Origin of the sequence: Ruminiclostridium papyrosolvens DSM 2782 (assembly GCF_029318685.1) — a bacterium.
Lineage (GTDB): Bacteria > Bacillota > Clostridia > Acetivibrionales > DSM-1351 > Ruminiclostridium > Ruminiclostridium papyrosolvens.
Map to the genome: position 1 here is coordinate 1,038,085 of NZ_CP119677.1, position 115,343 is coordinate 1,153,427.

Sequence of the window (115,343 nt, forward strand, 5' to 3'; positions counted from 1 at the left end):
GCAATGAGGCTGCTTATAAATCAAATTCTAAATATTGATTTATTAAGTAGCTTTCTGTATTTTAAAAGGGTTTTATAAGCATTTATTCACAATGGCGTGTTAAAGAGGATAATTCTGTCTCTTTACATGCTTTTTTATTTAAATCTTTTTGCATGTCAATTTTTTTTGAAATATGGGGGTAGAATTATGGGAAATATTAACACTGGCGATACAGCCTTTATGTTGGTGTCAACTGCTTTAGTATTCTTTATGACACCGGGGTTAGCACTCTTTTACGGAGGAATGGTAAAAAGGAAAAATGTATTGAGCACCATTATGGCATCTTTTTTTATTGCAGGTCTTGCATCGGTGCTTTGGGTGGCAGTGGGCTATTCGCTGTCATTTGGTAAGGATATCGGAGGAGTAATAGGAAATCTTGACTGGGCTTTTTTCAGTAATGTTTCAGGACAGCCAAATGCTGATTATGCAGGTACTATACCACATACTCTATTTGCTGCTTTTCAGATGATGTTTGCAATTATAACACCCGCATTGATTACAGGTGCGTTAGTTGAAAGAATGAAATTTTCATCATTGGTTCTTTTTATAGGACTGTGGTCAATAATTATATATTACCCGATGGCTCATATGATGTGGGGTGTGGGAGGTTTACTTAAAAATCTTGGAGCTATAGATTTTGCCGGAGGTAACGTAGTTCACATAAGTTCAGGAGTATCAGGTTTGGTGGCAGCGATTATATTAGGTAAGAGAAAAGGTTATGGAATGACTTCGCATCAGCCTCATAATATACCTTTGGTGTTTATCGGTGCATCAGTACTTTGGTTCGGATGGTTTGGGTTCAATGCAGGAAGTGCTTTAGGAAGCGGAGAACTTGCGGTTCATGCATTAATGACTACAAACACATCTGCTGCAATGGCACTTATTTCATGGATGTTTGTGGAAAAGATTACCAGAGGAAAGCCTACAATGTTGGGCGCAGCAACCGGAGCGGTAGTTGGGCTCGTGGCAATAACACCGGGAGCAGGATTTGTACCAATATGGGCATCTCTTATAATAGGAGCGATTGTAAGCCCTATCTGCTACTTTGCAATGAGTGTTCTTAAACCAAAATTCGGCTATGATGATGCACTTGATGCATTTGGTTGTCATGGTATCGGTGGTATTTGGGGTGGTATTGCAACAGGGCTGTTTGCCAAAACTTCTATAAATTCTGCAGCACAGTGGAATGGTCTGGTGTTTGGAGACACAAAGCTGTTTGTAGCTCAGATAATAAGTGTAGCAGTAACAATAGCTTTTTCAGTAGTTGGAACTGCGGTTATTATGTTTGTAGTTAAATTAATTATGAAGGAAATAAGAGTTGCTCCTAGAGAAGAATCTGAGGGACTTGATATAACACAGCATGGAGAATCTGCATATCCTTCATTTACCGGAATGGATTAATAAAAGAAAAAATAATTACCATGTAACAAGGAGGGTGTGGCATGAAAAAAATTGAGGCAATTATCAGACCGTCAAAGCTTGAAGAACTAAAGGAAGCTCTTCTGGCAATTGATATAGACGGCATTACCATTACTCAGGTAATGGGTGCAGGAAAGCAAATGGGATGGAAAGAATTTTACAGAGGTACGGAAGTTTCTCTAAATGTTCTTCCGAAGGTAAAGCTTGAATTGGTGGCTGCAGATGATAAGGTTGAGCTGATTGCTGAAACTATAATTCAGTACTCCCAGACCGGAGAGGTGGGGGACGGTAAAATATTCATATTTGATCTTGCTGACTGTATTCGTATCAGAACAAGGGAAAGAGGAGACAAAGCACTGTAAACCTACTTAATAAAAAACCCGTTATCTTATTTTATGGATAACGGGTTTTTAACATCTATAGTAATTATAAATTCTGCATTGTAAGGATGACTTCTCTTAAAACCTTGCATGCAACAGCAGTAGAAGCACCGCTATGGTCATAGTGTGGTGACAGTTCTACTACATCGGCACCGATTATATTCAAGGAGGATACTGCTTGAAGTGCATTTATAAGTTGCAGGAATGTAACTCCTCCTGCTTCAGGAGTACCTGTTCCTGAAAAAATTGACGGATCGAGAACGTCCAAATCTATTGTAAGGTAAACAGGGGCAGCGCCAATTTGAGATACTGCAGCAGCAAGGGTATCAAAATTATGAAGACAGAGGTTGGTATGACCATCCTTGGCCCAATAGAATTCTTCTCTTGTTCCGCTTCTTATACCAAACTGATAAATGCGGTTATCTCCTAAAATATCCCATGCTCTTCTTATAACTGTTGAGTGTGATAAAGGTTCTCCAATATATTCTTCTCTCAAATCGGTGTGAGCATCAAAATGAATAATTCTGAGCTCAGGGTATAATTTTACTGCCTGCTCAATTGAAGGCAGTGATACAAGATGTTCTCCGCCAATCATCAGAGGCTTTTTACCCTTTTCGAAAATTAATTTAGAAGTTTCGGATATCATTTTCAATGCTTTGGTTGGTGAACCAAAGGGCAAATCAAGATCACCGTAGTCGTGAATTTTATAATCGGAAATATCAGCGTCGAAGTAGGGACTGTAAGTTTCAAGGCCAAGAGAATCGGTTCTCATGGCAGCAGGGGCAAATCTTGTGCCGGGTCTAAAGGTAGTTGTACCGTCGTAGGGAGCCCCAAAGATTACAATGTCGGAGTCCTCAAAGCTACTTTCACATCCAAGAAAATTTGTTGGAAGGGTATTCTTATTTATCATAAATCAAACTCCTTATTATTGATTTTAGTAATAACCGAATATAATTCTACCATGACTGGTTTGAATTACAATACCTAAATAAATTATCAGAATGTCGGTATACTAGTCTATAATTTTTTAGTATACTATTACGTGGATAAAGTATGCAGTTTATGTAAAAAGGTTATTATAGTACAGATATATGATGGGAGGAAAAACAAATGTTTGTACCGGAAATTGAGGGAAACTTGAGAAAGCACATGGTGAAGATACCTGACGTAATTAATCAGGCCAGTGGAATAAATATTTTCGGGAAGAATATAAAGTCCCTGCTTTTTTCTACTGATGTTGCTATAATAAAGAATTGCAATGCTCATGCAGCTATTGCAGTTTATCCTTTTACACCACAGCCGGTAATAACTCATGCCATAATAACTGCATCAGATATTCCTGTGTTTTGTGGAGTAGGTGGAGGCACTACAACCGGCAAAAGAGTTATAAATATTGCAATGGATGCTGAATTTCAGGGGGCTATAGGAGTTGTTGTCAATGCTCCCACACCAAATGAAATTATAAGACAGTTGAGTATGAAAATAGATATACCTATTGTGATTACGGTGGCTTCGGACAAAACAGATATTCAAAGCAGACTGAATGCAGGGGCATCTATACTAAATGTATCCTGTGCAGGGAAAACACCGGCTGTTGTAAAGGAAATCCGCAGCAGATTCCCGGAGGTTCCAATAATTGCAACGGGAGGGCCGACTGTAGAGAGTATCAGGGCGACAATAGAAGCAGGAGCAAACACTGTTACTTACACACCACCTACAAGTGCAGAGCTGTTTAAGAATCTTATGAATAAATACAGAGAAGAGTTGTAGGTATAAATTAAAATAATGTATATATTAATGAAGGAAAAAATAAGCGGAGGAAAATAAATGTTACTGGCAGACGAATGGAAGGAATATGAACTAATAGAGACAGGAGACGGTGAAAAGCTTGAACGGTGGGGGAATGTCATACTTAGAAGACCTGATCCACAGATAATCTGGCCTATAAAGGATAAAAAGATGTGGGACAAGGCTGATGCACATTACCATAGGAGCCAAAGCGGCGGAGGACAGTGGGAATTTAAGAAAAAGGTACCAAAACGTTGGACAGTAGCCTTTAATGACTTAAAGTTTTATATAGAACCAACAGGCTTCAAGCATACAGGTCTGTTTCCTGAACAGTCTGTTAACTGGAAGTGGATGATAAATAGTATTCAGAAGGCAAACAGACCTATCAAGGTTCTTAATCTTTTTGCCTATACAGGCGGTGCCACGGTTGCAACAGCCTATGCAGGAGCAGAGGTCTGCCACGTAGATGCAGCAAAGGGAATGGTAAGTTGGGCAAAGGAAAACCTTGCACTATCAGGCTTGGCAGACAGACCCGTGAGATTTATAACTGACGATTGTATGAAATTTGTACAACGTGAAATAAGAAGAGGCAAAAAATATGATGGAATAATAATGGACCCGCCTTCTTATGGAAGAGGCCCGGGAGGAGAGATTTGGAAGATAGAGGACTCACTGTACGGCTTTGTAGAGCAGTGTATGGGCCTTTTATCTGATAAGCCGTTGTTTTTCCTGATAAACTCATACACTACAGGTTTTTCACCCACAGTACTCAGCAATATTTTAAAGCAGACAATCGGAAAACGATTTAAAGGGACACACAGTGGTGGAGAGGTTGGAATACCTGTAAGCAACTCAGGACTGGTGCTTCCATGTGGCATATATGGAAGGTGGGAGAACAGATGATTCCCAATATAATATATGAGGACAATCATCTTCTGGTAGTAGAAAAGCCCGTAAATATACCTGTTCAGGCTGATAATACAAAGGATACAGATATGCTTACTCTTTTGAAGAAATATCTCAAGGAAAAATACAATAAGCCCGGAGAGGTATATCTTGGCCTTGTACATAGATTAGACAGGCCTGTAGGGGGTGTAATGGTATTTGCAAAAACATCAAAAGCTGCGTCAAGGCTGTCTGAACAGGTCAGAACAAGAACCTTCAAAAAAGTTTATTTGGCAGTAATCAGAGGTGTTCCAAAGGAACAAAAAACTAAACTAAGGAACTTTCTGGTCAAAGACAGCTCGGAAAATATGGTTTATGTTGTTAAGGAAGGTACAAAGGACGCCAAGGAAGCAGTACTGGAATATGAAGTACTAAAGTCGGATGGTTTACTAAGTATGATAAAGGTAAAACTTCATACGGGAAGGCCTCACCAGATAAGGGTTCAGCTTTCCCATTCAGGATATCCTCTGTATGGGGACCAACGGTATGGGATTACTGTAAATAAGCCCGGACAACAGATAGCACTTTGGGCGTCTTCATTAACCTTGGAGCATCCCACCAAAAAAGAAGAAATGATATTTAACTGTGAAACACCTGATACTGAACCGTGGATTCGGTTTAGATAAAAAATATTTTTAAACAGTAAAAAACCATGGCATATAATATATATGCCATGGTTTTTCCATTTTATATGAGGGTTAGGGTTAGTATGCAACGCCTTGAGCGTACATAGCATTGGCAACCTTCAGGAAGCCTGCAATGTTAGCGCCGGCAACAAGATTGTCTTCCATTCCATACTCTTTTGCAGCAGCACTAGCGTTCTTGTAGATATTAACCATAATATCTTTAAGTTTCGCATCAACTTCTTCAAAAGTCCATGAGTAACGAGCGCTGTTCTGACACATTTCAAGAGCAGAAGTTGCAACTCCACCTGCATTTGCAGCTTTAGCAGGTCCATAAATAATCTTATTGTTAAGGTAAACTTCAACAGCCTCAGGAGTTGAAGGCATGTTTGCACCTTCTCCAACTGCGTAACAGCCATTTGCTACCAATAATTTAGCTGAAGCTTCATCAATTTCATTCTGAGTAGCTGAAGGAAGTGCGATATCACACTTAACGCTCCAGATACCTGAACAGCCTTCTGTATATGTTGCGTTCTTGTGAATCTTAACATACTCACTGATACGCTTTCTATCAACTTCTTTAAGTTGCTTAACAGTGTCAAGTTTGATTCCGTCCGGATCATAGATGTATCCGTTTGAATCACTTAATGCAACAACTTTTCCACCTAATTCATGTACTTTTTCAGTAGCGTATATTGCAACGTTACCTGAACCGGAAACAACTACTGTGGCACCTTTGAAGGATTTACCCTTAGCTTTTAATGCTTCATCCATAAAGTAGCAGAGGCCGTAACCTGTAGCTTCAGTACGAGCAAGGCTTCCGCCCCAAGTTAATCCTTTACCTGTGAGAACACCTGTAAATTCATTTCTCAGTCTCTTGTATTGTCCGTACATATAACCGATTTCTCTTGCTCCTGTTCCGATATCACCGGCAGGAACGTCAGTATCAGCACCGATATGCTTTGACAATTCAGTCATAAAGCTTTGGCAGAATCTCATAACTTCGAGATCTGATTTTCCTTTAGGATCGAAATCACTACCACCCTTACCACCACCGATTGGAAGGCTTGTTAATGAATTTTTGAATATTTGTTCAAAACCGAGGAATTTAAGGATACTTACATTAACGGAAGGATGAAGTCTTAAACCACCCTTATAAGGACCAATTGCACTGTTGAATTGAATTCTGAAACCACGATTTACATGTACCTTGCCATTATCGTCAACCCAAGGTACTCTGAAAATGATTTGTCTTTCAGGCTCAACTATTCTGTCGAAAATTCCTGCGTCTACCCATTCAGGATGTCTCTCAGCAACAACCTCAAGAGATTCAAGAACTTCTTTTACTGCCTGATGAAATTCTGGTTCACCGGGATTTCTTTTAATAACCTGATCCATTACTCTTTGTAATATTTTCATATAAATAACCTCCTGCTATGTATTAAATTATTAAGTATTATTTGGTGACAGGAGATATTTAGTCATGGTAATTTGAAACAGAAGTTACAAAAAATACCTTCAATAAGCTAACATACGCGCCCGGAACTTAATGCAAAAGAAAGACATGTAAGTTAAACTGCATACTCCATTGTACACCAATTATTAACTTTTTTCGCCTCTCATATTATATCATCAGCCTTTTTATTATGCAAGAGCAAAAAGTAAAAATTGCAATTTATATTATGAAAATAAAATGAGCAAAAAAATAATAAGCTCGAAACTACTGGAATGCAAGGCTTTGAAGGTAAAATTTGAATTTTAGAAAATCTTGAAGTGATAAAGAAATAAACGCATAATTGCAAGCAGTCTAAAAATCAATGTCATTTATTTTGCATATAATTTTACATATAAGGTATGCTTTTTTATATACCTTATAATAGAGCATTTCAGAGGGCACCATGTGGTAAATAATGTTGTTAATAATCCTCCATAAGGTTATAATAATATTACTTATTTTTGTAATAAAATCTCAAGAAATTTTGGTGAAAGGTAAAAAAATGAGCAAATTACAACTTATTGCTACATCTGCATTTGGAATAGAAGCTATAACTGCAAGGGAACTAAAAAAACTCGGATATTTTGAACAAAAAGTAGAGAATGGAAAGGTTACTTTCTCTGGTGATGAATCGGCAATCTGCAGAACAAACTTATGGATGAGGACTGCGGATCGTATTTTACTTAAAATGGGTGAGTTTAAAGCCTTGAGCTTCGAAGAATTGTTCGAGCAAACCAAAGCTTTACCGTGGGATGAAATAATTCCTATGGATGCTGAGTTTCCCGTTGAAGGAAAGTCAATAGATTCAAAACTTTTCAGTGTCCCTGATTGTCAGGCTATAGTAAAAAAAGCAGTTGTTGAAAAGCTCAAGCAAAAATACAAATGTGAATGGTTCGAAGAAAACGGACCAAGATATAGAATAGAAGTAGCATTACTTAAAGACATAGTTACCCTTACAATAGATACAAGCGGAGCAGGACTTCATAAGAGAGGCTATAGAAAGCTGGTGGGAGGAGCTCCGCTGAAAGAGACCCTTGCTTGTGCCATGATTCTGGTAAGCCATTGGAAAAAGGACAGGATACTGCTGGATCCTTTTTGCGGAAGTGGGACTATACCCATAGAAGCTGCTATGATAGGAAGGAACATTGCACCGGGTTTGGGGCGTGAGTTTGATGCTGAAAAGTGGCCGTTAGTTCCGCAAAAACTGTGGGATGATGCCAGAGACGAGGCGTATGATATGATGGTTGAGGATCAGGAACTCAGAATCCACGGTTCCGACATAGATGAGGACGCCATGAGCATTGCCAGATATCATGCAAAAAAAGCCGGTGTTGAGGATGCCATACATCTTCAGAGGCTTCCCATGTCCGACATAAGCTCCAGATACAAATACGGGATTATTATATGTAATCCTCCTTATGGTGAGAGGCTTGGAGAAAAGGAAGCTGTAGAAAATCTCTACAGAGAAATGGGTACAGTATTTAAAAAGCTGGATTCATGGTCTTATTATGTCATTACTTCAAACATGGAATTTGAAAAACTGTTTGGCAAAAGGGCTGATAAAAAACGCAAATTATATAATGGAAGACTTCTTTGCAATTATTATCAGTTTTTTGGGCCGCCTCCGCCGAAACAAACAATAAATATACAAAATACACAGCAATAATTTATTTATTTTAATAAAAATAGGCTAAGCATCGGTTGACGAGACTTAGCCTAATTAGATAACATAGTAAAGTAGGAACAATGTAGCACGGTAAACTCGTAAATAAAAAAATATGGTAATATGGTAGGTGAATTTTATGTTATTAAAGGTAGGAAAATCAGAACTTTCGGGTAGTATAAACATACCCGGCTCGAAGTCTCACACTATTAGGTCGCTATTTCTGGCGGGGTTGGCAAAAGGTACAAGTAAAATTCGAAATCCCTTGCTTTCATCCGATGCAATTTCTGGAGCCGATGTATGCAGGGCATTTGGTTCGACCTTTGATCTGAAAGAAGATAGTTATATTGTAAACGGAATTGGGGCATGTCCTCAGGTCCCGGAAAATGTTATTGATGTAGGCAATTCAGGAACAAGCCTCAGGCTTGGGCTTATGACTGCTGCTCTTGTTGAGGGTCATACTGTTTTTACTGGAGATTATCAGATTCGTAAAAGGCAGATAGGGCCTTTGGTGAAAGCCATAAATAATCTGGGAGGTACAGCGTTTACAACCAGAGGAAATGAATCAGCACCTGTAGTCATAAAAGGAAGGGCTACAGGAGGTTTTACGGAGCTTGATTCTGTCACATCACAATATTTGTCCTCTATTTTGTTAAATGCACCCCTCCTTGAAAAAGATACCCACATTAATGTTACACGCCTTAATGAAATACCTTACGTAGAAATTACGTTATGGTGGCTTGACAAATTGGGCATAAAATACTCACATAACTCAATGAAAGAATTTTTCATACCGGGAAGTCAGCAATATAAGCCTTTTGAATGTAACATTCCCGGAGATTTTTCTACAGCAACCTTCTTTATGGTACAAGCCGCAATATCCGGTAACGAGTTGGTACTGACTAATCTCGATATGTCAGATCCTCAGGGAGATAAAGCTGTTCTTGGCATACTTCAGGATATGGGTGCGGACATAAAATATGATGATAAAAATATAACGATAAAAGGAAAGAGCCTCAAGGGAAGAGAAATAGATATGAACTCCATACCGGACGCTCTTCCTGCCATGGCTGTGGCAGCATGCTTTGCAAAAGGTGAAACCAGATTGGTCAATGTTCCGCAGGCAAGACTAAAAGAGACTGACAGAATAAGCGTGATGTGTTCTGAGCTTACTAAAATGGGTGCGGACATATCCGAACTTCCTGATGGCTTGGTTATACGTGAAAGTAAATTATGCGGAACGTCCGTAAAAGGCCACGATGACCACAGAGTGGTAATGTCCTTGGCCATAGCAGGCTTAAATTGCCAAGGAGAAACCATTATTGATACAGCAGAGGCAATGAATGTTACATACCCGGGCTTTGTTGAATCCGTAAAAAGCTGCGGCGGAAAAATTCAATTATTATAATAACAGCCGCAATTGCGGCATATGGAGGTTTATATGTTAGGAAATACATTTGGAAGGTTATTCAGGGTTACAACATGCGGGGAATCCTATTCGGGAGCTTTCAGAAAAAATCCGGATATTCCGCCTGAACTGTGGGGAGGACTGGCAGTAATAGTTGATGGTGTTCCGGCTGGGCTGAAAGTAACTTCACAGATTATACAGGAAGAACTGGATAAAAGAAAACCCGGGCAGTCCAAGCTTCACACTCCAAGATCAGAAGCGGATAAAGTCTATATTTTTTCAGGAGTAATGCAGGATGACAGAACAACGGGTGCACCTGTGTGCATGATTATCCCAAGCAGTGATATAGGAGATTACCATATAGAACAGCACAAAGGTAATAAAGATTTGCTAAGGCCGGGACAGGCAGCATATACCTATTTTAAAAAATATGGTGAACATTCCGACTATCTTGGAGCAGGAAGGGCATCTGCACGTGAGACAGTTGCAAGAGTTGCTGGGGGAGCTATAGCAAAAATAATTCTAGATAGCATGGGAATTGATGTAATAGCATTCACCGTTGAGTCTCATGGTATAAAAGCAGGACCGTTTTCATATGAAACTGCCAAAGAGAATTATAGGTCAAATGAGATAAATTGTCCTGATTCGGATATTGCAAAACTGATGATTGATGATTTGCTTCAGGTAAAAAAAGAAGGGGATTCCTGTGGAGGTGCTGTGGAGATAATTGCAAAGGGAGTGCCTGCGGGACTTGGAGAACCTGTTTTTGATAAATTAAGCGCTACAATTGCACATGGAATCATGTCTATTGGAGGTGTTAAAGGAATTGAGATAGGAGATGGTTTTGGAGTAGCATCCAAAAAGGGCTCTGAATGCAATGACACCCCTTATTACGACGAGGAAACAGGTAGAATCAGATTTAAAACAAACAGAGCAGGTGGTATGCTGGGAGGAATATCAAACGGTGAAGAAATAAGGATACGTGTTGCTGTTAAACCTACACCAACCATTTTAAAGGATCAACTGACAGTGAATGTATCAACACTTGAACCCGTTACCCATAAATTTGCATCAAGAAGCGACCCTTCACTTGTACCAAGAATATATCCTATTTGTGAAGCCATGGTTAGAATGGCACTTGTAGACAGTATATTGATGTCCTCTGGAAGCAGGAGTATAACTGATATGGATAACAGGTGGGATAAACTATGATGGAATCTCCAAAAAATATAGTATTGATAGGTATGCCCGGCAGCGGTAAGACCACAGTTGGGAAAGCATTGTCGGAAAGACTTGGGTATACCTTTATTGATACTGATCATCTAATATGTGAAATGACGGGTAAAACCCCCAGACAGCTTGTGGAAGAAGACGGTCTTGAATATTTCATGAAAGTTCAGGATGAAGCTGTTCTCTCGATAAATGATAGTACTTGTGTAATATCAACAGGCGGAGGCCTTATTCATAGTGAAATTTCAATGAATTATTTAAAAAGCATTGGATTTGTTATATATTTGAATACAAAGTATGATATTATTAGAGAGAGAATGGATACATCAAGAAAGTTAGCCAGAACAGCAGGAACTTTGCTTGAGTTGTATAACAAAAGAGTTCCTTTGTACCAAAAATACGCGGACGCAGCTATAGATTGCGATTCCGCAGACCCTGACGCCGTTTCGGGGACGATACTTGGGGTCATATCTTCAAAATAAATTGATAAATAAAAAGAAAAGGGTAAAAAGAGGTACAATGCGTAAGATAAGGATTTTAATTGCTGACGACAATCAGTTGGCTGCACAGACATTAAGAGATAGTTTAGCAGGGCACGATGACTTCGAGGTAACCAGCATAGCTCAGGATGGATTTCAAGCAATTGAGCTTATAGAAAAAGATTTACCCGATGTAGTTTTATTAGACATAATTATGCCAAAGCTAGATGGCATAGGAGTACTAGAATATGCCAGAACATTAACAAAGGAAAGCAGACCCGTATTTATCATTTTTTCAGCAATAAGTCAGGAAATATACATTTCAAGAGCTATGAACCTTGGGGCAAATTATTACATAATTAAGCCCTTTGATGAAAGTGTTATTGCTACTAGAGTAAGGCAATTATATTCCGATTCTGAAAGAGCTCAAATTGGTAAAAGTCAATATACATATAATACAGCAAATAATTATAAACAGAAAAATCAAACAGATAATGAATTAAAGCTTCTTGCAACAAAATATATGAGTGAATATGGCCTAAAAGCTCACATGACCGGGTATTCCTATATCAGAGATATAATAACGGCATCCTTTGATTATTATTGCAAAACAGGCTCTTTACCTAAAGGGGTATACAGGACAATAGCCGAAAAAAACGGTGTACCTGTTCAAAAGGTTGAGAGAGCAATAAGAAATTGCATAGAAAAAGGAATTGAGGATAACGAAAGTGAAAAAAAACCAACAAACTCACAAGTTATATGCCGGATTATAGAGAAGATAAGAAAAAACAACTAATACAAAAGGGGCTGTCGTAAGAGAGAAATTACTTTCTACCTTATGACAGCCCCCTTTATGTAGTTTAGCATTAAGCGTTTACGTTATCCTTTAAACCTTTTCCAGCCTTAAATACTGGAGCCTTGGAAGCTGGAATAGTAATCTCTTCCTTAGTCTGAGGATTTCTGCCTTTTCTAGCAGCTCTTTCTCTAACTTCGAAAGTTCCGAATCCAACTAATGTAACTTTATCGCCAGCTTTAAGAGTTTCCTCTACGGAAGAAATGAAAGCATTCAAAGCAGCTTCACTATTTTTCTTATTTAAGCCTGACTTTGTGGCGATGGAATTGATTAAATCTGATTTATTCATTTATATACAACCTCCTAAAAATGGAATTCGACAATATTTTATAATGAAAGCTCGCTAAAGTCAAGCCTTTCAGGGGAAAATAGTTATTTTGTACCATCCAAAATAGGAAATATTTTATCGTTTTACGTTTTAGTTAGGGACCACATGTATATTAACCTTATCCAGTCTGGATTTTAATGCTTTATAAAAGTAGTTTTCGCTGTGATCTCCTTTGGAATCACCCATAACCAACATATCTATATTGTTTTCCAAAGAATAGAAAACAATGGTATCTACAATATCATCAGACCTTAAAACCGTCAGATTGGCACCCACTGATTTTGCAATACCAAAAAGATACTCAAGTGCTTCCCCTTCTTTATCGTTATCAAGGAAACTCCAGTCATTTTTTGCTACGTGTATTATAAACAGAGAATCCCCGTCGTTTGAGAATTCCAATGCCTTCTTTATAAGTCTTTCGCAAGTTTTTTGTTGTGTTACGCAAACCAAAATATTACTGGCAGTTGATTTCAAAAAATAGCCTCCTTATACCCGTAATAAAACGTTTTGGGGATTAATTAATAAAACATCTATATCAATATTATACTAAAAAAACGATGATTTGTCTTTATAGTTTACGGGTTTTAAAAGCTATTATACCGAATATAAAATATTTAAAAACTGTTGTTGAGACAAAATGCCAAATGTATAATAAAAGTATACTTACTTTAATAATTTAAACGGAGGAAACATGAGAGAGATTAATGTAACGACAATAATAGAAGAAGTCAGCAGACTTTGCATACAAGCGAATTATTTCCTTAACAGTGATATTAGACAAGCTATGGAAAAAGGCTTGAAGTGTGAGGAATCACATATTGGCAGGGAAATACTTGATAAACTTTTGACAAATGCAAATTTAGCAGCTGATAAAAAAGTGGCTATATGTCAGGACACGGGTATGGCAGTAGTTTTTGTAACAATCGGACAAGAAGTTCACATAACGGGCGGAGGACTGGCAGAAGCAATAAATGAAGGTGTGAGAAGAGGGTATAAAGAAGGTTTTCTAAGAAAATCAGTAGTAAGTGACCCTATAGAAAGAGTAAATACCGGTGACAATACACCTGCTGTAATCCACTATGATATTGTTGAAGGGGATATACTTAAAATTGAGTTGGCTCCTAAAGGTTTTGGAAGCGAGAATATGAGTGCTTTGAAAATGTTAAAACCTTCGGATGGTATTGAAGGAGTAAAGAGCTTTATATTGGAAACAGTTGATAAGGCAGGCCCCAATCCGTGCCCTCCTATTGTAGTTGGCGTGGGAATCGGAGGAACAATGGAAAAAGCCTCTATTATGGCAAAACGGGCGTTAATGAGACCAATAGATGTTCGGAGCAGCATAGAGTATGTAAAAAATCTGGAAATTGAAATGCTGGAAAAAGTAAATCAATTGGGTATAGGTCCTGCCGGGCTAGGCGGTAATACAACAGCACTGGCGGTAAATGTAGAGACATATCCTACACATATAGCAGGACTGCCTGTTGCTATAAATATAAGCTGCCATGTTACAAGACATGCAGAAGTGACATTATAAGGGGGGAAGAAGAATGCATCACATATTAACGGCACCTTTTGACCGGGAAAAAGCCAGAATGATGAAAGCAGGCGATACTGTTTCACTTAGCGGCACCATTTATACTGCCAGAGATGCTGCACATAAAAAAATGCTGGAATTATTAAAGGAGAATAAGGAGCTTCCATTTGATATAAAAAACCAAACGATTTATTACGTTGGGCCTTGTCCTTGCAGAGAAGGTGAAATCATAGGTTCAGCAGGGCCGACTACCAGTTATAGAATGGATGCTTACGCTCCCACACTCATAAGCCTCGGTGAAACAGGCATGATAGGTAAAGGGTTGAGGGATAGAAATGTTATTGATGCAATGAAAGAGTATGGTGCGGTTTATTTGGGGGCAATAGGCGGTGCAGGTGCCTTGATGGCTGAATGTATAAAAAGTCAGGAAATTATTGCTTTCCCGGAATTAGGTGCAGAGGCTGTAAGACGTCTCGAAATTGTAAATTTTCCATTAACTGTAATAATTGACAGCTGCGGAAATAACCTGTATGAAAGCGGCAGAAAACAGTTTATGAAAATAAAACTGTAGACAAGAGTAAATTATGTAGTATATTTTTAAAAATGAATAGTGTATAATACAGAAGTGACAGCAATTGTTGATTTGTTAAATATCATAAGGAGGTTTATCATAATGGCTAAAGTAACTAAGGATATGATTATTTCTGATGTATTAAACTTGGATAAGGGTACAATTCCTATATTTTTAGAAAGCGGTATGCACTGTCTTGGATGTCCGTCGTCTTCCGGTGAAAGCATTGAAGATGCATGCGCAATTCATGGTATAGATGCGGACCAATTAATTGCAAACTTAAATAAATATCTTGAAAACATATAAATGTTTATAATAGATACCTGGAGGCTTATTTCCAGGTATTTTATTATTTATGCAATAAACCTTGATAATAGCAGATAGTAATTTTATAGTCTGCATTACTTTATGTTGAATTATAAATTTCACTACGTTATAATTTAATGGGTTGAATTAGAAAAAGATACATATCATAAGTATGAAATAGTTTTAATCTGTTTTGAACATTTATGGATAGGAGGATAATAGAATGGCCGTAAGAGTAGTAGTAGGAACTCAATGGGGTGATGAGGGTAAAGGGAAGTATATAGATATGCTTGCTGAGCAATCAGATATAATTGTGAGGTTTTCCGGTGGTAATAATGCCGGACACACTATTGTAGCCAATGGAGTAAAATATGCACTGCATCTGATACCTTCAGGAATTCTTCATACAAATAAGACTTGCATAATCGGAAACGGAGTAGTTGTAGATCCGTCAGTACTGCTTCAGGAAATGAAGGGCTTAAATGAACGAGGAGTAACAACAGACCACCTTTTAATCAGCGACAGGGCTCACTTGATAATGCCTTATCACAGAGAACTGGATGAACTTCAGGAGAAGTTTAGGGGCAATGACAGCATTGGAACTACCAAGAGAGGAATTGGCCCTTGTTATGCAGATAAAATTGAAAGATCCGGAATAAGAATGTGTGACCTTATTGATGAAAATGAATTTATCAAAAAGGTTAAATCAAATCTGCAATTAAAGAACCTTATAATAGAAAAAGTTTATGGAGGGAAACCTTTTGAGGCTGAACCAATAATCAAGGAGTATTTAGGGTATGCAGAGCAGTTGAAAAAGTATATTACAGATACGACCGCTATATTGGCAGACGGAATAGATCAGGGCAAAAATATACTGTTTGAAGGTGCTCAGGCAAACTTCTTGGATATAGACTTTGGTACATACCCGTATGTAACTTCATCTAATCCGGTTGCCGGTGGAGTATGTACCGGCTCAGGTCTTGGACCGGTATATATAAATGAGGTTTACGGTGTACTTAAGGCATACACCTCAAGAGTTGGAGCAGGTCCATTCCCAACAGAACAAAACAACGAAATAGGGGATACAATCAGAGAACTTGGTTGGGAATATGGAACAACAACAGGCAGACCAAGAAGATGCGGCTGGCTGGATACCGTTATGATTAAATATGCTGCTAAAATAAACGGATTAACAGCTTTAGCCATAAACCATGTAGATACCATAGGAAAACTCAAGGAAATAAAACTTTGCGTTGGATATAAAAAAGATGGTCAGGTAATCAGAACATTCCCTGCAAGTCTTAACGAACTTGCAAAGTGTGAACCTATCTACGAAGTATTTGAACCATGGAACGAAGATATATCAAATGTTAAGTTATTTGCAGATTTGCCTCAGAACGCCAAAAAGTACCTTTCCAGGATTGAAGAACTTGTAGGGGTAAAGATAGGTCTTATTGGTGTAGGAACAGACAGAGAACAGATTATAAAGGTATTCTAGACATAGAATACTAGCTTATAAAATAAAATATAATGGTATTTTGCCATTATATTTTATTTTTTTTAAAAAAATTCACTTTTTTTAAAAAAATGAGTTGACAAAAGTGAATTTATTAAGTATTATTTATACTTGTGATTCGGAAAAATTGTACGACCCATTAGCTCAGTTGGCAGAGCACTTGACTTTTAATCAAGGTGTCCGCAGTTCGAATCTGCGATGGGTCACCAAAACAAAAAGCATGTATTTCAGAAATGGAATACATGTTTTTTTTGTGCGCCCAGCATAGGTGTACTCTGACAGATTATCGTCTGCACTATAAATTTATTGCATGTTTGCCTTGCGTTTACTGTCCGTTTACTTTCAGTTTTTATAATCTGATTGAAACTACCGAATAGGTATTTTTAAAGCGTATAGAAAGGAAATGGACATATGAATCAAACGCCAGTAGTGCAGTTGCGACATGCAACAAAAAGAATTGGAAGTAAAAATATTGTAAATGATCTTTCTTTTGATATTCCAGCCGGGGAGGTTTTTGGTTTCTTAGGCCCTAATGGAGCAGGAAAGACAACCACAATTCGCATGATGGTGGGACTGATAAAGATTAGTCAGGGTGATATTCTCATTAAGGGGCAAAGCATTACAAAAGATTTCAACAAGGCAATTCGGCACGTAGGAGCCATCGTTGAAAATCCTGATTTGTATAAGTACTTGACCGGGTATCAGAATTTGATGCATTATGCACGAATGGTTCCCGGCGTTTCAAAAGCCCGGATAAATGAAATGGCGGAAATTGTGGGACTAAAGGACAAGATTCATGACAAAGTTAAAACCTATTCCCTTGGAATGCGTCAGCGTTTAGGAATTGCACAAGCGCTGTTGCATCGTCCCCCGCTTCTGATACTGGATGAACCAACGAATGGCCTCGACCCTTCGGGTATTCATGAACTGCGTAATTATCTGAAAAGGCTCGCTCATGATGAAGGCGTTGCTGTTTTTGTTTCAAGCCATTTGCTTTCTGAAATGGAGTTGATGTGCGACCGAGTGGGTGTGCTGCAAAATGGAAAGCTGCTCAGTATTCAAAGCATACAAGACTTTGTTCATAGGGGAGGGGCTTCCCGCGTTTGTGTTGTGGTGGAACCGGCGCAGATGGAACAGGCAAGAAGAGTCATTACTTCTGCAAACAAAACAGTTTTACCGACTGAACATCCGGGGCAGTTGTTTATTCAGATGAACAAAGAAGAAATTCCAGAAGTGAATAAGCTCTTGATGGATGCGGGGATTCAGTTATATAGCATTCAAATACAAGAGCATACTTTGGAGGATAAGTTTTTGGAGATAACGGAGGAAAAGAAATGAGAGGATTAGTTGTTAACGAAAGCATGAAAATATACAGTCAGAAACTTACGTGGATTTTGCTGTTGCTGTTAGTTGCCATCACCATAGCAGCATCTGTTGTGGGGAAGACGGACGGAATAAAAACAAATACAGGGAATTGGCGGGCTGAAACAACGCAGCTTGTCCGGCAGTACGAAGAACGCTTAAAAATCTCGGAGTTATCATCAACGCTGCGTGCAGACGCTGAAAACAAATTGATGATAGCCGAGTATCGTTTAGTAAATGATATACCTACTCCTCCCGGCAATCCGTGGTCAGCTCTGCTGAATTTCTCCGGTTTAGTGGAAATAGTCATTATTTTTGCCATAATCATTGCAGCAGATATGGTGGCTGGGGAATATACAGCGGGAACGATGAAACTCTTACTAATACGCCCCCATAGCCGAACAAAAATCCTGTTTTCAAAATATATCGCTGTTTCTCTTTTTGCCATAGTGATGCTGGCGCTATTAGTTGTATGCGGTTATGCCACGAACGTTATGCTTTATGGACCGAGCGATATACATAAAACTGATTTATTCTTGAATCAGCATGGGCAAATCATTCAGCAGAAGGTTGTAATGCAAGTTATAAAGATGTACGGCTTGAGTATTTTCCCTATCATGGAATATGTAACCTTTGCTTTTGCTATATCAACAATTTTGCGCAATAGTGCCTTGTCAGTAGGAATATCATTGTTCATTATGATAGCAGGCAATTCTATGATTGAAGTAACCGCAAAAATGGAATGGTTGAAATACCTGCCTTTTGCCAACAGTGACATCAGCTTGTATTTGTTCAATCTTCCGGCCAGACCCGAAATGACGCTGAGCTTTTCAATTTCCGTATTAATTGTATATATCATTGCGCTTTCACTCATAAGCTGGCTTATTTTTACAAAGCGTGATGTATCAATGTAGCGGTTATTCTGATACAATTGTTGGATAATAGAGATTATAAGGGAAAGGAGCAGAGGGATGCGTCTGCAAAAAATACTTATTATCGATGATGAACCCGGCATCGTAAAGATGCTGGAAACGATACTTCGCAAGGAAGGTTATACTTCAATCAGCAGCGCCTTTACGGGACAGGAAGCAATGGAAAAAATCAGCCGGAATCTGTATGACTTGATTGTGTTGGATGTGATGCTACCCGATACGGACGGATTTAGGCTGTGTCAGGAAATACGGCGGCATACTGCTGTCCCAATATTGTTCCTTACCGCCCGTTCGGGTGATTTAGATAAATTGACCGGGCTTGGGATTGGTGGGGATGATTATATCACAAAACCCTTCAATCCTTTAGAGGTAGCTGCTCGTATCAATGTCCAATTTCGGAGGCTGGAACAATACCAGAATGCGGGGCAAACAACGGAGATTAACCGTTTCGGCCCTGTTGCAATTGACAGAAAGGCTGCGCAATTGTTGGTAGATGGGCAAGAAGTACCTTGTCCGGCCAAAGAATTTGAACTTTTACTTTTCTTGACGGACCATCCCAATCAGGTATTTACCTCAGGACAACTATATGAGCATATATGGGGCTATGACAGTATTGGAGATGAAAAAACGGTTTCCATTCACATTATGCGTCTTCGTAAAAAAATAGAGAGGGATGCAAAGAACCCTTCCCTCATTGTCAATATAAGGGGAATTGGCTACAAGTTTATCCCGCCCAAGCAAGGTGAAGTGGTATGAAAATAAACCTTATAAATTGGAGGCTGATTGTCCGCTTTACCTTGAATTTTATACTGCATCAGATATTGATGTTTTTATTTGTTTCTCTGCCGGCAATTTTCTATATTGTTGTTCTTAAACAACCGGAAAAACTATTTTTTGTGAATCTGACAACGGTATTAATTATAGCCGCCTACTTGTTATATTGTCTGTTTTACGGCTATTATGTTGCGCGTCCAATGGCAGATATTTTAGTCAAAATAAGAAAGTTGTCAAATGGAGAGTATCTTATTCCCACCAATAAAAAACGCTTTCGCTCTCCATCCAGTCGCCTTTACAGGGAAGTTTATGCGAACCTTGAAGCTTTATCCGCAACGCTGCAAGAGAGCGAGCGTAAACGACTGGAGTTTGAACAGTTGAGACAGGATTGGGCCGCTGGCGTTACCCACGACTTAAAGACCCCTCTGTCTTATATATCCGGTTATTCGGACATTCTATTGTCGGATGAACATGAATGGAGCGCACATGAGAAGAAAGAGTTTGTGCAGCTTATCAAAGATAAGTCCGCCCATATGGAGGAACTTATCAATGACCTTGGAATTGCCTTCCGGATGGATCAGAACATAGGAATAAAGCTTTCATCTCAGAGGATTGAGCTGGGTGAGCTAATCCGCAGGGTAGTTGCAGAAACTGCGAATATGCCCTCTGACAAAAACAATAGCTTTGAAATAGTCGGAGGGGAAGAACCTATTTATGTAATGGGCGATGCCGGGTTACTCAAAAGGGCCTTTTCAAACCTGTTGGTCAATGCGGTTGTCCATAATCCGGCAGGTACAGCGATTACAGTACAGATGCACAATATTACACATGTAGAAATTCAGGTAATGGACAATGGAAAAGGAATGGATGAACATAGCAGCAACCATTTATTTGACCGATATTATCGAGGAACTTCAACGGATGTTCCCACGGGAGGAACAGGACTTGGCATGGCTATTGTCAAGCAGATTATAACCGCGCATCAGGGAACAGTAGATGTAAAAAGCACAACTGGACACGGGACTGTAATTACCATTAGATTATGATAGCCTGATTACCACATCAAGTGTGTTCCTCAAAGAAGGAAAGTTTATGAATCACTTAGAACTAATTAAACTTGTCGCTTATTTAATGGCTTTACACGTAACTGTATTAGTTTCTTTACATCTTCTTGTGCAGATTTATCTCTGACTTCAAGCATGAGCCATTTACCAATATTAGAAGAAGGTGTCACTGAAAACAAGTTTTGAGTGTAGGGGCTGCAAGTTGGAATAACAATATTTGCCTCAGGCAGTTCCTTCTTACCGATAACAACAAGGGCAAAAAAGTAGCCATCCATTGGATAAAGAGTACACAGTGACTTGCTGCTCTTTTTGTACTTTATATTCCAGCCTTTTTGCATAGAACAGTTACTGAATTCCATATTAGGTGATGTGGAATAAGTATTTTCCACATATACACAGAGCTCGTCCCATAGCGAATTATTAATAAAATCGCTGACATTTTCAAATGTAGGTTTATTATTTGAGCTATAAAGTTCACTCCACATTATGTTTATACCAACCTCTCGCTAATTATTTACTATCTTTAACTTTAGTTTCATTGCAGGAACTGCATATAATACATCCTAATATAATTCTAACATTTATATGGTAAAAAATAACTTAAAAAAAGATAAAAAAATCGCTTGACTTTTATGCTATGTCCCGTTACAATATATTTTGTCAGTCGGCGAGGTGCTCGACGAAAATAAATAAGGCCCATTGGTCAAGTGGTTAAGACACCGCCCTTTCACGGCGATAACAGGGGTTCGAGTCCCCTATGGGTCACCATTATAGTTTAAAAAGTAATGGCCCGGTAGTTCAGTTGGTTAGAATGCCAGCCTGTCACGCTGGAGGTCGACGGTTCGAGCCCGTTCCGGGTCGCCATTTAAATTATACAAAAAGCAACTTTCTCTTGCAGAAAGTTGCTTTTTGATTTCAAAATAAACCAAAATTCTACTTCCAAAATATTCCTGAAAATAACAGCAAAATTTTTAAAATAAAGTGTTGACAGTTAATCAATTCCCATGTTATTATATACAGGCAGTTGAGCGAAACACTTGTTCAACGAAGTACGAAGTATCTGCTATAAATGCGCTGGTGTAGCTCAGCAGGTAGAGCAGCTGACTTGTAATCAGCAGGTCGGGGGTTCGATTCCGTCCGCCAGCTCCATATGGAGGGGTTCCCGAGTGGCCAAAGGGGGCAGACTGTAAATCTGTTGTCTCTGACTTCGATGGTTCGAATCCATCTCCCTCCACCACAAAAGTCTTGTGCATTCGCTATTGAAGCTGTGTGCAGGGCTTTTTATTTTGTCAAAATAAAACATAATTATATACAAAAAAAGTAGGAAGCGTATTAAAAAATATACTTCCTACTTTTACATTCAGATTAATACCTGAAACTCCAACCCGGGAACAACTGCAGCATACTCGCGTACCATCTGGGCACAATCATACCTGATAAAATTGGAAAATACATAATAAATAATATGGCTGTCAATGCCAGATAAGTATATACAATCTTTTTGGAGTTTCCTCCAAGCTCCATAAATACTTTGATTAAGTACACTATGATAATTATAAGAAAAGGAACAACTGAAAAGTAATGATATATAAATGCCATTCTACGCACTACCATCCACGGAATATATTGAAATAAAGCACCGAAAATAGGAACTAGCATGTATTTGTCTTTTCTCTTAACCGCAACAATTATTCCTGTAATTAGTGATGGTATGCTAATCCACCAGATTAAAGGATTCCCCATACATATTATACTGGAAGTTAATTTTTCGGCTGCAAGTGATTTTGAACCGTAAAACCATATAGGCTTGGTCATAATGGGCCATTCAAACCACTGAGACGAATAATCATGTTTAGCATTCAAGTCGTTGTGAAAGCTGTACATATACGACTGATTGTTAAAAAACTCTTTGACACCATTCCCCGGAACCTGCATTATGGAAGTATAGGAAGCAAAATAAATGATGCCGGGTATTATAATAAAAAATACAACGCACATTAAGGCGGTTTTAATAAAGTACTTAGTCCAGAATTTACTGAATAAATCGGAGGAAAGACCGCTCTTTTTATATGCCATATAGTAAACAATTTCATCGAGTTTAGCAATAACCACTATAAGGAAAATCCCCACAGCAGCATACATTGCTATCCATTTGGTTGCAATACCTATACCGAATATCAGGCCACAGAGAAACAGTGGCATTAGGGATTTCTTAAAGCCGGCTTTGTAAGACTTTTTGACAAAGTAATCGTAAATATAGTAGTACATTAAAATAACAAAGAAGGTAACATAGACGTCTATTGTAGATATCCTGGTCTGAACAAAATGCATAAAGTCAAACATCATCAAAAAGGCCGTGCAAAATGCAAGAAATCTATTTTTGAAAATTTTATATCCAAACAGGTACATGAGGGGAATCATAGCTACTCCGAATAATGTACCGATAATTCTCCAGCCAAAAGGGTTTACTCCAAAAATAAGCATCCCAATCATAACGAAATATTTTCCCAGAGGAGGATGTGTTCTTTCGAAGGGATGTACCTTATGAATGAAATCAAGAGCAGTCCTCGGATAGAATACTTCATCAAAATAGGTGCTGGTGGAGGAGAGGGTATAAAAATCAACTCTATCCTGTTCATCAAGCAAATTACTTAACTTATAAGCCTTACCGTCAGGACTTTTTGTAGTGTTTTTTGTTACTTGCTCCACCGGTGTAATGCTTCTAACTTTAAAAGGCTTATTTGAGCCTTTTTCAAAAACTGCCAGTTCGTTAATTGCAGCTCCGGGTTTATCGGCTATAATTTGAATTTTACTTGTTTTAAATTCCTTGGTAGATACCTTCCATGAAAAAAAGCCGGATTTTTCAAGAGCCTCAGAAGCTGTATATGTACCGTTGGAATTTAAAAAATTGATATTAAACTTGGTACCGTCATATTTTTCTTCATTATATCCCTGATAAAGCATAACTTTTGTAACTTCTACATCTCTTCCCAGATCTACAACAAACCCGTCATTTTTATCTGCGGGGGCCCAGGGAGTTTCAGGTATCTTAAACCCTCCGAGGTTGTAAATTGCCGGAATCGCGTATATTAAAGTCATAACAAGCATAATAATGTAATCTTTTTTTATAAGCTTAATTAAAGGCTTTCTTTCTCTTTCATCGTTCAGTAATCCGTATTCAGTAATTATCAAATTACCTTTTTGAATATTGCGGATTCGTAAAAACCCCCATATCCCTATTCCAATAAGAAATAAAATAATTACACTCAACATCATTGTCGCAAAGCCGGGCATTTTTAAATGCGAAAAAAAATCAGAAAAATTCTTAAAATACGTTTTCAAGAGTATGCCTCCAATTACGTTTTATTTGAAAAGTTTTACCATAATTATATTATAGTATGTAAAACAATACAAATAATAGTTGTTATAGTATAAGCATTGATTTCGTTGTAAAACTTAAAAGGTGTGTTATAATATGAACAAGTTAAATTAATAAAGTAAATTATTCAATTTACATAAGATTGTTGTGAGTTTGGCGAAAGGAGATAATGAAATGAAATTTACAAAAATGCAGGGACTTGGAAACGACTATATATATGTGGATTGCACAAAAAATATAATTGATAATCCATCAGTAGTATCTAAAAAAGTAAGTGACAGACATTTCGGAATAGGCTCAGACGGATTGGTACTAATAATGAAATCGGATATAGCTGACTTTAGAATGAGAATGTTTAATTCAGACGGCTCAGAATCTGAGATGTGTGGAAATGCTATACGTTGTGTTGGAAAATATGTGTTTGATAACGGACTGACAGACAAAAAGAATCTGACAATAGAAACCTTGGCGGGAATAAAGGTGCTTGACTTAAAGATTGAAGATAACAAAGTAGTACAGGTAAGAGTTGATATGGGAGAACCAATATTAGAGTCAAAACAAATACCTGTTGACAGTGAAAAGGATAGATTTATATCTGAGAGTGTAGAGGTTGATGGATACAACTATAAGGTTACAGCCGTATCCATGGGTAATCCCCATGCCATAACATATGTAGATGATACAGCAAGTTTTCCTTTATATGAAGTGGGACCCAAGATGGAAACACATAAATTGTTTCCCAAAAAGATAAATGCTGAATTCGTTGAGGTAATAGACAGAACTACACTGAAAATGAGAGTGTGGGAAAGAGGAGCAGGCGAGACCCTTGCTTGCGGAACAGGTGCCAGCGCTGTACTTGTAGCTTCAGTACTGAATGGTTTATCTGAAAGAGCTGCCACAATAAAACTCCTTGGAGGCGACTTAATTATTGAATGGTCAGAAAAGGACAATCACGTTTATATGACAGGTCCTGCGGAAAAGGTATTTGAAGGAGAGATAGAAATTTAAGTAAGAAGAATATTTTATATTATAATAGAAGAGAGGAATAAACAAATGGCAATAGTTAATGAAAATCACTTAAAACTACCCGGAAATTATTTGTTTGCAGAAATTGGTAAAAGGGTTGCAGCATTCAAGGAGCACAACCCCAGTGCGGATATTATAAGGCTTGGAATCGGAGATGTAACTCGTCCCCTTCCTATGGCATGTATAGATGCAATGCATAAGGCTGTTGACGATATGTCCAGAATAGAGAGCTTCAAAGGCTACCCTGAGTATGAGGGATACGATTTCCTCATAAATAAGATAGTTGAGAATGATTATAAAAAAAGAGGAATCACAGTTGGAGTCGATGAAGTATTTGTAAGCGATGGTGCAAAAAGTGATACAGCAAATATTCAGGAACTCTTCGGATTAAATTCAAGAATAGCAGTTACAGACCCGGTTTATCCTGTTTATGTTGACTCTAACGTTATGGCAGGAAGAACTGGAGAATATATTGATGGAAAATGGACTAACGTAACCTACCTGCCATGTACTTCTGAAAACGGATTTGTTCCGGAACTTCCAAAAGAAAAAGTGGATCTTATATATCTGTGTCTGCCAAACAATCCTACAGGAACTACACTTACAAAGGAACAATTAAAAGTATGGGTTGATTATGCGGCAAAAAACAAGTCCATAATATTATTTGATTCTGCATATGAAGCCTTCATCAGCGAAAAGGATGTTCCCCACAGTATATACGAGATAGAAGGAGCAAAAGAAGTAGCTATAGAATTCAGAAGTTTTTCAAAGACTGCAGGGTTTACAGGAACAAGATGTGCGTATATGGTAATACCAAAGGAATTGAAAGCTTATACTGCCGATGGCAGTGAAATAGGACTCAACAGACTTTGGTACAGAAGACAGGCAACAAAATTCAACGGAGTATCCTATATAGTACAGCGAGGAGCAGAAGCTGTATATTCAGAAGAAGGTCAAAAGCAGGTAAAGGAAACAATATCTTATTATTTATCAAATGCGGCAATAATAAAAAATGGCTTAGAGAGCATCGGAATAAAGGTTTTTGGAGGAGTAAATGCTCCGTATATCTGGATGCAGACTCCAAATGGTATGGATTCTTGGGTGTTCTTTGATAAACTTCTAAGTGAGGCCAATATTGTAGGGACTCCCGGAGTAGGTTTTGGCCCTAGCGGACAGGGATATTTCAGACTTACTGCATTTGGAAGCAGGGAAAATACACAGGCAGCTGTGGAGAGATTTAAAACAAGGCTCAAGGTTTAAAAAATAAAGTTTGTTATATTATATGAAATAGTCGGCTGGCTTTTGATAACCTATCTTCAAATATGGTTACAAAAGGCTGGCTGACTATTTTTATATAATAGATTATAATGATATGTAGTTGTACTATAAAAACTATAAAAGGATGAGTTAATTTGTTGAACTGGGATCAGCTTAATTCTACATGTTCTAATTGTAGAAATTGCGACCTTGCCGGAACCAGAACAAATATAGTAATAGGAAGAGGAAATCCAAGTGCCCCAATAATGTTCATAGGCGAAGGACCGGGAGAGCAGGAGGATATTCAGGGATTACCCTTTGTCGGTCCGGCAGGACAGCTTTTAGAAACATTACTTGAGGCTCTGAAGTTTAAACCTGATGAATACTATATTGCTAACGTAGTGAAATGCAGGCCACCCAATAACAGGGTGCCAAATGAGGAAGAAGCAGAAAAATGTCTGCCATATTTAAGAAATCAGGTATCCTTAATAAGACCACGGATAATAGTATGTCTTGGCAGTACTGCGGCAAAATATGTAGTAGCCAGGGATATTAAAATAACAAAAATACGCGGACAGTGGATAGAAAGAAAGAAATTCTGGATTATGCCTACATTTCATCCGGCAGCATTATTAAGAGATCAAAGTAAAAAAGAATTATTATTTAAAGATATAAAGGAAGTAAAAAAGAAAATAAATCAACTTGAGAGCGAAGAGTCCGGAGGCTAATTTGGTTAAGAATGAGATGCAAAACAGCTTAGAACAACTATGCTGTCAATATGTACAAGAATTTAAACATAAAGAAATAGTGCTTGGACATGGATGTATTGACAGTCCCGTTGTTATAATCGGAGAAGCACCCGGGAAAGATGAAGTTAAACAAGGAAAGCCATTTGTAGGTGCAGCAGGGAAAAACCTCAATGAATTTATAGAGGTATTAGAAATAAGCAGAGACGATTTGTATATAACAAATGCAATAAAGTACAGACTTGGCAGATTAAATCCTAAAACCGATAGGATTGTTAACAGACCTGCAACAATGAAGGATATTAAGGAAAACCAGATATGGCTGCATAAAGAGATACATTTAATAAAACCTCATATTATTGTTACCCTTGGCAATGTACCGCTAAAAGCTATAACAAGTAATTTTGGTATTTCAATCGGAGATATGCATGGAAAATTGCACGAATGTAATTTATCAGGAAAGGTATACAAGCTATTTCCGCTATACCATCCTGCAAGTATTATATATAACAGAGCACTTAAAGCTGTTTATAAGCAGGACATGATTATGCTTAAACAAGAAGTTAATAAACTGGAATTAAACCTTAGTAAAAAGGAATTAGCATTGGACAAAGGTGCGAATAATAAAGAAAAATATACCTAAATTAAATTTATTGGCGAATACAGAATTATAAGCCGTTGAAATTAAACTATCCCAGTGTTAAACTTAACAAGCTGTCGCCGAGAGAGACACCAGTGATAAAAAGTGTTGACAGGCAGATAGCAAACATGGTATTATAACCGGGCTGTCGCAACAGGAAATACTTTATTTTACAGTTTTACAGTAATGATTATTACCAAAAACTTCTAAGAAAAAAGTGTTGACACAGTTAAAACAGCGTGGTATTATAATAAAGCTGATTGCGTTAAAACAAACAGCAAAAACCTTACAAAGCAGTCGTAAGAAGGCTTTATGGACTTTGAAAAGTAAACAGTGATAAACATGTAAAGGAACTCGAAAAATTCCGAAATCGTAAAACGATTTCAAAATTGAGTAACTTGCGAACTTTACAACCTGGTTTTTGGAAACAAGAACTAGAAAATAAGTCAGCAAATTTTAATGAGCTAATTAAATTTTTCAAATAATAATTTGAGAGTTTGATCCTGGCTCAGGACGAACGCTGGCGGCGTGCCTAACACATGCAAGTCGAGCGGAGTTAATTGAAAGCTTGCTTTTGATTAACTTAGCGGCGGACGGGTGAGTAACGCGTGGGCAACCTGCCTGTTACAGGGGGATAACACAGGGAAACTTGTGCTAATACCGCATAATACAACGAGAAAGCATTTTCTTGTTGTCAAAGGAGCAATCCGGTAACAGATGGGCCTGCGTCCAATTAGCTAGTTGGTGATGTAACGGACCACCAAGGCGACGATTGGTAGCCGAACTGAGAGGTTGATCGGCCACATTGGGACTGAGACACGGCCCAGACTCCTACGGGAGGCAGCAGTGGGGAATATTGCACAATGGGGGAAACCCTGATGCAGCAACGCCGCGTGAAGGATGAAGGTTTTCGGATTGTAAACTTCTTTAGTCAGGGACGAATAAATGACGGTACCTGAAGAATAAGCCACGGCTAACTACGTGCCAGCAGCCGCGGTAATACGTAGGTGGCAAGCGTTGTCCGGAATTACTGGGTGTAAAGGGCGTGTAGGCGGGAATGTAAGTCAGATGTGAAATCCCAGAGCTTAACTCTGGAGCTGCATCTGAAACTATGTTTCTTGAGTGCCGGAGAGGAAAGCGGAATTCCTAGTGTAGCGGTGAAATGCGTAGATATTAGGAGGAACACCAGTGGCGAAGGCGGCTTTCTGGACGGTAACTGACGCTGAGGCGCGAAAGCGTGGGGAGCAAACAGGATTAGATACCCTGGTAGTCCACGCTGTAAACGATGGATACTAGGTGTAGGAGGTATCGACCCCTTCTGTGCCGGAGTTAACACAATAAGTATCCCACCTGGGGAGTACGGCCGCAAGGTTGAAACTCAAAGGAATTGACGGGGGCCCGCACAAGCAGTGGAGTATGTGGTTTAATTCGAAGCAACGCGAAGAACCTTACCAAGGCTTGACATAATAGTGAATACGGTAGAGATATCGTAGTCCTTCGGGACACTATTACAGGTGGTGCATGGTTGTCGTCAGCTCGTGTCGTGAGATGTTGGGTTAAGTCCCGCAACGAGCGCAACCCCTGTTGCTAGTTGATAACATTAAGATGATCACTCTAGCGAGACTGCCGGTGATAAATCGGAGGAAGGTGGGGACGACGTCAAATCATCATGCCCCTTATGTCTTGGGCTACACACGTACTACAATGGCTATAACAGAGGGAAGCTAAGCTGCAAAGTGGAGCAAATCCCCAAAAATAGTCCCAGTTCAGATTGTGGGCTGCAACCCGCCCACATGAAGTCGGAATTGCTAGTAATGGCAGGTCAGCATACTGCCGTGAATACGTTCCCGGGCCTTGTACACACCGCCCGTCACACCATGAGAGTCTGCAACACCCGAAGTCGATAGTCTAACCGCAAGGAGGACGTCGCCGAAGGTGGGGCCGATGATTGGGGTGAAGTCGTAACAAGGTAGCCGTATCGGAAGGTGCGGCTGGATCACCTCCTTTCTAAGGAGACATGGTTCATGCAACTACGGTTGAGATGAATCAAATCTTTAGGTCGAAGATAAATGACAGAAAAGCTTGAGCGAAGCTCGCTTGACTGGTAATCATTATCTTAGAGTTTCTTTACAATCACTGTTTAGTTTTCAAAGCCCATGTAAATGGACTTTGAAAAAGTTGTACCTTGAGAACTGAATAATGTTATTCAAAGAATGCGTTTCAAACGAGAGTTTGAAATACGTTTTAAGAAGATGAGAAGACAAGAGATATATATTAATTATGTATTTTCTGAAAAAGTAATAAGGGTAACATGTGAAGAAGGAGAAATCCTTTGAAACACGTAAAGCAGTTTACGTTGGAAACATGCAACTCTTAGGAAATTAACTCATTGATAGGTTAAGACAATCACTTTAAGAGAATCTGAAAGAATCGAAGATAATTCGAATACAAAAGGAATAGATACGAGCAGTACAAGGAAGGCGACTGACGAGCAGCGGAGTTTACGGTGGTAAATGAGCAGCACAGGATGGAAGCCTGACACAGTAATGCGAAGTATATATCACTTTTGAGAGGTCAAGCTACTAAGAGCATAGGGTGAATGCCTAGGCACCAGAAGGCGATGAAGGACGTGACAAGCTGCGAAAAGCTACGGAGAGGCGCAAATAGCCATTGACCCGTGGATATCCGAATGGGGAAACCCGGCCGAGTTAAACACTCGGTCATCGTAACATGAATACATAGTGTTACGAAGGCAGACGTTGGGAACTGAAACATCTAAGTACCAACAGGAGTAGAAATCAAAAGAGATTCCGTAAGTAGTGGCGAGCGAAAGCGGAAGAGCCCAAACCAAAAGATAGCAATATCTTTCGGGGTTGTGGACTAGCATAATGATCCTTAAGACATAGCAGAATGAGCAGCTGGAAAGCTGAGACCATAGAGGGTAAAAGTCCCGTAAGCGAAATGTTAAGAGGCAGGCTAGAATCCAGAGTACCACGAGGCACGTGAAACCTCGTGGGAAGCAGGGTGGACCACCATCCAAGGCTAAATACTAACTGGTGACCGATAGTGAAGCAGTACCGTGAGGGAAAGGTGAAAAGAACCCCGGGAGGGGAGTGAAAGAGAACCTGAAACCCTATGTTTACAAGCAGTTGAAGAGCGTTAAGGCTCGACAGCGTACTTTTTGTAGAACGGTCCGGCGAGTTATTGTATGCAGCAAGGTTAAGTACTAAAGGTACGGAGCCGAAGGGAAACCGAGTGTTAAGAGCGCGTTAAGTTGCATGCTATAGACCCGAAACCGGGTGACCTACCCATGGACAGGTTGAAGCGGGAGTAAAATCTCGTGGAGGACCGAACCACATGACCGTTGAAAAGGTCTGGGATGAGCTGTGGGTGGCGGAGAAATTCCAATCGAACTCGGAGATAGCTGGTTCTCCCCGAAATAGCTTTAGGGCTAGCCTCAAGGGAAAATCATACGGAGGTAGAGCACTGAATGGGCTAGGGGCCTTACCGGGTTACCGAACCCTATCAAACTCCGAATGCCGTAATGATGTTACTTGGGAGTCAGACTATGAGAGATAAGTCCCATGGTCAAAAGGGAAACAGCCCAGACCATCAGCTAAGGTCCCAAAATCACAGTTAAGTGGAAAAGGATGTGGGCTTGCTAAGACAACTAGGATGTTGGCTTAGAAGCAGCCACTCATTCAAAGAGTGCGTAATAGCTCACTAGTCGAGTGAGCCTGCGCCGAAAATTACCGGGGCTAAACTGTGTACCGAAGCTATGGATCAGCGTGCATCCAATAGTATCGCCTAGCAAGTAAAATAGAGCTAGGTAATTTCACCAAATGTATCATATGAAAAATGATTCAAAACATTTGGTCAAATTATCTCATAGCTAAACTGTGTACTAGGAGATAGTATTGGATGCACGAGGGTGGTAGGGGAGCTTACTGTTGTAGGTTGAAGCAAGATCGAAAGGACTTGTGGACGAAGCAGTAGTGAGAATGCCGGAATAAGTAGCGAGAGTAAAGTGAGAATCTTTACCGTCGAAAACCTAAGGTTTCCTGGGGAAGGTTCGTCCGCCCAGGGTAAGTCTGGACCTAAGCTGAGGCCGAAAGGCGTAAGTGATGGACAACAGGTTGAAATTCCTGTACTACCGTTAATCGTTATGAGAGAGGTGGGGACGCAGGAGGATAAGTCAAGCGATCAGCTGGAAAAGATCGTGCAAGCGAGGTAGATAGTCCGGTAGGCAAATCCGCCGGATGTTTCGAAGACGTGATGCGGAGGGAAAACAAGTACCGAAGTGACAGATTCCACACTGACGAGAAAAACCACTATCCAGATTAAAGGTACCAGTACCGCAAACCGACACAGGTAGGTGAGGAGAGAATCCTAAGACGAGCGGGAGAAGCGTTGTTAAGGAACTCGGCAAATTGACCCCGTAAGTTAGCGAAAAGGGGTGCCTCAAGCAATTGAGGCCGCAGAGAATAGGCCCAAGCAACTGTTTATCAAAAACACAGGTCTCTGCTAAATCGAAAGATGAAGTATAGGGGCTGACGCCTGCCCGGTGCTGGAAGGTTACGGGAATTGCTTAGGGGAAACCCGAAGGCATGAACTTAAGCCCCAGTAAACGGCGGCCGTAACTATAACGGTCCTAAGGTAGCGAAATTCCTTGTCAGGTAAGTTCTGACCCGCACGAATGGCGTAATGACTTGGGCACTGTCTCAACAACGTACCCGGCGAAATTGTAGTACTTGTGAAGATGCAAGTTACCCGCGACTAGACGGAAAGACCCCATGGAGCTTCACTGTAGCTTGATATTGGGTTTCGGTATTTTTTGTACAGGATAGGTGGGAGACTGAGAATTGGTGGCGCCAGCCATCAAGGAGTCGACGTTGGGATACCACTCTAAAAGTACTGGAACTCTAACCTGAGACCATAAGCTGGTCTAGGGACACTGTCAGGTGGGCAGTTTGACTGGGGCGGTCGCCTCCCAAAGAGTAACGGAGGCGTCCAAAGGTTACCTCAGCGCGGTTGGAAATCGCGCAACGAGTGCAAAGGCATAAGGTAGCCTGACTGTGAGAGAAACACCTCGAGCAGGTACGAAAGTAGGGCTTAGTGATCCGGTGGTATGAAAGTGGAATTGCCATCGCTCAACGGATAAAAGCTACCCTGGGGATAACAGGCTTATCTCCCCCAAGAGTCCACATCGACGGGGAGGTTTGGCACCTCGATGTCGGCTCATCGCATCCTGGAGCTGTAGCAGGTTCCAAGGGTTTGGCTGTTCGCCAATTAAAGCGGTACGCGAGCTGGGTTCAGAACGTCGTGAGACAGTTCGGTCCCTATCTGTCGCGGGCGCAGGATATTTGAGAGGATCTGTCCTTAGTACGAGAGGACCGGGATGGACGAACCTCTAGTGCACCAGTTGTCATACCAATGGCACAGCTGGGTAGCCAAGTTCGGCAGGGATAAACGCTGAAGGCATCTAAGCGTGAAACCCACCTCAAGATGAGATATCCCACTAGCAATAGGTAAGACCCCATGTAGACTACATGGTTGATAGGTCAGGAGTGTAAGCATAGTAATGTGTTAAGCTGACTGATACTAATAGGTCGAGGGTTTGACCCAAAGAAAACAGGTATTCAAAAGTAGAAGGTCTTAACCAGACAATGAGAGCTTCACATCTTCTTAGAAGAATAACATTAATCAGTTCTGAAGGTACAAAAGTATCTTAAAAAAGTTAACAAAATTGTCAGAAGCGAGTAGTACAAGGAAGATGAGTGATGAGGAGCGGAGTTTATACACATAAATGAGCACCGTAAGAACGAAATCTGACGTAGTAATACGAAGCTTATCACAATTTTAAATTTTCTGGTGGAAATGACGAGATGGATACACCCGTTCCCATACCGAACACGGCAGTTAAGCATCTCAGTGCCGATAATACTTGGCTGGAAACGGCCCGGGAAAGTAGGTCTCCGCCAGATTTATATTCCTCAATAGCTCAGTCGGTAGAGCATGCGGCTGTTAACCGCAGGGTCGTAGGTTCAAGTCCTACTTGAGGAGCCAAAAAAAGATCCGTTACGGGTCTTTTTTTTTTGACTATCGATAGCTAATTAATATAAACTGATTTACTATATCTAGTAAAAATGTCTGGGAAATGTATAATTTTTGACAAAATAAAAGGATTTTGAGTAATAATATGGAATATATACATTAAATCAGAAAAAAATACATAAATAGATATAAGATGTAAAACTTTTATTTGGATGTGATTGCTAATGCTCAACAAGACACGTAAGCGGCTTGGTGATTTGTTGCTGGAAGTCGAAATGATAACCACAAATCAACTTGAATCCGCTATTGAAGTGCAGAAAAAAACAGGTGAGAAACTTGGCACTATACTTACAAAGTTAGGCTATGTTAATGAAGATGATATAATTCAAGTCCTAGAATTTCAGCTTGGTATTCCACACGTAAAACTTGAAAAATATAATATTGACAAGTCAGCTTATTTAGCAATACCTGAAAGTATTGCCAGAAGGTATGGGCTTATTCCTATAAAAAAGGACAAAGGAACCTTGACGGTTGCAATGAGTGATCCCCTCAATGTGTTTGCAATAGATGATTTAAACATATATTCAGGTATGGAGATACAGCCTGTTATTGCAAGCTTTGATGATATTTCCAGAGCGATAGACAAATATTACAGCGCCCAAAAAGCCATGAAGGCTGTTGAGGAATTTAAAAAAGAGCAAGTTTCTACTATAAAGATAAATTCAGATACTGCAGAAGAACAGAATATTGAGGAAATTAATAACGCTCCTGCGGTTAAGGTGATTAATTCTATTATAGAACAAGCCGTAAGAAGCAGAGCAAGCGATATACATATTGAGCCTTTTGAAGAATATATAAAAATCAGATTCAGAACTGATGGGCAGCTTTGTGAAATTATGAGACCGGAAATTGACATAATGCCTGCAATTTCTGCACGTATAAAAATTATAGGTGGTATGAACATTGCAGAAAAGAGGCTGCCTCAGGACGGTAGAATAAGTATTGAAGTTGATGGAAGAGAATATGATCTGAGAGTTTCGATTTTACCAACAATTTTTGGAGAGAAGATTGTTATAAGAATTGCAGATAAGAAAGCTTTTGTTTTGAGTAAGAGCCAGTTGGGATTTAGTGAATATGAGGAAAAGCAGTTTCAAAAGATGCTGCTTAATCCCCATGGTATCATTCTGGTAACAGGGCCAACGGGAAGCGGAAAAACTACTACTCTTTACAGTGCAATAAGTGAAATCAACAGTTCAGATATTAATATTATAACTGTTGAAGACCCCGTAGAGTGTGTTATTGAAGGGGTTAATCATGTTCAGGTTAATGCGAAAACAGGCTTGACTTTTGCTTCGGGGCTAAGGTCTATTTTAAGACAGGACCCTGATGTAATAATGATTGGTGAAATACGTGACATTGAGACTGCTGAAATAGCTGTAAGAGCGGCGATAACCGGACACCTGGTTCTTAGCACACTCCATACAAATGACGCGCCGAGTTCTGTATTAAGACTTATAGACATGGGAGTTGAACACTACATGGTATCTTCTTCTATTGTAGGTGTTATAGCTCAGCGATTATACAAAAAGATATGCAGTAATTGCAAAATGGACTATTCAGCCAATGATTACGAGAAGAGAATAGTGGGTATAAATGACGAAGAGCTTATTTTATATAAAGGAAGAGGTTGTCCCATGTGTAACCATACCGGGTACAGGGGACGACATGGAGTTTACGAGTTGATATCAATTACCAAAAAGCACAAGGAGATGATTAATAATAAATGTTCTGAAGAAGAATTCAGGAATTATTCCATACAAAATGGAATGGTTACTTTAAGAGACAATTTAGTGAAAAAAGTGCTGGCAGGGGATACAACTATTGACGAATTAGTCCGCATTGCATATTCAAATGATTAAATTCATAGATAATTAGTAATCTGATATTAGTTAGATTAGAAAGGCTTTGGAGACTATTATGCTTTCATTAGAGGATTTGCTTAAAAAAACTTTGGAATTTGGTGCTTCTGATTTACATTTAACAGTTGGAATTCCTCCAACTATCAGAAAAAACGGCAGACTTTCTACCATAGGTGAAGAAAAACTTATGCCTTCCGATACGGAAGCTTTGGTAAGAAATATGCTAAATGATGAACAGTGGAGGAAATATCAGGAGGCCGGTGAACTTGATTTATCATTCTCATTAAAAGGTATGGGAAGATTCAGAGTTAATGTTTACAAGCAAAGAGGCACCTGCTGTGCGGCTATAAGAATGGTAAACCTTGTTATTCCATCTGTTGAGGAACTTGGACTACCTGGTATTGTTACGGATATGAGCAAGAAAACTAAGGGAATGATTTTAGTTACCGGCCCTACCGGAAGCGGAAAATCAACTACTTTGGCTTTGATTATTGATTTGATAAATAAAAACAGAGATTGCCATATACTTACATTAGAAGATCCCATTGAGTATCTTCACAAACACAATAAATCCATTGTTAATCAGAGGGAAATAGGAAATGATTCCCACTCGTATTCAGCTGCACTGAGGGCTGCTTTGAGAGAAGACCCGGATGTAATTCTGGTAGGAGAGATGCGAGATACTGAAACTATAGCCATAGCTGTTACTGCGGCGGAGACGGGACACTTGGTTTTGTCAACGTTACATACTATTGGAGCTGCTAATACAATTGACAGAATAATAGATGTTTTTCCTCCATATCAGCAGCAGCAGATAAAAGTTCAGCTTTCAACGGTTATTCAGTCGGTTATATCGCAACAGCTTCTTCCCAGAAAAGATAAACCCGGAAGAGTACCGGCTATTGAAATTATGGTAGCTACTCCTGCAGTAAGGAATTTAATCCGTGAGGGTAAGACATATCAGATTAATTCCCAGATTCAGACCGGAGCAAAGTTCGGAATGCAAGCAATGGATTCAAGTTTGGCAGGTTTGTACAGAAAAGGAATTATAAGTCAGGAAGATGCAATGACCTATGCCATGGACCCGGACAATATTATGAGGTACATGGGGTAAGGCGGGCAATATTTATTGACTATTAACTGCGATGTGATAATATTAAATATATAAACATTTCCATATCAATACATTTGTGGTTTATACTATAATAATTTAAAATTATATACTTATCAGGTGATTTTTATTGGCTAATTATATTTATAATGCTAAAACCAAGTCAGGTGAAACAGTATCCGGCAATGTGGAGGCATCCGATGTCACTATGGCAATAGCTTTTGTTAAAGACAAAGGATATTTTCCTATGGCAGTGTATGAAAATACCGGACCGGGTAAGGAAATTGAGTTTAAGGTACATAAAAAAGTAAAGGTTAAAGACCTGTCAATTTTGTGCCGGCAATTTCATACTATGCTTAATGCGGGGGTTTCAGTTATTGGATGTCTTGATTTACTTCGTAGCCAAACACAGAATCCCACCTTGCGTGATGCAATGTCACAACTTTATGAGGATGTGCAGAAGGGAAAAACACTTTCCGAATCAATGAAATTACTTTCAAAGGTTTTTCCGGTACTTATGGTGAGTATGATAGAAGTTGGTGAGGTAAGCGGAACTCTTGAACAAGTTCTGGAAAGACTATCTGTACAGTTTGAAAAAGACACCAAAGTTAAGTCAAAGGTTTCGACTGCCATGATGTATCCGGCGGTTATAGGTTGTATTGCCTTGGTAATGGTTACGTTTATGATTGTATTCATAGTACCGAAGTTTGTTAATATGGTTAACAGTGTTGGAGGAACACTTCCAATGCCTACCAGAATAGTATTATTTATAAGCAAGTTATTTACCAATCCCTTATTTTTGTTGGGATTAGCTCTGGTAATAGCAGCCGGAGTGTGGGGATTCAGACGGTTTAAGAGTACTGAACACGGTAAGTTTTTGATTGACAGTTTTATTTTTAAAATGCCGATGGTTGGTACAAATGTTCAGAAGATTTTGGCCTCACGATTTACAAGGACTTTGAGTACTTTGCTGAAATCAGGCGTTTCCCTGATTCATGCATTGGAGGTTGTAGACGGTGTAGTAAACAACCAGATTGTTTCGAGAGGTCTTATAAAGGTTAAGGAAAGTATTAAAATGGGTTCAAATTTGGCAGCACCTCTTGAGAAAATGGGGATTTTCCCGCTGATGGTAACGCATATGATCAGTGTTGGAGAAGAAGCAGGTTCTCTGGATTCCATCATGGAAAAGGTGGCGGATTTCTATGATGAGGAAGTGGAGACATCTGTAAGCAAACTCGTTGCTATGATGGAGCCTCTTCTGATGATGGTACTTGCGATTATTGTAGGCTTTATTGTTGTAGCGATGATATTGCCCATATTCAGCATGTATCAGGGTGTGGGCCAATAAAATAAATATATATAACTAATAAGGGGGAGTTCTAATGTTTAAATTCTTTAAGAAGGTAAAGAAAAATAAGAAGGGTTATACCCTGACAGAGTTGATTGTGGTTGTGGCAATCCTGGGTATACTGGCTGCGGTAGCAACACCGATGATATTGAATCAGGTAGGAAAGGCAAAAACAAGTGCAGATGCGGCTAATAAAAGGTCTATAGAAAATGCGTATAAGATTGGGATGGCTCAGTCTACTGATACGACAGTTCCTTCTACTTTGTCTGGTGTTCAAGCAAAAGTAGGTAATATAATGTCGGCATTCCCTACACCTAGTAATAGTACTCAAGATTATTATCTTAACCCCACTACAGGTGAAGCCACTGCGACGACTACTGCACCCGCATCAAATTGGATTAATTTGAATCCTTAATCAAATGCAAACATTATTCATAATTTACATATTAATATTCGGACTTGTAATAGGCTGTTTTCTTAATGTATGTATTTGTCGCATACCACAAAAACAGTCTATTATAAGACCTCCATCACGATGCAACAGTTGCGGAACAACACTCAGACCACTTGATCTTGTGCCTGTATTCAGTTTTGTATTCTTGAGAGGCAAATGCCGCTACTGTGGGGAGAAAGTATCCGCCGTGAATCCCGTAGTAGAAATCATTACAGCCGCTGCTTTTGTTGTACTTTATTTAAAGTACTCTTTAACTGTTGAGTTTGTTGCCATGGCATTGCTTTCATGTATACTTATTTGCATTGCTTTTATAGATGCAGAGTACAGAATAATACCAAACGGGTTTATTATTACAGGTTTAATAAGCGGATTGGCATTATTTTTATACAATTTATTTTATACTGTGGATATGTTCAGAGACAGAGTATGGTTTAACCCCATACTGGGGTTTGCTGTGGGAACCGGTTTTCTTTTTATGGTTTCTCTTGTGGGGATGCTTGTTTACAAGAGCGATGATGCCATGGGAATGGGTGATATAAAGCTTTATGCGGTTATAGGACTTTTTCTTGGGTGGCGTATGACGATTGTCAGTCTCATGCTTTCTGTTTTTTCAGCAGCTATCGGATGTGTCTTTATGATGATACTTAAGAAGAATAATAGGAAGTCCACCATTGCATTTGGGCCGTATATAGCAGTGGGGACTTTTATAACAATTATATGTGGATGGAATTTATTGGAACAATATATGAACTTGCTTAAATAAATTATATGAATGGAAATATAGAGGCGAACGTATGGTTAAGAAAAACCTTGTAGCGTTGGATATCGGAAATGATTCAATTAAAATTGTTGGTGGTTCAGCCAATAAAAAAAATATAGTTATCAATGAATACGGTATTATTAGCACACCTGCTGAGTCTATTAATGACGGTATGATTATTGATGTCACTACGGTATCAAAGGTTATTAGTGAAGCTATTAAAGCTCACAAAATAGGTGGTGGAGCCCTTGTAATGACTGTTACGGGAACGGGGGTTATCACAAGAGATATAGTTCTGCCGAAGTCAACGGAACAGGAAATTGAAAACATGCTTGAATTTGAGGCTCAGCAATATTTTCCGGTGGATTTAAAGGATTATACCGTTGATTTTAAAGTTATGGAGAATATAGGCGATCAGCTTCGTGTGCTGGTGGTTGCTGCTCCCAATAAGCAAATTGAGACTTATATTAATCTGGCAAAGCTTTTGAAACAGCAGTTAGCGGCGATAGATATTCCAGCTAATTGTGTTCTGAAGCTTTTATCTTTCTCGCCTCTGTATAATGATGAAACAGCAGAAGAATATGCTGTGGTTGATATAGGTAGGGATACTTCCGGAGTATGTTTTTTCAGAAATAATGTTTTAAAATTCAGCAGAATTTTATTAAATGGTGTATCCGAGGTTGACAGTATTATTGCAAATAAATATAATCTGGAATTCAAATCGGCTGAGGAGCTTAAACGCTCTTTCAAAGGGTTTGGCAGTAAGCCTGAGGATGATAAATTCAGTGACTTAGGTGAGGTTATCAGAGGTGCTCTTGATAGCATTATATCCGATTTAAACAGGTTTATTGAATTCTATAATTCCAGAGATAATTCAAATAACGTTGAAAAGCTTTATATTTGTGGTGGCGGCAGCAAGCTGAAAGGGATTACTGAGTACTTTTCAAGTACTTTCAATATGCCTGTTTTACCCTTTCCTTTTCTTAAAGAAATTGTTTATAAGGGACATAAGGAGAGAGAAGTTTTTGAACAGGATTACCCTTTTTTGATTAATGCCGTAGGCTGTTTGACCAGAGCAATTAAATAAGCCTTCTCGTAATAAAGTACATGGTGGGGAGGGGCATTATTGAATATTAAAAGTGAAAAGGGTGTTACCTTAACGGAGGTAATAGGCGCAGTAACTATTTTGATGATACTAATGGTACCTCTATCATTTATCTTTACTACGACTTACAATAAATGCGTGGTTGAGGCTGACAAAGTGGCTGCTCGGCAAGTTGCAAGAGAAATTATGTATGGTGACGGAATAAACTTCAATGGTATTATAGGTGATTTGGAAAAGTCAAACTCAATAAGCAGTGAAGTGATTATTAATGATGATGGATGCAGCATAAGTATTCCCTCTAACAAAGGAAGCATAGAGTATCTGTACGATTCAGAAGACAGCGGAGGTATCATTAAATATAACGGTAATAGAATTAATGATAAATCTTCTTCAGGAAAAGAAATTAAAGTAACGGGTTTTAACCTTCAAAAAATTTTAAAAAACAGTTTAAATGATCATGACAAATTAAGGATTCAGGTCAAGGTATCTTGTGGCAAAAGCGGAAATGTAGAGGTTGAAAGCAGCTACAGATTCCCCAATATAGAAAAGTAGATAAAATATACATACAAGGGTGGGATAGTATTGAAGGACTTAAATCTTATTCCTAAAAGTTTAATTGTTGATAAAAAAAATAAAGTTAAAAAAACGTACCTCTCTATCCTTATAATTTGCATTGGGGTTATAGTTGTCACTGCTTACACAGTACCTGTAATTTATGAAATGAATCTGCGTAATGATAAGCAAGAACTTGAAAAGAAGATAAATAGTACAACCGGTTATGGTGAAACCGTTAATGAGTTCAATTCCCTCAAAAAGGCAGTAGAAGTAAGGGAAGCTGAGGGAAAGAAACTATCCAATAACAGGATTGACGTTTTAGGAATTGTTAATGCAATTGAGAATTCATGCCCTGACAAGCTGTTTATCCAGAATTTTGGCTCAACGGGGAATAGTGAATCAGATACGAAGGTGGTTTTAAAGGGTGTTTCAAAGGATGAGGATACTTTGGCTTCATTTTTAAGAAACCTTAAGGATGACGATTATTTTAATAATGTGTTTTTATCAAGTACATCAAATATGAAAGAAAATAACGGTACTGCTTTTGAAGTTACCCTTAGCGGTATAAAGAAGAGTGACCTTGTTATATATAACAACTGGAATAACGGGTACAGGATTTGTTATGAGCCTGATTGGAGTAAAAAAGCAGATAAGGATGGCAATGTTTTATTTACCGCAAATAAGAGATTGACTTCAACTGATGCTGATGCTCTTGAAATCACCGTAACATCTACTGAGCTTACATCAAAGGAATTTACAGATAAAAGAATAAATGAACTAAAGAGTGAGTTGGAAGGATTTGCGAAAATATATACTATAAAGACCAAAAGTTCAGGGGAAGAAGCTTATAAGTTAATGTATATGGGAGAGGAAAAGGGAACCGGATATAAATACTTAGAGCTTTGCACAGTTAAAGACAACAAGGGATATATTGTTAAATACAAAAGCGACCCCAATAGTTTTGAGGTAAAGGAAAGAACAATTGACCGTATACTTAAATCTTTTACTGCTATAAAAAGTCCTTAAATAGTTTAATCAGCGAGACTAATTATTTTGCATATTATAGAAATGAGGATACATATGAAATTAACTCAGCGTGATAAAAAACTATTGATTCTTCTGGGAGTTGTGGTATTTACGGTTGTTTTTCTGAAATTCTTATTGCTGCCAAAGTTTGGTTCTATCAACCAACTTAAAACGGATATTGCAACATTAAATGATTCATATGCGGTGAATATAGCGTATATGGCAAAGGTAAAAAGAATTGACGGAGATATTAAGATATTATCTAAAAAGCTTGGAGACTTGAGGGAGGTTTATCCTCCAAATATTGAAAGCGATGAGCTTCTGGTGCTAATGAATAATTTAACAAGTGAAGCAGGACTGGAAGTAAACTCAATCTCTTTTGGTGCTATAGGTGGGATTGGCGAAAATAAAGCGGACTCTAAGTCCGAAAGCAAGGATACAGCCACAGATAAAGCTGATAGTTCTGATAAAAAGGATGATAGTATTCCTAAAAATGGTGATGGAAGTACATTGGATAAAGGAATATCCTCCGATATCAAAAATTACTTTTATTTTTGGGGACTGAAAAGTAAAAAGAGCAATGTGGTTGATGAGCCTGTCAAGGATGGAAATAGTTATTCAGTCTCTGTTAAACTTGAAGCTATAGGGAGCAATGAGGGAATAAAAGCTTTCTTCGATAAACTCTCAAAGCTAAAAAATAAGGCGATTTGTAAAGCTGTCAGTATCTCATCCGGCGTAAATGTTGATGATACTGATAAAAACAAAAAAAACTTAAAGCTGAGTGCTGAAATAGTATTTTACGGAATTATGGATAGAGGAGCAGGGGATTATTATATGCTTGAAGACGGCAAATGGGCTCCGACTCCTGCTGACGGAAAGAAAGATATTTTTAAGTTCTATAAGGGGTTTAATCTTTTAGGACAGACTGGATTTACTAAAAACACTGATACTGATAAAATTGATAAAACCGGTGCGGATAAAGCTAAAAGCAAGCTGGATGAAATTAATCCCGGTAAATATGATTTTTCTTTAGTAGCCTCACACTTTGGAGGCGGGCTTGCCCCGAGTGTTTCAATTAACTGTAAAAACCCATCGTTACCGGAAAATTCTTACTCGGTAGTATATGGTGACAACAAGGGTACAGAAAACGCTGAAATATTTATTGAGCAGAAGAACGGTAAATATTACTGTAAATTTAAAACAGACCATGAAAGCTATCCTGATAAGCAATACAGTCGGACTATGGAATTTCTGCCTGTGGGAGAGGATTTAAAGCTTGTTATTATTTCTTCTGAGAGACAAGATGAGAACGATAATGCAGGGGTTAAACTAAATATAATTAATAATTCGGATAAGCAGCTTGTTTATAAGATTTATATGGATGATCCCAGTCTGCCAAGGGTTGAAATAGGCAAAACAGTTGGAAAAGTAACTAAGCAATAGTAGCAGGTGATTTATATGACTAAGCTCAAAAAGCTACTTAAAAATGAAAACGGTGAAACTTTTATAGAAGTATTGGCTGCTGTAATATTGTTGGCGGTGATTGCAGGACCTTTGTTAAGCATGGCCATGTCTTCCTATTACTATAACAGGGATTCGGAGCAAAAGATTAAAGCGGCTGCCATTGCGCAAATGGTGATGGATGAAGTAAAGTCTCAAAGAAACCTTGAAAGTACCGGGGACAGTTATTTACCGTTTAACATTGAGCCTTTTAAAGAGGCAGTTAACACAAAGCTGCAACCCTACTACAGGATTAAAAGCGTAGAGACGGGTAAGTTAACACCTCCTACAAATGACTATACATATGATAACTCGGAAGCAAATGCTCCTGATTTGGAGCTGAGTATTGAACAGCGTACCAGCGGGGATAACAACAAACTTATGATTGAACTGAAGGCACTCAATGGAACAACTGACCCAAGCAGGCCAAACAGTATAACAATTGATTCGCTGTTTGATTATCGTAAAGATAAATTGATTATGCAGTTTGAGAAAAACGGTTCTAAAATTATATGTGGGATAGGTAAAAGTTTTCCTGTTAAAACAGTAGAATTTACACCTGCCAGTCAGGATTATATAAAGCTAAAGTTAAGCTGTAAAAATGATGGTAAGTCAAACTCCGATGAACAGCTAAAGGTATTTACATACAGCAATCAGGAGATTAACCTGAAGACTTATGTTACCGACGGTAAAGAGTTGGAGTCAGGAGTCTGCTTTATTAATAAAAGCAGCCAGATGGAATATGAAATAAATTATATGGAAACAAATGCATTTAATTATGATTGGACGAATGAGCTTTTAGAAATAGTTGTTGAAGTCAGAAAAAAAGATGGCACGGTTATATATACTGCCTCATCCTATGTAAAAAAGTAGCAGGTGGTTACTATGAGTAAAATAAGGGGTTTTATAAAAAAAAGTAATGGTTCAACTTTGGCGATGGTACTTTTCTTAGTATTTGTTTTATCGGCTACTGCTTTGGCTGTCATGGCACTTGCAGGTTCTGAGCTTGTAATGAGTACTGTAACCTCTGACAGAAGCAAGGCTTTGTTTGCAGCTCAGGCAGGCGCTGAAAAAGTTGCGCAAAAGCTCGATATTGAGGTGGGAAGAATACAGGACAGTGCAAGGGTAACTTCCAGTGAAGTGATTAAAAAGGCTATAGAAGACAAATTGCCTGTATTTGACGATATAGTTGATACCACTGACCCCAATAATATAAAAGTATTAAATGAGAAAGAACTGAATACTATCTATGAAACTGAGTACAAATGTCAATTCTTTAAAATGTTGTCAGAATGGATTGAAAAACAGACAGCTGCCGGAGGGGAATGGGACGGTACTACACCACACAGCATGCAGCATGTTGTTTCTAAAGATGGTAAAGATGTTACTATAAATGATGGAAGCTATATATATAGCATTATGCCTCCGGATCCAACCAGCAATATCTATTCCAAAGTTGGGTCACTTCAGGCAAATGAAATATCATCAATTACTGTTAAAGCAACGGGAGAATACAAGTCAGGTAAGCACAATTACAAAAGAACTATATCAGCAGAGTTCAGTTTTTTGACTGAGTCAGCAAAAGAAATACCAATTATTTACAGTAAGCTTACAAAGGTTAAGGTCAATAAGGACAATAAGCCAGATATACTTAAAAACATGGCGGTTGTAGCACGTAAAAACATTGTTTCGGTTAATGGGAACGTTAATATTGAGAAGGGTGATGCTATTTGCTTCGGAACTATCCCGACAGTAAACGGTACTGATATAAACTATAATGCTGACGGTTATAAATACGGCGGTTTTATGGCTGGGATAACAAAAGATACCTGGAAGGATATCAGCTTGGGAAATGGCATTAAGAGCCTGAAAGATAGTATAATTGGAACCATTCCGGGTATGGATGATTACGATTATACTAATTTCCCGGGATCTTTTAATATTCAAGAAGGCAGTGCAATTACTGCAGCATATATTCATACTTTGTATAGTAATTCAAGTTCTCCATCAAAAATAAATATTCAAAAAGGGGATGTTTTTGCCCGTAGTGTGAAGATTGAGAATAAGGCGCATTCAAGTGAGGTTAACCTAAAGAATGTTTTCTTAACTGATGATTTAAGGATTGATTCAAATAATTCCACTGTTAACATTGGAAAGTGGGAAGGGGAAAAGGCAGGAGAGGGTATGCTTGTAGGCCTGAATCCGGGTGATTCAGCTTCAGGCTATGATAATTCCAGTGCGGTAATAGTTTCGGGAGATTCAAATCTGAATATAAATGGAAGCCTTTATATGGGAGGAACAACATATTTTAATGAATATACAAATATAACGGACAGCAAAATGTATTTCTCCGGAATATCTGTACTTAAATCCGGAAGCTTACCCGCAGAAGCATTTCGTATGTGGGATGACATTGAAATTCCGTCAAAGGACGTATATCCTGGTAATGTTTTTTATCTGTTTGATAAATACAGGGATACTAACGGAGTTCCTGACGCTGAAGAATATATAAATGTCAACGATCCTACGGAGGAAGATAAGCTCGTTAGTGCCGGATTTAACTATAAAGCCAAAAACGAAAGTCAGCCTGCTGATTCAACTACGGTACAAATGATGATGGGCAGTCAGAAAAAGCCTCTGTTCGATATTCTGGATAGGGCTATGCACTTTAAATGGATATGGGATAATTTCTGGAAGGATGATGTGGGATATTATTCCTACCTGAATTCTGGTGATATTAAGATAGAGCATTACGAAAAAGCTGATGACGGTAATTTTGTTAAAAATACTGCTAAAGTTAAAGGCTGGTGTTATGGGGCTGTTGCTGCCAATGATACGGTCTACGGGCCCTATGGCGGTTTTACGGAGGATTCCGATCAGTATTCGATTCAAAAAGGTATGAAGTCTGTTTCATATAGAAACAACATGAGTTTGTTTGTAAATGAATTTGGTGAGGTAATGGGTTCGAAGCCTGTAAAAAGTCTTACGACTGACGGAGTTACTAAGACAGCCGGTCTTATTAATAAAGCAGTAAGGCAGGATAAAACGGTGATATCTAAATCTGGGACGTTTTTCCTAAATAGTAGCAGTAATGTTGTTCTGTCAAACAGTCAGGTAAACGGAGTGCATATTTCTAAAGATGATGACGGATATCTGCAGGGGATTATCTTTTCTGCAGGTGACATATATGTTGAAGCGGGAACTAAGTTTAAAGGAATACTCATTGCGGAGGGCAATATAGTATTTCTTGGAGGAGCAGACATTGCTTACGATGAAAATACCGTAGATATACTTTTGAGTGAGGAACCTGATGCAGGGAGATTATTTAATTACAATGCATCGGAGATTGTTTTGAGTAATTCATCCATAAAGACGATTAAAAAGCCAAATGTTAAAAATATAAAGATAACTTCTTGGAAGGAAGAAAAGTAAATTATTAAGGGTGTGGAGGTTGATGCTAATGTTTAAGAAGGCACTTTGTGGCGTGATGGCACTAATCATTATGATTGGGCTATTGATTCCTCAGACAGTTCTGGCTGTGAGTAATACGGATTCGGGAGGAGTAAATGTACAGTCCGGGGGCCAAAGTCTGACTGTAGAACTTCAAAAGGTGGATTCAATGCTTGTTTGGTTTTCAGATGTTATATTGAACCACGGATATGAAGATTGGTATCCGGATAATAATTCCTGTAGTGATTACAACTATAAGAATAGCAGTATCCAGTTTTTCAAGGTTAAAATTACTAATACAGGTGATTCTGCTATAAATCTTAACAGTAATAACCAACTGGTGTTAGGGTTTAAAAACAAGTCAGGCAAAGAACTGGGACTGAAAATGTATGAGTTTTCTGCTTATAGAAACATTGATAAGTCAAGCAGGGAGTATTCTTTCGGCTCCAGTTTGCTATCCAACAAAACTATAAAAAGTCATGGAACTTGGGAAATCTACGGTTATGTTAAATGGATGGATTTCTCTGATTTGGGCTGTTCTATGGTGAGACAGCCAGAGGTTAATAAAATTCAGATTAGACTAACTCAACAAAGTTATCCGACAAATACTTCCGAGTTTGATTACAGGGACAGGATTCATTCGGTGCTGAAGCTATATAATGAAGGAACTGATAAAGTTGATTTGAATAAAGTAAGAATTCACTATTACCTTAACATGGATGGAGACTTAAAAAAAGTTGCACCAAAGACTGAAAAGGTGGAGGGAAAAATATATAACTATCAGTCCGACCGAACGAATCCATATGAATATGTTATACAAACCCTTCCGTCAGTATTTATTAATATGGGTGAGTATTCCACAACTAAAACCAACTGTTTTATTGAAATGGGGTTTCCGTCAAAAAGTAATGGCTCAGGCAACTCCAATTATTTATATAATTTTTTACGTTATTTCAGCAGCTTATGGAATGAAAAATTTATTAAGCAGGATATTAACTGGTTGGATGATATTCTTAAAAGGGGTAATATTTGTTCTTTTGATAGTGAGAGATACAGATGGTGGTGGAACTGGGGCCAGGACTATACTGTCAGTTCAATGAACTATGAGCTTAGTGCCAAATCCGGTAAGAATATTTCACATGCAGATATTGAACTTGAAATAGTCAAAGAATTTATTGCTCAAATGACGGGGGATACATCGGAAATAAGAAAATTCAAACAGTCTAATCACTATTCTTTTAATCCTGCAGTAGAAATGGATTGGGATAAAGTAACAGTATATTATGATGGTGAACTTATATGGGGAAAAGAACCGGCAAAAGAACTTGTGGCACCTCAGACTCTTCAAGCAGTTCCTAAAAAAGATGGCATACTTTTAAGATGGGATGAAGTAAACGGTGCGGAAGGCTATAAGATATGGCGTAAAGGTCCGGGCGATTCTACCTTCGTACAGCAGCCTCAGATATTACATGATACTTCTATTACGGACAACAATGTTATACCGGGGGAAACCTATACATATAAGGTTCAGGCAGTCTCAGACAGCGGAGAGCAATTGGGACCATTTTCAAAGGAGGCTTCGGCTACTGCTTTGATTATGACGAGTAACGGACTGTACGCAGAATACTATAATTGGAAATCTGTTGCCGGAAATAGTCTGACTAACTACAGTTATGATTTGGGGAACAGCTTTACAACTAATTATGTAATGGATAATACTGAACTTGCAATGTCTCGAATTGACCCTAAAATTGATTTTACTAAAGATAATGCAGACAGCTACTACAAATGGGGGGACAAAGCTCCTGACCCCAAGGTTAATGCAGATTACTATTCGGTGGTCTGGTCAGGGTATATTATGCCTGAGCTTAATGAAGACTATACCTTTTATACCAGAACTGATGACGGAGTGAAACTGTGGATTGACTTAAACAGAAATGGAATATTTGATACTAATGAACTTTTGATTTCAAACTGGCAGAAGCATTCTGAAACAGAGAATAGCTCAAAGTCAGTAAAAATGGAAAAGGGTAAAAAATACAGAATAAGAATGGAATACTATGAAAACGAATATGATGCCGTTGCTAAGCTTTTATGGAGTAATCCTAAAAAAGCAAAGGGAGTAGTCCCAAATTCTCAACTATTTGTTGACGGAGCCATTAATATACCCAAGACGCCAACAAATCTCAAGGCAGATTCAAAGGGTGACGGTAGTGTAGTACTGACATGGGACAGTGTTCTTGAAGCACAGGGCTATAAGATTTACGAAACAGACCGGGAGGGTAATACTACAGTAATAAATGTAAAAGACAATTCATATACGGTGCTTAATCTGGAACCCGGTGAGTACAAATACAGTGTAAGCGCATGGAATGAAGCTGGAGAGAGTGCAAAATCCCAGTCGGAGAAGGTCGTAGTGGGATTGGTAGCACCTCAGAATCTAAGAGGTACTGTAAATAAAAAGACAAATTATCTTACATGGGATGCAGTAGAGGGTGCTTCAGGCTACAGGCTGTATAGAGTGTCCGAAGGAGTACAAACCACAGTACTGTCGGTAGGTAATAAATACACTGATAGTAATGTGGAATACGGAAAGGTATATAAGTATTTTGTTTCTGCCATAAAAGATGGTTTTGAGGGCGCAAAATCAAGAGAAATAACTCTTCCCGTGCCTCCTGACGCGCCTGCAAATCTGAAGGCGGCTCGTGAGGGCGAAGCTGTTCAACTGCGGTGGAGTCCTGCTCAGGGAGCCCAGACTTATAGTGTGTTAAGGTGCAATAGCTTTGATGGGACATACGAAATTATTAAAGAAGGAATAACAGGAACTTCCTTTAAGGATGATTCCATTCCTGAAACCACAAACACAAAGGGAGTAAAGTATTATTACAAGGTAGTTGCTGTTGCAAACGGTGCAGTTGGCCCTTACTCTAACATTGCAAATGTGACAATGTATCCCTTTGCTGAAACAGAGCTGGGTTTTGTAGCCTATAACATAATTAACAACTCAAGAAACCCAAATATAGAGTTTGTTCTGGGATCCTATGTACCTGTTTCTTTTGAACTGAAGCTTAAGAGCAGAGCTTCAAATCCGGGAATTGTTCTGGATACAGACATGGTTGATAAAAAGAATGTCAATGAAAAACCGTTTTTCCTGGAGTTGGTTAGCAAAAATGTAAAGGCTACTGTAAAGAAAAAAGATTCTACTGAGATTTTAAAGGTTAATGATAATAACATTACTAAAAAAGTGATTAAAGTAAATGATAAATATGTGATTAACATAGAAGTAAACGGAACTTATGATGCAGGAGATGTAGTAAAAATAGAGTTTGGTCCTAAAGTATCCACATATAAGGATGATGACGTAGAGAAGTATTACGGGAATATGTATCAGTTAAAATTAAGATTATACGCAGATGGCCATGGAAGCTGGGATAAGCCAATAGCTACAGACATAAATAATAACCAGCTTGCACCACTTGAGGTAAGGATTACCAACCCGAATAAGCTTAATTAAGGTAACGAAGTTTAGTAATTTTGTTTTAAAGACTTGATTTCCTTTACGGAGATTAAGTCTTTTTATTTATGGGCAGTACAGGCAGATATTGGGAAATATTACTGGTATTTATATTCCATATGTGATTTAAATAGGTTTGATTTTATTTACCGGATTTTGTATAATCTCAGTGTATCTGATTGAAATATCAGTTCATGATTATACTACATAATACAATGAAAAAATATGGGGAATGGGGTACTTCTAAATGAAAAACAGGAAAAACATTACGGTTTTATTCACATCTCTTTTTCTAAGCCTGTCAATTGCTGCAGGTGCATTTTTTCTTACGGGATGTAATGAAAACGGGAATAAAGACCCTCAGAGCACAAATACAAAAGCAACTTCTTCATCAGCGGTAAGTACCGAAGCTAAATCTTCAGATTCTACAAAACAAGAGCAGGTACCTCCAGCCGAAGGTCGGCAATTATCACCCGGTATTGAAAAAGTAAAGGTTAAGGCTGTATATCTTACAGGGCCTTCCGCAGGCTCAGCAGCAAGAGTTGACAAAATCATTAACATGGCTAAAAATACAGAATTGAATACTGTGGTTATTGATATTAAAGAAGACGGTGCCGTAAACTATAGCACAAATGTTGACTTGGTTAAAAAATATGGTAAGCAGGTAAAATTCTATAATCCTAAAGATGTTGTAAAAAAATTCCATGATAACGGAATATATGTAATAGGCAGAATTGTTGTCTTCAAAGACCCTGTTCTGGCTAAAAGCAGAGCGGACCTTGGGGTAAAAGCACCAAGCGGAAAGCTCTGGCTGGAAAACGGTTCAACACCTTGGGCAAACCCTTACATGGAAGAGGTTTGGGACTATAACATAGCAATCGCAAAAGAAGCTATTTCCTATGGCTTTGATGAAATCCAGTTTGACTATGTGAGATTCCCTACAGGCGGTAAAAAATCCTTTAATTTTGGTACAAATGTTCCTGAAAAGTCTCAGGCTATTAACGGATTCCTTGCAAAATCAGATAAAGAGCTTCATCAGAAGCTGGGAGTACCTGTTTCTGCTGACGTATTCGCAATAATTATTGAAAGTAAAATAGATGGAGAGAGTATTGGCCAGAGATTCCAAGAAGTAGGAAAAGATATATACTGCATAAGTCCTATGATTTATCCGTCACACTATGCAAATAACTCGCCTAAGGGAGTAATGGGTAATGGTGTTGGACAGAACATTAATGGCGTTACTTTTACAAAGCCGGATATGGACCCTTATGGAGTAGTTTACAATTCTTTGTTAACTGCAAAGAAGAAAATATCTGAAACTACCGGCTACAACGCAAAATTAAGACCATATATACAGGCATTTACTGCCAGATATTTGCCGGCAGGATATTTCCAGACTTATGGTGCTGAACAGGTTAAACAGCAAATCAAGGCTATTTATGACGCCGGATATGAAGAATGGATTCTTTGGGATCCAAGTAATAAATATCAGGAATCATATTTTCAAAAACAAAAATAATTATTTCCGCACAAAAATGCCTTGCTTCATTTGATAAATGGGGCTGGGCGTTTTTTTTGAATAAATTCGGCAATATTTAGCTATATTGAACATATATAATTAAAGTGATACAATATGTAGTGTCTTTTGAATAATACAAATACAAAATATAGACTAATGAGAGGGGATTTATTGATGAAGTTATCGGATAATGCCGTCAAAGTATTGGAGAAGAGATATCTGGAGAAGGACGAAAATGGGAATTTGCTTGAGGATTGCGACGGGATGTTTCGTCGTGTTGCGAAGGCAATAGCCTCTGCGGATGCCGCATATACCGATGAAAAAGGATTGGCGGCAATTGAACAGGAATTTTATGATATGATGGCTAATCTTGAATTTTTACCTAATTCACCTACTTTGATGAACGCCGGAAGACCATTGGGGCAGTTAAGTGCTTGCTTTGTTCTTCCTGTAGAAGATACTATGGAAGGCATTTTTGAATCCATAAAAAATGCTGCATTAATACATAAAAGCGGCGGAGGAACAGGTTTCAGCTTTTCCAGACTTCGCGCAAAGGGTTCAGCCGTAAATTCAACCGGTGGAGTTGCAAGCGGCCCAATAAGTTTTATGAAGGTTTTTAATGCCGCAACAGAGGCGGTAAAACAGGGAGGAACCAGACGTGGTGCCAACATGGGCATTTTAAGAATTGATCACCCTGATATTATGGAATTTATTTCCTGTAAAAGTGACAACTCAGAAATCACTAATTTTAATTTAAGTGTCGGAATTACTGAGGATTTCATGAAAGCTGTTGAACACAATCTGGAATATGAACTTTTGGACCCCAAGACAAAGGAGCCGGTTGCTAAACTCAACGCCAAAGAAGTATTTGATATAATTGTTGAAATGGCTTGGAAAAACGGGGAGCCGGGTATAATTTTTTTAGATAGGCTTAACCGGGATAATGTAACTCCCAAGCTTGGTGAGATAGAAAGTACAAATCCCTGCGGTGAGCAGCCGCTGTTACCTTATGAGGCATGTAATCTTGGCTCAATTAACCTGTACAATATGATGGATGATTCACATAAGGGCCTTGATTTTGAGAAACTTGAAAATACGGTAAGAAAAGCAGTTCGTTTTCTTGATAATGTAATAGAGGTCAACAAATACCCATTGCCTGAAATAGATAAAATGACAAGAGGCACGAGAAAAATTGGTCTTGGAGTTATGGGGTGGGCAGACACACTCTGTGCTTTGGGCTTAGCCTATAATTCTCAAGCTGCAATTGATTTAGCTGACAAGGTTATGTCCTTTATCAGTGATATTGCTATGAAAGCTTCACAGAATTTGGCCGAATTAAAGGGCGTTTTTCCATTTTATGAGGACAGCATATACGATCAAAAAGGTATAAAGGTGAGAAATGCTACTACCACGACCATTGCGCCGACCGGTACCTTGAGTTTGATAGCAGGTGTTTCAAGCGGAATTGAGCCGATTTTTGCAATTTCATATATTAGGAATGTTATGGATAACAGTGAGCTTGTGGAGGTTAACCCTGTATTTAAAGGGGCGGCCCTTTCAGGAAACTTCTACTCAGAGGAGCTTATGAAAAAAATTGCAAGGGTTGGAACCGTTAAAAATATGAATGAGGTACCGGTGCAGGTTCAGGAGATTTTTGTTACTGCACATGATGTGCTTCCTGAGTGGCATGTAAAAATGCAGGCGGCCTTCCAGAGGCATACTGACAATGCTGTGTCCAAAACAGTTAACCTCAGTCATGATGCGACTACAGATGACGTAAGAGAGGTATTCACTCTTGCTTATAAGACCCAGTGCAAGGGAGTTACTATTTACAGAGACGGAAGCCGTGACTTGCAGGTTCTCAATATTGGAAAAGTTAAAGGCAAGGAAGAAAACGCTGACAAAGAGTTGCAAGCAGGAGAGAATATTTACTGCGATTCCTGTGCAGTCAATAATATGCCCGGAAAAATAGAACCAAGGCCAAGACCTGACATTACTACAGGCTTTACTGAAAAAGTGGGAATAGGCTGCGGAAATCTTTATATTACTGTAAACTATGATGAAAACGGTATTTGCGAGGTCTTCACAAATACCGGACGTGCAGGCGGATGTCCTTCTCAATCAGAAGCAACAAGCCGTCTGGTGTCAGTAGCATTACGTTCAGGTATGGACGTGAAATCAATTGTTGAACAGCTAAAAGGCATAAGATGCCCGTCTACCATACGTCAGAAGGGTTTGAAGGTTTTGTCCTGCCCCGATGCAATAGGCAGACTAATAGAAAAGGTTGCAAAAATCCAGAGCAGTAAAGACGAGGACGTGTCAGGTGAAATATGTGCAACAACTGAATACAGCCTGCTGCAAAAGCCTTCTGCCAGAACTGCCGATGCAGAACAAAGTGATTGTGACTCACAATGCAGCATTTGTACAATGAATGAAGTATGCTCAAACCCAAGAAATGAGAGGGACTTTGTGAGTGCGGAATGCCCGGAATGCGGCAAAACACTGGAGCATGAAGGTGGTTGTGTTATTTGCAGGAGTTGTGGGTATAGTAAGTGTGGGTAGTTCCCTTGCAAATAGCTTTTTCTGAAAGTAGCATAGTAGGCGGGTTTTAAAGAAAATAGTCTATAATATTGCGTTAACTGCATAGAAATAGCATCTGATGCAAATTAATTAATACCAAGCACCTTGAAATGCGTTAATTTAGGAGGTTCTCAATAATCCTAATAAAAATGAAAGCAGGAAAGAGTTAATTACTCTATCCTGCTTTTCTCAATTAGTTGTTCCTTTTTATATGTGTCTAATTTTTTTATTTGTTTTTCCCTTTTTAGAGCTGAAGGTTTATCTGGCAGTTCTTCTGAATAGACAAGCTCAACGGGCGTTCTTGTTTTAGTGTAGGTGCAACCATATCCTGATTTATGCTGATGTAATCTCTTATTAATATCAGATGTATACCCGGTGTAATAACTACCATCGATACATTTAAGTATATATACGAAGAATATATCATGATTTACTCTTTCTTTTTTCTGTATTTTATTGTAGTTACATACTTCAAATGTGTCGGAGTTATAGGTATTACTGATGTTCACGGCTTTATAGTAATTTGCTATTGTTGATATACTAATACCTAGACCATGAATTGCAACTGCAGGCGTTATAAATTCAGTTAATAACAAGTTTGTTATAGCAGTACTAAAGGCTCTAATTGAATTTATATTATAGCTCCTTAGAATTTCACATACCCTATTTATTGACATAGCCGTATTATAGTTTCTACCACAGAATAGCCAGTCTATGGAATTACCAAGTGATAGCTTAGGGTTATATTCATATTTCACATATTTGCTGTATAAGTCGTAAATAAACGGGTGAATTATAATTCGAGTATTTCTTATTTCTAAAAAAGTCTTTTCATTAACTATTTTAAAGTTACTGATCTTTAGTTGGCATAATTCGAAGGGGCGGACACCATATAATACAAGCAATAAGCCCATTAGTTTGTCTTTATATGGTACTTCAGGTTCAGAAAGTGAATTAATTATATTTAACAGTTCCACTTCTGAGTATGGTCTGCCACCAATATTCCCCCTGAATACTTTAGGTAATGGGAGATTTTTAAAGAAATGTATATTTTTATTTAGCCATTTTATAAACGGACGTAAAGAAGTAACCATATATTGTGAGTTACTAGAGTAGTATTCCTGAACTACAATATCAGTAATTTCAGAAATACATAAAACTGATTTTGAAATATAATCTAAAAAGAAATATGCAAGATATGCATATGTACTACATGTTTTCCAAGTAAAGCGGTTATACCACCCCTTATATTCAAGATTGTTTCTTTTTTCTACCAAGTAATCTGTATAATTTATGAATATTTTTATAAAATTAGGATTAAGTTTACTTATATAAAAGTTCCTTAAATTGTAAAATGATTCAAGTGGATCAGTCGGCTTTATTATACTTTCTTTAATAAAAAAATTGATAAGTGAAGAAATCTCTCCACATTGCAATTCATCAGTAATTTTATTAAGATGTCCAAGAGAGAAACTTTTTAGGTCTATTTTATGGATACTAATATACTTAAATATTTCAAATTGTCTAATAATAATATTAAAGACTCTAAGTGGATTTCTATATTTTATAAGCGTTTTACAATAATTCTCAAATAAATTATATACTGAAGTATCAGTAAAGCTATGTTTTTGAACCTCTAAAAATTTATTTATTTTATCTGTATACCAACAATTATCGCAAAGATTCTCGATTCTAAAAAGGCTTTTTGTTACGTTGCCACATCTAGTGCAAGTACCCTCAAACTTATTATAACATGATTTGCATATACTTTTTCCATCAATATATGCTGCAATTCTATTACTATTTTGACAAACAGAACATATTCGCTTGGGTTGATAATATCGTTGATAACAGGCACTACAAACAGATTCATCATTTACAAGTTTATGTGTACTTTTAGTTTGGCCACAAACTAGACATCTTTTTAAAGGCTTATAGTATTTTCTATAGCAAGTATCACAAATGCCACCTTCTGCTATAATTTTACTTATCTTTCCGAAGGTGTTGCATTTAACACAGATTCTCATAGGAGCGAAGTATTTGTTGTAGCATCTAGGGCAAATAGGATTACCATCAATTTTTTTAATTATTATATCCCATCTGCCACACTCTACACATATTGCCATCGGTCTATATTTTTTTTCATAACAGTTTTTGCAAATATCTTGACCATTAACTCTTTTGTGTATCTTTTTTATTTCTAAGCAAATGCTACATTGTCTCTTTGGAGTATATTTTTCGGAGTAACATTTGGTACATATTTTTATTCCATTATCATTCTTTTCAATTATACCTTTACGACCGCATATATCACATATATGAGTAGGTCTAAAGTACTTCATATAACATGAGCAGCAATAGCTTTTATCCCCATCTTTTTTGTGAACATGCTTTTCTTTTCCACATACACTACATTCCTTCTTTGGACGGAAATATTTATTATAACAGGCCTGACACAAAAACTTTCCGTCAATGATTTTCTTTGTTTCACCTACTTTCCCACATGAGTCACAAAGTCTAAGAGGTTTAAATAGTTTTCTATAGCAGGAAGTACATACATATTCATTTTTATTTATCTTTTTTCCAGCCTTATCGTACTTTTGACATATGGAACATAATCGGATAGGCTTTTTATAACAGCTCCTGCATATTGGATTTCCTATAGAATCTTTATACTGAAGAACTCTAGAGTTACCACACACAGAACATATTCCTTCTGAATACTTTTTAATCTTTTGATAACATCTACTACAAATACCCTTTGATTTATGCTCGGAATCTTTTTTACTACAGATAACACATTTATCATGAAGCTTTGACCATCTCCCAGTTTTATTCAAACTCTAAACTCCCCTTTACTAATTTATAATATCGAGATGCCGTGTTGTTACTGATTCTAAAGCTCCGCATAAGTAAAGCTGGTTGGTACATACCATTAAGCATTGCATTACTTATTGCAGTACAATTTAATTGTGTTGAAGTTACTCCATGTTTCTTTAATACATGGCATATTGAACTAAGGGAAAGAGGTTTTTGATAAATCCTCCCAGGAAAAATAAACTCAGTATTATTTTTTAATGAATAAATATAATTTATATATATTTGATATAGATTATCTGGAATCTTGTATTTTGCTTTGTTAAAATTAAGGGTAAGAATAGTTACCTTATTCTCAGTTCTTATTGCAAAATAATCTTTTTTTAGGTTTTGAAGTTCTCCAGGCGTAAATGCAAATAAAATCATTAATGATAATAAAACTTTGTCTCTCAAGGTTACACAAGGATCATTAATTATTTTGTCGTATATTTTTAATTGAATATCTTCTCTAAGACCAACAGGTAATTGGTGATTAAAGTTTGCATTTGGTAGTGCTATCTTAATAAAAGTAAGTTTCTCTGCATTCATAAATTTAACAAGATGTCTCAGATTACCTCTATCATAGGGCTTTAATCTTATATACATATCGACAATATGATTATTAAGTGACGCTGTCTCAGAAATACTTAATGAACAACTTAAGAATGTGAAGAACCTGATTGAAGTCAATATATACAAATAACAAGTATAATAATTGAATCTTGTAAATTGACCAATCCATCCTTTTTCTTCATATTTTTTTGCTTTGCTAACTAAAAATTCATTGTACGAAAGTAGAGTTTTCTGCAGTTGTTTTGGCAAATGAGAAGTTTCTGATGTTATAGAATCCAAAATTCTATAAGAGTGCTGGAAGTTAATCAATAAATTTTTTATACATAAAAAGGATATTATATCATTTATAAATATTTTTTTACTTGGATACATTTTTATTAATTCATAGAATTGATCTATTGTAAATGAGTTGTTTTTCTTAATAAATTCTTCGTTCAAGTAATGAAAAATATGTTCATTTTCTTTAATCAAATTATAGCTAGATTCGTATGAAATTATCTTTAGTTTTTCTTCTAAGAATTTTGCAATAATATCATAAAAATCTTTATTCCATTTGTTTGCGGATTCATTTAATTCGTGGATATATAATAACTGGTAGTAACATTTCCTGCAATATGGTAATGATTTAAGATGAGAATATATAACATTATCAGGATTTTTGCATAAGCCACAAAGTTTACTGATAGATGAATAGCAATCTGGACAAATTATCGACCCATCATTATATACTTCTTGAACACTATTTACTTGACCACATATGTTACAGATGTATGTTTTTCTTGTAATATCAATTATACCGTCAGAATTAGAGCTTTTTGATTTTTCATAACATCTATTACATACAGATTTATTATCTATTAGGTAAGGAGATAAAATAGTACGGCCACATTTATTGCAAAAATTGTTTTTAGTAGTGTAACATTTTATGCAAACTGTATATTCTTCAGACCTAATTGCGGCAAATTCATCTTTACCACATATTGAGCAAGTATATTTTTTCCTAAAATGCTTTCTGTAGCAGCTATCACATACATATTGATTATTAAATTTTAAAGCTGCTGTGGCTGCTTTTTTACAGATATTGCAAATATGTATAGGTGCTTGAGAACATGAGCGGCAAAGTGGTACGCCATGTAATCTAGAGTGAACACGAGTAAGTTTATTACATTTGCTGCAATATTCTTGGGGATAATTATGTTTTTTTTGATAACAACGAGTACATAAACCTTTTGCTTTGTGTTTATGATTGGTTGTACCGCAAGAAATGCAATTGTTATAATTTAAAGACCATTTATTATTCGTAATAATACTCATTTTATTACCCCACCCTCTGGGCCTAAAATATAGTCAGGTATATCGTCAGAATTACTTTTATTTTTCCGTTTCGGACCAGGCTTGATTTTAAGACTATCTCCTACAGCTTTTGAAAGAACTTCAGCATTTCTGCCTGATGCCTCATATCCGAAAAGATCAGTAGGAGGACAGTCAAGTATATCACAAATCGCATCCATAACTTTCGTATCAATCCGTTCAGGTAACTTTTCAACCATACGTGTAACAGCAGAAACAGACATTCTGATTCCGTATTGATTTAGCAATTTCGTAAAATCTGTACATCTCCATATTCCCTTTTTAGCCATTTGCTCTCGTAGTTTCCACGATAGACTCATAAGTTAACTCCGTCAAAATCACTTGGTAGTAAGTGATAATAAAGTTGATTATTTATGATATTATTTCCAATTTGTCTATTAATAAACGATTGAGGTAATCCCTTGATACGGAGAATATCAGCGATATAAAAGGGACGTAGAGACATAATTGTATTTAGTCTTTTATCAGTTGGAAGTATTGAATTATAGTATCTAAACCTATTACAAATATAGCTTTTGGTCAATTGATCACCATTAACAGTTGAAAAGAGCCGAGGGGTTCTATTAAAAAATACGTTATAGTAGTTTAGATAATTCTGAATTAATTCTGTTACACATGGATAAAGTGCATATACTATTCTACTGTCGCAAGAACTTATTTTTGTGGAATGTAAAGGAACAAATATACTTCCAAATGATTGTTCATCTGACAAACTCGAGTCGAAATTTAAATCATTAATAGTTAAATTTAACATTTCTTCTATGCGTAGTCCGTATGAGTAACCTATTTGAAATATTATAGAATCTCTTATAATTATAGCAGCATCAATTGAATTAGCTGCATACTGACTAGCTTCTTCTTCAATACATTGCCAAAAGTCTTTAGTGAGATTATATGAGTATCTATTACAAAATTTCTTATCAAACATTTTTGGAGTTTCCTTTCACCTTTTTATATACCTATCTATTTGATGATTAATAACTTTATCTAATTGCCTATTAACAAAAGCATCAGATAAATGAGTATAAAGCTGAGTTGTAGCTAAGAATACATGTCCAACTTGATCCTGAATAAAACGAGGGCTAACATCATCTTTTTCTGATAAATGACTAATATAACTATGCCGTAGACAATGTGGGGAAAAATGTTCATATGGTAGACCAGCTGATTTAAGATATTCTTTAAAATTTCTGGTTATTGAATTAGGTGTTAACATCGTACCCCTTTCAGAGAGGAACAAGCTATTAATCTCATCAAAGCCAAATAATGGTCTCACATTTTCTAAATACCATTTAATGTATTTAACTGCATTTTCCGAGATTGTCCAAACAGTTCTTCTCTTGGGGGGACTCCCAGCTGTAGATTTCCCATGCTTTACAATAATTCCACCAAAGTTCCCCCATTCTGGTTTCCGAGGGTTACATATAAAGTCGGTTGTATCAGCTTTGGAAACTTCATTTACCCTAAGCCCATAATAGTAAATTATAAGGTATAAAACTTTATCTCTTTGGAGAGTTTTCAATTTCTTAGACTTATTTTTATATGCTTGCAGTATTTCATTATCAAAGAAATTCCACAGACAGGCCAACTGTTCACGTGTAAATGCTGTTCTTTTCTCCTCATTTTCATCTTCGACTTTATGGGGTATTAAGTTCTCGTCAGAACAGATTTGAATAGGCTTCTTTCCAAACTTAGAATTACATAAATCGCAAAAGTGCTTTGATTCAATTAAAAAATTTTGAAATTTGTAAATTCGGTTTTGTTTATGTCTTTGTGTTGATTCTCCATTTTTTCGAACTTGATATAAATAAGTTGACCAATCCTCAAAATCCTCAGAAGACCATTCCCAAGGATAAAGGTTAGTATAGCTTACAAAACTCTGTATTACGCTAATTATTGAATCAATATACCGAGGTTTTAACCTTCTAGACATTAATCTATTAGTATAAGCATGTAACATTTCTATTAGAACTTCTTCTTCCTCAGATTTTTGACTTTGGAGTTCTACAGGATTTGCTGAATTCACATTATTTGTCACTAATTTTAATTTGTTCTGACTTTGTAACTGCAATTTTTATCGCCTCTTTTGCATTTAATAGAATTAATTTGCATCTAACGCTATTTATATGAATTATGTGCAAATTTTTGAAGGAATATACATTAGAAAAAATAAGTAAAATTTTTTATAAATAAATGTCACTTAAAGAGGATTACTAGGTAAATTGTGGAAATATATACTATGGGTGGGAGTTTCTATATACCATGACTAGTAAATACGACATGATTAAAAAGAATTGATATTCTAGAATCAAGCCATTAAGAAATAAATTCCTATTTTAAAGCCAATCAAATCGTGATAGGGGTTACCATATATGAGGTGTTAATATGTATAATGATAAAATTGAACAAATTAAAATCTTACTAAAAGATTTTTCTGAAGTAAAGGAGACAACTAGAAGGTCAGAAGATAATTTGTATAAAATTAAGTATTCTGAGAATCCAATAAACGCGAACCTAATGAGTTTCTGTTTTGACAATATTCTTGGTTTCAAAGTTAAATATAGGATATTCGAAAAAGTAAATTATATAATTGAATTTGATTATAAGGGAACATATGGATGTATAGGTCATTATAAACTTAGTTATGAATTTAATATAGAAAAAAATTTAAAAGACGAAGTTTTACAATTATTTATGAGGGTTAAAGCTTTATTAGAAGAAGCGTTTTTAGAGATGGCAATAGACTCCATGGAAGACAATAAGTTTACAATGGAAAATGAGTTCATCTACTTTTCTGAAAAATTTAACTTTTACAGAGATAGAATTAAAGAACTTGATTTAAAAATAAAGATCTCATTTAAAGAACGCGATAAAATAGTTGAGGAAATCGGAATATTTACTACTAAAGGCTGTGAGACATATAACGGCTATGGAGAGTTACTAAGAAACATGCACTATGAAATGTTATACTCTATGGAATCTTATATAGACGTCTTCTACTCATTTTTGGAGCATATATTAACTCTTTTATGTCCGTTTACTGAAAGTTTTGACTTATCCAAATCTTACAATTCTTATATTAATAATCCTAACTGGACTTGGAATAAAAAAATTTTAACTATATTTGATTCTAGGCAGGATGTATTAGAACTAATTGAACCCCTTCGAAAAATTAAAGAGATTTATCGTAATAGAAATGCTCATGGGATGTTTTCACGTGAATTAAAGGTTTATGTAAATATTAAAAATTTTGGTAATTATCCATTATATATAGGTAAAAATTATTTAAAGGGTTTTATTGACGATAATGAAACTAAGTTGGATTTTAGCACATTCAATGAATGCAAAGATGTTTTTGAAGAATTTTTTGCGAAGCTTGACAAGTATTATCATTTACCAATGATGTTTATAAAAAGTGGCATACCAATTCCAGTAGATGTATCTAACCTGATTTCAAATATTGAGACTGAAGAAGATGTAGAATTAAAGATTAACAAAATTGATTATGAATTAAGTAATCAATACAACATGGACTGGTAATAGATGTAAGTTAATTAATACAACAAAACTTAAATCGTGTCAAGATACACTATTTCGAAATTGGAAGAAATTGATAAAGGAATAGGATTGATGAAACAACTTTAGGATTGCCATATAGCCAAAATTCAATATTAAGAGGTTTTGACAATGACCTTGTTAAGAGGCTCCTGCACAGCATCAAAGCCGTCAAGGATGATCTGATAGAAATTCAATTCAAATCCTGATTGTGATAAACCAACGGGTTTCATACTCGATTGATATACGCGGGGACAGTTATAATCAAACTGCTCCTGCTTGAAGAAAGAACCTGGTAAGACTAAAATCCTCAGTACTGCTAAGGAATTTAGTCTTACCAGATTTGCTGCTGAATTGTATCGAAGAGAGAATATTATTGTATAAAACCCGCTATTATTACCTCCCAAAATATGGTATAATGTTGATAATGACACGGACTTTAAAAAATTTAGTAATTGAGCCATGCAGATTTGTATGGCCCAATTAGATAATTAATGAAAAATCCATTTGAGGCTATTGATTAAATGAAAAAGCAAGTTTTTGATTTTAATGGGATCGATATAAATAATATGAATTCGTACAAGTATATTGATCTAAAGAAACAGTATAGCCATATTAGAGGATATCATGGATGTCGTCCTCTTTCCTTGGACACTTACTATGAAAATGGAATAGTACCAATAAATAAAAACGACGCATTAAAGCTTGCTTTATCTTTATTCCATAACGATAGAATTAGCGAAGATAAGATAGCCGGAGTATTTAATTCCCACTGGATGAGTTTAACGGACTCGCAGAAATATGTATGGCTAACTCTTACAAGAGATGAGCTAATCGATCACTGTGGTAATTACTTAATTTACGGCAGCGAGTTTATATGCGGTATGGCGGCAGAACTATTCTGTCAAGAAAGATTGAAAAAAGGAACCCCTACGATTTTTCACTGTGATGTACCTATTGAAAAGATTCCATCAGATTATTTAGAAGATATTAACGAGAGAATACAGTCTGGTGATGGGAATAATTGTGGATTTAAAGTTTTTGGAGCAATAAATAGAGATGAAATTATAGAGTGTGAGCACCCGACAAAGATTTTAGATCCTTTAAATGGATATACGCCCTATTATTATCGCCCAGATCGTATCAGCTAAAAAAGGAGGATGTTCCGTGCCGGTAAATGAAAATATTAATATAATAGCTCAATATGCTGATCAAGCATTTGATAACAGGGACTATCTAACTTTAAATAAAATAGCCGAAGATTGTTATAGAATGCTTGACTCATCAGAATACACAGATTTAGAAAAGGCAATTTTGGCTTATCATGGTGAGACCTCATTTGGCAACTATATTTCAATAGTACATAATGGGGCAATGAAATATTCTGAGGAAATCAATAATGAATCCGATTTTGAATTTTGTATTTATTTATTCAGAAGAAGTATAGATTTCTTTATTAAATTTAGAAATAATGAGTCAGCATGGAATGACGCAAGTAATGAAGAAAAACAACATTATCTGAATTATTTACTTATGGCATATACGAATTATGCTAATGATTTATATCAATGCGGAAGATTATTAAAATCTATATCTGAGTTAAAATTCGGTGTTCTAAATTACTTTCCTATGGCTGTAGGAAATATGGCATGTAAATTGATTACATATGCCGAGTATGATTATGACAAAGGACATAGCGATATATTTTGTAATGAAGCCTATCAATTATTGTTAGAAGCATTAGAAGGTAATCTGGATGATGGGGCCAGGGATTATTTTAATAAGCAAAAAGAAAGACTAGAAAAATGCTTCCCAATAGAATTTCTGAGTGAGCCCTATAAATTTGAAAAATTTCCTTTAGGGAAATCAAAAGTTGAACGGAATTATAGAAAATGGTGTTTAGATAATAATCTGTATATTAACACCTTAAATGATGCTTTTTATCATTCGTTTGTTGCACATGATTGCATTCATCTTCCGGATATTGTAACGGGCATTGATGTTGGAGTTAAATTTCATGGACTATTTAATCAACTGAAGCAAGAATATGTTTCTGCCAGATATATGATATATGATGGGATAAATAACAAGGGAAAACATTACTCTGATAATGATGTTTATCTATATAATACACTCGACTATCCTGTTTATGGCCTTGGTATTGAAAAAATCAAATGTGCATATAGGAGTTTATATTCTTTATTTGATAGAATAGCCTTTTTCATTAATGATTACTTTGAATTAGGAATTGATGAGAGAGATGTCTCTTTTAAAAGCATTTGGGAAAGAAAAAAGAGTGCCAATGGGGCCATAGATTTAAAGAGAAATATGACAGAAGTTGAGACGTACAATCATCCATTAATCGGTTTATATTGGCTGTTTAAAGATATAGGTAAGAAAAAAGTTAAACATGATTATTTGGAACCTTCTATTAAACAAATTGCAGATATAAGGAATGCAATTGAACATCGCTACTTAAAAGTCCATGATACAATGTTTTTGCTTCATGAAGATTCGGTATTTGGCGACTCATTAGCAAAATCAGTGTATTTTTCTGATTTTAAGGATGCTACTATGACTTTATTACAGTATGCAAGAGAAGCAATTATTCTTTTAGTACTGGCGGTTCATCGTGAGGAGCAAATAAGAGGTAAGAATAGATCTTCTGATATGAGGATCGGTCATATGGCATTAGACAAATATGAAGATGAATGGAAACGAATTTTTTAAAAAGCCATAATGGAGGGAAGAGTATGTCAGGTAATCCAACCGCCGGAGTAGGTGATCCATATTGGTATGAGTGGTCCGTCGGACTTCTATATACATTGGATATGCTTATTCCAGGGAAAAATATTAGGCATGTAATACTTCAATGTGCTGCAATGCAGGGGCTAGATGATATAGTTGTAGTTCATGAAAATAATCAAGCTGAATGTATACAAATTAAACATACGCGTGAAAGTGATACATTTACATTTTCTGATGCTATTGATCTTCTAAAGAGCATGATCAGCGATTGGAATAATGCGAAATCGCAGGGGTATTCACACCGTTCTGCAATTCTATTTACGAATAGAACCATAGGCACACAAAGATCCACTTCAAAAGATGGTACTAAATTACCGTCACTAGATGAATTTTGGGATTCACTGCAAGAGCAAAGTAATAAAGCCAAAGCAATATCTGAGATTACATTTGAGCCTGAGTGGGAGGCAGCTTGGAAGAAATGGCTTAGCGAATTAAGTGAGTTCTCTGATGAAGAAAAGCTGGAATTTTTAAAAGATTTGAAGTTGATCACCAATCAAGACGGATTAATGGAGATTTATAGAAACATTTCTAATAAATTGAAAGAATGTTTCCATGTCAATGAGCGCACTGCTACTCAACTACATCAAAAACTTACATATGCACTTATGACATGGACTACTACAATAAGATTTAAAGAAGAAATTACAAAAGAAGACTTACTTCAAGCACTATCGCTTTCAGGGGATAAAATAGTTGGCGAGCATAGTCTTCCAACCTGTGAACCGTTTTTTGAATCGAGGGCGGATTTTGCAAAGACACTGGAAGCAATTCTGGCGGAACGACGTAACCCTATTGTTTTCTTATCTGGAGGGCCTGGAAGTGGTAAAACGAATATTATTAATTACTTGTCCAACAAATCTGATTCTGTAATTACCCTTAGATTCCATGCTTTTAAGCCACTCAATGCAAAAGATGAATATCTCACCGCAGATAAAGGTATCAGCGATCCGAGAGCTTTATGGGGGAATTTGTTAATTGAATTAAGGGAGATATTTGTGAAATACGACAGAATGTCTGATTACAATGTTCCGCCAACAATAGAATTGATGGAATCTGTGGATGCATTGCGTGGTGAAGTGTTACGATTATCAGATATATTGGGGACATTGACTGGAAGGACAACTGTAATTGCAATAGACGGAATTGATCATGCAGCAAGAAGTGGGGAAACTAATACGTTCCTTGGCACATTAATTCCGCCTGAAAGCGTTCCGAATCAAGTATGTTTTCTTATCGCAGGACAACCTGTGAGCGAGTATAGCGAGTATCCTTACTTTATAGCAGATACGAGCCGTGTACTTACACTTGATGTGCCGTGCATATTAGAGAATGATGTAGCGCAGCTGTATGATTCTAGCGATATTAAAATTCCGGCTGATGGTAGGGATGCCGCAATCAGGATTATCTATGGGGCCTCTGCGGGTAATACATTATCGGCAGTCTTTGCTGTTCAAGAAGCAAAGCGCTTTGAATCAATTGAAGAACTTGAAGAACAGCTTGAAACTAAACATTTAGCACGAGGAATCGAAAGCTATTATAACTACATATGGAAAGCGGCTATAGACGCCATCCCTAAAGAATATACTTTTGTCGATATGATGCTGGCAGGAACACTCTCGCTTTTCAACAAGCAGATAACACCGGCTATGCTACAGTCTATTTGCCCAGATGCAGAAATAAGCCTTTTGGCATGGAGAAGAATTATCCAAAAGTTGTATCCTATTATAGTGACCTCCTCAGATGATGGATATGTAGTTTTTCATAACGATGTTCGAATATATCTTGGTAAGTATTTGCGTAAGGAACCCGGAATACTTTCTGAGGTATCGGGCAGATTGGCTGATTTCCTTCTATCCGGTCCTTGTGATATAAAAACTAAGCATGAGTTGACATTTGATTTTCTACAAAATGCGCATCGGGAGAAAGAGTTCATAGACATTTTTAATAGGCAATATGTTACTGAAGCATTAGGCATTAAAAGGCCTATGGGTGAAATCGTTGCACAATTAGAGGCAACCTTAAATTCTCTAAATCAAATTTCAGATTATTCAAAAGTGTTGTCACTTAGTTGTGCAGTTGCTACCTTACATCAGTTTAATCAATCTTTGCAATGGATGGATCAACAATATTCGGGCGAGATTGAGGTCCCTGCGGCTCTGTTCAGTGAGCGGAAAGTTGTTCAGCGTGAATTTTTAACAGCAAATATTCTGTATAGTATGCTCGGTAATACAATGTTCTTAATCCTGTATGGAGAAATTAGTAGAGCAGAAAGCAATATCAGACGTTGGTTGGGTACATTAGATCCTGGCGCAGTTGCAGAACTGCTGTATACAAATTGCGGTTCGAAGGCTACTGCTGATGATTTTGAAAAAGAAATGTCCCGTATGATGGAACTATGGGGGCGTGTATCTCAATATACGGGTATTCTTTTCTCCAGTATTGATCATACAGATAGTTCGGAAATAATTAAACGTGCATATGCGGATTATGCAAAAGGCTGGTTGGATGAAGGCACTAATTTTCTTACACCTGAGCGCATTAAAAATACATTGGGACAACTCGGCATTCATTATCGAAAAGACATTCATGGCTATTTAATGAGCATTCTGGCCTCTGAACAAGACGAGGCAATTAATGTTATATTTGATTCTGCAAAGGAACATCCCAATTCGAACGAAATAAAGCTGCAATTGACAATGTGGGCGATGCAGAATGATCTCCAAGAGCAGTGTTCAGAATGGATATCTGAAATTCAAAGCCAAAAGTTTGGTTATATTAACAAATCTGCCTTTGAATATCAAAAAGAAGTATTTCCGTATTACTGTAAAATTGTTTATGTTTTTGCATATTGCGAAGATATAGATATACGTACTACATCAAAAGCTTGCCTGCTTGCCTTCAAAGAAAAAGATTTTTCACCAAAGGATCGAGGTTATTTTGCAGCACAGCATCTAATACAGATGAGTGCATTTTTAGGAAGATTAAACCGCTGTATTAACATCGGTGAAACTTCATCAATTCGTGTTTCGGACTTCTGCGCTATCTTAGGTCAACTTCTTAACTACAGAGACTGGATAAATAGATATGAGGTCAGTGGTTTTAATATTGAAGCTGATCTGTTGAATTCGATAATCCGAATGTATCCTAAGATGGATGCCGAATTTCGAAAAGCTGTGGATAGCATGTTTTCTAGCCGGGTGGAAGATTACGAGCACATCGAACACTTGAACATCTATTGGAATCACTTAAAACTGCATGGTCAACATGGCCTTTTAGAGCAACTGTTTGACAATTGGATGAACCCGACTGGTCTTGTTTGGGACAAAGAGCTCTATGAAATTAATGAGATTGCGACAGATTTTATTGAAAAGGCTACGGAACTAGGATGGAAAGACAGAGTAATAGAAGCGCAAAAATTGCTCGATAGCAGAATTGTCGGATATGTTGGCAGAAAGGATTACTCCTTGTACTACCTTATGAATTGGTACAAGCATATCAGCATATTTGATGACTCGCATTGGAAAACAGAAGGAGTTCTCTTACTCAACATATCTAAAATAGCTTCAGAAACAGGTGATAATAGAGCGGCTGTTTATATTGACGCCTCTGTTGCGGAATCAGCCGGTCGCCTAAGTGCAGATGATCTTTGGAAATTTGCAAATTTGTCAGCTCAATGGGACTCTTATTGGGTAGGCGTGATTTTTGATGGTATAATTGCGGCGCTTGAATTCGGTTCCTTTTCGGAAGCTGAGTTACTTGAGATTTGGAGTGTTGCAACTGAAATATTTTTTATTTCCGAGCACGCTTCAGAATACGATTCAAATAATAATAAAAATCGAATTTACATTGCTGATATTAAAGAAGCAATTATATTAGCCTCTAACCGTCTTGAATATTGCAATATTGCTGATAGTATGCAAAAAAAGTCTCCATTAGCTTTCACACAAACGCGACGTTCTAGAACTGAACATAGCTTTATAATTCCTCGACGTTGGTATGAAGATGATCCTTACTATAATGAAGGTGTAGTTGATAAATATTTGGATGAGATAAATGCACTTTCATGCTCAGAAGCGTTTGTAGTCTTAAATAAACTATTTCAGCATGAGAAAAGTGATTTCCGATGGGACATAGTGATTTCGTTTATTAAAAAAGTTGAAAGAGAATCCAGAGAAAATATACTTACATATATTCCAGTTATTGTTGATATGTTAATGCAACGACACGACGCATATTATTGGGAATGGGATGGAGCGAACAGGCTCTTTGAAGAGATTTTTAAATATTTTGACAAGGACCAAATGACATTGATATTAAAAGATATTGTTGAAAAATATTTTATTTACAGCAATAAACACAATGACAATAATTTCTTTGGACTAAATAGTGATTTGGAGTCTTTTGCGCTTTTCTATTATGCTAGTTTAGCGGAAGATGCTAACGTAAATGGTTTCAATGAAGTAGCACAAATGCACATGGACTGGATTACTGGAAATCAAATACTATCCGTAAGACAGCAATATTCAATTCAACCAGGGTTTGTAGCCGAAAACTGGAGTGATTTCTGTAAAAAGCTGATAAAACGGTGTATGAAACAAAGAAATTATTAGCAAAGTAGTTGGAATGGACATTATGATAAGAAAGAAGTTATATTAGAAAAGAAGGTGTTTGTGATCGATTTTAAAATATATAATGAAATAATTAAACTTATTAGTAGAAAAGTTGAGGGCGATTATTGGGATTATAAACAAGAATGGCATAGTGATAATGAGCGCCTTCTTCTTGATATATTATGTTTTGCCAATACTGTCCATAATAAAGATTGTTATCTAATAATTGGAGTTGCGGATAATGGTGACATTATAGGATTAACGGAAAACAGCCGAAATAGAAAGAATCAAGCGGCTGTAATAGATCTGTTATCAAATTCAATGTTCGCGGGTGATTTTGTACCAGAGGTTTCTGTTGAAACAATATTAGTAAACAAAAAGGAAATAGATGTACTTACTGTTTTTAACTCTTACGATGTACCCTTTTACCTTCGATCAAAGTCAAGAAAGTACCATTCAATTGTAGAAGGATATATTTACTCCAGAAAGAGCGATAGAAATACTCCTATCTCTGAAAATAGCTCTATGCAGCAGATTAAATTGCTCTGGAAGAAAAGGCTGGGCTTACTTAGTCCGCCGCTGGAGCAGATTGTTTCAAGGATGAGGAACAAATCAGAATGGCAAGAAATTGGTGATACATACTACAATGTATTTAACCCAGACTTTAAGATGAAGGAAGAATGGGATCAAGAAGAGTATAGGGACTACAAGCGCGAGTACTATTCGTATAATCAATATAATGAAAGCACTAATTATATCAATTTATACATTTTATGCAGAGAAACCATTTTAAAAGAATTCCAAGTAGTGTTACTAGATAGTGGTAGATATAAAACTCCTGCTCCCACATGGGGATTTATTCATGATCCAACCAGATATTCGGAGTCATTATATGTTTACAAATATATTTTAAAAGATAGTTTAGATTACGCTTTACAGCAGTTTATTTATAATGAGGATAGTGATGAAGCAAGAATCGCAAAGGGTAGATTTGATGAGGTTGTTCTATATTTTGAAAACAAGCAGGAACAAGAAGAGTTCCATCAATCAATAGAAGTTTATCCAACATGTGTTGAGAATTATATTAATGACGCAAAATTAAAGAAATATCATATTTCTTCTAACAACAAACTTGAAATTAAAGACTGTACGGAAAAGTTGATTACAGCTTTTGCTTTCAACAGATTTTTATCTGATTATCGCAGAAAAAAAGCAGGTGTTGATGTAAAAAGGATTAAGTCCATTAATATAAGGCATAAATCGTTAGATTTGTTATGCCCTTCCAATATTGCTGAGCATAGAGTTGATATCAATGAGACTGGAAAGGTAAAACATTCCCTTTACAATCGTGAAAATAGGAAAGCGGTAAATTCATATTGTTATAGCGCGGATAAGTATTGGACAAGAGATTTTCTTAATTTTGTAGAGCCAATAACAACAGATTGGGAACTCGACTACTCTGTCGATATATGTAATGGCTATGAATGGAGATGTACTCTAAAATATGATGATGGCACTTCTAAATTAATCATCGGAAATGTTGTACCCCCTCCATTCTCCGATGATATTGAACGTCGGATAAAAAATCTGGTTAGTTTTGATGAGGCACCATGGTTATTCACTTAAAATCAATCATTGGTGGCATAAAGTGAGGAGATAAATATTGAAATTCGATTTATTTAATGAGAATATCGGAGTTAGTAAAAATAAGTGGCATCCAAAAGTGCAATTCTTGAATGATAAAATCCTTTACAGAGAGCGGGAAATCATTAAGAAATGGACAGAGGGACTCATAGATAGGGATAACAAAATGGTTGTAGAATTCCAAACGACATTTCATTCGTGTTTCTGGGAGTTTTATCTTTATGCACTTTTTTGTCAGATGGGCTTAAACTTGGATCAATCTCATAATAGACCGGATTTCATTATTAAAAAGCCTTATCAATTATATATAGAAGCTGTTGTCGCAAATATCAGTAAAAGCGGTGCAAATGAAAGCCAACGAAATGCTGATGATCTTTTAAGTATGGTATCCCCTCCTTTTGTTCAGCAAGGCTTTTATGTGCATTTGAATGAGTCTATTTCCAGATTATCAAACTCAATATTGACAAAGAAAACAAAATTTACTGACAGCTATTCAAAATGTGATTGGGTAAAAGAAGAAGTCCCCTTTGCTATAGCTTTGAGCTCATACGATCAGATCAATTATGGAAGAGAGTATATATATCCATTAATGGCACTTCTCTATGGGCTTTATTATGATGCAATTGATGATACCTTCGAAGCTAGAACTAGTATTAAAAAACCTGGTTCCGAAGCGCAGATACCTCTGGGCATCTTTTTAAATCCGGAATATGAAATGATCTCAGGTATTATCTTTACTTGTACACACACTATAGGAAAATTGGTATCCTTAGCAATATCCGAGTCTGGGCCTTTAACTAACATAGTTTACAATATCAGACATGATTTTAATGATAAGAAGACACCTTATAAAATACAAATTGTAAATCAAGATAACCCTGAATTACTTGATGACGGTGTCATTTTATTTCATAATCCTAGCGCAAAATATAAAATACCTTTAGAAATGTTCGGGAACACTAATATCACCCAAATATCTTTGGAAAACGGTAAAATAGTGAACACTGTTGATACCTATCCGATTGTTGCGCGATTAAATATTAATAAAGGTTTAGAAAAGCTTTTTCATCCGTACATAGAACAACAGTTGATGCTGTATAACCGATATGATATGAATGAGGTATTAAAGCATTTTAGAGATAATTTTATATAGATATCACTTATCAGGAAAATCAAAATGGAGGTGAAAAAATGCATGATGAAAACAAAAAGAGACTTCCTCAGAATATTCAGCACTTATTAATGGAAATAGGCGAAAGAATGGTTTTATTTAAATTGTTTTTATTAGTAAAAGATACCGAGTGGAATGTATATCAGAATCTTGGAGAAACTGGGTGTGATTTACTTATCCTAAATAGTGTTACAAATCAAAAATTAAAAATTGAGGTAAAGACACGCCAAAGGCTTTATTCCACTTCTAAAGAGTCTCAAAAAAATATTGCACAGTTTACAATAACTGAAAATGAATACAACAATTGTGATTATGTGATATGTTATTGGCTTGAAGAGAATGTATTCTTTGTAGTTCCAAAATCGGAGCTATCTGAAACAAGTAGTAATGGTAAGTCTCTTTTTGTATTTAGAGTAAAAAGGCGTTCGGGTGGCGGATTTGATGAGAATAGTGTTCGCTTTCTTGATAGATGGGATACCATAATATTGGGGAAAGTGATATAAAAGCCGACGTAATGAATGTGCATCAGGAATTAACCCAATATATGATTCGTGTATTAGGAGAAAAATTGTATCGAATAAAGCCCTCGAGAGGTCAACAAGCTTTTTGAAGATTTTATTGCTTACAATTTACTTGAATTGTAACGCAAAAGCAGACGCCAAACCAACGAAAAAAACGGTCTATCCAGACGACTACTTCCAGAATATGCCTCACCGCCAAGGGGGCACCAGAGGGGTGCGGCATCTTTTTTACACACTCAAGGCAGGTGGAAGTACGTCATTTAACAATATGATATACACAGCTGATTGCAAATCGTATACAAAGAGTGGTGATAACCCTTGGAAACTGGATACATCAATAGAAACTGAAAAAAATGATGTGTTTAAAAATGATTTTGGAAAACTATTTGATAAGTCTATATATTATTCAGGTTTGAGAAAAACCGTAGCTCCGAGATTCAATGAGATTAAGAAAAGTAAATGAGGTGAATGAATTGAAGAAGCAATTCAACGTTGTAAAGGGAGTTCATACCTCCAATTTAGAGGGGATTCATGAGGAATACAGCATTGTAGAACACAAGAAATTTTACCAAATAAATATAAATGTCAGTGCTGAAAATATAGATAATGTATTTAGAGATTTATGTACTAAAGTAAGAACCCCTGGGTTTTTATTGCTCGAGCATGGTACAAATGCAAAGATCGAAGAGCAAATAAGAAAGTCAGATACTGATCCTTTTCATAAAGATGTTTTCTATCTTGATGGATTGGATATAAAATACTTTCTGGCTTTATATAATCAATATAAGGATCTACTAGTTAATGATGGAGAGATTAATTATGGGTTTGGTTCACATATTGGGACTGACGAAGTATACGTTGGCCCCTACAAAATATTTACCATTTTTACTAATGAAATTGATAAGTATATTGATATTTTATCAAAGTATAATATTCCTAAGGTAGATAAACTTAAAACTGTTTGCAACAATTTTTCTGAAGAGTCACCAGGAAGTCGAATAACAATAAAAATTAATGGAATAGATATTTATGAAATGGTAGAGCAATTGAGTAAGGAGGGGTTGTATTTGGGAGAAAGAAGAGAAGACTAGATTTTTATATTAAAAATCTTAAATATTTGATGGTTTAAGCAAGTCTTATACCCCCTTCCATTTCGAATATGCAACTTTTAAGGATAATGAACAATTTAAATATAATTATAAAATATGTTTTATTATGGTAAAATTGTGTTATGCGAAAGTCTGATTATGGACTTAAAAACTGGTTCTTTTTCAGAAATTAATAATTTATATATTCTATTATTAATAAAATTAATAAATATAATGATTAAGGAGAGGGACAATGAAAATCAAAGATTACGAAGATAATTTATCTATAGAGGCTTTAAATATGCTAAAGGAATTTTTACCTCGGCAAAAAAAGATCGAGCAAGAGGTATTAAAAATTCCTGTTATGGCATTGATATGGGGTGCATCTCCTAGTATTGAAAGTAAGTTGGGAGATATAAGGAGAGAACTAAGGGAAGTATTAAGGAAAGAGGGTCATCTTGCAATGTTTAGTGAAGAACTTTGTCAAGAAGATTCTAAGCTATCAATCCGTGCACAGCAGTTGATTCAAGCGCAAGAATTTGATTTAATTATTTCAATTCCAGGGCCGCATGGTTCAATTGCTGAAATACATGATTTTACTAGTGATAATAGAGTACGTAATAAGATACTTTTATTTCTAGATAAGACTTATGAAAATGGTTACAGCTATCAAAGTTTATTTGCTATTGGAAATACCCTAGGATGTAAAATTGTGATATATGAAAATGAGGATGATTATTCAACAATCTTACATACTACTCTAAATGAAATAAATAGTATTAGAGAATGCAAATTCCTGTTTGGGAGGTGCTATTAAAATGAATGAAATAATAGAATTAAATAGATTACAAGAGTCTGCGATAGATGCGGAGTTAAAAATAGGAGAAATAGATTTCTCTATTTTAAAAAATGACTTGTATTCATTTATATTATTATGGATTGAAAAAGAGGGATTTGTATCTGATGAAATATTAGCTTCGAATATTGGACTTAATTTAGAAACAGTAAAAAAAGCAATTGTTACATTGTTCAAAAACAGGCTAATTGATATTGAGAATAATTACTATTGCATAAATAAGAGGGGATTATTATTATCTGATAAGTATAACTTCCCAGAAATGATTATGGACTCATACTTCAATACAGATCAAATGAATGGAAAAGAAAAAGAGCTTTTTATAGAACTTTATAGTACATATAGAAGCACATATGTTTTCGATTACTCTACCACCTTGTATAAATGCAATAGTGCAATGAAATTCGATAAGGGAAGGAATACTCAGAATACTAAAAGTAATTTACCAATTGTAGTATATTTAATTGATATTTTAGACACATTAAGAAACTCTAAAAGAACTGAAGTTTATGACTTAGCAAGTTCATTTTACTTATATATTGATTATGTTAGAAAAACTAGTTGCTTATCCAATTTAGTCCTTTTTGAAGAAAAAAGGTATAAGGAAGCTTTAAGTAATGAGGAAATTTGGGATTATAAATACTTCTTTAAAAAGTCATACTATTCAAAAATTTTTGAAAAAAATTATAGAAATCAGTTCTATAAATTATTTAGTAATAATTTAAAAGTCCAAAATAGTATTAATAAAGATAATTTGAGGTTTGAAGAAAGTATTATGAAGTTAATACAAAATGGTGATATTGCTAAATATTGTTCAGAAACTGGTAACAGTGAATTTGATTTAAAGATGTCATTACTGGATATAAGAAATCGAATAGATAATATACTAAATATCTTATAACCCAACTAATAAAATATGAAGACTATTTAAGTGAGAACCAGACGTGTTAAAGTACATGTTTTCTGATTTACATAACTTCTTCCATTTCCAATATGCAAGCTTTTTAGGGGTAACATGCAAGCATCCCAGTATAACTTCCGATATTAGAATCCTGGGAAAGCTAGCTATAAGCGGGCTTTAACGTTTTTACATGGAAAATAATTTATCCGGATTTTATTTAAATTGAATTTAATTTGATTTAATTACTATCGTAAGTAGAAAACTAAAATATTCTAAAATTATTCAAATGCTTGACACAGAAGGCTTTCTTCAAAAGGGAGTCTTTTTGTGTCATATTAGATGTTAACTTTGATTTTCAGATAACAAGCTCTTACTGGAATGCAAGGTACCGTTATCGAATGCAACTCATTTTGCAGTGTCTCGTTTTCTATCCTTGCTTTTTAAAATGAAGTATGTAACGTTACTTATACTTATTTACTAGATGGAAGTAAACAGTATAATTAGATACAAGGCATTCCTGTTTCATAATACGTCCAATACGACGTCGCGAGACAATTAACCCTAATTTTTCAAGTTCAATTTTAATCTTACGGGTACCGCAGTTATTACGGCTGGTTTTAGATATATCAACTATCTTGGAAGATAGAGGAGATTCATTTACATGTTAATGTCAATCGAAATTTAGGCCACTTGCTGGTCAAATTTTAGGCCACCTATACATAAAAATTTAAACATTCTCAGTCTGTTTGGCAAGGGCCTGTTTAAACCGATAACTGTCACCATTAATATTTAATATATGGGCATTATGGGTTATCCGATCCAATAAAGCCGCAGTCATTTGTTCATCTCCCAACACCTCCGTCCATTTTGGAAATTCCAAATTTGTAGTTATGATTAGACTACCTCTTTCATATCGGGAAGAACAAAACTGAAACAGCAATTCCGCACCTACCTTACTGAATGGTACATATCCCAATTCATCCAGAATAACTAAATGTGGCCCCAACCACTGTTTTTCAAGCTTGTTTAAACGATATTCCTGTTGTGCTGCAAGTAATTCGTTTATCAATCCTGCTGCCGTATAGAATTTTACTCTCATACCCTGACGGCAGGCTTCATAACCTAGAGCCGTTGCAATATGTGTTTTACCTACACCAGAGCTACCTACAAGTATTATGTTTTCCCTGTTCCCAATATACTCCCCCTGCATTAACTTCAATATTTTGGGCTTGCGTAGGGACGGGATTACTTTAAAATCAAAACTTTCAAGTGTTTTAATTACTGGAAAGCATGCCTGACGTATGCCTCTTTGAATACGGTTGTTTTCTCTCTGGTGAACTTCCTGTTCCAATACTCCTAACAAGTAACCCTCATAATCAAGATTGTTATCTGCGGCTTCTCTCGCTAAAGACTCGTAGATCTTGGCAGCCTGAGGCATTTTTAGTTTTTTAAAATATGCTTCTAGAAGCATTTTGTTAACGGCCATTAATGATCACCCCCTGTCATCAGTATGCTATATTTATCAAGATTAGGAGGTGTTACAATAACTTCCGGAATGCTCTGAAGCTTGTCCTTGTTAATGGGATCTGCTTTATGGCTTAAAACCAATGTCTGCCCCAGTATGTTAAGTACCCCGTCATATCCGTAAACATTGTATTCCATTGCTATTTCAATAGCTTCAGTTACCTGTGAAGGATGGTAATCTCTATGGAGCATAAGTATTTTTACAAATTCCCGGTTACCTCTGGGATTCCTTGCTAACAGGCAGCGGCGATATTGTTCATAGATAGGGGGAAGTGTCTGAGGGTTGTATACTTTTGTATTTCCTAATGCTCGAGATTTGAAAAGCAAAAGTTCCAGATAGTGATCCAGTATGATACTATCCTTATTGCGGCCATGTATTCTGAAATGTTCTGCGATTGTAGAGCCTTTTGAGATAATTTTAATCTCTTCAGCAGTTGCCCTAACTGTCACCTTTTCTCCAACATATGAAGTAGGGACGGAGTAGCGGTTGGTTTCAAATTGTATCATTGAATATCGGTTAACTTTAGCCTCTTTATACCTTGCTCCATCAAACCTTACTGTGGGCAATGGCCTTAATGCGGATTTTTCAGCTTCCCATTTTGAGTTTTTCTCTAATAGCTTAATACATTCATTATGTAAGTAATGATTTAATTCCTCAAAGGAATTTACATCCGGATAAGGTACAAAGAATCTTCTGACTACTTCTTTACCTGCATTTTCTACTCCGCCTTTTTCATTACCCCTAGCAGGTCTGCAGAATGTAGATTCATAAAGGTAATGAGTGCGAAGAGATATGAATTGCTCCTGTTCTTCCCGATTACTGCCCTGAAGTACCTTCTTAACTGCTGTTTTTAAATTGTCATAGGCTATCTTGTAGGGTACACCCTTCATAAACTCAAAACATTTAATATGTCCGTCAAAGAATGCCTCCTGCTTCTCAAAGGGATATGCCCTTACATAGAAGCCTCCAGAGCCTCTCAATTTCATAACAAAAATATGAGCCTTTGTTTCCTTACCGTTCAGATAGAAATATGCCTCTGTCCAATCTACTTCCGCATAAGTTCCGAGCTCAAATTCCAACGGAAGAAATGCTTCTTTTTGTTTTCTGTATTCCTGCCTGAGAAAGTCAGAAACAGTGTTGTAACCACCGCTAAAGCCTTCTTGCCTTAAAATTCCAAATATTTTTGTTCCGGTATGCCGTTGTTTACGATGCCTTTGCTTATCATCTTCGATAATTTGCCGAATCATTGGTATATATGGTCCTAAAACAGGATGGTTGCGTTCTTTGGTTAGCTTATATTTAGGAGGTTTTGTCTCCTCCAGAGATAAATACTTTGAAATTGTATCCCTGTGAATTCCGGTTCTGCGGCTTATTTCTCTGATACTTAGGTCTTCCATAAAGTACATTTTTCTGATATCTTCTAATTGTGCCATCTTAATCATACCTTTCCTCCTGTACGATAGTGTCTGGATAACAAAATCATACAGGAAAATTTGATTAAGGTGGCCTATTTTTTTACCGGTAAGTGGTACAATTTTAGAATAGCATTAACATTTACACATAAAAAATATAATGCTATAGTATATGTATCTTGTAAAATATGGGGGATTTACCATGAAAACCTTAAAAAAATGTCTGCTTGTGGTTGCTTTTTTTATCAGTATTATTTTAACTCAATTATTTGTACATAATGCTTTCGCAGATTCGGATATAGTGACATTTGCCGATCCTAATCTAGAGGCTGTAGTTAGGGGAGCTATTAATAAACCCACAGGAGATATACTTAAAACAGATGTTTCAAGTATTACTAGTATTATTGCAGAAAACAAAAATATTAATAATCTTACTGGAATTGAATGTTTAACAAATTTAACTATGTTGAGCTTAAGTAAAAATAAGATAAGTGATGTGACACCTTTAGCAGGCCTAACATCATTAAAATATTTAGCACTATACCAGAGTAACATTAGTAATATTAATGCTTTAGCTGGTTTAATCAATTTAGAATACTTGGATTTAGGTATGAATAGTGTCAGCGATATAAGTGCTTTGAAAAATATGACGAAATTAACTTACTTAGAACTATCTTGGAATAATATAACTGATATTAGTGCATTATCAAAACTTACTAATCTTCAATATTTACAGTTAGGGTGTAATCGAATTGTAGATATTAGTCCGATATCAAACCTTACCAAACTTAAAACATTGCATCTCTTTTATAACCGAATAAGTGATATTAGTGGGTTGAGTGGTCTTAAGACATTGACTTACTTGCACCTGAATTCAAACAATGTATCAAATATTAATCCGTTAAATGGTCTCACTATGCTAAGTTATTTAGATTTAGGTTTCAATAAAATTACAGATATTAGTGCATTAAACAAGCTTACAAAGATAACAGATTTGGATTTAAGCTACAACAAGATAACTAATATTAATGTTTTGAGCAATCTTACATCATTGAATGATTTAAAGCTGGAGAATAATCCTATAAACAATTATAGTCCAATTACCGGAATTATTAGTAAATTAACTAAAAAAGATTTTAATTTGGAGCCGATATCTTTTCCAGATGCAGATTTGGCGAAAGCTGTCTGTCATCAACTTGGCAAAAATTCTGAAGATATGATATATAAAATTGAGGCCCCACAAATAACTGTGCTAGATGCCGGCAATATGGAAATTAAAAGTTTGTCAGGAATTGAACAACTGTGTAATCTAAAAGACCTTTATTTAGCTGGGAATGAGCTTGATAATATTAATCCTATAAGTGCACTTACATCACTTGAAGCTTTAAATTTAGAAAAGAATCAAATAAGTGACTTAAATGTATTAAGAAATTTACATAATTTAAAATATCTCATATTAAGGGATAACAAAATATCTGATATAACACCATTATCTGATTTATCAAGTTTGAAAACCTTAGATTTGTCATATAATAGCTTGACGAATACTAAAAATCTTAGCAAACTAGTAAATTTATATGAATTACATTTAGATGATAATGAAATAAATGATATAAATGGATTGCAAAATATTACTAAACTTAAAATTTTAACTCTGGATAAAAATCAGATACAAGACGTCTGTTTACTGAAAAATAAACTTGATTTAATTTCATTATGTTTGAGAAATAATCTAATAAGTGATATTAGTTGTATTAAGAACTTACCCAAATTAGTAGATTTGTTTTTATTGCCCAATCCAATCCAGGATTTTAGCCCTGCAAAAGGGATATATAGTAATTTGATGAATAAAGATTTTGAATTAAATGCCGTCGCAAGTATTACTATATCAGGTTCAGATATAGTAACAGTTAAAAACGGTAGTGGGACAAGCCAGTATACAGCTGTTGTAAAAGATAACAACAATATAGTATTGTCATGCGAGTCGGTTACTTGGAGTTTAGATAATCCAGTAAGTGGTGTTGTAATTGACAGCCAAACTGGTATAGTATCAGTAGATAGTACTGCAAAAGCGGGTTGTTTTACGATAAAGGCCACAAATGGTTCTATAGAAGGTACATTTGTAGCAACATTAAGTGTAATTCTGCCCGATAAACGTATAATTTCTGGACGAATAAGTTTGAATGATAAAGCTCCAATTGGTGGAGTTAATATAAGTATTAATGCTGGTGGAAACGGACATAGCTATGGCGTGGGCATCACAATTGATGAAGGTGAGAGTTCAAAGGATTTTGCATTACCTGTATCAGCTAGTTCAGGGGGCCTAACTTATACAGTCTTTTGTACTGCCAGAGCAGGAGATGCGATAGGTTTTATAGCAGGCAGTCAAGTAGATGTAAGTGATGGAAATGTTTCAAATGTTAATATGCAGATTAGTTCTTTCCTTCAGCCTGTGTATCGAAATGTTTCAGGAACTGTATTGTTTAGTAAGGGTGTTGCTCCTAAAGGAGGACTTACCTTAATAGTTGAAAGTTCTACAACAATTAATGAACGAATAACAAAGGAATGTTATTCATCTGTAACTATACCAGAAGGAATGAATTCTGCAAAGTATGCTATTCCAATAATTACATACGCAGGTTATCCATGTAGTTTAATAATTAAAGAAACAAGCAGAGATTACTGGGGTAGTCAGTTAGACCTTTCATCAGGTGATATTACGGGATTAGATGCGCAGATAGTGTACCCACTCAATACAACTGAAACACGGAATGTTTCAGGAACTATTTATTTATCAACAGGGGTTGCGCCAAAAGGTGGTATTATTATAACTTGGTATAGTTCTAGTGGGTCCTATACTAATTCTTCATTTGTAACAATACCTGAAGGCTTAAATGCAATAAAATATGATGCAACATTTGTTACTGACACAAGTAAGCAAACGGTACTCAGATTTGTACCAGATAAAGCGTATAAACAATATAGTTTTTTCGTTGAAAATTCGCATTTAGTAAAGGATATTACTCTAGAGGAAATAGCACCGCAATTGACTGGTTTTACATGGGAGAAGGGAAAAACTGAAGGATCAACTAAAGCGACAGTTGTCCCAGCAGGAACATTAAAATACATAGTTGGGGTTGAAGGTTCTCAGGTGCAGCCTAATGTAGGCGATGCGGCCACAGCATATACAGATATTCTTTCAGCTAATACAGATATAGCAGTGTCAGCAGGACAGCATATATTTATAATTAGAGTAGGTAATGATGGAAATATAGCAAGCTGGGCAGATGTAGCTGTAAGTGAATCAAATATCAATCTAGGACGGATACAAGGTGATGTTAATAATGATAGTGTTGTTGACGCACTGGATTTTGCATTAATGAAGATATACTTGCTTGGAGGAACAGCAAATATTAATGAGATAAACTCAGACATAAATTTAGATGGTGAAATTAATGCAATTGATTTTGCATTGCTCAAAATGCAACTTCTAAATTAGTGTTAACATATGTGATAAAGACATGAATGAAGGAAGTTAGTTTACATTCCCAATTCCATTTCCAATATCTGAAATTTTAAGGGTAATATGGTCGTTTCCCAGTATTACCCTATCAACTTGTCAGTTTAGTCTTAAAGTTAAAAAAGTACACATGAGTTGCAGAGTATAAAAAGTAAATCCAGAAACGCTTGGTTTATAAGCGTTTCTGGATTTTAATGTAATGGGCTAACATGAATCAATAACAAAATACTTATTCGCGTAAAAGTCTTAGTGTGAGGCACCTAAGGCTGCCACCACCAGCCAGCAAAGCATCTGGATGGAATTGTGTAAATCTGACTCCCATTGATTCCAGCAGCTTCTGGGTTGTAGGCTTTAAAGAAATATCATAATTGATGATATGGTTGGGTTCCAGAGTAACAAACGATGTGCCCCATTTTTGTTGTTCTTCATCGGATAAAGGAATTAGTTCCATCTTCCTCTGTTTCGACCAAGTCATAAAATCAATTTTTTGCCGACTATTTTTTTGGATAAGCCAGCAATTGAGAAAGGCAGGTGGAAAAATTAACCCCAATTTATCGGATATCCTGTTGAATATCATGTCCGGATGCATGAAACGCCTGGCTTGCGGTACTTCTACATAAACTATATTCTGAAAGTGCTGCAGGGCAAAAATGAAAAAGCGCTCAACCGATTCTTTGCTATGTCGTTCTGTATCTGCTACGAAGAGAGTATTTGGGGACAAGGTAATCAAGCCCTCAAACTGTTCACCTGGGCCGCAGTCATGCAGGATAGGAATACCAAGAGCTGTCAGTGCCTCCCTAACAACTATTTCTTCGTATTGCCGTCCACCAGGGCACATTGTTGATATAATTGCCCCTTTGCTTGTTATGACTGAGGAATCGTTCAAGTATGGAAGGTTGGGAAGGTAGGACATTAACTCGCGGTTATTTACTATTAGGTTTGATAGTTCATAAACTTCCACTCCGTTATCTGTCAAAAGCTTTCGATAGGCATAGTGTTCGTCAATAAAACGATCGTAGTCTGGTACCTTATCAAAAAGGTAAAAATCCAGATTTGTCTCCTTTACCCTTCTGATTGAATACTCAGGACTATGAAGCATCACTTTCTTTAATTGGCTAAGTTTCTCAGCTCCATATTTTTCCAGACTATTTATAATCATATTAATTAACTCCTGTTTTAAGATTTTTATGTATCATTCCCATAATCTACGATTTTAAATCGTACTAAAAATGTAGCCTTTTTGTGTTAAATTAATAAATAATTATTTAAAATAGATGGTTTGCAATATACTAAATAAAAACCATTGTAATTTATTAAAATTCAATGTAGAATATAATAAATATGTAAAAGGGAGGGTAGATAATGGTTTATGCAGTTAATACTGTCACAGTTTCCTTAGATATTAAGTGGAAATTCAGTAGTGCCGTTTCAAAAAGTGCAATGTCAGTTATTAAAGGGAGAAGTGCGTCCTTTTTTAGAATAATTACTGACGATTGTATAATCCATGACTCTATATCTTTCGGTTAGCATATTTTATTTATTTAGAAATGTATTGCTAATAAATCAAGATTTTTTAGACTCAAGGTTTTATGCTTTGAGTCTTTTATTTTGTATATAAAGATGCACACACTCCATAAGCCTTTTATTGTTTAGCTTCTTTAATAGTTAACTATTAAAATAGCGGTAAACAGTGGGCTTATTTTTGTTTAAAAATTTATCAAATATTAAAGTTAATTTGGAGGATGAATCGGTATGAATATTAATAATAAATTAAAAAGAAATATATCCATAAGTTATGTTTATAGCTTTTTACTACAATTAAATATTACTTCAGCTATATGGGTTTTGTATCTGGCATTTAAGGGCATGTCTTTGGCGGAAATAGGATTTTTGGAAGCTATTTATCATATAACGGGTTTACTTTTTGAATTACCGACCGGTGCAATAGCAGATATATATGGAAAGAAGTTTAGTGTCATTGCCGGAAGAATTGTAAGTGTAATAGCTTGCATTTTGATGATAACGTCATCTGGCTTTTGGATCTTTGCTATTGCATTTACTTTAAGCTCGGCAGCTATGAATCTAAACTCCGGTTCAGCAGAAGCATTGGTTTATGATAGCTTAAAAGAAGTAGGTGAAGAGAATAATTATAAAAGAATTTGGGGCAATCTTGCTTTTGTTATGTCAATTGCACAAGGTATTGCGGTTCTTCTGGGAGGAATATTAGCAGATGAAAAGTTTTTGTATGCCTATGTATTTGGAACAATTATAAAATATTAGCTTTAATAGTAGCTTTTAGCTTTAGTGAGCCACCTATTGAAAAAGATAAAGAAAAACAACAAGGGAATGTACTAATACACCAACTAATAACAAGCCTGAAAGTTCTTAAGGTTCGGAAAATAGTGTTTTACTTAATATTGTTTTCTTCATTGATTGGAAGTCTTCAAGCTACAGTATATTTTTACAGCCAGAAGTATTTTTCAGATATGGGATATTCAAAAACCACAATTGCCATAATATGCGCTCTGGGAAGCCTTATTGAAGCAATAAGCTCTAAGAATGCCTATAAATTTGAAAAACTTTTTAAGTTGAAAGGAACTTTAATAAGCATATCTGTATTAAATATACTGGCATTAACAGGAATGGCCTTTATGCAGCACTTATCGATAGTATTCTTTGTTTTAACATCTATGACTGGAGGGCTGGCCTTTTCCATATTTAGTGATTATATAAATGCCAGGATACCCTCAGAGTACCGGTCAACAATATTATCATTTGATAGTTTATGCTTTAGTGCATTTATGATAGGGGTATTTCCTTTATTCGGATTAATAGCGCAAAAGAGGGGCTTTACAGTAACATTTGGAATTATTGCCTTGCTGTATATTCCGGTAATTATTTACCTGTTGCTAAAGCTTAGAAAACATAAAGAAGATAATTCGGGGGCAATTGTAAAAGAGCGAGTTTTAGAGGTGTCAGACTAGAAAAATAAAAATAAAAATGGAGGGGTAAATAATTTCACCTCTCCCGAAATGGAGATAAAAATGATTGAATTAGCAATAAATAGATTACAAAAGTATTATGGAGCAAACATGGTTTTAAAGGATATAACTTTTGAGATACATACCTCTGAAAAAGTAGGAATTGTAGGCAGTAACGGCTGCGGTAAAAGTACCCTGTTAAAAATAATTATGGGCTTAGAAGGTTATGATGCGGGCATGTTATCTATAAAAAAAGGTGCAACATTAGGATATCTTGAGCAAATGCCTATTTATCCGAATAGCATTAGGGTTATAGACGTATTAAATATAGCCTTTGAAAAGACAGATGGTCTTCACAAAGAACTGGTATTAATTGAGAAACAGCTTGCATCAGCTGATAAAGCTAATATTGAAAGACTTCTAAATAGTTATTCCAGTCTTCAGGCTAATTATGAAAGCCTTGGCGGATACGAAAAAGAAGAAAAGCTGAGCAAAGTTTGTACAGGACTCAAGATTAATGATGAGTTTAAAGAAAAATTGTTTTCACAATTAAGCGGAGGAGAAAAAACTACAGTTATTCTTGGGAAAATGTTACTACAAAATCCTGAAATATTACTGCTGGATGAGCCCTCCAATCATTTGGATTTAGATACGATGGAATGGCTTGAGGCATATCTGAAAGCTTACAGAGGGATAGTAATAATAGTTTCGCATGACAGATACTTTTTGGATAATGTGGTTACAAAGATTATTGAGATAGAGAACATGACCTCTAAAAGTTATAATGGTAACTATTCGGCTTTTGTAGAAGAGAAGGAAAAGCAATTACAACTACAGATGGATTTATTTTTAGAACAGCAAAAAAAGATTAAAACTACGGAAAAGGCTATTGCTCAATTAAGAGATTGGGGAATGAGGGGGGGAAATAACAAGTTTTTCAGAAGGGCAGCCAGTATGCAAAAGCATTTAAATAAGGTTGAAAGAGTAGATAAGCCTGTTCTAGAAAAAGATAGCATTAAAATTAGTTTAAATACTGCAAACAGGTCAGGAAACGATGTTGTTACAATTAAGAAGCTATGTAAAAGCTATGGTGAAAAAGCTCTTCTTAGAGACTCCGAGCTATTTATAAAATATGGTGAGGCTGTGGCATTAATAGGTGCAAACGGGTGCGGAAAGTCAACCCTGATGAAAATTCTACTGGGAATTGAAGTGGCGGATAAGGGGACAGCCTCCTTGGGAGCATCGGTAAAGCTTGGCTATCTGCCTCAGACAATAAACTTTGAGGATGAGAATAAGACAATATTAGAATGCTTTAGAGAAGATATAGCTATAAATGAAGAAAAGGCAAGAGAATTCCTTGCTAAATATCTATTCTACGGTGAAATGGTATTTAAAAAGGTTGGAGCGTTATCTGGGGGAGAAAGAAGCAGGCTCAAGATAGCCATACTTATGTATAGCGAAGTGAACTTACTGATTTTAGACGAACCCACAAATCACTTGGACATTGATTCTAGAGAGGAATTAGAGGACTATTTGAAAGAATTTAAAGGTACTCTTGTGGTTGTATCTCACGATAGATATTTTATAAATAATATAGCAAGTAGAGTGGTTGAATTATGCAACGGAGCTCTTGTTTCTTATGGTGGCAATTATGAATACTATAAAGGAAAATCGTTACAGATAAAAAATGAATTAACAATTAATAAGGCTGCCGAGGGTAAAAATAAAGTTAAAAAAGAAAAAGCACCTAAAATCATTAATAATCCATGCAGCAAACAAAATTTAGAAATGAGAATAGAGGCACTAGAAGAAAAGTTGAAATTTGTTGAAGCAGAAATTGTTGAATATAGCCATAACTATGAAAAGTTAGCCGAGTTATTTAATGAAAAACTTGAGCTGCAAACAGGTATTGAAAAATTGATAGAAGAGTATTTTAAGTAACAGCTTAATTAAAAAGACATACCCCATTCCATTTCCAATATTTGATTTTTCAAGGGTAATATGGTCGTTTCCCAGTAAACCTTCGAATATTGTAATTCAATGAAAAGCAAGGTGTAAAAGGCTTCCCAATTATGGAGTTCTTTGCACCTTGCTTTATGTCTGTTTCTAACCGTAATCACAAGTTTTAAAGTAAAATCAGCCTTCAATTGCAAAAAAACAGACAATATTGAATATTTTTCAAATTTATTATAAAATATACAAGTAGCATGGTAGTATGGTAGCACGGTAGAAAAAGTCATTTAAGTTAAACTCCAAGTTTTTAGTAAATTATGTTCATATGAATTGACTACTAATTATACTTCGTTGTTATTTTATATAACACATAGCGAAAGTATCTATTTTTAGGCTTTTCGTTCGTACATGATTATAAATGAAAATAAAGAGAACTTTTCTTTCGAAATATCCTATGTATAGGGTATTTTGCTCTCAAATGATTTATTTTTTACTTCTGCGTTATAAATCATAATATCAGCTAAAAAGGTTTATAAAATAATAAACAGGAGTGATTAGTGAATGTCTAATGTAAAGTTTTATTACGGTGGAAATGTACCTTTAGAAATGCATAAGGTACGAATTGTCCAGAAACTGAATTTAGTATCTATTGAACGTCGCTTGGAAGCTATTAAAGAAGCAGGAAATAACACGTTCTTATTAAAAAACCGTGATGTTTTTATGGACATGCTTACTGACAGCGGAGTAAATGCAATGAGTGATAAGCAGTTGGCGGCCATGATGGAGGCCGATGATAGTTATGCCGGTTCTGAGACTTTTACAAAACTGGAAAACAAAATAACAGAAATCTTTGGTAAAAAATATTTTCTTCCTGCACATCAGGGAAGAGCATGTGAAAATATTCTTTCTCAGGCATTTGTGAAGCAAGGTTCCGTAATTCCTATGAATTATCACTTTACGACATCAAAAGCTCATGTTTATTTAAATGGTGGTACAGTAGAAGAAATAATTATTGATGAAGGTTTAAATATTACCAGCGAATATCCTTTTAAAGGCAATATGAATGTTGAAAAGCTGAAAGCATTAATTACCAAACACGGCGCTGAAAAAATTGCCTTTGTTCGTTTGGAAGCAGGTACAAATCTGATAGGAGGACAGCCTTTCTCACTTCAAAATATGAAGGAAGTACATACTGTCTGTAAAGATTTTGACATTATGTTAATATTGGATGCAAGCCTATTAGCAGACAATCTGCATTTTATTAAAACCCGTGAAGAAGTCTGCAAAAATATGAGTATAAGAGAAATCACCCGTGCAATGGCAGATTTGTCCGACGTAATTTATTTTTCTGCACGTAAGCTTGGATGTGCACGTGGGGGTGGGATTTGCACTAATGATAAAGCTGTATATTTAAAACTCCGTGAGCTGGTAACGCTTTATGAGGGTTTTTTAACCTATGGAGGTATGTCTGTTCGTGAAATGGAAGCGATAGTAGTAGGTCTTGATGAAACAATGGATGAGAATATGATTAATCAAGGACCTCAGTTTATTGAATACATGGTTAATGAACTTAAAAAGCATGGTGTACCCGTGGTAACTCCGGCAGGTGGTTTGGGATGTCATATAAATGCCATGGAATTTCTTTCACATGTTCCTCAAAGCCAATATCCTGCAGGCGCGCTTGCTTCGGCACTTTATTTAGTGAGTGGTGTGCGTGGAATGGAGAGAGGAACAGTTTCGGAGCAGAGAGATGAAAATGGAAATGAAACATTCTCTAACATGGAACTTTTACGACTGGCAATGCCCAGACGCGTATTTACTCTTTCACAAGTCAATTATGCTATTGATCGTATTCGCTGGCTATATGAAAACCGTAAATTGGTTGGTGGCCTAACCTTTGTGGAAGAACCCCCAATATTACGTTTCTTCTTTGGTAAACTGGCAACAGCTTCAGATTGGCAGACTGAACTGGTTGCAAAGTTTAAAGCGGATTTTGGAGATAACTTATAGGATAAAATAATTATATATTTGAACAGAAGTACAGGGCTATCCTGCCGGAGATATAAGCTATATGGTTTATGTCCGGCAGGATAGCCCTGATTTAGTCAGAATGAAAATACTAAGATTTAACCTATTTATTGATACTCCGCTCCAAGCCATTTTTTAAACTTTGAAGAATTACGCAGAGCATAAAAATGATATAAGAATGGAAAAAACCTGTTCAGTACATTCAAAACTGTAAACAACTTTGAGGGGTAAATAAATCTTTTATCTTTGAGGATTCCCTTAACCATTGCTTTAGCCACTTTGTCGGTAGATTGAACAGGCCATGGGACAGGAGCTTTATTGCCGGCGTTTTTGAAAAAGTTGGTATCGGTGGCAATAGGGTAAACAAGTGAAAGATGCCCCTTGTCATTTTCTTCATATCTATAAACGTCACCAAAGGAATGTACAGCTGCTTTAGTGGAGCAGTACAGTGAATACCCCGGCAAAGCAACTTTGCTGACAGCTGAACAGGTAATTAAAACCGAATACTTTCTGCCCTCATTCATGACCTTCATTTTTTCCAGTGAATAGATGGGTGAAACCACATTTGTCAGATATATTTTTTCGATATGCTCCCAATCCGCCTCCTGTATATCTTCACAGTAGGCAAATCCTGCATTGGCAATAAAAATATCCACTTTTCCAAAGGTTTTGGTTGCATACTCAAACAGCATATCAATATTTTCTTTGTTTGAAACATCACATGAATAAGTAATGATTCTATTGCTAAATTTAGGTATGTTATTTACATTTCTGGCTACTGCGATTATGTCTGCGTCATATTTTGAAAGTTCCTTTAATACTTCCTTTCCTATACCGGAGGAAGCACCGGTTAAAATTATTTTTTTACCATTTATATCCATAGTAAATCACCTGTTTCTTAATGATATTTTTATAACTGTCGGCTTACTGCATATGTAAGTTCCTGTAAATTGAAAATACCGTCATGTGAAGTTCCGGGACGATGCATTGACATTTCACCGGGACTTGTAATAATACTTACACCCAGCCTGGCCATGTCTTCAATAAATTCCTCATTGTTTCCGCTGTATCCCATCGTTTGTAAATAGTCCTTGATATTGAATTCTACATACTTATAAACCTCGGTTATATCTTCATACGGGCAAACGAACACAAATCTGTAAAAACATTTGTCCATGTCTTCTTTATCAGGCATTCCGTTATTAAGTATAACTGTGTAGTCGGCGTTGAACGAAGAAAACATTTCAACTTTGTTTTTCAAACCATACTTCAGCGTGCAATACTGCCTGTCTTGTATGGTTTTTATGGAATTCCAGGAGGTCATATAAGCTTTTGGAAAAACAGATGCCATATTATTCAGTGCCCCTGCAAGGGACTGTGAGAATTCCACAACATCCAGATTTTTGTTAACAAAAACAATTCGAGGGGAAAGGCAGGCTTTTTGCTCCCACATTACCATATCTGTTGCAACATTCTGTGCGGTTTTTTGAATATCTTCCATCTCATCAATAACCTCGAAGCTAATCTTGGCACCATGTGAAATAAGATCCACACCGTATTTTGCACAGATTTCTGCAATGCTTTTTCTAGATTCCTCACCACCCCAATGGATTACGTTATTGCAGTCTTTTATTACCGTTTCATATATGTCCGGCTGACTGCTGTCAAAATAAACCACAGACAGTCTGTCAGAAATGCTCGCATCTATTTCACATAAGCTTTTGTAAAATGCATATGCAAAATACGGTTCGTCTCCTGATACTTTTACCAGATTGCAGTTTTTTGACAGAAGCCCCATTGACATACTGACCGGAATTACTACGAAAGCGTTTCCTGAAATATTGTGAAAAACAGTTCCTCTAGGCTGCCTTTTTACATAGCCGTAACCTGTCTTCACCCAACTGTCGAGAATTTCCGGAAAGCAAAGCTCTTCCTTTATCATTTTTTCAATATTTTCTCTCAGAAGCATTGAAAAGGAGCCCATAAGCTCACTTTTGACAAGCTCCGGACTTTGGTTTACTATTTTAGACATAATATCCAGATGTTGTGCCATGTAATTATCGTTTAGCCACAGTTTTGCACATTTGTCCAATAAATCAATGGTTTTATCAAGGGATATACCATGAGCTTTCTTTTTATTATTATTCAGCCGGGATATTTCTTCACTCAGTTCAGCTTTGTTCGCACAAACCAATTCCAGCTCAAGTCCGTTTACCTTCTTATTAATAATATTGCTTCCGGTTGAGTATTCAATTCTCATGCTACGTCACTCCTCACACTTAATGTAGCTCCGCACCCTTTTGCTTCAGAGCCTTTTACCCTTCCTGTGATGCTGAGAGTCATACATTTTTGTCCGCATTCAGGACAGCAATCTGTTGAAATAATTTCAGCCATATCATCTACAAGTACAGAAGCTCCTGCGTATGCGTTTGTACCGTAAGCATTCAAAACCTGTATAAAACCCTTGGCTCCTTTATGTTCTAAAGGTTCAAGAGTTTTGGGGTCTCTTATTATTATTTTTATCCATTCGGGCACATGAAAATAGTAGTCTTTGAACTCCTTAGAATAATGTCCGGTTATTGGAGTACTATTTTCAGTAAAAGAATATGTATCAATAAAGTTTTCTTCAGGAATCCCAAGAAATTGAGAAATTTCCTCAACAAATCTGAACCGTTCAATTTCTTTTTCGGAAGAAATATTACCTTTTTTGCCATCCCAGCCTCCTCCACCGGTATGAACGATTGCATTTTTTCCAAGCCTTACGGGGGAGATTTCGTTTTTAATCTGTTCCACTGTATTATATAGTAAAAGAGTAGAGCCTCTTATGGACAAATCGTCATTTTGGTCATTATGACGATTAATAAAATCTATAAAGGTGTTAATGTCTAAAACAAAGTCATTATCTACTAACTTCAGTAAAAAGTTTGTGTTTTTGCTAAAATTGAAGACACTCATTACATTGCCGATATAAGATTCTGTAGGTTTGCCGAATATTAACTGACTGGCATAGCTGTTCATCTCATGAGGATGCGGGTAAAATACGCAATCATAGCCTCCATTTGGACGAAAAATATCATTTTGAAGTTCCACAAATTTTCTTAATTGAGTAATATCAGACTCAATTCTTCCAACGATACTTGGATCACCTGAAGTACTGCTGGAAATAGTCCATTTATCAACCTCATCAGGCTTTACCCTTAGCAAATCTTTGAATAGCATATTCGATTTTTTAAAAAGTGTTGTAGCTACAAACGGAACTCTTTTTATATCATCTTCGCATAACAAATCATTATATGGATTAAAGGACTGGTTTTGACTCAACAACCTGTATCCCGGACAATCTTCGTACTGGCCCTCTAAGTTTTTTTTGAAATCTGAAAAAAACTGTGATGTGTACATTTTTGTCACTCCTTTTGCAAATTATTAAATATGTAATTATAAATATTTGAATTTAAAATATATTTAAAATACAAATATTTACATATAAAAGTATATTACTTAAATGGGTTTTTGTTAACTGCCAATTTTGTTATTAAATTGCTCAAATTACATATTGTGTAAAGAATATCGCCGCTTTTCTCTATTATGATTTGATTTTTACGTAAAAGAAAAGGTATGCTTAATTCCATATACTGGATTGTTATAGTAGAATTAAAAAATAATAAAGGTACTTCTGTTTACTTGAGATGTTTTTAATAAATTTTGGCATACAGTGAACCTTTCATGGTACAATTTACACTCTTATTATAAAGGAGCTCCTATTAATGTAGAAAGGGGAATGCTTGTGGAAGATAAAGAACTTATTGAGCGATGTCAGCGTGGTGATGCAGCCGGTTTTAGCCAGATATACAGTTTGTATGGTAAGAACGCCCTTGGCACGGCTTATCTTATTTCAGGCCATAAAGGTATCGCAGAAGATATTGTACAGGAAGCATTTATTCAATGCTTCCTGTGTATAAAAAAATTACAAGCACCGGAAGCCTTTGATGTATGGTTTTATAAGATTTTACTAAGGACCGGTCGTAGGATGGTAAAAAAACACAATCAAGTTATTTCTGTTGGTGATAGAAATATTGAGGACTTTAGTGCAGAATCCGGCTCTGATAGCGGACTACACAAAAGTGAGACTAGAATGGAAGTAAGGAATGCTCTGGACAAACTGAGTTTGCCACTGAAAACAGTTGCTATATTATATTACTATAATGATATGACAGTTGAAGAGATAGCCAAGGTGCTGGGGTGCTTTTCAGGAACTGTAAAATCCAGACTCCATAATGCAAGAAAAAAGCTTTATGGGGAGCTCAATGGTGTATTTTATGATAATCAAGAAGAGGGATTTAATATATTGTAAAAGAGAGGAGCGATACAGATGAATAATAATCAATTATTCGATAATATAATTAAAAAAAATATAAATGACACAGCTAATGAGATAGAAGTATCTGAGAATAGTATTCAGGAAATTCTTTTAGAAGTTAATAAGCGAAAAAAGGAAAAAAACCTTTATACCGGTTTTAAAAAATATGCTGCGGCTGCAGTTATAGCTTTTGTTTTAATAGTTGTAACATTTGCCGCGTCTGATAATGTAAGGGCCATAGCTGTAGGATTTATTAGTAATATTAAAACAGTATTCATTATGGATAAAGACAATAATATTATTGAAAGGCCTGCTAACGAGGTTTTAATTAATCCCAGTATTAGCAAAGCTACCTCTTTAAATGATAAAGAGCTATCTGAAAAACTGGGAATCAAGATTCGTATTCCTGAAAAATTTTATAAAGATTTAGATTTACAGAAAAAAGCTGAGGTAGTTGCTTTTAATAAGACACTAAGTTATGAAACCTTTGACACATTAAAAGATGTTGTTGAAAATGCTATTAATGATGAAAATGCTTTTAAAAGTCTTCATGAATATCTGCCATACAGAAGTGTTTCGTGTACTTACAGAAACGGTAAAGGAAACATTTTTAATATTGCTGTCATGGATACCTCTGTTAAAGTATTTTCAAATAATCATGATATTTCAAAAGTTGTACAAACAAAAGTGGGGAATATAAATGCACAATGGATAGTTGAATCATTTACTGATTACAAGGGCAAAGACATGACCAATAAACCTGTGGGAAAGGGAACAGCAAATGCATTATTTTGGACAACTAAAGGTTCTACCTATACGATTGTAACCTTAGACGACAAACCAATGTCTATGAATGAAACAGTAAAAATAGCAGAGGCATTTATGAAAACTCAAAAGTAATATACCTTAAATAATCCAAATTCGAGACACAAGAGTTTTTCTTAAAAAGAAGGCTTTTTGTGTCTTGTTTTATGTTGCGTTACCAACATACTCAAATTTCTAGCATTACATAAAGTATATTAATATTAACTTAGTATACGTACATAAGTTAACCATCACTCATATAATGTTTATGAGCTTACGCATTTATCAGTATGCTCTATCCATAATTTTAGGAGGTGAATTTAAAAATTGATTGAATTAATCGTAAATGGCGGTTTTGAGACTGGCTCATTTCCTCCTTGGCTTGTAGACAATGCAAGTATTACTTCTCTGTATAAGCACTCCGGAAATTTTTCTGCGTTGCTTCAAGACGGAATTTCGGTAATATATCAAATTATACAAGGAACTTTTAGCGATAGCTGTGATTTTTCTGCATATCTTGGAAAGGTAGGAGCCCAACCTAATCCGCTTACAACAATTACCATTTCATATTTCAATGCTTCTTTTAGCTATCTAGGACTAGGTTTGGTAATAAGCATTCCGGCAGGAACTCTTCCAGATGCGGCTCTGGGTAATTGGCAGGAATTCACAGGGGTAACTGTGCCCGCCCCTGCCGGGACAACACAGGCTATAGTTTCAATCAGTAAGCAGGCTGAGGCAGGCACAGCTAATGTAGTTGTAGATGATGTATCTTTGATTAGCGGAGGTACACCTCCAGTTGGCCCGACAGGCCCGACAGGCCCGACAGGACCAACAGGCCCAATAGGCCCGACAGGACCAACAGGGCCAACGGGAGCAACAGGAGCAACTGGAGCCACAGGCCCCGCAGGCCCGACAGGAGCAGGAGTTACCGGAGCCACAGGTCCAACGGGTGCAACAGGAGCAACTGGAGCCACAGGCCCCGCAGGCCCGACAGGAGCAGGAGTTACCGGAGCCACAGGTCCAACGGGCGCAACAGGAGCAACTGGAGCCACAGGCCCTGCAGGCCCGACAGGCCCAACGGGAGCCACAGGACCCGCGGGACCAACCGGACCAACTGGTACGGTAGAGCCTAATCCTTTTGAGGTTTACGTGCAAGCAGGTGCAGTAGGAGGAGACGGTACACAGGCGAGTCCTTTTGGAACTATACAGGAAGGCTTGGACGCTGTATCTCCTACAGGAACTGTACACGTACTGGGAGGGACTTATCCCATTACGTCTACAGTGACAGTAAATAAAACAGGTGTGACATTGCAGGGATATCCCGATACGCTTATTGTATTGCAAGCTGCAGTAATAGCTTTTCTTGTTACTGGAAGCGGTATTACTATTGATGGCTTGACTATTACCAGTAATGCTGCATATGCAGTTGAATTTATTCAACTTGCAGGAGCAAATCATAAACTTGCTGACAATGTGATTTATGGACCGCCTCAAGCAGGGCCGTCTACTGACTGGGTAGTAAATCGTGGATTTGTAACGCAATCAAATGTAACAAATTTGATTGTTGAAGAAAACATCTTTTACTCTCTCAGACAACCTGCATATTTGAATCCTAATTCTACAGGTTATATTATTAATAATATTGTTTACAACACACGTGGATTTGTTGTTGATGGTGCGATCTTTGTTATTTCAGGGAATTCGTGGGGTAATCCGGAGAATGCAGTTGATATTGCATTACTTGTCGGCACACCTACGGGGGCTCCTTACGATCCGTTGACCGAATTAGTAAACAGTAATAGTGTTGCTACAATCAGTGATCAAAGGTAACAGATAAAAATGCACATTGAAGTGCCATAAAAACTGCCAGTAGAAATAATCTGCTGGCAGTTTTTATGGTGTTTGTAAAAAATATTACTGTAATAAAACTCCAAAATTTATATTACTAATGCCAAAAAGATTTACATTGAAATGTAAAACATTTACAGACTATAATTAAATTAGTGTTGATAAAAAGTCTTATTAAAAGTTCTTAATCTATTAAGATAAGAACTGTTCAAAGGAGGAAAAACAATGTATAGTTTAAGAAAAAGACTGTTATCATTAGTAATGGTGGTAAGTATTTGTCTTTGTGTAAGTTCAGTTTCTAGTGCTAATCAGGATAACCAAACCACTTCACAAGCCGTAACTGCAGCGGCAGCAGCACTTATCGGTGATCTGAACGGAGATGGTGCGATTGATGCACTTGATTATTCTCTAATGAAGCAATTCTTAATTGGTACCGTTACAGACCTACCTGTTCAGGATGATTTATATGCTGCTGACCTTGATGGTGATGCAAAAATAACAGCATTGGATTTATCCTTATTAAAGCAATATATTTTAGGACTCATTACAAAGTTTCCTAAAAATCCGCCTTCAAACATTACTACTGTTATAATGCCTTTGGGAGATTCAATAACTGACGGTATAACTGTACCGGGAGCTTACAGAATAAAGCTATGGAGTAATATAACAAATGCCGGACAAAAAGTTGATTTTGTAGGCTCTATGTCAAACGGTCCCAGCCAACTTGGTGATAAGAACCATGAAGGCCACTCCGGTTGGCGTATTGATCAGATTGATTCTAACATCAATGGATGGATGACTACATATAAACCCAAAATTGTTTTATTACACATAGGTACAAATGATATCTCACAAAAATATGATTTGAATAATGCACCTAACAGGTTAAGTTCGTTAATTGACAAGATATGTGCTAAATTACCAAGTGATGGCAAGCTCTATGTTGCTAAAGTTATTCCTATAAGCTATGCAGATGTCAGGAACTATAACAATCAAGTGGCTCAAGTTGTCCAAAACAAGGCTAGTCAAGGAAAGCCGGTGTTTGTTGTTGATATGTACAGTGCAGTTACTACATCCGATTTAGCTGATGGAGTTCATTGTAACCAAAATGGCTATAACAAGATGGCGGATGTTTGGTATAATGCTATCAAAAATGATTTAGGTAAATAAGAAAATATTAAGAAGTTCATAAGATATAATTCAAACTTGGCTCCTTATACTGTGGTTAAATTATATTAACACAGTATAAGGGGTTGTTTTATTATGGAACGAAAAGGGAAAAAGAAAAAATCAGGAATGTGTATATTGGTTGTACTTATGATGATGGCGGTTATTGCTGTTTTTGTTTACAAGATAGAACCAAATCCAACTGTCTCTATAGCTTTGGACAAGCTGAACAGTCCTAACGCTATTCTGATTCGTTTAAAAGATCACACTACACTTCTGGATAAAAATAGCGGAGTAAAAATTTATCCTGCTTCTTTAACTAAAATAATGACAGCAATTGTTGCTCTGGAAAATATACATGATCTTAAGGAAGAAATTAAACTTACAAATTCTACGTTCCGGGGGCTGTATGAAGCAGATGCATCAATGGCAGGTTTTCAACCCGGTGAGCAGGTGAGAGCATTAGATTTGCTATATGGAGTATTATTGCCAAGCGGTGCTGAGTGCTGTGTCGGACTTGCAAATAAGGTTGCGGGTTCACAGCAGAATTTCGTAAAAATGATGAATGAAAAGGCTGCAAAACTTGGTATGAAAAATACCCATTTTGAAAATGTGACCGGACTTCAGAATGAAAACCACTACACAACAGTAGCGGATTTGGCTATTCTTCTGAGTTATTCTTTGAAAAATGATACTTTCCGGGAGATTTTTACTTCAGCTCGCTATTCCACAAAACCTACTAATAAGCATACTGATGGGATAACCTTTAACAGCACCATGTTTGAAAAACTCAACAACAAAAAAATTACTGGTGGTGAAATTCTAGGAGGAAAAACGGGATATACCAGTGCAGCTGGGTTGTGTCTTGCAAGTCTCTCCAAAGTGGGTACTCAAGAATATGTTTTTGTTACAGCCGGTGCAAAGGGAGACAGTCACTCGGAACAGTTTAATATAACGGATGCAATCGCTGTATATAGCAGCATAGGAAAATAAATAAAAAGAAACTTCCACTACTTGTATAGTTTTTGTGATTACTATATAAAAACATAGTGACTTACTGTCATTGCGAGAATGATTAACAAAATCGTATAATCCAATTAGAAGAATATGTAATAAATTCCTGAAAAACATATTTTCAAAACTATTTGGAAGGAGAATGATGTTATGAAAAAGATGGTGACTGGAAAGGTAGTTTGTTTTATTTTAGTGATTACACTACTATTAACATTGCTTGTGCCTGTGGTATATGCAGATTCAGACTATGAAGTGAAGTATACAACCATGTCTGAGTGGGATTCTGCATTTCAAGGGCAAATCGAAATTGTGAACAAAAGCAACAAGGAGCTTGATCAATGGAAGATTGAGTTTGACTGGGATAAAATTATCTCACAGATTTGGAATGCAAGACTGGAAAGAAATGAGGGCGGACACTATATTATCAGGAGTGAAGCATATAATCAAATTATTCCACCGGGAGGAAAATTATCTTTTGGTTTTTTGGGTACAAACGGACAAAATATTTCAGACCCTACTAATTATTCCGTAACGGATATTTACGATGAATTGGCAAAAAAGGATCTTGAGTGGCAAAATTATCTTGGAATTATGCAAGGTACTGCTTTTCAAAAGTCCTGGGCAGATGGAATGGTTACAGCTACTACGAGCTTTGAATCAGATGAACCCTTCAGGATAGGCTACGAGATTATTGAAAAGAACCCTGTTGAGAAGTACATTCAAGCCAGATATGAGAATGTGGAAATACCGACAAAGGATGGTATCAAGCTTAAAGGTATTTTCTTCCCTGTTTCCTGTCCAAAGGGAACAATAATCATGCTTCATGGCCGTGGGAGTACAGCATTGTGGGAGGTACCTAAATTAAAATTCCTTCTTGACAATAGTTATCAGATTCTGGTATATAATTCAAGAAGCTGGAATTATCATACTACTCCTGAAAAATACATAGGGCTAATGAAAAATGATTTGGACGATATTGGTTGTTCTATAGATTATTTAAAAGGAAGATATGATGTAGATAAAAGCAAAATAGGCATTTATGGATTTTCTTATGGTGCAAATAAAGCTCTGATGGAAACCGCGCTCAGAAGCGATGTAAAAGTTCTTATATCGGATGGAGCAACACAAAATATACCCACGTATTCAGAATATTTTACATGGGAAAGAATAGGACAGGATTTTTTGAATATTTACGAAGATAAATTCGGACAGGGCTCTGCGTCATTAGGTATAGACTTTTTTCCATCAATATTTACAAATGCTTTAAGCAGCATAAATATTCCAGTTTTATTTATACAGGGGCTGAATGATACTTCGGTTCCGGTAGAGGATGTAGAAGTACTGTACAATTCGGCAAATGCGCCTAAAGACAAAATTATTCTGCCTCAATCCGGTCACTGTAACGGTGATTTAACAGAAGATAAGACTTTATACGAAAGTAAGATACTGGATTTTCTAAATACCTATTTGAATTAAAATCAGTTAAGAATCCGCTGAAAAGCCCTTTTAAATAGGCCTACGGCGGATTCTTTAAGTGTTATATACATAATAATGTGTTAGGATTAACTTGAGTCTGTGAAATGAAAGGGTTATCATGCCATGTGGATGAGGTACATTCTTCCGGGTACAAATGCAATAGTTTCATTTATTACAATAATTGCATTATTACTGAGGAAAAATAAAAATGCCATTGAAAAAAGTTATATTACATTGTCTCTGTTCTGGCTTAATTGGTCTGTAGGAATAATTTTCACAGTGAAATGGGGTCTTGCACCATTCGGTGAGTACTTATATTGGATTAAAAATATTTCAGCTTTCGCAATGGGGCCTATATGGCTTGTTTTCAGTTTTTATTATACAAATAGCAGAATAATTCGAAACAATAAATGGAGAATGGTAAACATCTTTTTTTTAGTAGTTCCTTCTTTGATTATGTATATTATAAGCATTACTAATAAATATCACGGAGCTTTTTTGGCATATGATTATGCCAGACTTAGAGTAGCAGGCTACAAATGGGGGTTCTGGGTTCATATGATTCTGCAATATGTTTATATATTTGCAGGGTGTTATTTTATTTGGGTACATGGAATGCGCAGCAGAAGCTATATAAGGAAACGTTCCTTCATTATTGTAGGAGGAACGTTATTTTCCCAAATTATTATAATCGCGTATTATTTATCAGGAATATATTTAATTTATAATGATATTGATATTGCTCCCAGTGTTTTTTTGATAGTTATGATTTGCATTTTTATTGCTTCTGTAAAGTATAAGTTTTTAAATCTTCTCCCCATGGCATTACCAAAAATTATGAGGAACTTAAGGGAAGGTATCATTATAGTTGATTTGGAAGGTAAAATATCAAGTCAGAATACTGCATTTTATAATATGTTTAATAATTTTATCAATATTGAAGAGGTAAATGCAAAAGAATTTTCTAGGGAGCTATTGAATAAGTGCCTATGTGATGAGAATGGCAAAAAGGCAGTGAAAGCTATCAGGGAAGGCGGATATGAAGGAATAAAAGGAGAAGTGGCTCTGACTTCTGAAATATATTTTCAGATTAATTATCAACCGCTTTTTGATAAAAATGAGTTTATGGGGGCAGTAGTCTCTTTCTATGATATAGGAGAACATAAATTACTGACGAAACAGCTTAATGAAAAGAATAATCGGCTTTTAGAGGCAAACATAAGACTTCAGGAACATGCAAAAGTTGTAAAAGAACTTGTGATAGCACAAGAAAGGAACAAATTTGCATCTGAAATCCACGATTCTGTCGGGCATTCGCTGTCAGTTCTCGGTGCCCTTTTAGAAGTATGCAGGCTGTCGTTTTCGGAAAAACCCGAACAAACCTACAAAAAAATTGAAACAGCATTAAACATTTCCAAGAAGGCACTTGGTGAACTACGTTTATCAGTTTCAAATTTCACATCGCCGTCATTTGAGAGAACTCCGTTATTTGAATCAATAGAATCCATGATTCACTGCTTTGAACAGACAGGAATAAAAGTTGATTTTACTCTGCATGGGAATACTATTCATCCTCTGGATAAGGAGGTTTCAAATACGGTCTTTAATATCTGCCGAGAAGCATTAACAAATTCATTAAAACATGGCAATGCAAAAACTATAAATATTATATTTAATATTAATAACAATAATCTCGTACTTTTTATTTTTGATGATGGAAAGGGCTGCAGTAATCCATTAAAAGGTATAGGGCTCAGTGGTATGGAAAACAGGGTTAAAAATTTAAATGGGAGCATAGCTTTTGGCTCAGGTGGAGAGACTGGATTCAGTATACATGTTGAAATACCTTTATCAGATTAATTTCCTTTTTGCTGCGTATACTGCAAGCTGAATTCTATCTTTTAAATCCAACTGGCTTAAAAGCTTATAGACAATATTTCTGACTGTACCTTCAGCAAGGTATAGTGTTTCGCCGATTTCTTTATAGCTTTTCCCATCCGCAATTAATTTTATTATAGATATCTCCCTTGGAGAAATATCTATAGCTTTTTCCGGCTCGGCAGATACAGTATCTATTTTGCTGACAATATTTGACAGAACGGAATCCTCAAAAACCCTTAAACCAATATGTATACTTCTTATTGAATGATGAAGCTCCAATAATCCCATATCTTTTGTTATGAAACCGTCTGCCCCATATTTGACTGCTTTTGTTACACTGACTTCGTCATTGAAAGTTGAGAGAATGACAATTTTTATTTCCGAATACATATGCTTAATAAGTCTTGTAGCTTCAAACCCATCCAGTTCAGGCATTTTAAGATCCATTATAATCATATCGGGAGTATTACTATTGCAAAAATCCAATGCTTCCTTTCCGCTGGATACAAGACCGATAACTTGCATTTCTTTATCGCTTTCTATCATGAATTTGAGACTTTCGCGAAACATTTGCATATCATCAGCTATTACAATTTTAATCATACTGGTACACCTCTCTTTTAGATTTAACAACAGTGCAAGCTGAGGGAGTGACTCCATTTTAGTATATTATAATTTATGGTAAATTTCATTCATGAGTCTTTCTATTAACACGTTTTCTTTTTGCTCAATTACAGAAAGACTGTCTACTATAGTTTTTATAGGGCCTTCAAGAGTAGAAAATTTTTCTGTAATCAATTATATAATTGTTGAGGAAAAACAGAGAACTAATTTTATAAGCTATTTCAATAATATTAAATAAAAGTAGGTGATGTAGTTTGAGAAAAGCAGTAATTTTTGATTTTGAATTTGGAGATGAAGCCTTTGACTATAGGAAGATTCTCACTTTAAGAGCTTTATTTGATTATATGAAACTTAGCTGTAAAGCAGCATATAAAATTGTATCAATGATTGCTCCAAGATATTTACAAGAGTTTCGGGTAAAATATCTTTAACCAAGCTACCATTGATACAATTTATACTTCTAAGTACAGGTTTAAAACAACCCTCTTAGAGATTTTATTCTATTTTACTTTTTTCATTCTTATAACATTCCATGAAAGATTCTTTAAGGAAGCCTTGATGCATCCGTCTTCTACAATTGCATTTCCCTTGTTGTTAGGAACAACGTTGTTTGGATTTTGTTTGGTGTTAGCTGCTTTTACATCATCATGCTCAAGAACTATATGTTCAACAACCTCAAACTGTCCAAAGCCATTGAGTTCAACATCCAAAGTGATACTGTCATCCATATGCCTGTTTACTGCGAAAATCGTAATTTCATCGTTATTGTCATTAATAACCGCTGTTGCATCTATAGCTGAAACATCAGTAAAATCCTTAGTGTCAAACTTAGGTGCTTTCATAATAGTATTTAAAACAGTACCTCTTCCAAACACTGAAGTATGGAGGTATGGATAGTAAATAGTCTGCTTCCAAGCACTTCCGCCGTTTTCTGTCATTATTGGTGCAATAACATTTACAAGTTGTGCAAGGCAAGCCATCTTTACTCTGTCAGCATTTTTTAACAGAGTTATCAGCATACTTCCAACCAGTAATGCATCCTCGAAATTGTAAACATCTTCAAGCTGAGCCGGTGCTATTGACCATTTGTCGATTTTTTTATCTGCCTCATTGGAGTGGAACCATACATTCCATTCATCAAAGGAGAGGTTTATTTTTTTCTTGCTACGTTTTTTTGCTTTTACATAATCACAGGTTGCAACAACGGATTTTATAAAGGCATCCATATCCATAGTTTTAGCCAAGTAGTTTGCAGTATTTTCTTCTTGATTTCCGTAATATGTGTGAAGTGAAACATAATCAACGTGTTCATATGTGTGCTCGAGGACGGTAGCTTCCCATTGTGCAAATGTAGGCATAGCACTTCCTGAACTTCCGCAAGCTACCAATTCAATTGTAGGGTCTACCATTTTCATAACTTTTGCGGTTTCGCAGGCAAGTCTTCCATATTCCTCCGCAGTTTTTGTACCTATCTGCCAAGGACCATCCATTTCATTTCCGAGACACCAGGTTTTTATGTTGTGAGGCTGGCTGTAACCGTGAGACCTTCTCAAATCACTATAGTATGTTCCTTGAGTAAGGTTGCAGTATTCAATAAGATTTCTTGCTGCATCAACCCCTCTTGTACCAAGATTAACTGCCATCATTACTTCTGTTCCAACTTCTTTAGCCCATGTTGCAAACTCATTGGTTCCAATTTCATTAGTCTCAATTGTAGCCCAAGCTAATTCTGTGCGTCTTGGTCTTTTATCTACAGGGCCTACACCGTCTTCCCAATTATAGCCTGAAACAAAATTTCCTCCGGGATATCTTACTATTGGCACCTGTAATTCTTTTATCATATCTGAGACATCTTGTCTAAAACCCAGTTTATCGGCTGTTGGGTGACCCGGCTCATATATTCCGCCATAAACAGCTCTCCCCAAATGCTCTATAAATGAGCCGTAAATTCTTTTATCAACGGCACCTACAATATAGTCTTTGTTAAGTATCATTTTTGCGTTATTCATGCTGACCTCCAATTAGTATTAAAATTAAATTAGTAATTAATAATAAAGTTAATTACTTAATAATTACCTTAATAACTATATAGTATATTCCATTTTCCTATATGTCAATACAAATTATTGACTTTATATTTACAAATTATAATGTGTAATTTATACTTGTATTAATTTGAAGTGAGGAGCAAAATGCAAATGAAGATAGATATATCAGAAAAGTGGCTGCCTGTTTATGAAGCTTTAAGCAGCAATGTGAGAATTAAAATAATTAATTTACTTGCAACAGAGGCTTTAAATATAAAACAGCTTGCCCAAGAACTTGGGCTTAGCAGTGCAATAGTGACAATGCATGTAAAAAAGCTGGAAAAAGCCGGTATTGTTCACTCTGAAAGAAAAAGTATTAACGGGGCAGTACAGAAACTCTGTTTTCTTGATGTAGATTCATTAGAAATCCAGTTTCCAAGCAAACAGGCAAAAACAAGAAGTTATCACGAATTCTCAATGCCCATAGGCCATTATTCAAATTTTGTGGTTACCGCCACTTGTGGAATAGCAACCCCTGAAAAGGTTATAGGTGAGTTTGATGATCCAAGATATTTTTTGGAGCCGGACAGAGTTAATGCAGGAATACTCTGGTTTACGGAAGGCTATGTAGAATACAAAATTCCTAATTTCTTACTATCCGTACAACAGCCCGAAGAATTGGAAATATCAATGGAGCTTGGTTCTGAAGCTCCTGGAATAAACAGCAATTGGCCCTCGGATATAACTTTTTTTCTTAATGAAAAAAAGGTCGGTCAATGGACCAGCCCCGGAGATTATGGAAACAGCCGTGGAAGATATACTCCCGATTGGTGGAGCTTGCAGGTTGGCCAGTACGGTTTGTATAAATCCATACGTATAACACAGGATGGTTCTTATATAGATGGAACAAAGGTTTCCGATACTGCACTTTCGTCTTTGGATATACGCCAGAAATATTGGACTTTTAAAATAGCAGTACTGCCTGATTCACAGAATGTCGGGGGTGTAACAATATTTGGTAAAGGCTTTGGGAATTACAGTCGTGATATATTATTTAAGTTATATTATATATAATTTTGGTTTAATAAATTATTCAACATAAATAATAAAAAAATCAACTTTTCAATATGGCTATTTGAATTAAAAATTTACTTAATAAATAATTATAAAAAACTCTTAATATATTCTGTTTCGATATGTAAACAGCTTTGATAAAATAGTGTTGTTGGTGGAAAATACCGACAGTAAAGTTTATTATAGGAGGAATAGTAAATGAAGAAAAGGTTAATTGCGTTGCTAATGTGTTTCTCATTGGTAATGGCGGCAGGTTGCGGAGCAGGTTCGGATTCAAATGCTTCTGATTCGTCTCAGGCAGCTAAAACATCTACAGCTGCCAGTGGTTCAGACAGCAATAAGTTGATTACGATAGGTTTTTCACAGGTTGGAGCTGAAAGCGACTGGCGTGTGGCTAACACTGCATCCATGAAATCAGCATTATCAGAAAAAAACGGCTTTAAGTTAATTTTTGCAGATGCACAGCAAAAACAGGAAAATCAGATTAAAGCAGTAAGAGATTTTATATCACAAGACGTTGATGTTATTGCAATAGCACCTGTTACAGAAACCGGATGGGAAACTGTATTGGGAGAAGCAAAGAACGCAGGAATACCTGTAATAATCGTAGATAGAATGATAAAGGTTTCCGATGATTCACTCTTTAGCTGTTGGGTTGGCTCAGACTTCCAGAAGGAAGGCGTAAATGCAGCTGAGTGGTTGGCAAACTACATAAAAGAAAAAGGTAAGACCGAAACACAAAATGTTGTAGTGCTTCAGGGAACTATCGGTTCTTCTGCTGAAATAGGCCGTACAAAAGGTTTTGGCGAAACAATAAAGAAATACAGCAACTTTAAAGTATTGGCACAACAAACCGGAGAATTTACTCAGGCAAAAGGACAGGAAGTTATGGAATCCTTCCTCAAGCAATATAAAGATATAAATGTAGTAGTAGCACAGAATGATAACATGGCATTTGGAGCAATTGATGCTCTTAAAGCTGCAGGAAAGGTTCCCGGAAAAGATGTGACAATTGTATCTTTTGATGCGGTTAAAGCGGCATTCAAATCCATGATGGCCGGAGATATGAACGTATCAGTAGAATGTAATCCGTTACACGGACCAAGAGTAGCTGAACTTGCTAAAAAGCTTATGAATAAAGACAAAGTTGAAAAAATTCAGTATGTTGATGAAAAAGTTTACCCTGCTGAAACAGCTGAAAAAGAGCTTCCAAATCGTCAATATTAATTTGAATCCTTATGTTGTAATTAAATAAAAAACAGGTGTGAATGTAATACTGTTTCACACCTGTTTTTTTAAAAGATTAACTGCAGCAATTCATTGGGAAAGGATGGAGAAGATGCGTGGGGAATGAAAGTTATGAAGTTCTTAAAATGAGAAACATTTGCAAGACTTTTCCCGGAGTAACAGCACTGTCCAATGTTGATTTTACATTGAGAACAGGTGAGATTCATGCTCTTATGGGCGAAAATGGTGCGGGAAAGAGTACTTTGATAAAAGTTTTGACAGGTGTTGAAGAATTTGAATCAGGTCAAATACTTATAGACGGTATAAATCATCCGGTTATTAATAAATCTCCCCAGGAAGCACAAGCAAACGGAATCAGTACTGTATACCAGGAGATAAATCTATGTCCCAACCTTTCGGTGGCAGAAAACATTTTTATCGGAAGAGAGCTTAAAAAGGCGGGCCGTATTGATTGGAAAGCAATAAATAAAAGAGCAAAAGAGATTTTATTAAATTTTGATATTGATATTGATGTTACAAAATCTCTGGACAATTATTCGGTGGCTATGCAGCAGATGGTTGCCATCGCCAGGGCTGTGGACATTACCTCAAAAGTGCTTATATTGGATGAACCTACATCAAGTTTGGATGAATATGAGGTTGAAAAACTATTTGAGGTAATGAGAAAATTAAAGTCCCAGGGAACAGGTATAATATTTGTAACACACTTTCTTGAACAGGTATACGCAGTATGTGACAAGATTACGGTGCTACGAAATGGCAGCCTGGTAGGTGAATATGAGGTCGAAAAACTGCCCAGAGTTCAGTTGGTTGCAAAAATGATGGGTAAGGAATTCGATGATTTGGCTCATATAAAAAAAGCAGTAAAGGAACAGGAAATCAAAGCAACGAGGGAGAGCTTCATCTGTGCAAAAGAATTGGGGCATACCGGAACTATCAAACCTTTTGATTTGGAAATCAAAAAAGGTGAAGTAATTGGTCTTGCAGGCCTTTTAGGGTCAGGCCGTTCAGAATTGGCAAGAGTAATATACGGTGCCGATAAAGCGGATTGCGGAGAACTTGAAGTAAATGGGCAAAAGTGCAGTTTTAAAGCGCCCATAGATTCAATGAAAGCGGGAATGGCTTTTTGCCCTGAAAACAGAAAAGAAGAAGGAATTATTTCAGATTTATCTGTAAGAGAAAATATGATACTTGCTCTGCAGGCTAAGAGAGGTATGTTTAAACTTATAAGTAAGAAGGAGCAGGAGGAACTTACTGATAAGTTTATCAATATGCTTCAGATAAAAACTGCAAGCCGAGAAACTCCTATAAAACAGCTTAGCGGAGGTAATCAGCAAAAAGTCATACTGGGTAGATGGCTTATGACGGAGCCTGACTTTCTAATTCTTGATGAACCCACAAGAGGTATCGACGTTGGTACAAAAACGGAGATTCAGAAGCTGATTGTTGATTTTGCAAGTAAAGGAATGACGGTTATGTTTATTTCTTCGGAAATAGAAGAAATGCTTCGTACCGTTAACAGAATGGCAGTTCTGCGAGACGGCAAAAAAGTTGGAGAAATTGACGAAAGTGAATTGTCTCAGGAGCTGGTTATGAAGGTTATCGCAGGAGGTGATGCTAATGAATAGTCAAATAGTTAAAAAGGTAACAAAGTACAGGCTGTTCTGGCCATTAGTGTGTCTCTTTGCAGTATTGGTTGTGAACCTAATCAGAACTCCGGACTTTTTTAATATTTCCATTAACAGTAAAGGGGTACTTTACGGGTATCTCATAGATATAATAAACCGTTCCAGCGAATTAATCATCCTTGCAGCAGGGATGACAGTGTGTGTGGCATCCTCGGCAGGAACGGATATTTCAGTTGGGTCTGTAATGGCAGTAACCGGTGCGGTAACGTGTTTCTTATTGGGAACAGGTGATGCATATAATATACCATATGTTCTTGCAGTAGTGGCAGGAATACTGGCTGCCACTGCTTGCGGCGCTTGGAACGGCTTTCTTGTTGCAAAAATGAAAATCCAGCCCATGGTAGCAACCTTGATACTTTTTACTGCCGGTCGTGGTATAGCACAGCTCATTACTGGGGGAAACATACTTTACATAAAAGTTAAGAGCTTCAAGTATCTTGGTTCCGTATTGCCGGGAGTACCATTGCCAACACCTATTTTTGTAGCTGCGGCAGTAGTACTACTCACTTCACTTCTTCTGAAAAAATCAGCAATTGGAATGTATGTTCAAAGCGTTGGTATAAATGCAAAAGCCAGCAAACTAATCGGCTTGAATTCAACATTAATTATATTTTTAACCTATGCATTTTGCGGCTTGTGCTCAGGAATAGCCGGTACAATAGCCACTTCCAGAATTTATTCCATTGACGCAAATAATGTGGGACTGAATTTGGAAATGGATGCAATTCTTGCAGTTGCACTGGGCGGTAACAGTCTGGCAGGAGGAAAATTCTCTTTGGCAGGCAGCGTTATAGGCGCTGTTACCATACAGGCGTTGTCTACATCGCTTTATTCAATGGGAGTATCGGCAGACCAGCTGCCTGTTTATAAAGCTATAGTTGTAATTATAATTGTATCCTTGCAATCAAAGCAATTAAAAAAGTTCTTCAAAAATTTTAGTCAAAAGCAAAAAATCAGTGGTGCTGGAGAGAAGGTGACACAATGATAAAGAGTTTGCGGAGCAAATTAAGCGGCAATAACTTTTTGCTGTTTGTAACTATAGTATTATTTTTTGTGTTATACATTTCCGGCATGTTAGTATTTCAGGACAAAGGTTTTGGAAAGCCTCAAGTTTTTTTAAACCTGTTTATAAGTAACGCCGGACTCATAATTGCAGCTGTAGGTATGACAATAGTATTGATTACGGCGGGAATAGACATATCAATCGGCTCAGTAATAGCAATGACATGTATGCTCCTTGCATGGATGATGGAGAAAAAAGGCATGGATGCTTGGGTAAGCATAGTAATTGTTCTGGTGGTCGGTGTTGTGTTTGGTCTGATACAGGGATTTCTGGTATCGTATCTGAACATCCAGCCCTTTATTGTTACACTTGCGGGTCTGTTTTTTGCAAGAGGAATGACGGCAATAATAAGTGACGAAATGATAACTATTACAAATAAAGCCTTCCTTGGTATTGCAAATGCTAAGATATATTTACCGTTTATAACAACAGTAACAAAGAAGGGGAAAGTAATTCATCCTTATATATACCCCAGCGTAATTCTGGCAATTGCTGTGCTAATAATTGCTTTTATTGTTTTAAAATATACAAAATTCGGCCGCTCTATCTATGCAGTTGGCGGAAATGAGCAATCCGCATTGCTGATGGGCTTAAATGTAAGAAGAATAAAACTGAAAGTATATGCTCTGAATGGTTTTCTTGCAGCTTTAGCAGGCTTTGCCTTTGCTCTTAATTCCTGCGGAGGCTTTGTTGAACAGGCAAGAGGCTTTGAAATGGATGCCATTGCTTCGGCAGTAATCGGAGGAACACTTCTCACAGGTGGTGTCGGTAATGTCTTAGGCAGCTTGTTTGGCGTAATGATTAAAGGTACAATAGAATCAATCATAACTTTTCAGGGTACGTTGTCTTCATGGTGGACAAAGATTGCAATTGCAGCACTCCTATGTATATTCATCATATTGCAGAGCATCTTTGCATCAATAAAAAGAAAGAGTAAATAGTCTTAAAAAAATAAATAGAAAGAGACAGTCTTCTATAAAAGTAGACTGTCTCTTTTGGTGCATTCAAGCTTGGGATACATATAAGAGGAGAAATGATTATGAGAATTATAAAATATTTAGGCATATCATTAAAAACAAAGATGAGAACTTTGATGTTTATTGCCATTATTCCGCTTCTGGTATTTGTTTCTTATCTTATTTTCCAAGTGGGTACATATTCGGATTACTATAATACAATATATAAAAGCATATCTGTTGCCAATGACTTTTCTCAGAAATTCAAAAATGAATATGATTATAGTATGTATCAGATTGTAATAGGGTCAAGCAATTTTAAAAGAGAGGAAATATCTCAAAAGCTGGAAGATGCATATAACAAAGTTAATTATTTAAGAAAATCTGCTTTGATGCCTGAAAACAAAAGTACTACCAAATATATGAAGGATTATGTTGACAGTCTTAAACGCAGTACTGAAATTATTAAAGTGAATTTAGAAGCAGATGGTCCTAAGTATGATAAGAATTTAATGATACTTGATAATGATATCAGAACTACCACAACCATGATTACGGATTCCATTCAAAAATACGTATATATTGAAACCTTTCAGATGAACAAGGTACATAATAAAATTGAAGTGGAAAGAAAAAGAAATGTTACTTTTACATGTATAATTTTTGCAGTACTGTTTATGGTAACTCTTGTTTTGGTTGAATTTATTTCACACAGTATTACAAAACCCATAAAAAACCTGTGTATATCAACTAAATTAGTTGGAAATGGAGATTTTACCACACGTGTTCCGGATTCTGAAAGTGATGAGATAGCAATGTTAACAACAAGTTTTAACACAATGATTGAAAAGATAGGCAGTTTGGTGGAGGACGTGAAGCTGGAACAGATTAATTTAAGAAAGACTGAATTAAAGCTCATGCAAGCTCAAATAAATCCCCATTTTCTTTATAATACCTTGGATACTATTATATGGCTGGCTGAAGGAAACAAAACCAAGGATGTTATACAGATGGTAAGTGCATTGTCCAGGTTTTTCAGGATTGCCTTGAGTAAGGGGTATGACTATATAAGTATTAAGGAAGAAGAGATGCTTATAAGAAGCTATCTCCAGATTCAACAATACAGATATCAGGATATTCTGGAGTATGAGATAAATATTTCAGAGAAACTTGAAAACTGTAGTATTCTAAAGCTTACACTTCAGCCCATAGTTGAAAATGCCCTTTATCACGGAATAAAAAATAAAAGGGGAATGGGAAAAATAATTATAGAGGGCTACTGCCAAGAGGACACTGTTTATTTAAAGGTAAAGGATAATGGAATCGGAATGAATCAGGAGCAAATTGAAAAGATTAGAAGGCTCCTTGTAATGCCAAAAGAAGAAGATGCTCTCGGACAAAAAGGATTTGGATTATTTAATGTAAATGAAAGGATTAAGCTGAATTTTGGGACTGAATACGGACTGGATGTAAAAAGTGAATATGGTGTAGGAAGTGAGTTTACTATTTGCATCCCAAAAATCACCCAAAACCGTCATTATAATATTTAATTTGTAAAAAGAAGGTATTATAAATCTTAAAATGGAATATTTCACTTAGAACGGTTAGAGAGGTGATACAGGTGTATAAAGTATTTCTTGTGGATGACGAGGTTATTGTTCGTCATGGTATCAGGGATTGCATTAAATGGGAGCAAACTGATTTTGTATTTTCAGGTGAAGCACCTGATGGTGAATTTGCATTGCCGCTGATTATGGAGATAAAGCCGGACATATTGATTACTGATATTAAAATGCCATTTATGGACGGTTTGGAGTTAAGCCAGGTGGTCAGGAAAAATATGCCTTGGGTTAAGATTATTATATTGAGCGGACATGACGAGTTTGGGTATGCCAGGGAGGCAATGCGCATAGGGGTAACAGAATACTTGCTAAAACCTGTGACTGCCCAGGACCTCCTTGAATCATTGGAAAAAGTCAAAGATTTAATTATAAACGAAAAACGCGAAAGAGAAAACGCTGAGAAAATCAGAAAACAACTTGCCGAGAATGCTCCTTTATTCAGGGATAAATTTTTAAGCGAGTTATTATTAGGCATGGTTCCTCCTGTTGAGGTTATAGATAATTGTGAAAGCTTGGATATAAATATAATTTCGAAGTTTTATATTGTAGAGATTTTAGAGTTAGAAACGCCGAAAAAAAATGCTTCAGACGGAGAGTATACCGAAGTACTGCAGGCAGAGGCTTTGATTGATAGCATTGTCAGCAAAAACAGTGAAATTATCAAGTTCAGAAGGATGCTTGGAGAAATTATAGTAATAATAAAAGGTGACAACTTACAAAATATAGAAGAAGCTGCCTATAGTTTAGCTCAATCTTTTAAATACGAAGTGGAAAGGAAAACATCATGTATACTGGGAATCAGTATCGGTGGTGCAAGGGAAAGAATACAAGGAATTACGCAATCATTTAAGGAAGCTGACGAAATAAAAAACTACCGCTACATATACGGGAAACGCAAGATTCTCGGTATAAACGATATAAAGTCTGATATGGGTAGTAAAAAGGATTTTATTAAAATTGACATGAATAATACTTACGAATTTTTGAAGTGCGGACTGAAATCTGATGTGGGAAGTTTTGTAGATAAGTTTATTGATAACCTGAATGAGATTGAGATGAAGTCACCCATGTATATTCATTATTTATTCATGGATGTGGTAATAAGTGCGTCCCGGTTTGTTGAAGAACTTGGAGGAGAAATTGAAACTCTTTTGCCCTGGGTTTCAAATTTAGAAAGCTTTGTTGCAGGTATAGATTCAATAGAAAAGTTCGGAGAATTAACAGAATATACTTTAAAAATTGTATTGGAATTCAGAGATACAAGGGTAGAGAGGAAATATGACAGCATTATAAAGAAAGCAAAGGAATATATACATAGCAATTTTGCGAACTCAAATATTTCTTTAATTTCAGTTGCATCATATGTTAATGTCAGTCCAAGCCATTTTAGTACCATTTTCAGTCAGGAGGCAGGAGAAAATTTTATTGAATACCTGACAAAAGTAAGGGTAAAAAAGGCGATGGAGCTTTTAAAAACTACATCTCTAAAATCGTCAGAAATTGCTTATAATGTTGGGTATAACGACCCTCATTATTTCTGTTATATTTTTAAGAAAGCCACAGGAATTACTCCTAAGGAGTATCGAAGTGAAACATAGCAAAAAAAATATATTATAACAAATGTTAAAAAAAATATACATATGCATAGAGGAAAATAATCAATTTACTATTTTTTCATCTTATGGTAAAATAATTACAAAATATTATACCAATAACAAAAAGATTTATATTGAGATGGAAACTGTTTACATTCTATAATAAATTAACATAGTTAATATGTACTAATCGTTCTTTTTCATTTTACTCCTATTCTTACATTAGCCAAAGAAAGTCAATACCTTACATACAATATTGGACGGAGAACTTTATTTAGTTATTGGTATTGGCTTATCTTTTGGCCAAGTGCTAAAAGATAATAATTAGACAAAATAAGAAGGGGGGCTCAAAATTCACTAAAAAATAGTCTAATCTTCCTATCAATCGTAATAACTTTAAGTAGTTGATTCCGACCAAACTTGTATGCAGGAGCGTACATCGTTAATTCATATTATTATACACTTTTCAAATAGCATTTTAGCAAATTATCTTATGCTGCCAGGAATGACAACCTTGGCTTTTCTTGAAGAATTAATACTTCAGTAAAAACACTATATATGCATTACTTAACGAGATCATTGCCTAATATTTTGTACATGATGGGATGGTTGCGGCTAACGCTGTTCATTTGAACAGTGCTTTATGCTGTCGGTTACAAATTAATTTAAACGGAGGGAAATAAGTATGTTTAACAAAAGTAAAAACCGTAAGTTCAGAATTTTTAGCACTTTATTTTCAGCACTTTTATGTGCCTGCATTATCAACAGTAGTTTACCGCTTACAGCAAATGCTGCAATGGCAACTGGCAAAGCTAAATGGGTTGGTAATATTTGGTATGGTGGTTCTGCGCCAAGCCGTTATGGAGACTATTGG

At 36.4% G+C, this 115,343-nt stretch carries 89 protein-coding genes, 6 tRNA genes, 3 rRNA genes and 1 pseudogene (1 of these 99 running past the window's edge); 78 read left to right on the forward strand and 21 right to left on the reverse strand.

The genetic code is table 11. The features are described 5' to 3' along the window. Nucleotides 1-186 precede the first annotated feature (186 nt). Both P0092_RS04645 and P0092_RS04650 read left to right on the forward strand, forming a co-directional pair. On the forward strand, nucleotides 187-1,440 hold the full coding sequence (locus tag P0092_RS04645; protein ID WP_004621281.1) for an ammonium transporter: 1,254 nt from the start codon (nucleotides 187-189) through the stop codon (nucleotides 1,438-1,440). A 41-nt stretch (nucleotides 1,441-1,481) separates the two neighbouring features. Beyond that, nucleotides 1,482-1,820 (forward strand): P-II family nitrogen regulator, encoded by a 339-nt coding sequence (locus tag P0092_RS04650; protein ID WP_004621282.1) that lies wholly within the window; start codon nucleotides 1,482-1,484, stop codon nucleotides 1,818-1,820. A gap of 64 nt (nucleotides 1,821-1,884) precedes the next feature. Here the strand turns inward: P0092_RS04650 and speB are convergent, their stop codons facing one another. Further along, complete coding sequence (speB, locus tag P0092_RS04655; protein WP_004621283.1) at nucleotides 1,885-2,748, reverse strand: agmatinase; 864 nt, start codon at nucleotides 2,746-2,748, stop codon at nucleotides 1,885-1,887. A gap of 200 nt (nucleotides 2,749-2,948) precedes the next feature. On the opposite strand from speB, the gene P0092_RS04660 reads away from it, so the two are divergent. The 3 genes from P0092_RS04660 to P0092_RS04670 are packed head-to-tail and all read left to right on the forward strand — an operon-like array spanning nucleotide 2,949 to nucleotide 5,197. Next, the gene (locus P0092_RS04660; protein ID WP_004621284.1) at nucleotides 2,949-3,608 is read left to right on the forward strand and encodes a beta/alpha barrel domain-containing protein; all 660 of its coding nucleotides are present in this window, start codon (nucleotides 2,949-2,951) and stop codon (nucleotides 3,606-3,608) included. 57 nt (nucleotides 3,609-3,665) lie between these two features. Further along, nucleotides 3,666-4,529: a class I SAM-dependent methyltransferase gene (locus tag P0092_RS04665; protein WP_004621285.1), complete on the forward strand. Its 864-nt coding sequence runs from the start codon at nucleotides 3,666-3,668 to the stop codon at nucleotides 4,527-4,529. Next, nucleotides 4,526-5,197, forward strand: a complete 672-nt coding sequence (locus P0092_RS04670) for an RluA family pseudouridine synthase (RefSeq protein WP_004621286.1) — start codon at nucleotides 4,526-4,528, stop codon at nucleotides 5,195-5,197. Before P0092_RS04665 ends, P0092_RS04670 begins: the two co-directional genes overlap by 4 nt. Before the next feature lie 78 nt (nucleotides 5,198-5,275). Here the strand turns inward: P0092_RS04670 and gdhA are convergent, their stop codons facing one another. After that, nucleotides 5,276-6,613 (reverse strand): NADP-specific glutamate dehydrogenase, encoded by a 1,338-nt coding sequence (gdhA, locus tag P0092_RS04675; RefSeq protein ID WP_004621287.1) that lies wholly within the window; start codon nucleotides 6,611-6,613, stop codon nucleotides 5,276-5,278. A gap of 578 nt (nucleotides 6,614-7,191) precedes the next feature. On the opposite strand from gdhA, the gene P0092_RS04680 reads away from it, so the two are divergent. The 5 genes from P0092_RS04680 to P0092_RS04700 all read left to right on the forward strand — a co-directional run bounded on the left by P0092_RS04680 (nucleotide 7,192) and on the right by P0092_RS04700 (nucleotide 12,265). Then, nucleotides 7,192-8,355, forward strand: a complete 1,164-nt coding sequence (locus P0092_RS04680) for a THUMP domain-containing class I SAM-dependent RNA methyltransferase (RefSeq protein ID WP_004621288.1) — start codon at nucleotides 7,192-7,194, stop codon at nucleotides 8,353-8,355. A gap of 136 nt (nucleotides 8,356-8,491) precedes the next feature. Continuing rightward, a complete protein-coding gene (gene aroA / locus P0092_RS04685) occupies nucleotides 8,492-9,760 on the forward strand; it encodes a 3-phosphoshikimate 1-carboxyvinyltransferase (RefSeq protein WP_004621289.1) in 1,269 nt (422 codons plus the stop codon). Between the two features lie 33 nt (nucleotides 9,761-9,793). Then, the gene (gene aroC, locus P0092_RS04690; protein WP_004621292.1) at nucleotides 9,794-10,972 is read left to right on the forward strand and encodes a chorismate synthase; all 1,179 of its coding nucleotides are present in this window, start codon (nucleotides 9,794-9,796) and stop codon (nucleotides 10,970-10,972) included. Further along, complete coding sequence (locus tag P0092_RS04695) at nucleotides 10,969-11,472, forward strand: shikimate kinase (protein WP_004621293.1); 504 nt, start codon at nucleotides 10,969-10,971, stop codon at nucleotides 11,470-11,472. Before aroC ends, P0092_RS04695 begins: the two co-directional genes overlap by 4 nt. Nucleotides 11,473-11,509: 37 nt before the next feature. Further along, the gene (locus P0092_RS04700; protein WP_004621295.1) at nucleotides 11,510-12,265 is read left to right on the forward strand and encodes a response regulator; all 756 of its coding nucleotides are present in this window, start codon (nucleotides 11,510-11,512) and stop codon (nucleotides 12,263-12,265) included. Between the two features lie 70 nt (nucleotides 12,266-12,335). Here the strand turns inward: P0092_RS04700 and P0092_RS04705 are convergent, their stop codons facing one another. Further along, complete coding sequence (locus P0092_RS04705; RefSeq protein WP_004621297.1) at nucleotides 12,336-12,611, reverse strand: HU family DNA-binding protein; 276 nt, start codon at nucleotides 12,609-12,611, stop codon at nucleotides 12,336-12,338. Nucleotides 12,612-12,740: 129 nt separating this feature from the next. Then, the gene (locus P0092_RS04710; protein ID WP_004621299.1) at nucleotides 12,741-13,124 is read right to left on the reverse strand and encodes a universal stress protein; all 384 of its coding nucleotides are present in this window, start codon (nucleotides 13,122-13,124) and stop codon (nucleotides 12,741-12,743) included. A 217-nt stretch (nucleotides 13,125-13,341) separates the two neighbouring features. Here P0092_RS04710 and P0092_RS04715 point away from each other — a divergent pair, with 217 nt between their 5' ends. From P0092_RS04715 to P0092_RS04755, 9 genes are all read left to right on the forward strand, one after another. Then, the gene (locus P0092_RS04715) at nucleotides 13,342-14,184 is read left to right on the forward strand and encodes a fumarate hydratase (protein ID WP_004621301.1); all 843 of its coding nucleotides are present in this window, start codon (nucleotides 13,342-13,344) and stop codon (nucleotides 14,182-14,184) included. A gap of 13 nt (nucleotides 14,185-14,197) precedes the next feature. After that, the gene (locus tag P0092_RS04720; RefSeq protein WP_004621303.1) at nucleotides 14,198-14,755 is read left to right on the forward strand and encodes a Fe-S-containing hydro-lyase; all 558 of its coding nucleotides are present in this window, start codon (nucleotides 14,198-14,200) and stop codon (nucleotides 14,753-14,755) included. Between the two features lie 102 nt (nucleotides 14,756-14,857). Beyond that, on the forward strand, nucleotides 14,858-15,061 hold the full coding sequence (locus tag P0092_RS04725) for a DUF1858 domain-containing protein (RefSeq protein ID WP_004621304.1): 204 nt from the start codon (nucleotides 14,858-14,860) through the stop codon (nucleotides 15,059-15,061). Nucleotides 15,062-15,284: 223 nt separating this feature from the next. Further along, on the forward strand, nucleotides 15,285-16,559 hold the full coding sequence (locus P0092_RS04730; RefSeq protein WP_004621305.1) for an adenylosuccinate synthase: 1,275 nt from the start codon (nucleotides 15,285-15,287) through the stop codon (nucleotides 16,557-16,559). Between the two features lie 151 nt (nucleotides 16,560-16,710). Then, nucleotides 16,711-16,786, forward strand: a tRNA-Lys gene (locus tag P0092_RS04735). Between the two features lie 202 nt (nucleotides 16,787-16,988). After that, nucleotides 16,989-17,915, forward strand: a complete 927-nt coding sequence (locus tag P0092_RS04740; RefSeq protein ID WP_004621307.1) for an ABC transporter ATP-binding protein — start codon at nucleotides 16,989-16,991, stop codon at nucleotides 17,913-17,915. Continuing rightward, the gene (locus P0092_RS04745) at nucleotides 17,912-18,853 is read left to right on the forward strand and encodes an ABC transporter permease (RefSeq protein WP_004621310.1); all 942 of its coding nucleotides are present in this window, start codon (nucleotides 17,912-17,914) and stop codon (nucleotides 18,851-18,853) included. Before P0092_RS04740 ends, P0092_RS04745 begins: the two co-directional genes overlap by 4 nt. A gap of 57 nt (nucleotides 18,854-18,910) precedes the next feature. Next, a complete protein-coding gene (locus tag P0092_RS04750) occupies nucleotides 18,911-19,627 on the forward strand; it encodes a response regulator transcription factor (protein ID WP_004621314.1) in 717 nt (238 codons plus the stop codon). Beyond that, nucleotides 19,624-20,691 (forward strand): sensor histidine kinase, encoded by a 1,068-nt coding sequence (locus P0092_RS04755; protein WP_004621316.1) that lies wholly within the window; start codon nucleotides 19,624-19,626, stop codon nucleotides 20,689-20,691. The genes P0092_RS04750 and P0092_RS04755 overlap by 4 nt, the downstream gene beginning before the upstream one ends. A 65-nt stretch (nucleotides 20,692-20,756) precedes the next feature. On the opposite strand, the gene P0092_RS04760 is transcribed toward P0092_RS04755, so the two are convergent. Then, entirely contained in the window at nucleotides 20,757-21,194 is a 438-nt protein-coding gene (locus P0092_RS04760) for a DUF3788 domain-containing protein (RefSeq protein ID WP_004621319.1), read from the reverse strand. Between the two features lie 208 nt (nucleotides 21,195-21,402). Between P0092_RS04760 and P0092_RS04765 the strand changes: the two genes are divergently transcribed. The 4 genes from P0092_RS04765 to P0092_RS04780 all read left to right on the forward strand — a co-directional run bounded on the left by P0092_RS04765 (nucleotide 21,403) and on the right by P0092_RS04780 (nucleotide 21,946). Further along, nucleotides 21,403-21,477: transfer RNA gene (locus tag P0092_RS04765), tRNA-Glu, on the forward strand. Nucleotides 21,478-21,496: 19 nt separating this feature from the next. Then, nucleotides 21,497-21,573 (forward strand) — tRNA-Asp (locus tag P0092_RS04770). Between the two features lie 209 nt (nucleotides 21,574-21,782). After that, a tRNA-Thr gene (locus P0092_RS04775) sits at nucleotides 21,783-21,858 on the forward strand. A 3-nt stretch (nucleotides 21,859-21,861) separates the two neighbouring features. Beyond that, nucleotides 21,862-21,946: transfer RNA gene (locus P0092_RS04780), tRNA-Tyr, on the forward strand. 128 nt (nucleotides 21,947-22,074) lie between these two features. On the opposite strand, the gene P0092_RS04785 is transcribed toward P0092_RS04780, so the two are convergent. Then, the gene (locus tag P0092_RS04785) at nucleotides 22,075-24,051 is read right to left on the reverse strand and encodes a phospholipid carrier-dependent glycosyltransferase (RefSeq protein WP_004621322.1); all 1,977 of its coding nucleotides are present in this window, start codon (nucleotides 24,049-24,051) and stop codon (nucleotides 22,075-22,077) included. 211 nt (nucleotides 24,052-24,262) lie between these two features. Between P0092_RS04785 and dapF the strand changes: the two genes are divergently transcribed. From dapF to P0092_RS04895, 22 genes are all read left to right on the forward strand, one after another. Continuing rightward, nucleotides 24,263-25,096, forward strand: a complete 834-nt coding sequence (dapF, locus tag P0092_RS04790; protein WP_004621325.1) for a diaminopimelate epimerase — start codon at nucleotides 24,263-24,265, stop codon at nucleotides 25,094-25,096. Between the two features lie 45 nt (nucleotides 25,097-25,141). Further along, nucleotides 25,142-26,374, forward strand: coding sequence for an LL-diaminopimelate aminotransferase (locus tag P0092_RS04795; protein WP_004621327.1), 1,233 nt, complete (start codon nucleotides 25,142-25,144; stop codon nucleotides 26,372-26,374). A gap of 152 nt (nucleotides 26,375-26,526) precedes the next feature. Further along, nucleotides 26,527-27,099 carry a uracil-DNA glycosylase gene (locus P0092_RS04800; protein ID WP_004621329.1) on the forward strand — a complete coding sequence of 191 codons (573 nt, stop codon included), beginning with the start codon at nucleotides 26,527-26,529 and terminating at the stop codon, nucleotides 27,097-27,099. Nucleotide 27,100: 1 nt separating this feature from the next. Beyond that, complete coding sequence (locus P0092_RS04805) at nucleotides 27,101-27,760, forward strand: uracil-DNA glycosylase (protein WP_004621330.1); 660 nt, start codon at nucleotides 27,101-27,103, stop codon at nucleotides 27,758-27,760. Nucleotides 27,761-28,242: 482 nt separating this feature from the next. After that, a 16S ribosomal RNA gene (locus P0092_RS04810) occupies nucleotides 28,243-29,764 on the forward strand. Between the two features lie 565 nt (nucleotides 29,765-30,329). After that, nucleotides 30,330-33,382 (forward strand): 23S ribosomal RNA (locus P0092_RS04815). A 242-nt stretch (nucleotides 33,383-33,624) separates the two neighbouring features. Next, nucleotides 33,625-33,741, forward strand: a 5S ribosomal RNA gene (gene rrf, locus P0092_RS04820). Together the 16S, 23S and 5S rRNA genes with 1 tRNA gene alongside form the textbook arrangement of a ribosomal RNA operon. 6 nt (nucleotides 33,742-33,747) lie before the next feature. After that, a tRNA-Asn gene (locus P0092_RS04825) sits at nucleotides 33,748-33,823 on the forward strand. A gap of 212 nt (nucleotides 33,824-34,035) precedes the next feature. After that, entirely contained in the window at nucleotides 34,036-35,730 is a 1,695-nt protein-coding gene (locus P0092_RS04830) for a GspE/PulE family protein (RefSeq protein ID WP_004622526.1), read from the forward strand. A 58-nt stretch (nucleotides 35,731-35,788) separates the two neighbouring features. Next, entirely contained in the window at nucleotides 35,789-36,844 is a 1,056-nt protein-coding gene (locus tag P0092_RS04835) for a type IV pilus twitching motility protein PilT (protein ID WP_004622528.1), read from the forward strand. A 127-nt stretch (nucleotides 36,845-36,971) separates the two neighbouring features. Further along, nucleotides 36,972-38,189, forward strand: coding sequence for a type II secretion system F family protein (locus P0092_RS04840; protein ID WP_004622530.1), 1,218 nt, complete (start codon nucleotides 36,972-36,974; stop codon nucleotides 38,187-38,189). 34 nt (nucleotides 38,190-38,223) lie between these two features. After that, the gene (locus P0092_RS04845; RefSeq protein WP_004622532.1) at nucleotides 38,224-38,604 is read left to right on the forward strand and encodes a type II secretion system protein; all 381 of its coding nucleotides are present in this window, start codon (nucleotides 38,224-38,226) and stop codon (nucleotides 38,602-38,604) included. A gap of 4 nt (nucleotides 38,605-38,608) precedes the next feature. Further along, nucleotides 38,609-39,406 (forward strand): prepilin peptidase, encoded by a 798-nt coding sequence (locus P0092_RS04850; protein WP_004622535.1) that lies wholly within the window; start codon nucleotides 38,609-38,611, stop codon nucleotides 39,404-39,406. A gap of 31 nt (nucleotides 39,407-39,437) precedes the next feature. Then, nucleotides 39,438-40,490 carry a type IV pilus assembly protein PilM gene (gene pilM, locus P0092_RS04855; RefSeq protein ID WP_004622537.1) on the forward strand — a complete coding sequence of 351 codons (1,053 nt, stop codon included), beginning with the start codon at nucleotides 39,438-39,440 and terminating at the stop codon, nucleotides 40,488-40,490. A 39-nt stretch (nucleotides 40,491-40,529) separates the two neighbouring features. Continuing rightward, entirely contained in the window at nucleotides 40,530-41,060 is a 531-nt protein-coding gene (locus P0092_RS04860) for a prepilin-type N-terminal cleavage/methylation domain-containing protein (protein WP_004622538.1), read from the forward strand. Between the two features lie 30 nt (nucleotides 41,061-41,090). Then, nucleotides 41,091-42,089, forward strand: a complete 999-nt coding sequence (locus tag P0092_RS04865; protein ID WP_004622541.1) for a PilN domain-containing protein — start codon at nucleotides 41,091-41,093, stop codon at nucleotides 42,087-42,089. 54 nt (nucleotides 42,090-42,143) lie between these two features. Next, nucleotides 42,144-43,532, forward strand: coding sequence for a hypothetical protein (locus tag P0092_RS04870; protein ID WP_004622543.1), 1,389 nt, complete (start codon nucleotides 42,144-42,146; stop codon nucleotides 43,530-43,532). A 15-nt stretch (nucleotides 43,533-43,547) separates the two neighbouring features. Continuing rightward, nucleotides 43,548-44,462: a type IV pilus modification PilV family protein gene (locus P0092_RS04875; RefSeq protein WP_040759539.1), complete on the forward strand. Its 915-nt coding sequence runs from the start codon at nucleotides 43,548-43,550 to the stop codon at nucleotides 44,460-44,462. A 12-nt stretch (nucleotides 44,463-44,474) separates the two neighbouring features. After that, complete coding sequence (locus tag P0092_RS04880) at nucleotides 44,475-47,021, forward strand: pilus assembly PilX N-terminal domain-containing protein (protein WP_276187088.1); 2,547 nt, start codon at nucleotides 44,475-44,477, stop codon at nucleotides 47,019-47,021. A 28-nt stretch (nucleotides 47,022-47,049) separates the two neighbouring features. Continuing rightward, nucleotides 47,050-50,553, forward strand: coding sequence for a fibronectin type III domain-containing protein (locus tag P0092_RS04885; protein ID WP_004622549.1), 3,504 nt, complete (start codon nucleotides 47,050-47,052; stop codon nucleotides 50,551-50,553). Nucleotides 50,554-50,800: 247 nt separating this feature from the next. Beyond that, complete coding sequence (locus P0092_RS04890; protein WP_004622551.1) at nucleotides 50,801-52,072, forward strand: putative glycoside hydrolase; 1,272 nt, start codon at nucleotides 50,801-50,803, stop codon at nucleotides 52,070-52,072. Nucleotides 52,073-52,246: 174 nt separating this feature from the next. After that, nucleotides 52,247-54,634: a vitamin B12-dependent ribonucleotide reductase gene (locus P0092_RS04895; protein ID WP_004622553.1), complete on the forward strand. Its 2,388-nt coding sequence runs from the start codon at nucleotides 52,247-52,249 to the stop codon at nucleotides 54,632-54,634. A 188-nt stretch (nucleotides 54,635-54,822) separates the two neighbouring features. On the opposite strand, the gene P0092_RS22040 is transcribed toward P0092_RS04895, so the two are convergent. Genes P0092_RS22040 through P0092_RS04920 form a run of 5 tightly spaced genes read right to left on the reverse strand, consistent with a single transcriptional unit; the run spans nucleotide 54,823 to nucleotide 61,523 of the window. Beyond that, nucleotides 54,823-57,492: a GIY-YIG nuclease family protein gene (locus P0092_RS22040; RefSeq protein ID WP_004622555.1), complete on the reverse strand. Its 2,670-nt coding sequence runs from the start codon at nucleotides 57,490-57,492 to the stop codon at nucleotides 54,823-54,825. Beyond that, nucleotides 57,485-59,395 (reverse strand): hypothetical protein, encoded by a 1,911-nt coding sequence (locus P0092_RS04905; RefSeq protein ID WP_004622557.1) that lies wholly within the window; start codon nucleotides 59,393-59,395, stop codon nucleotides 57,485-57,487. The genes P0092_RS22040 and P0092_RS04905 overlap by 8 nt, the downstream gene beginning before the upstream one ends. Further along, on the reverse strand, nucleotides 59,392-59,751 hold the full coding sequence (locus P0092_RS04910) for a helix-turn-helix domain-containing protein (protein WP_004622558.1): 360 nt from the start codon (nucleotides 59,749-59,751) through the stop codon (nucleotides 59,392-59,394). Before P0092_RS04910 ends, P0092_RS04905 begins: the two co-directional genes overlap by 4 nt. Beyond that, entirely contained in the window at nucleotides 59,748-60,380 is a 633-nt protein-coding gene (locus P0092_RS04915) for a site-specific integrase (protein ID WP_004622560.1), read from the reverse strand. Before P0092_RS04915 ends, P0092_RS04910 begins: the two co-directional genes overlap by 4 nt. Before the next feature lie 15 nt (nucleotides 60,381-60,395). Continuing rightward, complete coding sequence (locus tag P0092_RS04920) at nucleotides 60,396-61,523, reverse strand: tyrosine-type recombinase/integrase (protein ID WP_004622562.1); 1,128 nt, start codon at nucleotides 61,521-61,523, stop codon at nucleotides 60,396-60,398. Between the two features lie 314 nt (nucleotides 61,524-61,837). Between P0092_RS04920 and P0092_RS04925 the strand changes: the two genes are divergently transcribed. Beyond that, nucleotides 61,838-62,992 (forward strand): hypothetical protein, encoded by a 1,155-nt coding sequence (locus P0092_RS04925; RefSeq protein ID WP_004622563.1) that lies wholly within the window; start codon nucleotides 61,838-61,840, stop codon nucleotides 62,990-62,992. Between the two features lie 131 nt (nucleotides 62,993-63,123). Here the strand turns inward: P0092_RS04925 and P0092_RS04930 are convergent, their stop codons facing one another. Then, on the reverse strand, nucleotides 63,124-63,414 hold the full coding sequence (locus P0092_RS04930; RefSeq protein ID WP_276187090.1) for a hypothetical protein: 291 nt from the start codon (nucleotides 63,412-63,414) through the stop codon (nucleotides 63,124-63,126). Between the two features lie 117 nt (nucleotides 63,415-63,531). On the opposite strand from P0092_RS04930, the gene P0092_RS04935 reads away from it, so the two are divergent. From P0092_RS04935 to P0092_RS04980, 10 genes are all read left to right on the forward strand, one after another. Then, complete coding sequence (locus P0092_RS04935) at nucleotides 63,532-64,158, forward strand: hypothetical protein (RefSeq protein ID WP_004622565.1); 627 nt, start codon at nucleotides 63,532-63,534, stop codon at nucleotides 64,156-64,158. Nucleotides 64,159-64,174: 16 nt separating this feature from the next. Next, complete coding sequence (locus P0092_RS04940; RefSeq protein WP_004622567.1) at nucleotides 64,175-65,737, forward strand: LA2681 family HEPN domain-containing protein; 1,563 nt, start codon at nucleotides 64,175-64,177, stop codon at nucleotides 65,735-65,737. A gap of 23 nt (nucleotides 65,738-65,760) precedes the next feature. Further along, nucleotides 65,761-70,425, forward strand: a complete 4,665-nt coding sequence (locus P0092_RS04945) for a P-loop NTPase family protein (protein WP_004622570.1) — start codon at nucleotides 65,761-65,763, stop codon at nucleotides 70,423-70,425. A 60-nt stretch (nucleotides 70,426-70,485) separates the two neighbouring features. Next, nucleotides 70,486-72,051, forward strand: coding sequence for an AlbA family DNA-binding domain-containing protein (locus tag P0092_RS04950; RefSeq protein WP_004622571.1), 1,566 nt, complete (start codon nucleotides 70,486-70,488; stop codon nucleotides 72,049-72,051). Between the two features lie 37 nt (nucleotides 72,052-72,088). Beyond that, nucleotides 72,089-73,222, forward strand: a complete 1,134-nt coding sequence (locus tag P0092_RS04955) for a hypothetical protein (protein ID WP_004622574.1) — start codon at nucleotides 72,089-72,091, stop codon at nucleotides 73,220-73,222. Nucleotides 73,223-73,260: 38 nt separating this feature from the next. After that, the gene (locus P0092_RS04960; RefSeq protein ID WP_004622575.1) at nucleotides 73,261-73,743 is read left to right on the forward strand and encodes a hypothetical protein; all 483 of its coding nucleotides are present in this window, start codon (nucleotides 73,261-73,263) and stop codon (nucleotides 73,741-73,743) included. Between the two features lie 103 nt (nucleotides 73,744-73,846). Continuing rightward, nucleotides 73,847-74,224 (forward strand): hypothetical protein, encoded by a 378-nt coding sequence (locus tag P0092_RS04965; RefSeq protein ID WP_004622578.1) that lies wholly within the window; start codon nucleotides 73,847-73,849, stop codon nucleotides 74,222-74,224. Nucleotides 74,225-74,234: 10 nt separating this feature from the next. Next, nucleotides 74,235-74,852, forward strand: a complete 618-nt coding sequence (locus P0092_RS04970) for a hypothetical protein (protein ID WP_131451659.1) — start codon at nucleotides 74,235-74,237, stop codon at nucleotides 74,850-74,852. A gap of 250 nt (nucleotides 74,853-75,102) precedes the next feature. Next, nucleotides 75,103-75,666 carry a hypothetical protein gene (locus P0092_RS04975; RefSeq protein WP_004622581.1) on the forward strand — a complete coding sequence of 188 codons (564 nt, stop codon included), beginning with the start codon at nucleotides 75,103-75,105 and terminating at the stop codon, nucleotides 75,664-75,666. A 1-nt stretch (nucleotide 75,667) separates the two neighbouring features. Further along, nucleotides 75,668-76,606 carry a hypothetical protein gene (locus P0092_RS04980; protein ID WP_004622583.1) on the forward strand — a complete coding sequence of 313 codons (939 nt, stop codon included), beginning with the start codon at nucleotides 75,668-75,670 and terminating at the stop codon, nucleotides 76,604-76,606. A 490-nt stretch (nucleotides 76,607-77,096) separates the two neighbouring features. Here P0092_RS04980 and P0092_RS04985 read toward each other — a convergent pair. From P0092_RS04985 to istA, 3 genes and pseudogenes are all read right to left on the reverse strand, one after another. Further along, nucleotides 77,097-77,252: pseudogene (locus tag P0092_RS04985) on the reverse strand (IS3 family transposase); the annotation flags it as partial. A gap of 81 nt (nucleotides 77,253-77,333) precedes the next feature. After that, nucleotides 77,334-78,092: an IS21-like element helper ATPase IstB gene (gene istB / locus P0092_RS04990; RefSeq protein ID WP_004616432.1), complete on the reverse strand. Its 759-nt coding sequence runs from the start codon at nucleotides 78,090-78,092 to the stop codon at nucleotides 77,334-77,336. Then, entirely contained in the window at nucleotides 78,092-79,573 is a 1,482-nt protein-coding gene (gene istA / locus P0092_RS04995; RefSeq protein WP_004616428.1) for an IS21 family transposase, read from the reverse strand. The genes istB and istA overlap by 1 nt, the downstream gene beginning before the upstream one ends. 172 nt (nucleotides 79,574-79,745) lie before the next feature. Here istA and P0092_RS05000 point away from each other — a divergent pair, with 172 nt between their 5' ends. Then, on the forward strand, nucleotides 79,746-83,042 hold the full coding sequence (locus P0092_RS05000; RefSeq protein ID WP_004616847.1) for a leucine-rich repeat domain-containing protein: 3,297 nt from the start codon (nucleotides 79,746-79,748) through the stop codon (nucleotides 83,040-83,042). A 250-nt stretch (nucleotides 83,043-83,292) separates the two neighbouring features. On the opposite strand, the gene P0092_RS05005 is transcribed toward P0092_RS05000, so the two are convergent. Further along, nucleotides 83,293-84,222: an arginine deiminase family protein gene (locus P0092_RS05005; protein WP_004616848.1), complete on the reverse strand. Its 930-nt coding sequence runs from the start codon at nucleotides 84,220-84,222 to the stop codon at nucleotides 83,293-83,295. A 203-nt stretch (nucleotides 84,223-84,425) separates the two neighbouring features. Here P0092_RS05005 and P0092_RS05010 point away from each other — a divergent pair, with 203 nt between their 5' ends. The 5 genes from P0092_RS05010 (at nucleotide 84,426) to P0092_RS05030 (ending at nucleotide 90,007) form a co-directional block, all read left to right on the forward strand. Further along, nucleotides 84,426-84,590 carry a hypothetical protein gene (locus P0092_RS05010; protein WP_004616850.1) on the forward strand — a complete coding sequence of 55 codons (165 nt, stop codon included), beginning with the start codon at nucleotides 84,426-84,428 and terminating at the stop codon, nucleotides 84,588-84,590. A gap of 225 nt (nucleotides 84,591-84,815) precedes the next feature. After that, nucleotides 84,816-85,343 (forward strand): MFS transporter, encoded by a 528-nt coding sequence (locus tag P0092_RS05015; RefSeq protein ID WP_276187091.1) that lies wholly within the window; start codon nucleotides 84,816-84,818, stop codon nucleotides 85,341-85,343. Nucleotides 85,344-85,378: 35 nt separating this feature from the next. Continuing rightward, nucleotides 85,379-86,047: an MFS transporter gene (locus tag P0092_RS05020; protein ID WP_276187216.1), complete on the forward strand. Its 669-nt coding sequence runs from the start codon at nucleotides 85,379-85,381 to the stop codon at nucleotides 86,045-86,047. Between the two features lie 60 nt (nucleotides 86,048-86,107). Beyond that, a complete protein-coding gene (gene abc-f, locus P0092_RS05025; protein ID WP_004616854.1) occupies nucleotides 86,108-87,985 on the forward strand; it encodes a ribosomal protection-like ABC-F family protein in 1,878 nt (625 codons plus the stop codon). Nucleotides 87,986-88,558: 573 nt separating this feature from the next. Beyond that, nucleotides 88,559-90,007 (forward strand): tryptophanase, encoded by a 1,449-nt coding sequence (locus P0092_RS05030; protein WP_004616858.1) that lies wholly within the window; start codon nucleotides 88,559-88,561, stop codon nucleotides 90,005-90,007. A gap of 125 nt (nucleotides 90,008-90,132) precedes the next feature. Here the strand turns inward: P0092_RS05030 and P0092_RS05035 are convergent, their stop codons facing one another. Genes P0092_RS05035 through P0092_RS05045 form a run of 3 tightly spaced genes read right to left on the reverse strand, consistent with a single transcriptional unit; the run spans nucleotide 90,133 to nucleotide 93,424 of the window. Next, nucleotides 90,133-90,906, reverse strand: coding sequence for an SDR family NAD(P)-dependent oxidoreductase (locus P0092_RS05035; protein WP_004616860.1), 774 nt, complete (start codon nucleotides 90,904-90,906; stop codon nucleotides 90,133-90,135). A 29-nt stretch (nucleotides 90,907-90,935) separates the two neighbouring features. Beyond that, nucleotides 90,936-92,285: an acyl-CoA reductase gene (locus tag P0092_RS05040; protein WP_004616862.1), complete on the reverse strand. Its 1,350-nt coding sequence runs from the start codon at nucleotides 92,283-92,285 to the stop codon at nucleotides 90,936-90,938. Beyond that, on the reverse strand, nucleotides 92,282-93,424 hold the full coding sequence (locus P0092_RS05045) for a LuxE/PaaK family acyltransferase (protein ID WP_004616864.1): 1,143 nt from the start codon (nucleotides 93,422-93,424) through the stop codon (nucleotides 92,282-92,284). The genes P0092_RS05040 and P0092_RS05045 overlap by 4 nt, the downstream gene beginning before the upstream one ends. Before the next feature lie 379 nt (nucleotides 93,425-93,803). Between P0092_RS05045 and P0092_RS05050 the strand changes: the two genes are divergently transcribed. From P0092_RS05050 to P0092_RS05080, 7 genes are all read left to right on the forward strand, one after another. Further along, nucleotides 93,804-94,376 carry an RNA polymerase sigma factor gene (locus tag P0092_RS05050; protein WP_242831711.1) on the forward strand — a complete coding sequence of 191 codons (573 nt, stop codon included), beginning with the start codon at nucleotides 93,804-93,806 and terminating at the stop codon, nucleotides 94,374-94,376. 18 nt (nucleotides 94,377-94,394) lie between these two features. Next, nucleotides 94,395-95,282 (forward strand): hypothetical protein, encoded by an 888-nt coding sequence (locus P0092_RS05055; RefSeq protein WP_004616867.1) that lies wholly within the window; start codon nucleotides 94,395-94,397, stop codon nucleotides 95,280-95,282. 231 nt (nucleotides 95,283-95,513) lie between these two features. Continuing rightward, entirely contained in the window at nucleotides 95,514-97,016 is a 1,503-nt protein-coding gene (locus tag P0092_RS05060; RefSeq protein ID WP_004616869.1) for an NTTRR-F1 domain, read from the forward strand. 243 nt (nucleotides 97,017-97,259) lie between these two features. Continuing rightward, complete coding sequence (locus tag P0092_RS05065; RefSeq protein WP_004616871.1) at nucleotides 97,260-98,204, forward strand: GDSL-type esterase/lipase family protein; 945 nt, start codon at nucleotides 97,260-97,262, stop codon at nucleotides 98,202-98,204. 93 nt (nucleotides 98,205-98,297) lie between these two features. After that, nucleotides 98,298-99,194, forward strand: a complete 897-nt coding sequence (locus P0092_RS05070; protein ID WP_004616873.1) for a D-alanyl-D-alanine carboxypeptidase family protein — start codon at nucleotides 98,298-98,300, stop codon at nucleotides 99,192-99,194. A 171-nt stretch (nucleotides 99,195-99,365) separates the two neighbouring features. Next, a complete protein-coding gene (locus P0092_RS05075) occupies nucleotides 99,366-100,691 on the forward strand; it encodes a cellulose binding domain-containing protein (protein WP_004616875.1) in 1,326 nt (441 codons plus the stop codon). A gap of 129 nt (nucleotides 100,692-100,820) precedes the next feature. Beyond that, nucleotides 100,821-102,551, forward strand: a complete 1,731-nt coding sequence (locus P0092_RS05080; RefSeq protein ID WP_276187092.1) for a histidine kinase N-terminal 7TM domain-containing protein — start codon at nucleotides 100,821-100,823, stop codon at nucleotides 102,549-102,551. On the opposite strand, the gene P0092_RS05085 is transcribed toward P0092_RS05080, so the two are convergent. Beyond that, the gene (locus tag P0092_RS05085; protein ID WP_004616878.1) at nucleotides 102,543-103,175 is read right to left on the reverse strand and encodes a response regulator; all 633 of its coding nucleotides are present in this window, start codon (nucleotides 103,173-103,175) and stop codon (nucleotides 102,543-102,545) included. The two genes, P0092_RS05080 and P0092_RS05085, sit on opposite strands and share 9 nt — an antisense overlap. Nucleotides 103,176-103,450: 275 nt before the next feature. On the opposite strand from P0092_RS05085, the gene P0092_RS05090 reads away from it, so the two are divergent. Further along, entirely contained in the window at nucleotides 103,451-103,627 is a 177-nt protein-coding gene (locus tag P0092_RS05090; protein WP_004616880.1) for a hypothetical protein, read from the forward strand. Between the two features lie 69 nt (nucleotides 103,628-103,696). On the opposite strand, the gene arfA is transcribed toward P0092_RS05090, so the two are convergent. Then, a complete protein-coding gene (gene arfA, locus P0092_RS05095; protein ID WP_004616882.1) occupies nucleotides 103,697-105,205 on the reverse strand; it encodes an arabinosylfuranosidase ArfA in 1,509 nt (502 codons plus the stop codon). A gap of 189 nt (nucleotides 105,206-105,394) precedes the next feature. On the opposite strand from arfA, the gene P0092_RS05100 reads away from it, so the two are divergent. From P0092_RS05100 to P0092_RS05135, 8 genes are all read left to right on the forward strand, one after another. After that, a complete protein-coding gene (locus tag P0092_RS05100) occupies nucleotides 105,395-106,297 on the forward strand; it encodes an ArsR/SmtB family transcription factor (protein WP_004616884.1) in 903 nt (300 codons plus the stop codon). Nucleotides 106,298-106,495: 198 nt separating this feature from the next. Further along, a complete protein-coding gene (locus P0092_RS05105) occupies nucleotides 106,496-107,524 on the forward strand; it encodes an ABC transporter substrate-binding protein (protein ID WP_004616885.1) in 1,029 nt (342 codons plus the stop codon). A 116-nt stretch (nucleotides 107,525-107,640) separates the two neighbouring features. After that, nucleotides 107,641-109,173, forward strand: coding sequence for a sugar ABC transporter ATP-binding protein (locus P0092_RS05110; protein WP_004616887.1), 1,533 nt, complete (start codon nucleotides 107,641-107,643; stop codon nucleotides 109,171-109,173). Then, nucleotides 109,166-110,218, forward strand: a complete 1,053-nt coding sequence (locus tag P0092_RS05115; RefSeq protein WP_004616888.1) for an ABC transporter permease — start codon at nucleotides 109,166-109,168, stop codon at nucleotides 110,216-110,218. The genes P0092_RS05110 and P0092_RS05115 overlap by 8 nt, the downstream gene beginning before the upstream one ends. Then, nucleotides 110,215-111,237 (forward strand): ABC transporter permease subunit, encoded by a 1,023-nt coding sequence (locus P0092_RS05120; protein WP_004616891.1) that lies wholly within the window; start codon nucleotides 110,215-110,217, stop codon nucleotides 111,235-111,237. The genes P0092_RS05115 and P0092_RS05120 overlap by 4 nt, the downstream gene beginning before the upstream one ends. Nucleotides 111,238-111,335: 98 nt before the next feature. Beyond that, nucleotides 111,336-112,802: a sensor histidine kinase gene (locus P0092_RS05125; RefSeq protein WP_004616892.1), complete on the forward strand. Its 1,467-nt coding sequence runs from the start codon at nucleotides 111,336-111,338 to the stop codon at nucleotides 112,800-112,802. A gap of 71 nt (nucleotides 112,803-112,873) precedes the next feature. Then, nucleotides 112,874-114,472 carry a response regulator transcription factor gene (locus P0092_RS05130; protein WP_004616893.1) on the forward strand — a complete coding sequence of 533 codons (1,599 nt, stop codon included), beginning with the start codon at nucleotides 112,874-112,876 and terminating at the stop codon, nucleotides 114,470-114,472. Between the two features lie 682 nt (nucleotides 114,473-115,154). Further along, nucleotides 115,155-115,343, forward strand: partial view of an endo-1,4-beta-xylanase gene (locus P0092_RS05135; RefSeq protein WP_004616894.1) — the beginning only. It continues 1,437 nt past the right edge of the window; only the first 189 of its 1,626 coding nucleotides appear in the window; its start codon is at nucleotides 115,155-115,157; its stop codon lies beyond the right edge, outside the window.

Excerpts from the sequence above, each read along its gene's own strand:
- P0092_RS04645 (WP_004621281.1), top strand. The coding sequence starts at position 187 with ATGGGAAATATTAACACTGGCGATACAGCCTTTATGTTGGTGTCAACT.
- P0092_RS04650 (WP_004621282.1), top strand. The coding sequence starts at position 1,482 with ATGAAAAAAATTGAGGCAATTATCAGACCGTCAAAGCTTGAAGAACTA.
- speB (WP_004621283.1), bottom strand. The coding sequence starts at position 2,748 with ATGATAAATAAGAATACCCTTCCAACAAATTTTCTTGGATGTGAAAGT.
- P0092_RS04660 (WP_004621284.1), top strand. The coding sequence starts at position 2,949 with ATGTTTGTACCGGAAATTGAGGGAAACTTGAGAAAGCACATGGTGAAG.
- P0092_RS04665 (WP_004621285.1), top strand. The coding sequence starts at position 3,666 with ATGTTACTGGCAGACGAATGGAAGGAATATGAACTAATAGAGACAGGA.
- P0092_RS04670 (WP_004621286.1), top strand. The coding sequence starts at position 4,526 with ATGATTCCCAATATAATATATGAGGACAATCATCTTCTGGTAGTAGAA.
- gdhA (WP_004621287.1), bottom strand. The coding sequence starts at position 6,613 with ATGAAAATATTACAAAGAGTAATGGATCAGGTTATTAAAAGAAATCCC.
- P0092_RS04680 (WP_004621288.1), top strand. The coding sequence starts at position 7,192 with ATGAGCAAATTACAACTTATTGCTACATCTGCATTTGGAATAGAAGCT.
- aroA (WP_004621289.1), top strand. The coding sequence starts at position 8,492 with ATGTTATTAAAGGTAGGAAAATCAGAACTTTCGGGTAGTATAAACATA.
- aroC (WP_004621292.1), top strand. The coding sequence starts at position 9,794 with ATGTTAGGAAATACATTTGGAAGGTTATTCAGGGTTACAACATGCGGG.
- P0092_RS04695 (WP_004621293.1), top strand. The coding sequence starts at position 10,969 with ATGATGGAATCTCCAAAAAATATAGTATTGATAGGTATGCCCGGCAGC.
- P0092_RS04700 (WP_004621295.1), top strand. The coding sequence starts at position 11,510 with ATGCGTAAGATAAGGATTTTAATTGCTGACGACAATCAGTTGGCTGCA.
- P0092_RS04705 (WP_004621297.1), bottom strand. The coding sequence starts at position 12,611 with ATGAATAAATCAGATTTAATCAATTCCATCGCCACAAAGTCAGGCTTA.
- P0092_RS04715 (WP_004621301.1), top strand. The coding sequence starts at position 13,342 with ATGAGAGAGATTAATGTAACGACAATAATAGAAGAAGTCAGCAGACTT.
- P0092_RS04720 (WP_004621303.1), top strand. The coding sequence starts at position 14,198 with ATGCATCACATATTAACGGCACCTTTTGACCGGGAAAAAGCCAGAATG.
- P0092_RS04725 (WP_004621304.1), top strand. The coding sequence starts at position 14,858 with ATGGCTAAAGTAACTAAGGATATGATTATTTCTGATGTATTAAACTTG.
- P0092_RS04730 (WP_004621305.1), top strand. The coding sequence starts at position 15,285 with ATGGCCGTAAGAGTAGTAGTAGGAACTCAATGGGGTGATGAGGGTAAA.
- P0092_RS04740 (WP_004621307.1), top strand. The coding sequence starts at position 16,989 with ATGAATCAAACGCCAGTAGTGCAGTTGCGACATGCAACAAAAAGAATT.
- P0092_RS04745 (WP_004621310.1), top strand. The coding sequence starts at position 17,912 with ATGAGAGGATTAGTTGTTAACGAAAGCATGAAAATATACAGTCAGAAA.
- P0092_RS04750 (WP_004621314.1), top strand. The coding sequence starts at position 18,911 with ATGCGTCTGCAAAAAATACTTATTATCGATGATGAACCCGGCATCGTA.
- P0092_RS04755 (WP_004621316.1), top strand. The coding sequence starts at position 19,624 with ATGAAAATAAACCTTATAAATTGGAGGCTGATTGTCCGCTTTACCTTG.
- P0092_RS04760 (WP_004621319.1), bottom strand. The coding sequence starts at position 21,194 with ATGTGGAGTGAACTTTATAGCTCAAATAATAAACCTACATTTGAAAAT.
- dapF (WP_004621325.1), top strand. The coding sequence starts at position 24,263 with ATGAAATTTACAAAAATGCAGGGACTTGGAAACGACTATATATATGTG.
- P0092_RS04795 (WP_004621327.1), top strand. The coding sequence starts at position 25,142 with ATGGCAATAGTTAATGAAAATCACTTAAAACTACCCGGAAATTATTTG.
- P0092_RS04830 (WP_004622526.1), top strand. The coding sequence starts at position 34,036 with ATGCTCAACAAGACACGTAAGCGGCTTGGTGATTTGTTGCTGGAAGTC.
- P0092_RS04835 (WP_004622528.1), top strand. The coding sequence starts at position 35,789 with ATGCTTTCATTAGAGGATTTGCTTAAAAAAACTTTGGAATTTGGTGCT.
- P0092_RS04845 (WP_004622532.1), top strand. The coding sequence starts at position 38,224 with ATGTTTAAATTCTTTAAGAAGGTAAAGAAAAATAAGAAGGGTTATACC.
- P0092_RS04850 (WP_004622535.1), top strand. The coding sequence starts at position 38,609 with ATGCAAACATTATTCATAATTTACATATTAATATTCGGACTTGTAATA.
- pilM (WP_004622537.1), top strand. The coding sequence starts at position 39,438 with ATGGTTAAGAAAAACCTTGTAGCGTTGGATATCGGAAATGATTCAATT.
- P0092_RS04870 (WP_004622543.1), top strand. The coding sequence starts at position 42,144 with ATGAAATTAACTCAGCGTGATAAAAAACTATTGATTCTTCTGGGAGTT.
- P0092_RS04875 (WP_040759539.1), top strand. The coding sequence starts at position 43,548 with ATGACTAAGCTCAAAAAGCTACTTAAAAATGAAAACGGTGAAACTTTT.
- P0092_RS04880 (WP_276187088.1), top strand. The coding sequence starts at position 44,475 with ATGAGTAAAATAAGGGGTTTTATAAAAAAAAGTAATGGTTCAACTTTG.
- P0092_RS04885 (WP_004622549.1), top strand. The coding sequence starts at position 47,050 with ATGTTTAAGAAGGCACTTTGTGGCGTGATGGCACTAATCATTATGATT.
- P0092_RS04890 (WP_004622551.1), top strand. The coding sequence starts at position 50,801 with ATGAAAAACAGGAAAAACATTACGGTTTTATTCACATCTCTTTTTCTA.
- P0092_RS04895 (WP_004622553.1), top strand. The coding sequence starts at position 52,247 with ATGAAGTTATCGGATAATGCCGTCAAAGTATTGGAGAAGAGATATCTG.
- P0092_RS04905 (WP_004622557.1), bottom strand. The coding sequence starts at position 59,395 with ATGAGTATTATTACGAATAATAAATGGTCTTTAAATTATAACAATTGC.
- P0092_RS04910 (WP_004622558.1), bottom strand. The coding sequence starts at position 59,751 with ATGAGTCTATCGTGGAAACTACGAGAGCAAATGGCTAAAAAGGGAATA.
- P0092_RS04915 (WP_004622560.1), bottom strand. The coding sequence starts at position 60,380 with ATGTTTGATAAGAAATTTTGTAATAGATACTCATATAATCTCACTAAA.
- P0092_RS04925 (WP_004622563.1), top strand. The coding sequence starts at position 61,838 with ATGTATAATGATAAAATTGAACAAATTAAAATCTTACTAAAAGATTTT.
- P0092_RS04935 (WP_004622565.1), top strand. The coding sequence starts at position 63,532 with ATGAAAAAGCAAGTTTTTGATTTTAATGGGATCGATATAAATAATATG.
- P0092_RS04945 (WP_004622570.1), top strand. The coding sequence starts at position 65,761 with ATGTCAGGTAATCCAACCGCCGGAGTAGGTGATCCATATTGGTATGAG.
- P0092_RS04960 (WP_004622575.1), top strand. The coding sequence starts at position 73,261 with ATGCATGATGAAAACAAAAAGAGACTTCCTCAGAATATTCAGCACTTA.
- P0092_RS04975 (WP_004622581.1), top strand. The coding sequence starts at position 75,103 with ATGAAAATCAAAGATTACGAAGATAATTTATCTATAGAGGCTTTAAAT.
- P0092_RS04980 (WP_004622583.1), top strand. The coding sequence starts at position 75,668 with ATGAATGAAATAATAGAATTAAATAGATTACAAGAGTCTGCGATAGAT.
- istB (WP_004616432.1), bottom strand. The coding sequence starts at position 78,092 with ATGGCCGTTAACAAAATGCTTCTAGAAGCATATTTTAAAAAACTAAAA.
- istA (WP_004616428.1), bottom strand. The coding sequence starts at position 79,573 with ATGATTAAGATGGCACAATTAGAAGATATCAGAAAAATGTACTTTATG.
- P0092_RS05000 (WP_004616847.1), top strand. The coding sequence starts at position 79,746 with ATGAAAACCTTAAAAAAATGTCTGCTTGTGGTTGCTTTTTTTATCAGT.
- P0092_RS05005 (WP_004616848.1), bottom strand. The coding sequence starts at position 84,222 with ATGATTATAAATAGTCTGGAAAAATATGGAGCTGAGAAACTTAGCCAA.
- P0092_RS05010 (WP_004616850.1), top strand. The coding sequence starts at position 84,426 with ATGGTTTATGCAGTTAATACTGTCACAGTTTCCTTAGATATTAAGTGG.
- P0092_RS05015 (WP_276187091.1), top strand. The coding sequence starts at position 84,816 with ATGAATATTAATAATAAATTAAAAAGAAATATATCCATAAGTTATGTT.
- abc-f (WP_004616854.1), top strand. The coding sequence starts at position 86,108 with ATGATTGAATTAGCAATAAATAGATTACAAAAGTATTATGGAGCAAAC.
- P0092_RS05030 (WP_004616858.1), top strand. The coding sequence starts at position 88,559 with ATGTCTAATGTAAAGTTTTATTACGGTGGAAATGTACCTTTAGAAATG.
- P0092_RS05035 (WP_004616860.1), bottom strand. The coding sequence starts at position 90,906 with ATGGATATAAATGGTAAAAAAATAATTTTAACCGGTGCTTCCTCCGGT.
- P0092_RS05040 (WP_004616862.1), bottom strand. The coding sequence starts at position 92,285 with ATGAGAATTGAATACTCAACCGGAAGCAATATTATTAATAAGAAGGTA.
- P0092_RS05045 (WP_004616864.1), bottom strand. The coding sequence starts at position 93,424 with ATGTACACATCACAGTTTTTTTCAGATTTCAAAAAAAACTTAGAGGGC.
- P0092_RS05050 (WP_242831711.1), top strand. The coding sequence starts at position 93,804 with ATGCTTGTGGAAGATAAAGAACTTATTGAGCGATGTCAGCGTGGTGAT.
- P0092_RS05055 (WP_004616867.1), top strand. The coding sequence starts at position 94,395 with ATGAATAATAATCAATTATTCGATAATATAATTAAAAAAAATATAAAT.
- P0092_RS05065 (WP_004616871.1), top strand. The coding sequence starts at position 97,260 with ATGTATAGTTTAAGAAAAAGACTGTTATCATTAGTAATGGTGGTAAGT.
- P0092_RS05070 (WP_004616873.1), top strand. The coding sequence starts at position 98,298 with ATGGAACGAAAAGGGAAAAAGAAAAAATCAGGAATGTGTATATTGGTT.
- P0092_RS05075 (WP_004616875.1), top strand. The coding sequence starts at position 99,366 with ATGAAAAAGATGGTGACTGGAAAGGTAGTTTGTTTTATTTTAGTGATT.
- P0092_RS05080 (WP_276187092.1), top strand. The coding sequence starts at position 100,821 with ATGAGGTACATTCTTCCGGGTACAAATGCAATAGTTTCATTTATTACA.
- P0092_RS05085 (WP_004616878.1), bottom strand. The coding sequence starts at position 103,175 with ATGATTAAAATTGTAATAGCTGATGATATGCAAATGTTTCGCGAAAGT.
- arfA (WP_004616882.1), bottom strand. The coding sequence starts at position 105,205 with ATGAATAACGCAAAAATGATACTTAACAAAGACTATATTGTAGGTGCC.
- P0092_RS05100 (WP_004616884.1), top strand. The coding sequence starts at position 105,395 with ATGAAGATAGATATATCAGAAAAGTGGCTGCCTGTTTATGAAGCTTTA.
- P0092_RS05105 (WP_004616885.1), top strand. The coding sequence starts at position 106,496 with ATGAAGAAAAGGTTAATTGCGTTGCTAATGTGTTTCTCATTGGTAATG.
- P0092_RS05115 (WP_004616888.1), top strand. The coding sequence starts at position 109,166 with ATGAATAGTCAAATAGTTAAAAAGGTAACAAAGTACAGGCTGTTCTGG.
- P0092_RS05120 (WP_004616891.1), top strand. The coding sequence starts at position 110,215 with ATGATAAAGAGTTTGCGGAGCAAATTAAGCGGCAATAACTTTTTGCTG.
- P0092_RS05125 (WP_004616892.1), top strand. The coding sequence starts at position 111,336 with ATGAGAATTATAAAATATTTAGGCATATCATTAAAAACAAAGATGAGA.